80 protein-coding genes, 2 tRNA genes, 1 riboswitch and 2 other annotated features (1 of these 85 only partly in view) are annotated in these 83666 nt (G+C 36.7%); of the genes, 8 read left to right on the top strand and 74 right to left on the bottom strand.

The annotated features are described in order from the left end of the window. The 4 genes from safA to nadB form a co-directional block, all read right to left on the bottom strand. The coding region (gene safA, locus DS031_RS23995; RefSeq protein WP_245947146.1) for a SafA/ExsA family spore coat assembly protein at nucleotides 1-747 on the bottom strand (747 nt) is incomplete at its 3' end. Nucleotides 748-892: 145 nt separating this feature from the next. Continuing rightward, nucleotides 893-1996 carry a quinolinate synthase NadA gene (gene nadA, locus DS031_RS02375; RefSeq protein ID WP_113804313.1) on the bottom strand — a complete coding sequence of 368 codons (1104 nt, stop codon included), beginning with the start codon at nucleotides 1994-1996 and terminating at the stop codon, nucleotides 893-895. Beyond that, nucleotides 1993-2838: a carboxylating nicotinate-nucleotide diphosphorylase gene (nadC, locus tag DS031_RS02370; RefSeq protein ID WP_113804312.1), complete on the bottom strand. Its 846-nt coding sequence runs from the start codon at nucleotides 2836-2838 to the stop codon at nucleotides 1993-1995. Before nadC ends, nadA begins: the two co-directional genes overlap by 4 nt. Nucleotides 2839-2861: 23 nt before the next feature. Next, nucleotides 2862-4427: an L-aspartate oxidase gene (gene nadB, locus DS031_RS02365; protein WP_113804311.1), complete on the bottom strand. Its 1566-nt coding sequence runs from the start codon at nucleotides 4425-4427 to the stop codon at nucleotides 2862-2864. 149 nt (nucleotides 4428-4576) lie between these two features. Here nadB and DS031_RS02360 point away from each other — a divergent pair, with 149 nt between their 5' ends. Both DS031_RS02360 and DS031_RS02355 read left to right on the top strand, forming a co-directional pair. Beyond that, nucleotides 4577-5725 carry an IscS subfamily cysteine desulfurase gene (locus DS031_RS02360; RefSeq protein ID WP_113804348.1) on the top strand — a complete coding sequence of 383 codons (1149 nt, stop codon included), beginning with the start codon at nucleotides 4577-4579 and terminating at the stop codon, nucleotides 5723-5725. A 39-nt stretch (nucleotides 5726-5764) separates the two neighbouring features. Next, on the top strand, nucleotides 5765-6310 hold the full coding sequence (locus tag DS031_RS02355) for a transcription repressor NadR (RefSeq protein WP_113804310.1): 546 nt from the start codon (nucleotides 5765-5767) through the stop codon (nucleotides 6308-6310). A gap of 91 nt (nucleotides 6311-6401) precedes the next feature. Here the strand turns inward: DS031_RS02355 and pheA are convergent, their stop codons facing one another. From pheA to DS031_RS02235, 24 genes are all read right to left on the bottom strand, one after another. After that, nucleotides 6402-7283, bottom strand: coding sequence for a prephenate dehydratase (gene pheA, locus DS031_RS02350; RefSeq protein ID WP_113804309.1), 882 nt, complete (start codon nucleotides 7281-7283; stop codon nucleotides 6402-6404). A gap of 65 nt (nucleotides 7284-7348) precedes the next feature. Next, entirely contained in the window at nucleotides 7349-7801 is a 453-nt protein-coding gene (locus tag DS031_RS02345; protein WP_113804308.1) for an ACT domain-containing protein, read from the bottom strand. A 177-nt stretch (nucleotides 7802-7978) separates the two neighbouring features. Next, nucleotides 7979-9265, bottom strand: a complete 1287-nt coding sequence (gene obgE, locus DS031_RS02340) for a GTPase ObgE (RefSeq protein ID WP_113804307.1) — start codon at nucleotides 9263-9265, stop codon at nucleotides 7979-7981. 14 nt (nucleotides 9266-9279) lie between these two features. Next, entirely contained in the window at nucleotides 9280-9831 is a 552-nt protein-coding gene (locus DS031_RS02335; RefSeq protein WP_181832964.1) for a Spo0B C-terminal domain-containing protein, read from the bottom strand. A gap of 111 nt (nucleotides 9832-9942) precedes the next feature. Then, a complete protein-coding gene (gene rpmA / locus DS031_RS02330; protein WP_113804305.1) occupies nucleotides 9943-10233 on the bottom strand; it encodes a 50S ribosomal protein L27 in 291 nt (96 codons plus the stop codon). Nucleotides 10234-10251: 18 nt separating this feature from the next. After that, entirely contained in the window at nucleotides 10252-10578 is a 327-nt protein-coding gene (locus tag DS031_RS02325; protein ID WP_113804304.1) for a ribosomal-processing cysteine protease Prp, read from the bottom strand. 8 nt (nucleotides 10579-10586) lie between these two features. After that, the gene (rplU, locus tag DS031_RS02320) at nucleotides 10587-10895 is read right to left on the bottom strand and encodes a 50S ribosomal protein L21 (protein ID WP_113804303.1); all 309 of its coding nucleotides are present in this window, start codon (nucleotides 10893-10895) and stop codon (nucleotides 10587-10589) included. Between the two features lie 13 nt (nucleotides 10896-10908). After that, nucleotides 10909-10977: a sequence feature (ribosomal protein L21 leader region), on the bottom strand. A gap of 78 nt (nucleotides 10978-11055) precedes the next feature. After that, nucleotides 11056-12522, bottom strand: coding sequence for an Rne/Rng family ribonuclease (locus DS031_RS02315; protein WP_113804302.1), 1467 nt, complete (start codon nucleotides 12520-12522; stop codon nucleotides 11056-11058). 38 nt (nucleotides 12523-12560) lie between these two features. After that, nucleotides 12561-13412, bottom strand: coding sequence for a M50 family metallopeptidase (locus DS031_RS02310; protein WP_113804301.1), 852 nt, complete (start codon nucleotides 13410-13412; stop codon nucleotides 12561-12563). After that, complete coding sequence (locus DS031_RS02305) at nucleotides 13405-14184, bottom strand: M23 family metallopeptidase (RefSeq protein ID WP_113804347.1); 780 nt, start codon at nucleotides 14182-14184, stop codon at nucleotides 13405-13407. The genes DS031_RS02310 and DS031_RS02305 overlap by 8 nt, the downstream gene beginning before the upstream one ends. A gap of 191 nt (nucleotides 14185-14375) precedes the next feature. After that, on the bottom strand, nucleotides 14376-15170 hold the full coding sequence (gene minD / locus DS031_RS02300) for a septum site-determining protein MinD (RefSeq protein ID WP_113804300.1): 795 nt from the start codon (nucleotides 15168-15170) through the stop codon (nucleotides 14376-14378). A gap of 18 nt (nucleotides 15171-15188) precedes the next feature. Then, complete coding sequence (minC, locus tag DS031_RS02295) at nucleotides 15189-15866, bottom strand: septum site-determining protein MinC (protein WP_113804299.1); 678 nt, start codon at nucleotides 15864-15866, stop codon at nucleotides 15189-15191. Nucleotides 15867-15927: 61 nt separating this feature from the next. Beyond that, nucleotides 15928-16449: a rod shape-determining protein MreD gene (gene mreD / locus DS031_RS02290; RefSeq protein ID WP_113804298.1), complete on the bottom strand. Its 522-nt coding sequence runs from the start codon at nucleotides 16447-16449 to the stop codon at nucleotides 15928-15930. A gap of 3 nt (nucleotides 16450-16452) precedes the next feature. Then, on the bottom strand, nucleotides 16453-17322 hold the full coding sequence (gene mreC / locus DS031_RS02285) for a rod shape-determining protein MreC (protein WP_113804297.1): 870 nt from the start codon (nucleotides 17320-17322) through the stop codon (nucleotides 16453-16455). 15 nt (nucleotides 17323-17337) lie between these two features. Beyond that, on the bottom strand, nucleotides 17338-18372 hold the full coding sequence (locus DS031_RS02280) for a rod shape-determining protein (RefSeq protein ID WP_113804296.1): 1035 nt from the start codon (nucleotides 18370-18372) through the stop codon (nucleotides 17338-17340). Between the two features lie 201 nt (nucleotides 18373-18573). Continuing rightward, on the bottom strand, nucleotides 18574-19242 hold the full coding sequence (gene radC, locus DS031_RS02275) for a RadC family protein (RefSeq protein WP_113804346.1): 669 nt from the start codon (nucleotides 19240-19242) through the stop codon (nucleotides 18574-18576). A gap of 55 nt (nucleotides 19243-19297) precedes the next feature. Beyond that, the gene (locus DS031_RS02270; RefSeq protein WP_113804295.1) at nucleotides 19298-19870 is read right to left on the bottom strand and encodes a Maf family protein; all 573 of its coding nucleotides are present in this window, start codon (nucleotides 19868-19870) and stop codon (nucleotides 19298-19300) included. Between the two features lie 298 nt (nucleotides 19871-20168). Further along, nucleotides 20169-21230, bottom strand: coding sequence for a hypothetical protein (locus tag DS031_RS02265; RefSeq protein ID WP_181832963.1), 1062 nt, complete (start codon nucleotides 21228-21230; stop codon nucleotides 20169-20171). Nucleotides 21231-21395: 165 nt separating this feature from the next. Next, on the bottom strand, nucleotides 21396-22076 hold the full coding sequence (locus DS031_RS02260; RefSeq protein ID WP_113804293.1) for a pilus assembly protein PilO: 681 nt from the start codon (nucleotides 22074-22076) through the stop codon (nucleotides 21396-21398). Further along, nucleotides 22073-22663 carry a hypothetical protein gene (locus DS031_RS02255; protein WP_113804292.1) on the bottom strand — a complete coding sequence of 197 codons (591 nt, stop codon included), beginning with the start codon at nucleotides 22661-22663 and terminating at the stop codon, nucleotides 22073-22075. Before DS031_RS02255 ends, DS031_RS02260 begins: the two co-directional genes overlap by 4 nt. 2 nt (nucleotides 22664-22665) lie before the next feature. Further along, on the bottom strand, nucleotides 22666-23094 hold the full coding sequence (locus DS031_RS02250; RefSeq protein ID WP_113804291.1) for a type IV pilus biogenesis protein PilM: 429 nt from the start codon (nucleotides 23092-23094) through the stop codon (nucleotides 22666-22668). Then, nucleotides 23087-23998 (bottom strand): VanW family protein, encoded by a 912-nt coding sequence (locus DS031_RS02245; protein WP_113804290.1) that lies wholly within the window; start codon nucleotides 23996-23998, stop codon nucleotides 23087-23089. Before DS031_RS02245 ends, DS031_RS02250 begins: the two co-directional genes overlap by 8 nt. A 22-nt stretch (nucleotides 23999-24020) precedes the next feature. Then, on the bottom strand, nucleotides 24021-25010 hold the full coding sequence (locus DS031_RS02240; protein WP_113804289.1) for a PRC-barrel domain-containing protein: 990 nt from the start codon (nucleotides 25008-25010) through the stop codon (nucleotides 24021-24023). A gap of 69 nt (nucleotides 25011-25079) precedes the next feature. Next, the gene (locus DS031_RS02235) at nucleotides 25080-26282 is read right to left on the bottom strand and encodes a hypothetical protein (protein ID WP_113804288.1); all 1203 of its coding nucleotides are present in this window, start codon (nucleotides 26280-26282) and stop codon (nucleotides 25080-25082) included. A 224-nt stretch (nucleotides 26283-26506) separates the two neighbouring features. Here DS031_RS02235 and DS031_RS02230 point away from each other — a divergent pair, with 224 nt between their 5' ends. The 3 genes from DS031_RS02230 to DS031_RS02220 are packed head-to-tail and all read left to right on the top strand — an operon-like array spanning nucleotide 26507 to nucleotide 28470. After that, nucleotides 26507-26929 carry a type IV pilus modification PilV family protein gene (locus tag DS031_RS02230; protein WP_113804287.1) on the top strand — a complete coding sequence of 141 codons (423 nt, stop codon included), beginning with the start codon at nucleotides 26507-26509 and terminating at the stop codon, nucleotides 26927-26929. Between the two features lie 3 nt (nucleotides 26930-26932). After that, nucleotides 26933-27361, top strand: a complete 429-nt coding sequence (locus tag DS031_RS02225) for a PilW family protein (protein WP_113804286.1) — start codon at nucleotides 26933-26935, stop codon at nucleotides 27359-27361. 26 nt (nucleotides 27362-27387) lie between these two features. Continuing rightward, nucleotides 27388-28470, top strand: a complete 1083-nt coding sequence (locus DS031_RS02220) for a pilus assembly PilX N-terminal domain-containing protein (protein ID WP_113804285.1) — start codon at nucleotides 27388-27390, stop codon at nucleotides 28468-28470. A 49-nt stretch (nucleotides 28471-28519) separates the two neighbouring features. Here the strand turns inward: DS031_RS02220 and DS031_RS02215 are convergent, their stop codons facing one another. Beyond that, nucleotides 28520-29818 (bottom strand): bifunctional folylpolyglutamate synthase/dihydrofolate synthase, encoded by a 1299-nt coding sequence (locus tag DS031_RS02215; protein WP_245947144.1) that lies wholly within the window; start codon nucleotides 29816-29818, stop codon nucleotides 28520-28522. A gap of 67 nt (nucleotides 29819-29885) precedes the next feature. Beyond that, complete coding sequence (locus DS031_RS02210; protein ID WP_113804284.1) at nucleotides 29886-32528, bottom strand: valine--tRNA ligase; 2643 nt, start codon at nucleotides 32526-32528, stop codon at nucleotides 29886-29888. Between the two features lie 78 nt (nucleotides 32529-32606). Continuing rightward, nucleotides 32607-32833: a binding site (T-box leader), on the bottom strand. Nucleotides 32834-33033: 200 nt separating this feature from the next. On the opposite strand from DS031_RS02210, the gene DS031_RS02205 reads away from it, so the two are divergent. Next, nucleotides 33034-33234, top strand: coding sequence for a hypothetical protein (locus DS031_RS02205; protein WP_113804283.1), 201 nt, complete (start codon nucleotides 33034-33036; stop codon nucleotides 33232-33234). A gap of 24 nt (nucleotides 33235-33258) precedes the next feature. Here DS031_RS02205 and DS031_RS02200 read toward each other — a convergent pair whose 3' ends face one another. The 8 genes from DS031_RS02200 to hemA all read right to left on the bottom strand — a co-directional run bounded on the left by DS031_RS02200 (nucleotide 33259) and on the right by hemA (nucleotide 41916). Further along, nucleotides 33259-34254, bottom strand: coding sequence for a protein kinase family protein (locus DS031_RS02200; protein ID WP_113804282.1), 996 nt, complete (start codon nucleotides 34252-34254; stop codon nucleotides 33259-33261). Continuing rightward, nucleotides 34255-35391: a stage VI sporulation protein D gene (spoVID, locus tag DS031_RS02195; RefSeq protein WP_113804281.1), complete on the bottom strand. Its 1137-nt coding sequence runs from the start codon at nucleotides 35389-35391 to the stop codon at nucleotides 34255-34257. Between the two features lie 183 nt (nucleotides 35392-35574). After that, complete coding sequence (gene hemL / locus DS031_RS02190) at nucleotides 35575-36864, bottom strand: glutamate-1-semialdehyde 2,1-aminomutase (RefSeq protein ID WP_113804344.1); 1290 nt, start codon at nucleotides 36862-36864, stop codon at nucleotides 35575-35577. A gap of 31 nt (nucleotides 36865-36895) precedes the next feature. Next, the gene (gene hemB / locus DS031_RS02185; protein WP_113804280.1) at nucleotides 36896-37876 is read right to left on the bottom strand and encodes a porphobilinogen synthase; all 981 of its coding nucleotides are present in this window, start codon (nucleotides 37874-37876) and stop codon (nucleotides 36896-36898) included. Continuing rightward, nucleotides 37869-38675: a uroporphyrinogen-III synthase gene (locus tag DS031_RS02180; RefSeq protein ID WP_113804279.1), complete on the bottom strand. Its 807-nt coding sequence runs from the start codon at nucleotides 38673-38675 to the stop codon at nucleotides 37869-37871. Before DS031_RS02180 ends, hemB begins: the two co-directional genes overlap by 8 nt. Then, nucleotides 38672-39604: a hydroxymethylbilane synthase gene (gene hemC, locus DS031_RS02175; RefSeq protein ID WP_113804278.1), complete on the bottom strand. Its 933-nt coding sequence runs from the start codon at nucleotides 39602-39604 to the stop codon at nucleotides 38672-38674. The genes DS031_RS02180 and hemC overlap by 4 nt, the downstream gene beginning before the upstream one ends. Before the next feature lie 87 nt (nucleotides 39605-39691). Continuing rightward, the gene (locus tag DS031_RS02170) at nucleotides 39692-40510 is read right to left on the bottom strand and encodes a cytochrome C assembly family protein (RefSeq protein WP_113804343.1); all 819 of its coding nucleotides are present in this window, start codon (nucleotides 40508-40510) and stop codon (nucleotides 39692-39694) included. A 29-nt stretch (nucleotides 40511-40539) separates the two neighbouring features. Beyond that, nucleotides 40540-41916 carry a glutamyl-tRNA reductase gene (gene hemA / locus DS031_RS02165; RefSeq protein WP_113804277.1) on the bottom strand — a complete coding sequence of 459 codons (1377 nt, stop codon included), beginning with the start codon at nucleotides 41914-41916 and terminating at the stop codon, nucleotides 40540-40542. Between the two features lie 231 nt (nucleotides 41917-42147). On the opposite strand from hemA, the gene DS031_RS02160 reads away from it, so the two are divergent. Then, complete coding sequence (locus DS031_RS02160) at nucleotides 42148-42624, top strand: LiaF transmembrane domain-containing protein (protein WP_113804276.1); 477 nt, start codon at nucleotides 42148-42150, stop codon at nucleotides 42622-42624. Nucleotides 42625-42668: 44 nt separating this feature from the next. Here the strand turns inward: DS031_RS02160 and DS031_RS02155 are convergent, their stop codons facing one another. The 31 genes from DS031_RS02155 to DS031_RS02005 form a co-directional block, all read right to left on the bottom strand. Continuing rightward, a complete protein-coding gene (locus tag DS031_RS02155) occupies nucleotides 42669-43409 on the bottom strand; it encodes an amino acid ABC transporter ATP-binding protein (protein ID WP_113804275.1) in 741 nt (246 codons plus the stop codon). Nucleotides 43410-43425: 16 nt separating this feature from the next. Further along, nucleotides 43426-44088 carry an amino acid ABC transporter permease gene (locus DS031_RS02150; protein ID WP_113804274.1) on the bottom strand — a complete coding sequence of 221 codons (663 nt, stop codon included), beginning with the start codon at nucleotides 44086-44088 and terminating at the stop codon, nucleotides 43426-43428. Between the two features lie 69 nt (nucleotides 44089-44157). Continuing rightward, nucleotides 44158-44991 (bottom strand): transporter substrate-binding domain-containing protein, encoded by an 834-nt coding sequence (locus DS031_RS02145; RefSeq protein WP_113804273.1) that lies wholly within the window; start codon nucleotides 44989-44991, stop codon nucleotides 44158-44160. A 269-nt stretch (nucleotides 44992-45260) separates the two neighbouring features. Beyond that, nucleotides 45261-45842 carry a ribosome biogenesis GTP-binding protein YihA/YsxC gene (gene yihA, locus DS031_RS02140; protein ID WP_113804272.1) on the bottom strand — a complete coding sequence of 194 codons (582 nt, stop codon included), beginning with the start codon at nucleotides 45840-45842 and terminating at the stop codon, nucleotides 45261-45263. Further along, the gene (gene lon / locus DS031_RS02135) at nucleotides 45839-48163 is read right to left on the bottom strand and encodes an endopeptidase La (protein WP_113804271.1); all 2325 of its coding nucleotides are present in this window, start codon (nucleotides 48161-48163) and stop codon (nucleotides 45839-45841) included. Before lon ends, yihA begins: the two co-directional genes overlap by 4 nt. A 211-nt stretch (nucleotides 48164-48374) precedes the next feature. Next, a complete protein-coding gene (gene lonB / locus DS031_RS02130) occupies nucleotides 48375-50051 on the bottom strand; it encodes an ATP-dependent protease LonB (RefSeq protein ID WP_113804270.1) in 1677 nt (558 codons plus the stop codon). 173 nt (nucleotides 50052-50224) lie between these two features. Then, nucleotides 50225-51499, bottom strand: a complete 1275-nt coding sequence (gene clpX / locus DS031_RS02125; protein WP_113804269.1) for an ATP-dependent protease ATP-binding subunit ClpX — start codon at nucleotides 51497-51499, stop codon at nucleotides 50225-50227. A 325-nt stretch (nucleotides 51500-51824) separates the two neighbouring features. Beyond that, entirely contained in the window at nucleotides 51825-53123 is a 1299-nt protein-coding gene (gene tig, locus DS031_RS02120; RefSeq protein ID WP_113804268.1) for a trigger factor, read from the bottom strand. A gap of 105 nt (nucleotides 53124-53228) precedes the next feature. Continuing rightward, nucleotides 53229-54269, bottom strand: a complete 1041-nt coding sequence (locus DS031_RS02115) for a tetratricopeptide repeat protein (protein WP_113804267.1) — start codon at nucleotides 54267-54269, stop codon at nucleotides 53229-53231. A gap of 217 nt (nucleotides 54270-54486) precedes the next feature. After that, nucleotides 54487-55071, bottom strand: a complete 585-nt coding sequence (leuD, locus tag DS031_RS02110; RefSeq protein ID WP_113804266.1) for a 3-isopropylmalate dehydratase small subunit — start codon at nucleotides 55069-55071, stop codon at nucleotides 54487-54489. Nucleotides 55072-55104: 33 nt separating this feature from the next. Further along, nucleotides 55105-56517: a 3-isopropylmalate dehydratase large subunit gene (gene leuC, locus DS031_RS02105; protein ID WP_113804265.1), complete on the bottom strand. Its 1413-nt coding sequence runs from the start codon at nucleotides 56515-56517 to the stop codon at nucleotides 55105-55107. 14 nt (nucleotides 56518-56531) lie between these two features. Further along, nucleotides 56532-57641: a 3-isopropylmalate dehydrogenase gene (gene leuB / locus DS031_RS02100; protein ID WP_113804264.1), complete on the bottom strand. Its 1110-nt coding sequence runs from the start codon at nucleotides 57639-57641 to the stop codon at nucleotides 56532-56534. Between the two features lie 153 nt (nucleotides 57642-57794). Beyond that, nucleotides 57795-58817 (bottom strand): ketol-acid reductoisomerase, encoded by a 1023-nt coding sequence (ilvC, locus tag DS031_RS02095; protein ID WP_113804263.1) that lies wholly within the window; start codon nucleotides 58815-58817, stop codon nucleotides 57795-57797. Between the two features lie 31 nt (nucleotides 58818-58848). Then, nucleotides 58849-59370 (bottom strand): acetolactate synthase small subunit, encoded by a 522-nt coding sequence (ilvN, locus tag DS031_RS02090; protein WP_113804262.1) that lies wholly within the window; start codon nucleotides 59368-59370, stop codon nucleotides 58849-58851. Next, nucleotides 59367-61094, bottom strand: coding sequence for an acetolactate synthase large subunit (ilvB, locus tag DS031_RS02085; RefSeq protein WP_113804261.1), 1728 nt, complete (start codon nucleotides 61092-61094; stop codon nucleotides 59367-59369). The genes ilvN and ilvB overlap by 4 nt, the downstream gene beginning before the upstream one ends. Before the next feature lie 397 nt (nucleotides 61095-61491). After that, on the bottom strand, nucleotides 61492-62400 hold the full coding sequence (gene ilvE / locus DS031_RS02080) for a branched-chain-amino-acid transaminase (RefSeq protein ID WP_113804260.1): 909 nt from the start codon (nucleotides 62398-62400) through the stop codon (nucleotides 61492-61494). Between the two features lie 461 nt (nucleotides 62401-62861). Continuing rightward, nucleotides 62862-62938: transfer RNA gene (locus DS031_RS02075), tRNA-Arg, on the bottom strand. A gap of 19 nt (nucleotides 62939-62957) precedes the next feature. After that, nucleotides 62958-63031: transfer RNA gene (locus DS031_RS02070), tRNA-Gly, on the bottom strand. A 178-nt stretch (nucleotides 63032-63209) separates the two neighbouring features. Next, a complete protein-coding gene (locus DS031_RS02065; RefSeq protein WP_113804259.1) occupies nucleotides 63210-63731 on the bottom strand; it encodes a metallophosphoesterase in 522 nt (173 codons plus the stop codon). 38 nt (nucleotides 63732-63769) lie between these two features. Next, nucleotides 63770-64372, bottom strand: a complete 603-nt coding sequence (locus DS031_RS02060; protein ID WP_113804258.1) for an XTP/dITP diphosphatase — start codon at nucleotides 64370-64372, stop codon at nucleotides 63770-63772. 4 nt (nucleotides 64373-64376) lie between these two features. Next, nucleotides 64377-65126, bottom strand: coding sequence for a ribonuclease PH (gene rph, locus DS031_RS02055; RefSeq protein ID WP_113804257.1), 750 nt, complete (start codon nucleotides 65124-65126; stop codon nucleotides 64377-64379). 261 nt (nucleotides 65127-65387) lie between these two features. After that, on the bottom strand, nucleotides 65388-66455 hold the full coding sequence (locus tag DS031_RS02050) for a GerMN domain-containing protein (protein WP_113804256.1): 1068 nt from the start codon (nucleotides 66453-66455) through the stop codon (nucleotides 65388-65390). Nucleotides 66456-66578: 123 nt separating this feature from the next. Further along, nucleotides 66579-67379 (bottom strand): glutamate racemase, encoded by an 801-nt coding sequence (gene racE / locus DS031_RS02045; protein ID WP_113804255.1) that lies wholly within the window; start codon nucleotides 67377-67379, stop codon nucleotides 66579-66581. A gap of 141 nt (nucleotides 67380-67520) precedes the next feature. Then, nucleotides 67521-69236: a phosphoenolpyruvate--protein phosphotransferase gene (gene ptsP, locus DS031_RS02040; RefSeq protein ID WP_113804254.1), complete on the bottom strand. Its 1716-nt coding sequence runs from the start codon at nucleotides 69234-69236 to the stop codon at nucleotides 67521-67523. Then, entirely contained in the window at nucleotides 69236-69502 is a 267-nt protein-coding gene (locus DS031_RS02035) for a phosphocarrier protein HPr (RefSeq protein ID WP_113804253.1), read from the bottom strand. The genes ptsP and DS031_RS02035 overlap by 1 nt, the downstream gene beginning before the upstream one ends. Nucleotides 69503-69577: 75 nt before the next feature. Further along, a complete protein-coding gene (gene ptsG / locus DS031_RS02030; protein WP_113804252.1) occupies nucleotides 69578-71602 on the bottom strand; it encodes a glucose-specific PTS transporter subunit IIBC in 2025 nt (674 codons plus the stop codon). Between the two features lie 188 nt (nucleotides 71603-71790). Beyond that, complete coding sequence (glcT, locus tag DS031_RS02025; RefSeq protein ID WP_113804251.1) at nucleotides 71791-72630, bottom strand: glucose PTS transporter transcription antiterminator GlcT; 840 nt, start codon at nucleotides 72628-72630, stop codon at nucleotides 71791-71793. 121 nt (nucleotides 72631-72751) lie between these two features. After that, nucleotides 72752-72976, bottom strand: coding sequence for a helix-turn-helix domain-containing protein (locus tag DS031_RS02020; protein ID WP_113804250.1), 225 nt, complete (start codon nucleotides 72974-72976; stop codon nucleotides 72752-72754). Nucleotides 72977-73154: 178 nt separating this feature from the next. Beyond that, complete coding sequence (gene sdhB, locus DS031_RS02015) at nucleotides 73155-73913, bottom strand: succinate dehydrogenase iron-sulfur subunit (protein ID WP_113804249.1); 759 nt, start codon at nucleotides 73911-73913, stop codon at nucleotides 73155-73157. Continuing rightward, nucleotides 73913-75685: a succinate dehydrogenase flavoprotein subunit gene (gene sdhA, locus DS031_RS02010; protein WP_113804248.1), complete on the bottom strand. Its 1773-nt coding sequence runs from the start codon at nucleotides 75683-75685 to the stop codon at nucleotides 73913-73915. Before sdhA ends, sdhB begins: the two co-directional genes overlap by 1 nt. Nucleotides 75686-75721: 36 nt before the next feature. Continuing rightward, nucleotides 75722-76330, bottom strand: coding sequence for a succinate dehydrogenase cytochrome b558 subunit (locus tag DS031_RS02005; protein WP_113804247.1), 609 nt, complete (start codon nucleotides 76328-76330; stop codon nucleotides 75722-75724). Between the two features lie 306 nt (nucleotides 76331-76636). Between DS031_RS02005 and DS031_RS02000 the strand changes: the two genes are divergently transcribed. After that, nucleotides 76637-77053 carry a YslB family protein gene (locus DS031_RS02000; protein WP_181832962.1) on the top strand — a complete coding sequence of 139 codons (417 nt, stop codon included), beginning with the start codon at nucleotides 76637-76639 and terminating at the stop codon, nucleotides 77051-77053. A gap of 44 nt (nucleotides 77054-77097) precedes the next feature. Here DS031_RS02000 and dapA read toward each other — a convergent pair whose 3' ends face one another. The 5 genes from dapA to DS031_RS01975 all read right to left on the bottom strand — a co-directional run. Beyond that, on the bottom strand, nucleotides 77098-77982 hold the full coding sequence (gene dapA, locus DS031_RS01995; RefSeq protein WP_113804246.1) for a 4-hydroxy-tetrahydrodipicolinate synthase: 885 nt from the start codon (nucleotides 77980-77982) through the stop codon (nucleotides 77098-77100). Between the two features lie 126 nt (nucleotides 77983-78108). Further along, on the bottom strand, nucleotides 78109-79338 hold the full coding sequence (locus DS031_RS01990; protein ID WP_113804245.1) for an aspartate kinase: 1230 nt from the start codon (nucleotides 79336-79338) through the stop codon (nucleotides 78109-78111). A gap of 148 nt (nucleotides 79339-79486) precedes the next feature. After that, a riboswitch (Lysine riboswitch) is annotated at nucleotides 79487-79673 on the bottom strand. Nucleotides 79674-79751: 78 nt separating this feature from the next. Next, nucleotides 79752-81539: an excinuclease ABC subunit UvrC gene (gene uvrC / locus DS031_RS01985; protein ID WP_113804244.1), complete on the bottom strand. Its 1788-nt coding sequence runs from the start codon at nucleotides 81537-81539 to the stop codon at nucleotides 79752-79754. A gap of 67 nt (nucleotides 81540-81606) precedes the next feature. Next, nucleotides 81607-83112: a glycosyltransferase family protein gene (locus DS031_RS01980; protein ID WP_113804243.1), complete on the bottom strand. Its 1506-nt coding sequence runs from the start codon at nucleotides 83110-83112 to the stop codon at nucleotides 81607-81609. 136 nt (nucleotides 83113-83248) lie between these two features. Continuing rightward, nucleotides 83249-83666: the 3' portion of an FTR1 family iron permease gene (locus tag DS031_RS01975; RefSeq protein ID WP_113804242.1), read on the bottom strand. 518 nt of this gene lie beyond the right edge of the window; the window shows 418 of its 936 coding nt (coding positions 519-936); its start codon lies beyond the right edge, outside the window — the gene reads right to left on this strand; its stop codon occupies nucleotides 83249-83251.

Here is an 83666-nt window from a genome sequence, read left to right as displayed (position 1 = left end):
CGGCATTTGCTGCTGCGGATAAGGTGCCGGCATTTGCTGCTGCGGATAAGGTGCCGGCATTTGCTGCTGCGGATAAGGTGCCGGCATTTGCTGCTGCGGATAAGGTGCCGGCATTTGCTGCTGCGGAGACGCCATATAAGGCATTGCTTGTGGTGGTACAGGAATATCCATTTCATCCATCTCTCCCATCACTGATTCTTGATATTCAGGCGATTCAAGTGATTGATCTTTCGATTTTGCCGGAGGAGAAATATTAATATGGGACGTTATTTTCGTTTCTTTTTTTGGATACTTGGAAGGAGTGCTGTCTTTTAATGGTTTTTGTTGTTTCGATTCTAATTCTTCATGCTTTTGTTTCAATGGTTGTATTTGTTCTTTTTCCTTTTTTACCGGATTCTCTATCGGCTTTTTGGCTGACTTTTCTATTGGTTTCTCTACTGGCTTTTCTATTGGCTTTTCTATTGGCTTTTCTACCGGCTTCTCTTTCTTTTGTTCCAATGGATAATAGCCCTCTTTTGGCTGCTCCTTCTTTTTTCCTATTGAATAATAACCCTCTTTTGGCTGCTCTTTCAACTGCTGCTTTTTCACAGGGACACTGCCGCTCGGAACTTTGATTTTCATTCCCGGCATAATTAGATCCGGATTACTTAATTGTTTATTAACTGCTTTTAAATTTTCAAAATCAACTCCATATTTTTGAGCGATCTTCCAAAGCGTATCGCCTTTTTGTACGATATGGATTTTCACGATGTAATCTCCCTCCTGTGCACATTCTTTATATTCATATGTTGAACTGGGCAATTTGCTACATATTTGTCTTATTTTCTCTAGCACAATCTATGCGTAAAAAAGCCAATGTATGCATGTCACAGGAGGAAAGCAAGGTCAAATTCTACGCTCTACTTAACATTCGATCAAGCGCCAATTTTGCATCATGTGAAGTCGTGTCATCAACCTTAATTTGATTGATTACTTTTCCATCTTTTAAACTTTCAAGCGCCCATAATAAATGAGGAAGATCAATGCGATTCATTGTTAAACATGGACACATATGAGGATTAAGAGAAACAATTTCTTTATCTTTATGTGTATTAATGATTCGATTCACTAAATTCATTTCAGTTCCAATTGCCCATTTACTACCAGAAGGGGCATTTTCAATTGTTTGAATAATATAATTTGTTGAACCAGCCATATCAGCTAATTCGACAACTTCCCTTGTACATTCCGGATGGACAATAATGTTCATTTCAGGATTTGTTTTACGAAGATGTTCGATGTTTTGAACAGTGAACTTTTCATGTACTGAACAATGACCTTTCCATAAAATAACTTGTACATCTTCCAAATTTCCTTCATATTCAAAAGTATTTTCTATTGGATTCCATACAGCCATTTTTTCAAGCGGAATTCCTAAATCATATGCTGTATTTCGTCCTAAATGTTGATCAGGTAAAAATAAAATACGTTCTTTTTGTGTAAAGGCCCATTTCAGCATTTTTTCAGCATTTGAAGATGTAACCGTTGCTCCTCCATGACTCCCACAGAAGGCTTTAATAGAAGCTGTTGAATTCACATATGTTAGCGGTAAAATGGTATCCCCGAACTGCTCCTGCATGATTTTCCAACCCCGGTTTAATTGGTGAATGTCTGCCATATCGGCCATGGAACAGCCAGCACGCAAATCAGGAAGAACAACAGCTTGATGATCGCCTGTTAAAATATCTGCTGTTTCTGCCATAAAATGAACACCACAAAAAACAATATAATCAGCGGATTGATTTTCTGCTGCAAGCTGCGCAAGCTGAAGAGAATCCCCGGTGCTGTCAGCAAATTGAATTACTTCATCTTTTTGATAATGATGCCCAGGAATATAGAGCTTTTCCCCAAAATATTCTTTGATTTCTTTTACACGCTGCTCCATTTCCGCAATGGCCATTGTTTTATATCGTTCTGGTAATGATGATTGATTTTCAAGCATTTCTAATACGTTCATGCCTTGCTTCCCCCTTTAAGATTAAGACTAATATCTAAAGAACGTGCTGAATGTGTTAACATCCCAAGCGATATATAATCAACACCAGTTCCTTGGTACTGGCCAATATTTTCTAAAGTAATCCCACCAGATGCTTCGGTTGTAATATGAGATGGAACAATTTCAACAAATTGTTTCACTTCTTCTGGTGAACGATTATCAAACATAATAACATCGACACCCATCTCAACAGCTTCCCTAACTTGTGCTTCTGTTTCGGTTTCAACTTCAATCTTCACCATATGGCCAAGCTTTGATTTTACAACTGTAACAGCTTTTGTAATACTGCCCATGTGTGCAATATGGTTATCTTTAATCATAACCCCATCATACAATCCATAACGGTGATTATATCCGCCTCCGCTTGTGACTGCATATTTTTCAAGCATTCGTAAACCAGGTGTCGTTTTTCTTGTATCACAAACTCGGGTATGGGGATCATTTAATAACTGAACCGTTTGATTTGTTAATGTAGCAATACCGCTCATTCGCTGCAGTAAATTTAATATCACACGTTCACCAGTTAAAAGAATGTGAACTGGTCCAGTCACTTCTGCAATGACATCTCCTTTTTTCACTAATTCTCCATCACTTACAAAATTCTTTACGGACACGTTATTCTCTAATAAATGATAGCCCGTTTGAATAACAGCCATTCCAGATATAACGCCATCTTCCTTTGCAATAAATACCCCTGAAGCAATGTCTTTTTCAGAAAATATGATAGAGCTTGTAAGATCACCATCACCAATATCTTCACGGAAAAACTGCTGTAACATCTCTTGTAATTTCAATTTATTCATCATTGACTCTCCTCTATCTGACATTAACGAACATTTACTAATTCATTATGAGAAAACTGGTTATCTTTTTGAAAATAAATTGTCTGCTGATGCCATCTTAATTGATCTTTAAGTGGATAATCAGACCGATAATGACCGCCCCGGCTTTCAGTTCTCCTTAATGCTGCCGATGCAATTAACCACCCAGATGTAAGCATATTTAATTTTGTAACGTCATCTATTGATACCTCTTCATAAATCGAACGTGCCGATATCCGCTTTAAATATGATTCAAACCACTGAACTGCGGGTTGTAATCCTTGTTTAGTGCGAATAATCCCCACATATTTCTCCATCACTTTTTGGATTTCTTTCTTTGACGGATAATGGTTCGATTTTAATGCCGCAAAGGAAGGAACTGTGGAAGAGCTCCTTGAATTGCCATTTGTTAAAATTGCATTAGCCGCTTGTTTTGCAAAAACAATTCCTTCTAACAAAGAGTTGCTGGCTAAACGATTGGCACCATGCACGCCTGTATGAGCTACTTCTCCTACTGCATAAAGATTTGAAAGCGTGGTTCTTCCTTTTTGATCAGTAGAAACGCCTCCCATATTAAAATGGGCACCAGGCATAACAGGCAGCAAACCTTTTTGTAAATCAATTCCGTTCTTTTTACACATCTCGCTGATCGTAGGAAATCTTTCATGAAAATTCGAAACATCTTTTATATCTAGGTAGACTTGTTCACCTTCTTGAATCTTGTGAAATATCGCACGAGACACGACATCACGCGGTGCTAAATCTTCTTGTTCATGTACACCAATCATTAAACGCTCTCCACTTTCTGTAACAAGTACAGCTCCCTCTCCTCGTACAGCTTCCGAGATTAGCCCTTGTGCTTGCCCATTACAAACGAGCATTGTGGGATGAAATTGAACAAACTCTAAGTCTGCTAACTTAGCACCTGCTCGATAAGCAATTGCAAAACCATCACCTGTAACAGAAGCATCATTGGATGTGACAGGATACAAACCTCCTGCTCCTCCAGCTGCAAGCACAACAGAGGGTGATGAGTAGAAAGTCTTTTCTCCCGCGCTGTTGATTGTCCATGCTCCTTGACAGCATTCATTCTCAACAATTAAATCAACGACCATTTCTTCTTCAATAATGGTTGTATGCTTGCTAACCCTCTCAAAAAGTGTAGAAACAATCGCATGTCCTGTCGCATCTCCACCAGCATGTAAAATTCTTCTTATTCGATGAGCACCTTCCTGCGCTAAAATTAATTCACCAGATTCGTTTCGATCAAAAGGAACGCCAATCTGAATTAAATGTTTGACCATCTCAAGACCTTCTTTTACGAGTAAACGTGTCATCTCTTCACTATTATGTTCATCTCCAGCAGCTAACGTATCAAAAAAATGATCAAGCCAATGATCTTCTTTTGTAACTGCGGCTGCAATACCGCCTTGGGCAAGTCTTGAATTACTGTGCTTCCATTTAGACTTTGTGATTATTGTCACATTTTTATGTGAAGAAAGAAGCTCAGCTACCATCAAACCAGCTATTCCACTTCCTATTATTAAAACATCTGACTGTCTTACTTTCATAAACAGCCTCCTCGACCTTTTAATTTTACATGTGTCTTGACACCTATATTTACATAGATTTAAACTTATGACAAGAGTTTTTTATTTTTAAGATCCTGTAAATTGTTACTAAAGCCTTACAATAAAAGGATAAGAGAGAAGTGATAAAAATGATTTATCTAGATTATGCTGCAGCAACTCCACCGACTGAAAAAGCACTTTACGTATATACAAAAGTTTCACAGGAATATTTCGGAAACAGCCACAGTCTGCATGATACCGGAACACAAGCCTCTTCATTATTAGAAAGTGCTCGTCAGCAGCTGGCAGCACTTATTTGCGGAAATCAAGCTGGGATATATTTTACAAGCGGGGGATCAGAAGGGAACTATTTAGCTCTTTCATCTCTTGCAAAGGCTTATCGACATAAAGGGAATCACTTGATTACAACAAGTGTCGAGCACTCTTCTTTACTAAATACATTCTCGAAGTTAGAAGAAGAAGGATTTCAAGTGACCTATTTACCTGTTGATGAAACAGGGAGAATTCGTATAAAAGATTTAGAGGAAGCTCTTACTAATCAAACGATTCTAGTATCTATTAATCATGTAAATAGTGAAATCGGGACCATTCAACCACTTGAACAAATTGGAAATCTACTTTATAAAAAAAACATACTTTTTCATAGTGATTGTGTTCAATCTTTCGGTAAGCATGAGATTGATGTAAATAAGTGCCATTTGTCAAGTATTACTCTTTCAAGTCATAAAGTCTACGGTCCAAAAGGAGTTGGAGCTGTTTATATTTCACCTGAAGTTAACTGGCATCCAGTTATTCCAAATAGTTCCCATGAGAAGGGATTCCGCTCCGGAACTGTGAATGTACCTGGAATATGCAGTTTTGTAACAGCAGCACAAGAATGCATTGAAAGGTTAAAAGAAGAAAAAACTCGAATAAAACAGCTTCGTTACCTATTTCTATCTGCCATACAATCACCTCATATTGTAATTGAGGGTAATGTTGAAAACCAGTCTCCATATATAATTGGTTTAAGAATCAAAGGCATTGAAGGACAATATATCATGCTTGAATGCAATCGAAATGGGTTAGCTGTTTCTACCGGAACGGCATGTCAACTAGGACATTCTAAAGCGTCTAAAACAATGGTCGCACTTGGAAGATCAGAAGAGCAAGCACGCGAATTAATTCGTCTCTCTTTTGGATTTCATACAACAGAAGAAGAGGTGAAAAATGCAGCAGAAATTTTCAATAAAATTGTGAAAAGCTTGACCTCATCATATAGGGAAAGTAAAGTATAAAACACAGATAATGGTTCACAATTAAGGGGGTATTGCAATTTGAAGGAAGAAGGAAAGAAAATACTCGGCGAACAGAGACGAAATTTAATCCTACAGTGGCTTAAAGAAAGCAATGAACCATTCACAGGAAGCTCGTTAGCAGAAAAAACAAATGTCAGCCGACAAGTTATTGTACAAGATATTTCATTATTAAAAGCGCGAAATGAGCCGATTGTTGCAACAGCACAAGGCTATCTATATATGCAGACTTCCGATGAAAAGAAACAGTTTCAGCGTGTTATTGCTTGTTATCATCGCCCTGAGGATACAGAAAATGAGCTAAATATTCTTGTTGATCATGGAGTTACTGTTTGTAACGTAACCATTCAGCATCAACTTTATGGTGAGCTTACTGCTTCATTAATGATATCAAGCCGTCGCGATGTTCAACAGTTTTTACAAAAAATTGAGTCCACCGAAGCATCATTGTTATCAGAGCTAACAGATGGCACTCACCTTCATAAGTTAGAAGCGGATACAGAAGAACAGTTGAATGAAGCGTGTCAAGCATTAGAAAAGTCAGGCTACTTACTCTCAAGCTATTAATATAAAAGGCGCTGTTAAACAATGATATTGATTTTAACAGGTAATATACAAAAAAAGATGTTCCTTCGTTAAAGAGGAACATCCTTTTTTATTAAGAAGAAACACCTACTTTTTTCTTACTGACTTCTGACGAAAAACAGGGATAGCTCCCTAAAATAGATACGCCGCAGCCAAGTGCTTCAATTTCACTTTTTGCTCCTTGAATTAAAATGTCATCTGCTTTCATTTCAATATCAATGATAAAAAAGTAATTTCCAAGTCCTGTTTTCATTGGGCGAGATTCGATCTTTGATAAATTTAATTTCCTCCATGCAAATGCTGAAAGTACTTGATGAAGCGCCCCAGTATAGTCAGATGGCAATGTAACAATAAATGTTGTTTTATCACCGCAGTATAAATCATTTTTCTCTACTGGTTTTTTGTGACGATTTAGCACGACAAACTTTGTATGGTTATTATCAAAATCATGAATATTTTTTTGTACAATGGTTAAACCATATGTTTTAGCTGCTAATTCATTAGCGATCGCAGCGCTTAACTCCTTAGGATTGTTTTTTAACCACTCTGCCGCTGATCCCGTAGAATTTGTATATTTCAATTCAGCTTCTGAAAGTTTATTTCTTAAAAAATGATGACATTGTGCAATTGCATGAGGATGTGAATAAACAGCTTCTACCTGTTCCCACTGATCAGCAATGGCAGGGTGTACCATTAAATGCTGTTCAATTGGCACTACAATTTCCGCAACAATGGGTAATGTTTGTTCGTGTAATAAATAATCAATTGTTAAATTAACAGATCCTTCAATTGTATTCTCAATCGGGACAACTGCAAAATCAATTTCCCCTTCCATTACTGCATCAATACAATTTGGAATGGTTTTATAAGGAATAAACGCTTCTTTTGGAAACATTGTTTTTGCTGCATATTCTGTAAATGTTCCATTCGGACCTAAATAACCAATTTTATCCATAAAATAGATTCCTCCCGTCTCTTCCATACCTCTCTATACAAGAATATATATTACTTCTTTATCATTTAAGCACCTGAACCGATAACTTCCGCTCGTTCAACCGCCTCTAACGCTTTTAACTGCTTTAAGAGTTCACTTATTTCAACATGCATAGATCCTGTTTCAACCGAAAGCGTAACATTAGCCCGGCCGCGCAGTGGTATGGTTTGATTAATTGTTAAAACATTACAGCCAAGCGATGCTACAGTTTGAAGCACCCCTGATAATGCCCCAGAACGATCTTCTAAATTAAGAAAAATCGTCATAATTTTCTCTTTTACTAAAGCATGAAAAGGAAAAATCCCATCACGGTATTTATAAAAAGCACTGCGGCTTAAGCCAACGTGTTTAACGGCATCATTTACTGTTTCAACTTTTCCTCTTTCAAGCAATGATTTTGCTTCTAACGCTTTCTGCATTGATTCTGATAGTACGTCTTCTCTTACTAAATAGTATTGATCTTTTTTATTATTTTCCAACTTAATAACCTCACTTAAATTTATACTAAAAGGTTATTCATATAGAATAAAATTGTAAGAACGTTTTGACAATGATACCTCATTAAAAGAGTTTTGTCTATTAATAATTTTAAGAAAGGGAAATAAAAACTGCCTTCTTGAAGGAAGACAGTTTTTTTATCATGAGGAACCGTGCTGTTAATCAATAAATTCAAATTCAAAATCCAATAAGCGAATAGTATCCCCATCTTGAGCACCACGCTCACGCAGCGCATCATCAACACCCATACCGCGAAGTTGTCTTGCAAACCGGCGAACATTTTCATCTCTTGTAAAATCCGTCATTTTAAAAAGTTTTTCAATTTTTGGACCGCTTACGACAAATGCACCATCTGGGTCTCTTGTAATGTTAAATCCTATTTCTTCTTTTTGATGACGATAAACAATCCGAGATTCCCCTTCTTCCTCAACTGCTTCTAATGGGAATTCTGGTGTTTTCTCCAGCACATCAGCGATTTCAAAAAGCAGCTCACGAAGACCTTGTCTTGTTACCGCTGAAATCGGAAAAATTGGATACTTCTCTTGAAGTTTCTCCTTAAATTGTTCTAAATTCGCTTCTGAGTCAGGCATATCCATTTTGTTTGCAACAATAATTTGCGGCCGTTCTGTAAATCTCATATTGTACTGCTTTAATTCTTCATTAATCTTTAAGTAATCATCGTATGGATCGCGGCCTTCCATTGCCGACATATCAATCACATGAACAATAACTCTCGTACGTTCAATATGACGAAGAAATTGGTGACCAAGCCCAATTCCTTCATGGGCCCCTTCAATTAATCCAGGTAAATCAGCCATGACAAAGCTCCGGCCATCTCCAGTATCCACTACCCCTAGATTTGGCGTAATGGTTGTAAAATGATATTCAGCAATTTTAGGCTTTGCTGCAGAAACAACTGATAAAAGTGTAGATTTCCCTACACTTGGAAAACCGACAAGGCCAACATCAGCAAGAAGTTTAAGCTCAAGAGTTAAATTCCGCTCTTGTCCTGGTTCTCCATTTTCAGATAGTTCCGGTGCTGGATTTGCTGGTGTTGCAAAACGAGTATTACCGCGTCCGCCGCGACCCCCTCGCGCAATCACAGCCCGCTGTCCATGCTCAGTTAAGTCTGCAACTACAGCCCCTGTCTCATCATCTGTTACAACTGTACCAGGGGGAACTTTTACTACCATTTCTTCAGCATTTCGACCATGCTGATTTTTAGACATGCCATGTTCTCCGCGTTTGGCTTTAAAGTGCTTATTATAGCGAAAATCCATTAACGTTCTTAGGCCTTCTTCAACCTCAAAAATAATATCGGCACCATTTCCACCATCACCGCCAGCAGGACCGCCATTGGGAACATATTTTTCACGGCGAAACGCCACCATCCCATTTCCGCCGTCCCCGGCCTTTACATATACTTTTGCTTGATCTAAAAACATGCTTTCACCTCGTTTTACGCAACGCTATCATTTAGCTGCAAAGTTACTACAAACTCATCCTCTTGTACATGCGAACTAATAACCGAAAACGTCCTCGTTTGATTTTCTACTTCTTTCACCCAACTTTTTATGGATTCTATATTTGTAATCTTCCCATTAAAATCAATAATCAGCCGTATTTCTTCATCCAACAGCTGAAAAGTAAATAACAAATGATTTTCAAACAATTCATCAACCGAGGAATCAAGTGCAGAAAAGAGTGATTTTATCCCTAATGTTAATCCTTCTTCAAAGCTTGATAAATTAAGTTCGTCACCTATTACTTCAAACTCAAGCCTATAATGATGGTTATGCCAATTAAAGGTTAATAGTTTTTCCACAAGTGTGGGCATCCCTAAATTAGACAACTTAGCTTCCTGTCTTGCTTGTATTACAATTTCGTCAATTATCATGTTAGCCCGGTCAATATGATCTAACGCTATATTTCCTTTAATTAATTGAAGACGGTTTAACCAATCATGACGAGCATGACGCAATAAATCAATCGTATCCCATTTTTCAGACATGTTGGCACTCCTAGTTTTTACAATTTCCTTCATTATAGCAAAATTCTTAAACTTACTGAAAGGTTTCCAAATAAAAAACTCTAACCCTGAAGGTTAGAGTTTTTTATTTGCTTATGCTTCTTGTGCAGCTGGATAAACACTTACTTTTTTATTGTTACGACCATAGCGCTCGAATTTAACTACGCCGTCGATTTTTGCATAAAGTGTGTCATCTCCACCACGGCCAACATTTGCACCAGGATAAATTTTTGTACCGCGTTGACGGTAAAGAATTGAACCACCTGTTACGAATTGACCATCAGCACGTTTTGCACCAAGGCGTTTTGCAATCGAATCACGACCGTTCTTCGTACTACCTACACCTTTTTTACTCGCGAAAAACTGAAGGTTCATTTTTAGCATAAGTTCCACCTCCTATATTTAAGAAATTCGAATATGTTTACCATATTCAGAGGCAATCGACTTTAACGATACAACCATCGCTTCAAGAAGAAGCTGTACTTTCTCGTCGATGTCCGTCGGTAACCCTTTCGGAACATCACAGCGAAGAAAGCCGCCATCTTCTTCCATGTCAATTATTAGCTCAACATCACATAATGAATGAATAGCATTAACTGTACCAAATGATACTGCCGATGCGCCTGCACATACAATATCATATCCATATGGTCCTGCTTCTGCATGTCCACTCATTGTAAATGATAGTATTTGCTTTTGTTTATTCCTGTTTACATTAACAGTAATCATTTTTAACCTTATGCGTTGATTTTTTCAATAACAACTTTTGTGTAAGGCTGACGATGACCTTGTTTACGGTGATAGTTTTTCTTCGCTTTCATTTTGTAAACGATGACTTTCTTACCGCGGCCATTTTTTTCAACCTTCGCAGTTACAGTAGCACCTTCAACAACAGGGCTTCCTACTTTTACGCTTTCGCCGCCAACCATTAACACTTTATCAAATGTAACAGTTTCGCCAGCTTCAACGTCTAATTTTTCAATAAAGATCTCTTGACCTTCTTGAACTTTAATCTGCTTACCACCAGTTTCAATAATTGCGTACATGACATGCACCTCCTATTTGTCTAAGACTCGCCATTACAGGTGACAATGCTTAAAAACCTGCTCTGTGCGGTTGTAGCTCTTTGGGTGCTCCAAACGAACTAACGTATAAGATATTATCATAAAAAACTCCTAATTGTCAATTGGTTATCTATGATTCACTCTAACTATTAATGCGCTTGTGAATGTCAGCTGCTGAGCCAATATGCCGAATTTTATATTCTTCTCTTGTACTCGATACACTTTCTGTTACAATCAGTTTTCGACCGATTTTATCTTCTAAATACGCTTCATAATGGTCAACTGATTTTTTTAGTTCATGATAAATTTCACTTGAGACTTCAAGCCATATCGCCTCTTCAATAGTATGACGATATTCTAAAAGATCCCTCTCGATACGAAAAAGAACCGTCTCAAGTGATAAATGATAGCCTGTTCCATCACATACTTCACAGCGAACGGAATGAGATTCAAGAAGTGTTTTGCGTTCCTTTTTCCTTGTCATTTCTAGTAAACCTAACTTTGTAAAACCAAAAATTTTTGCTGTCACTCGATCATATTTTAAAGCATTCGTTAATTCATCAATGACAAGCTGCTCATCTTCTTTCGTTTTCATACTAATAAAGTCAATTAAAATAATGCCGCCAATATCACGGAGTCTAAGCTGTCTTGCAATTTCTTTAGCTGCTTCTTTATTAGCTTTTAAGACCGTTTCCCTTAAATTAATTTTTCCAGTAAACTTCCCAGTATTTACATCAATACTTGTTAAAGCTTCTGTTTGGTCAATTACAAGGTAAATGCCATCTTTTAACCATACAATTCGCTTAAGCGCTTTTAGCAGTTCGCTTTCAATTCCGTAATAAAGAAAAAGCTGTTCTTTTTCTTTATATAGGATTAACTTATCTTTTAATTGCGGATAAGGGGATAAGCGCTCGCTTAATTTTCGCCATTCTTCATAATCATCAACAATAATTTCTTCAATTTTATGAAAAGCAAAATCACGGATGACCTTTGAAGTTAATGTAAGATCTCTATAAACTAAAGAAGGTCGAGAAACATGCTTTGCATTCGCTAAGATGTTCTTCCATACTTTCTTTAAATAAAAAAACTCCTGTGATGCTTCTTCAAATGAGTGATTCTGAGCAGCTGTACGAATAATAACGCCTTCTTTATTTTCACAAAGGTTCTTTCCAAATTCGCGCCAGCTTGCTCGAATACCCTGAGGCATGTTTTTTGAAACACCAATATATTGATCTTTTGGCATAAATACCATATAAATGCCAGGAATAGAAACTTTCTCTGTTAAACGTGGTCCTTTTGTTCCTACAGCTTCTTTTGTTACTTGAACAAGAATTTCTTCCCCTTCTTTAACAGCTTGTGAAATTTGACTCTTTCCCTGTAGGCGCTCCTGCGCTAATTCATCGCGTGACAAATAACCATTTTTATCCATACCTATATCAACAAAAACCGCCTGCATTCCTGGAAGCACCTTTGTTACTTTTCCTTTATAAATATTTCCAACTGTTTCTTCACTTTCAGACTCTTGTACAAAAAACTCTATTGTTTTTCCATTTTCAACAATCGCAACACGCTGCTGCCTTGTTGTAAGATTCATTAATATTTTTTTCACAAAAGCAAACCCTTTCTATTTGAAACCATCTCCAATTTTCATTTTGAATGAAAACACTCTGCTACGGTAGACCATGCTTTTTGTTCTTTAAAAAAAAGATGTAATAAGTCATATTCATTTATGATAGGATGCCTTGGTTTCATACCTTGCTTTAATATAATACGATGTGAAACCCCTTTTCGAAAAGTTTTTAACACATCTTGAAGAAATGCTGTTTCTTGAACTTCAATAAACAACTGCTTTTCGCAATCTCGTTTTTGTGCATGATAACGTTCTAGTAAAAACCGCAAGTATATATATGGGTGATGCCGCCATTCCCTATAATGAGCAGCTCCCAGAAAAAGGATAATAATAAAAACATTTAATTGAAAAGGGTAAAAAATGAAACAGACCATTGCAAAAACGATAAGGAAATGAAGAGAAATAACCAACGAAACAAGGTGTGCACGTTTAAATGGATAACGTCGTGCACACGCTAAAAATAACAGTTTTCCACCATCTAACGGCCAAATCGGAAGCAAATTAAAAAATAAGATCATGAAATTATATGTTAAAAATTGCTCGTAAAATGCAGGATCCCATATATTAAAGGTCATTAAAAAATAAGCAGCACCAGTCATCCAGATATGCTGACATGGACCAGCCATTACAACAATGAACTCCTCCCTAAACGGCTTATTGCCATGCTCATCCACTTCTGCTACTCCACCAAACGGAAGAAATACAATTTTCTTAATCCGCCAACCAAAAAAATAGGCCGCTCCAGTATGCCCTATCTCATGAATGAAAATTAGACAAAATACAAGAATAAAATCGCGAAAATGCCCTGTAATCATTGAAATACTAAATACAGCCCAAAAGAGTGGATGAATAACAAATTTATTAATCAAATGAAATCACCTGGATAGGATCAATAAACGATTCACCCTGCTTCAGAGCAAAGTAAAATATCCCCAAATTTGCATCTTGATCTGTTGTTGCGCTTCCGACCTGCTCCCCGCGTTCTACAAAATCATATAATTTCACTTCAATATTTGCCAATTTTCCATACCAAGATTCACTGCCATCATCATGTTGAATCACAACGGTTTTCCCGATATCTTCTTCTTCACCTATAAAGCTTACAAATCCTTCCCTAACTGCACCAATCTGCTCATCAGGTCCTGTTTCAAGAAGAATTCCTTGACCATTTTTACTGAAATTTTCAGTAACCTTCCCGCTTGCCGGTACCGCGTAAGCTTCAGCAAAACTGTTAACGAATTGATTCTTTTGTTCATTATTAGTATCGGTTTTTTTCTCGGGAAATAATACTAACGGTTTACCAAATTGCTCTTCATACCATGAAGAAACTGCCGCAAATTGAAATTCCTGCTGAAATGAATGACGCACAACTTGCTGACCTGTTTGAGCAAATGGTGTATTTTGTTTAAAGAGGATCCCCACGATAAGAAACAAACAAACGGAAAGCGTGATCTTTATTAAAAATGCCTCTTTATTAAACAAAGGATGGAGCGGTTGTTCTTCTTTTTTAAAAGGAGAAGAAATTGAATGTTCCTTTTCTTCCTCTATAAAAGGTGGTTGAGATTGAAAATTGTCATAACGAGTGCGCTCTTTTTTTCTCTCTTTATGACGTTTTCGGACCTCATCAATACTCTTTTTCATCATACCCTTCCTCTCACCCTGTTTTGATACATTTTATGACTTGTCCGGAAAGGTTATGACTAAGAGCAAACGAAGGAAATAAGACTACTATTATTATTTAACAACACAAACACAAAAAACTTCACTCGATATCAATTTGGCACATTAAAATCATGCGAATAAGTCGAGTGAAGAATGTAAACCATATAGTATTAGCGAATACCTAAAAACTTTTTCACCTTTTTAAAAAGGCCTTTTTCCTCTTGAAGCGAAAGAAGGGGAACAGATTCACCTAAAATACGTCTTGCAATATTACGATAAGCTATAGAAGCTTGACTGCTCGGATCTAATGCAATCGGCTCTCCTCTGTTAGATGCTGTAATAACATTTTCATCATCTACAACAATACCTAACAATTCAATTGCTAAGATCGAAACAATTTCATCGATATCAAGCATGTCGCCATTTTTCATCATATGACTGCGGATTCGGTTAATAACTAGACGAGGTGATTCAATATCTTCTTGTTCCAATAAACCAATAATGCGATCTGCATCACGGACTGCAGACGTTTCAGGAGTTGTAACAACAATCGATTTATCCGCTCCAGCTATGGCATTTTTAAAACCTTGTTCAATTCCAGCGGGACAGTCAATAATAATAAAATCATATTCCTGTTTTAGTTCTTTTACAATTCTCTTCATTTGTTCAGGCTGAACAGCAGATTTATCTTTTGTTTGTGCTGCCGGAAGCAAATACAAACATTCAAAACGCTTATCTTTAATAAGAGCTTGGTGAAGGCGGCACCTTCCTTCTGCCACATCGACTAAATCATAAATAATTCGATTTTCAAGCCCCATTATAACATCTAAATTACGCAAGCCAATATCAGTATCGATTAAACATACTTTATGACCCGATAATGCAAGCGATGTCCCGATATTTGCAGTTGTTGTTGTTTTTCCAACGCCCCCTTTACCAGAAGTCACAACAATAGCATCTCCCACGCGACATTCTCCTTTCTCCTATACTCTCGACAGATTAGGTCTTAAATTCGGTAATATTTGAATTCGATCAATTGTAATATGCTGCTCGTCTTTTTCTATGTAAGCACATTCCATCTCATTTCCTTTTTCTTTGTGAGATGACTGATCAGGAGCCCTGCTCACAATGCTTGCAATCCGAAGTTGAGAAGGCTTCATTACCGATGCGGCAATAACGGCTGCTGTATCTCCATTAGCCCCGGCATGAGCAATTCCTCTTATAACACCCATCACATAAATATTTCCTGATGCGATTACTTTTCCACCAGGGTTTATATCACCAATTAAAAGTAAATCTCCATGGACCTCTAATACTTGTCCTGAACGAATAATTTTTGCAACGGATACAATTTGATTGCTGCGCCGCATCTCATCCGCTTCTTCTTTTGTGATAACATTGCAATCAATACGCTCTACAACAAGATTTTTTTTTCTACGTATGAGGTCCCGTATTTCTTGTTCCTCATCAGGTGTCAAGTATCGATTTCCTACGTCTAACTGCACATAAATTAAACGTCCTTCTGTTTCATTTCGTGTACTTGCAGAAAGCTTTTCATCTAACTCTTCCAGTAATATATCGTATGAACAACGGTCATCTAGAATTAATTTGAAACCGTCTTTTGTTCCTTTTATTGAAACAAAGTGCTGTTTTTGTTTCATTCTGATGATTCACCTCAACGTAGTAATATTCAACAAAACAGTAAGCAAATCCTTTTTCAAGTTATGAATTTATCTCGTTTAGTGTTCTTATTTCAACAAGCAGTTTTCGGAGCGGATAATACATTAATACAAAAATTAAACCATTTAATATAAGGCTTGGGAAGAGCCTTTCATAAGCAAAATTTTCAAATGATAGAGAAACAATATTAATAATCGCATATAACCCATAAACCATTGTATCAAGAATTCCAGCACCTAGTAATGCTAATAACAAACTTGTCATTAAATTTGGATAAAAAAACCGTGTAATCATGCCGATTGCATAAGCGGTAAACGCCATAGAAAACAAGTAAATCCCAATTAAGTCTGTATAAACAATATCATGTAAAAAACCAAAAACAAGCCCATAGAACACGGCTTGCATACGACTTAAATAAATCGATATACAAATAATAATCATCATGACAAAGCGCGGAATAAGCACAGTATCAAACCCAAAACTCTCAGGTGCAAATACTTGCATCACTGTTCCTTCTATAATAAAAAAGAGAAAGGTGAGAAATGGAAGAAGAAATCGCTTCAATTTTTAACCCCCCATTTCTAGTTCATCATTTTCAGTAACAATTTGTGATTTTCTTTCCACAACCATAACATGATCAATATTATATAAATTCGCTGCTGGTTTTACATATGCAGATTTTGTTAACCCATAATCATCGTTTTTCACTTCTACCACTTCCCCAATGATTAACCCCTTCGGAAAAACGCCTCCTAGCCCTGAAGTCACAATAGCAGCGCCTTCCTTAATTTCAATATCGGCCGTTGCATTAAAGATTAACATCTGTTTCTCACTATTAAACCCTTCAATAATCCCAAATATTTCCTCATTATCTTCCACTACTGCAGAAATTCGATTTGTACGATCAAGAGCGCTTATAAGCTGAACTGTACTTGAAAATTCCTGCGCATGGAGCACTTTCCCAATCAGTCCTTCAGGTGTAATAACAGCCATATTCTGGTCAATACCATCCTTTTGACCTTTATCAATTGTAATTAATTTATTCCATCGATCTGGAGACCTTGCAATAATACTGGCTGGAAAAACATTATAGTCCTGCAAACTTTCCTTTTTATCAATTAAAGCCTTAAGACTTTCATTATCCTCTTTTAATTCCTTTACATCATAAGCAAGTTTTGCATACTCATCAAGACGGGCTTTCAATACTTGATTTTGCTCATATAAGTTTTTCATTTCTTGGATATTTTCAAAGAAACCCGCTGCAGCTTGAGCGGGTTTATAAAAAATAGACTGCACCCATCCTACGGAATCTTTCAAAAATTGCTCAGGGGTACTTAGTGATTTTCGTTCTTTCATTGAAAATCCTATCATTGCTACTAAAATAATAATACTAACAAGCAGTACAATTAAACGTTTATTTGAAAAAAAACGAGGCATCCTAACACCTTCTTATTATCGCAATTTTCTAGATGTAAAACTTGGTCTTGAGCGGAATAAATGTAGATTTTCAAGTGCTCGCCCTGTCCCAATCGCTACACATTCTAATGGATTTTCAGCTACAATAACCGGCATTTGTGTTTCTTCACTTATCACATAATCAAGGTTGCGAAGAAGAGCGCCTCCCCCTGTAAGCACAATGCCGCGGTCCATAATATCAGCTGCTAATTCCGGTGGGGTTTTTTCCAATGTTACTTTTACTGCTTCAACAATACTTTCGACAGTATCACTTAATGCAGACGCGATTTCTTTTGGTGTAACTGTAAGTGTCTTTGGTAAACCTGTCAATAGATCACGACCGCGAATTTCCATATCTTCAATGCCTTCAGTAGAGCCGGCAGAACCTATTTCTATTTTTAATGCTTCAGCCGTCCGTTCTCCAATCATTAAATTATAACTCTTTTTTACATATTGAATAATTGCATCATCCATTTCATCTCCCGCAACACGAATCGATTGACTTGTAACGATTCCCCCTAATGAAATAATCGCTACTTCTGTTGTACCGCCCCCAATATCAACAACCATACTTCCTGTTGGCTCCCATACTGGTAAATCTGCCCCGATAGCGGCTGCAAATGGCTCCTCAATTGGAATCGCTTCTTTTGCGCCAGCTTGTTTTGTTGCGTCTTCCACCGCTCTTTTTTCTACTGCAGTAATCCCACTTGGCACACAAACCATTACATTTGGTTTCCCTGCAAATATTGAACGATTTTTTTGGGCCTTTTGAATAAAATATTTCATCATTGTTGCTGTTGTTTCAAAATCAGCAATGACACCATCTTTCATCGGTCGTGTTGCCACAATATTTCCTGGTGTTCGTCCAATCATGTTTTTTGCATCATTACCAACCGCTTCAATTGCCCCTGTATCCGTTCTGCGAGCAACAACAGAAGGTTCACGAACAACTACACCTTTTCCTTTTACATAAACAAGGGTATTTGCTGTTCCTAAATCAATACCTAGATCTTTTGAAAAGCCACCAAACATATATGTAAACTCCCTTCATAGTTAAAAAACATCCAATAAATAAAAAGTATATTCACGTAAAATAGACGGTAAACATTAAGAAACAAACCGTTTCCTCTATAAAAATGAGCGAAACGATTTGAATAAAGTACCATTTATTGCATTTTCTATATATCAATCAATAGTTTAAATTATACTCTAAACAAATCGAAAAAAATAGTATTAAACATATCCTTTTTCTTTTAAGCTAATATATCTTTTATCACCAATGATAATATGATCAAGTACTTCCATTCCTAACAACTGGCCGCACTCTACGAGACGCTTTGTCACTTCAATGTCTTCATGACTAGGAGCAGGATCTCCGCTTGGGTGATTATGAAAACAAATAATTGAAGCAGCAGAACGTTTTAATCCTTCTTTAAACACTTCCCTCGGATGAACAATTGATGCATTTAAACTTCCAATAAAGACCGTTTGACGGTGAATGACTTGATTTTTCATATTTAAATATATACAAACAAAGTGTTCCTGAGTTAAAAAGCGCAGTTCTTCCATCACATAATTTGCTCCGTCTTCAGGTGTCCGAATAGTATACTTTTCACCGCTGTGCTGGCGATGAATGCGGCGGCCAAGTTCAAATGCAGCTAAAATCTGAACTGCTTTGGCAAGCCCTATTCCTTTAACAGCAATTAATTCCTCAACTGTTGCGTGCTGAAGCATTCTTAGCCCGTCAAAACTCTGCATCAGCCGCTGAGAAAGTTGAATAACAGAATCATTAACGGTTCCAGTACGTAAAAGGATTGCCAGCAATTCTTGATTAGATAGAGCTTCTACTCCTTCATACAGCAGTCGTTCACGCGGACGTTCCTGCTTTGGAAGATTCATCATGCATGCTTGTTTCTCTTTCAACCTTTACTCCTCCTAGTACATTTTACATGACTGACTAGGTGCTTAAAGTAATACCAAACTTCTTTAATTCTCTTACTGTTCGTGCCAGAGGCAGTCCAACAACATTAAAATAATCCCCATGAATTTCTTGTACCAATACTGCGCCCAATCCTTGAATACCGTATCCTCCTGCTTTGTCATACGGTTCACCGCTTGAAATGTAGGCATGAATTTCTTCGTCTGTTAAATCGTAAAATGTGACTTCCGTTTTCCCATGAAACAGGCAGGTCTTTTCTCTGCTAATAATTGCCACCCCAGTATAAACCAGATGCTTCCTTCCTGAAAGCATCAGAAGCATTTGACGTACATCTTCTTTATTTTTGGGTTTCCCTAAAATGTTTTCATCTAAAGTAACCACAGTGTCTGCGCCTAAGACAACGCAATCGCGATGCTGCTCATAAACAGCATTTGCTTTTTGATGTGCAAGTTGTTCAACTATTTGAGAAGGGGGCAAAAGATCAGAAATATGCTCTTCAATATGACTAACCGAGACTTCAAATGGGATAAAGACATTTTGCAGAAGTTCTTTTCTTCGAGGTGAACCAGAGGCAAGTATGAGGCGGTTCATACGATCACCCTTTTCTATTTTTATCTACTGTCTGTCGTATAAGGGCTCAATTTAAGCATATCAAATCCTTTATACGAAGACAATGTCCATTTTTCACACATCATAAGCACTCCATTTAAAATTTTTCGCTATTATGATGTATTTTATGTCGATATTTTTTAAATTTGTCTAAGGAAGGAAAAACCAATAACGTTTCCAAAAGCTTCGGTGTTCTTATAGTTAAATTCTTTTCGAAAATTTAACGTTATGAAACTGTAAAAAAGACGCTTTTCTATTAAAGAAAAAACGCCTTACCTTATTATTGCAATAAATTTTTATATGCGATAAAAGTATCTAGCAATAACTGCTCTGTTTTCCATAATTCCTCTTTCTTGTTACTAGTTGTGTAAACATGAAAGGAAACAACGGCTTCTTTTAAGGTTGTTTTAAATTGTTCTACCTGTTTTGCATGACTATCCTCAAATGAGACGCCTTTTAGCTGCTGTTCCCATTCTTGAAATTGATTCTTTACTTCCTGCCACTCTTCCTTATTTAATGGATTAGCTTCCGTTAGTTGATATGCAGTGATATTAAGCAGCTTTTCATACACCTGTTTTCCTGATGCTAATACCACTTCCTGTTCTTCTATAAACTGTTCTTGATTAGATAGTTTTACTTCTTTTTTATATTTATAAGTATCTTGTCCATTCTGTTTATACATGTCACTTAATAAACCTGCTGCTTCGTTAGATAAGGTTACTCCAATCAACATGGACATTGGATCTTCATTTGTATCGAGTACTGCTGCATAACCATTTTCTTTTACATTATTCATAGCTTCTATCCCTTTATCTTGTGTTGAATAAGCACCTCCCTGCACAACATAAACAATTAAGTCAAGCTGTAGAGGTCCAGCTTTCATAGCCGCAGTTGGTAAGCTTTCACTTTGTTCGCTTTTCTGCATACTTTCAGAAAAAATGTTTTTTTGTGTAAAAAGCATTAACATTAGTAAACCAAAAATAAGTCCAATAATAATAGCAGCAAGGATAGCGTAAATAACCTTTTTCGGGAATGTAGTGAATGACATTTTTTTTTGACTAAAAGGACCAGATCGCTTTCTTTTACGCTGCCCTGCAAAAATTGGTTCTCCTTGTCGCTCTTCCTCTTCATTCATAATAGGTTGTCCATGTTGACGATCTTCAAAATGCTTTTGAAAATCAATTACTTTTTTACTAATGTTTCCTTGATCCGGTAACACCCATTGAAATTCATCTTCATTATCTTCTGCTGCAGCTGTTTCTCTTGCGGGATCCTGTTCCTCCAGCTTCGTTTCTTTTCCATTAATCCGAATCGAAATTTGCCGGTCATCTTTTTTCATCATGCCAGCTCCTCTCCTACTGCTTGTACATGTCATTTTATGCACATGAAAGGTTTATTAGAACTGCATACATATAACGTTAGCCGTACTATATCATACGATAAAAAAAAATGAACAAGAGTTTTGTCATCTTGTTCAAAAAGATTTCGTCATATTTCTAACTTTTTCTTAAGAAGGGTCATCTCGACTACCGCCATGATAAAGAGGATTATTTTTATCTGCGGGTGCAGGGTATTCAACTGAAGGTAAATCATTTAGTAATTCTTCTAAACCTGGTATGTAAAATGTCGATACTTGTACAGAATAATTAATTTGATCTACTTCTTCATCAATGGAAAGGATTTCTCTATTTCCTGAAAAATTTAATGAATCAATTTTAGTAATTCTTTCTAATGATTCAATCTCTTCAAGAAAACGCATAAGGTTACTATATCCTTTAGATGCCATATTTAACTGAACTGTGATTCGTTTAACGTCTTCTGGAATTACTTGGTTTTCTTCATCTTCTAATAATGCGTCTCCTTCACTAAAAATCATTGATCGAATCAGACTGTCTGAAATAACCTCCGCTTTTTCCAGCTGTAAAATAAATTGATCAACAAGCGGTTGAACTGGAACTTCTTTTTGGAGCTGTATCGCGCTTTCATAGTTAAACGCATTTTGTTCTAATTGCTGCGCTTCTAATAAAGCTAACTGGGATGATGCATGTTGAAAATTTTTCTCTGCTTTTTCCAGCTCTTGTTTTGCCGGAAGTAAAAATGCAGCATACCCACTTCCTAAAATGAGCAGCATGAAGAAAATAATAATGATAAGGAGATAATGAGGTGCCATTTCTATAAGCCTTTTCATTTTTCTTGCTTCTTCACTTCCCGTAATGCGGATTCGTTTATCGTAAGTTCATAATTAGCTTGATATCTTGGTAATATATTATCTCCATCACTTGTACTATCTTGCTCACTTAATGGCTGTGCTGTTATAGTGAGAAACTTAGCGTCGCTAATATAGAGAGATTCAGTCAATTCATAAAGATATTGTGACGATTCACGTATTGTGTCAAACATTACTGCAATCGTAATTTTTCCATCATCACTGTATTGATAATCCACAAAGAAACCACGTTCAGGAAGCAATGATACAAGATGATTTAATAAAAAAAACGTTGATATTTTTATCGACTCGATCCAGTGAATATTTTCTTGTAAAAGCTCTTTCTCGCTTTCTGTTTCATTTGCAAGTTCAGCTAAAAGTTCTTCATTTTTTAGTTCAATAACTTGTGTATCTTTCAATATCTTCTCAAGACTGTGGGACGTTTGCTGATAGTCAATATAAAGCCAAAAAAGCGTACAGCTAAACACAAGTAGTAATAAACTATATAATAAAGATGGCTTGATTAACCGCTTTTTCTTAGAAGGTAAAAGATTAATATCAACGTACATAGCTACACCTCTTTAATTGCTAACCCTAATGATGAATAAAAATGAAGCGGCAGCCGAAATCCATCAATCGTTTTAAGTGATTTATCTTCGAAAATTGTTATTGCAATATTAAAGGCATCTCTTAGTTTGTTTTCAATTACTTTATATTCCGGATGATCACCGGTTAATAAAATATGACCAACTTCTTGTTCGCCTTTATTCATCGTGAAGCGGTAAAAATCCATAATTCTTCTAATCTCAGTAATACTGCTGCTAATCTTTTCTTCTAATGCTGTTTGTTCTCCAATCCATTTTAGCACTTCAGTACCAATTGCACTTCGTTTTTTCTCCCATTTTTCATAAGAAGTACTGAGCATAATATGTCTAATAAAAACAGGTTTATGATCATGAAAAATACTTACATTCAAAGCATCAATATCATACTTAATCATTAACAAATGAAACCGTAAGCATATTTTGCGATACATTTATTTGAAATTTGTAAGATAAAGTATTCGGATTGTAAAAAACTAAGTCTTTTTTCTGTGGAACGACTTTCGCTTCATAGCCTACGTCTATATAAGGAATTTTTTTGCGTCCAATGTGGCGTTCAATCATTTCAAAATTAGTTGGCAAAACAGCTGCATAAATGCCAGCTGCTAATATATTTAAGCTTTCTGATTCAACAGGCTCTAATCCTCGCTGCTTCATCATCTGAAGCATAGATATACTCGATTCTGGTTCAATTACAAAACCGTCTAGTGATTCTGCCCACTTTATTAATGTGGAAGATGAAGAGATATTGGTAATTTCCTTTTCAGATACTGTTTGCTGCAGAAGCTCTTCTTTTGACAAATACTTTACAAGGTCGAGGTCAATTGAAGTGCTTTCTAACGATGATGCTATTGTGATTAGATCGTTTTGAAGCTCCTCTTTATTTATATTTGCTAACACATTATATTCTTGAAATGGTACCAATTGTTCATCAAATGTTTGCTGATTCACCTTAACATAGAGAGGAGAAAATCCCGACTTCATTGCCTCTTTCACACTGGCTTCAATATCAAAAGAAACTACGTCGGTCGGAATGGTAATAATAAGGTCTTGAAAGCGTAAGGAAAGGTGGGCTTCTGTTTTCCATCTCATCGTATGATCCTTTACTTTATCATATATATCTTTATAAGATGTATTTCCTAACTGAAGAGAACCAACTTTAAGCTGCTCATTCCCCTTATTATTGCTTATAACCTGCTCATATGAATAGGCACCTGCGTACGTAAAAGTAAAAATGAATAACACCGATAACAGTATTGAAAGAAATAATTTTACAAACAATTTTAAATCTGAATGAGACATACAATTGCCTCCTTTTAGCTATTTACGATCCTCTCACATTCATTGAGAGATCAACGACAACAGCTGGCCCAATGTCTTGTGCTTTTATAATGTCTTCTCGCGTTAAAACCGTATCTTTTTTTACTATAACATTTCCCTCTTCATCTGTAATATCTTTCAATACGACCTTGCCTTCTAAAATATTAATTTGTCTTTCCCGAAAAGCATCATGGGCCTCATTAATATGTTCAGGTTGAGTTTGTTTGGTAGTTTTTGGTGAAGGGGTCTCCATTTTATAATTATTTTTAAACATGCTGCTTGCCAGTTCACTCTTATCTCCTTCATCTATTACAAACAGATCTTTTTTCTCTGTCTGCTGTTCATTATGAACAGCGGGATGATTGAATAAAGTTTCTTCAAATAATTGATCACTTTGATCTAAGAAGATTGAAACATTTTCTTCTGTCTCTTCAAATGGCTTTTCCTCAGCCGTTTCTGCTGTATTAAAGGTTTCAAATTGCTTTTCTTCTTTTTCTGATTGTACGCTTTCACTTTTTCCGTTTACAAGCTGAATCGCTTCATCTTTTACTACTAAGAAGTCACGTCCATAAGTAATAATATATTCAGCATCTAAACCAATCTTTTTTTCTTTATATTGGAGTGAAAATTCTCTGATTTTCCCTGTTTGTTCATCAATATAAAAATCAATGATTTCTCCTAACAATTGTCCTTTTGTTCCAATTACCTTTGCATTTAATATTCTTACTTTTTGCTTCAATAACTTGTTTGCTTCAGGGCTGTCCATTAAGGCAATTACTTCACTTTCGCTTTGAATTGTAACAGCATCACCAATGCCGACAACCTTATCAAATGAAATCACTCTGTCAATAAATAACCATTCTTCATTTTCAACTTTCAAAAATTCTACTGTCCCTTTTGCTGGACTAATAATTAACTCATTCACAATTCCATGTTTCAAGCCATCTTTAATGCTTGCAATAGAACATCCTATGATTTCACTGTTTTTTTTCATCTTTCACCACACCTAAATCCCGTATTATTGTCTAAACTTATAAAAATGGTTTCAGAAAACCATTTTTATTTAACAATATTGTTCCAAATAGTATAATACTTCATTATAAAATGTTTCATGACCTTGAAAGCGTTCCTTTAAATATTCCAGTAATAATGACAGCTGTTCACGCTGACCTGTATTTGCATAATAATCACGCAGCATGGATGCAAATTTATAATAACGAACATCATCAAGATCTGTTTCAAGTATTGCTTTGATTATCTTTTCAAACTCATTAAATTTCTTTTCAGCCTGTAATAGCTGCAGCTGTTCATAATACACACCCAAAATCTCATTTTGAAAATAATTTTCTTCCTGTAAATCTGCTCCATATAACTCTAATTGTTCATTTTCATAAAGAAGGGCAGCAGCAGCATCAATTTCAATTATTTCCATTTTTAATTCAGCGCTTTCTAAGCAATAAACACTACCTTCTTCCTCAGAAGTATAAAATCCCTTTGATTCTTGATCAAATAAAATTTCATCAATTTGTTCTAATACATCGCTTTCTTCAAAATCATTATAGTCGTCTTTATCTAATCCAGACTGCATTTCAATATTGTGCTCTTCTATAGGCTGCTCATGTTTCAACTCTTGTTCTATTGATTTAAACAGCTGTTCACGTCTGTTATTTTCATGATCAATCTGGTATTCATTTATCTCATCGTCGACCTCTTGTTTATTAAAGTGTTCCTCGATCGAATCAACACGATTATGTAAAAAAGATAAATCTTCTTCATCCTGTACAATGTTTGGTTGGTGTAAGCTGCCTTCCTCAATGTATTCATCTGTTACGAGATCGGTACGCTGTTGAGGAATTGTTTCCAAGCTGTTTGAATAACTGGTAGGGTCTATGTTTTTTCCCATAAGTTCAGCTGCTTCAGCTTCTTCTTTAATCGGGCTATCTAATTCAATGAATGAATCCTTTGTTGGTTTATAATCATCGTCCTTTAACTCTTTATACTCTTTATACTCATTATTCTGTTCCTCTTTTTCAACAAGCTGAGTATATCTTTTAAACAACACATAAGCACAAACCATACTGATCGCCGTTAAAAGAAGACCTACCATCCACCCCTTATAAAAAGGTTGTATGTAAATTCCTATTATTGCAATTACCCCAGAACAAGTAACAATTAACACTTTTATAAGATTTGAAAAGTTTAATGGTAAAAAAACAAAAAGTGGAATCAATAAAATTACTGCTGAAGCGGCAAATACATATTTCAAAATAGTTTCCCTTCTTTTTAAACATAATATAAAAATCCAATTTCACTACTAAAAACTGAAGGGGACGATGTCCAACCTTTATCGTGAGTTTTTATAAATAGGAGATTCTCTAACGATCGTTCTTCTTTCATTTTAGTGTATTGTATAATAATATGAAAGTGTTAAATAACGCTCTTTTTAATATTTTTAAGACAACAAATCTTACTTTATAACAGGAGATTTCAATGCACTTTAATAAAAAAGAAGATGGCTTTACGTTATTAGAAGTTTTACTATCCTTATCCATTTTATCCATTGTATTATTAACCTTTTCAGGATTGTTTTTACAATCAACTTTTTTTTCATCCAAAAACGAAGACCATCTTGCAGCTGTTCACTTAGCACCTGAAGTGTTAATCGAAGTGAAACAAACTTTAAATCCTTCTAACTTTTTAAACTTAAGCAGCAGTTATACTGTCACAGAGTTTAACAGTACATTTAATGCTAACCTTCATGAACAACTTGATTATTATATTTCTATCGATGTTCATTATGAAGAGGATCAACAAATAACAGATAACCTTTTACACATCTATATTAAAATTTACACATTAGAAAATAATCAAGAGAAGATATTAATAGAAACATTCGGCTACAAAGGAATGTAACTAATGAAAAAAAGAATCTATGAAAATCAAGCAGGCTTAACACTTCTTGAAGTACTAATAACCGTTACTATACTAGGCATTGTTTTTAGTATGAGCTGCTCTATTTTATTAAACGGCTTACAATCCTCAAAAAAAGGCCAAACATTGAATATGATACAGCAGGAAGCAAATATTGTGCTTAATTTTATAAAAGAAGCTCATTACTCAACTGCTGATCGTTATTACATAAGTTGTACATCAAATGAAATAGTGATAGATGAATTTCAAATAACAAGCACCACATTTTCTTATGAATGTACCTTTAGTCAAAATGACCATTCTTTTACGGAAGGGACCATTAACCCTTTACTTCCTTTAAAAATTAAATTAACGATTGTTAATAATGAAACGGGTAAGCCTTTCATAATAGAGACAGCTGTTAAAAAACGCTAACGTTAGAAATTAAAAGGAGAACAACGATGAAAATGTTAAATCAGCAAGGTGCTGCATTAGTAATTGTTCTTATAACAATTACTGTCTTTACCATTGTTGGAGCGACAGTAATGAGTTCCACGCTCAATACAACAAAGCAAACAATCATAACAGAAGAAAACATTCAAGGAACCCATTTAGCGGAAATGGGTGTTGATTATTATAAAGCAAAAATCGAAAAATCTCTTATACAGCTTAATAACTTGAACAACATCCAACAAGAAATACAGAAAGCGATGGATTACAATTCGGATTTTTCCTTTAAAATTGAAAACATTGTAATGACGGAAACTAGTTTACCTACTAAAGACATTCTTGAAATAACATTTGACAGCAAGGGATATAAAGAGGAGAAACAGATTGGCAAAACGATTAAAGGCTCTATTTATTTAAAGAAGCCTTTTAACCCATCTGATGAAGAAAGCCCTGGAGAAAGTGCTGAGAACTTTCCAAGACCGCCAACAACCTATACCGAAAGAACGAGCAATAATATCGGTAATCAAGCAGAAGAAACCATTACTACAGATACACGTGTTGACGGAAATCTCAACTTGGAAACCAGAAATAATTTAAATGTTTATGCAGATCTCTATGTAGATGGAAAAACCATTCTATATAATGATAGTAAGCTATTCATTCATGAGACAGGTTTTTTTAATGGGAAAATGGAGTTGAAAAATAGCAGCCAACTAACTGTTCATAATGATGGATATTTTAATGAGGGATTAGAATTAAAAAATGACGGAATCATTACAATTAAAGGGAATGCTTACTTTTATAATTTAATTCAACAAATGCTTACAGTATATAACAGTGGACAGATCATCATTGACGGAGATGCTTATTTTTATAATAGTGAAAGTAATTTTGCTGATATAAAATCGAATGCTATCATTTGCATTAAAGGAACATTACACTATAATACCCTGCCCCCTTCTGATATTATTCTTTCCCCTTCATGTCCATCAACCGGACAAGGTATTTATGCACAAAAAATAGAGCCTGTTACTGAAGGTACTAATAACCAGTGGAATCTGTCACCAGACTCTTTAAATACGATTTATAACTAAATAATAGATATAATATTCCCACCGTTCAAACAGCGGTGGGAATATCGCTTTACTTTACAAGTTTTTTTATTTCCTCTCTAATTTCCGAAATAAAGTAAAGTGACCCTGTTACAACAACTAATTGATCATTGCCAACTTCCTTCACAACTCTCTCTACCGCTTCTATCGGACTTTCCACCATCCTTTTATTTGAAAAATTCACCTTCTTAAATAACTCTTCAGCACCCAATGCCCGTTCATGAGAATAGGTTGTTAATGTAATAGTTTTTGCAATTGGATAAAGGCTTTCAAGCATTGTATTGACATCTTTATCATTAAGAGCTGCAAAAACAATATGAATATTAGTACCTTTATATTGAGTTTTCAACGTATTTGCTAAGCTTTCCATTCCAGCAGGATTGTGTGCACCATCCAGTACGACTAATGGATGATCAGAAATCTGTTCAATTCTTCCATATACAGAAGCTTTTTTTAACCCAGCTTTAATATGTTCAAGCTCTACAACAAGTCCATAGAAAAAGTAAAGATAATCAAGCGTCATTAATGCAAGAGAAGCATTTTTTATTTGATGCTCGCCTTTCATTGTAACGATAAGATCCTCTTTTGTAGAAAATACAGACCTAAAGCTGAATTTCTGTCCCTCTCTTTTAATGAAATAATTGGAGTAAGAAAAATCTTTTCCTAGTTTATAGCATGGCGCATTTTTCTCAACAGCTTTGTTTTTAATAACTTCTAACGCTTCTCCTCCAGCTCCCGTAATAACAGGGACCCCTGCTTTAATAATACCTGCCTTTTCAAAAGCAATTTCAGATAGTGTATCTCCTAAAATAGCCGTATGATCATAACTTACATTTGTAATAATAGAAACAATCGGATGAATAACATTTGTGGAATCCAATCTCCCCCCAAGACCTGCCTCCATAATAACAAGATCAGGATAAGCAACAGTACCAAAATAAAGCAGTACAATAACGGTAATCACTTCAAATTCAGAAGGAGACCCAAGTTCTGTCGCTGCACATTCTTCTACTAAAGGACGAACTTTATTCGCTAATTGAAGAAAGTCTTCTTCAGCAATCGGCACGCCATTAACAGCAATACGCTCATTAAAGCTTTCAATATAAGGGGAAGTAAAGGTGCCCACTTCTTGACCTGCTTCTTGTAAAATATTTCTTAAGAAATTTAATGTAGAGCCTTTTCCATTCGTTCCTGCAATATGTATCATTTTTAAGCGGCGTTCCGGGTGATCGAGCTTCTCCAGCATCCATTCTACCCGTTCAAGACCCGGCTTAATTCCAAACTTTAATAAACTTTCAACCCAATCTACGGCTTCTTTATATGTTTGCAAAACAAATTCCCTCCATGATTGTTTTAAAAGAAGACGAACCTCAATAGGTTCGTCTTCTTTTTTTAAATTATTTCTTTAATTCAGCAATACGTTCTTCTACTTTTGCACGCTTTTCAACGTAATCTTTTTCTTTTGCACGCTCTTCATCTACAACGTTTTGAGGTGCTTTTGCAACGAATTTTTCGTTGCTTAATTTTTTCTGAACACGCTCAACTTCTTTGTTATATTTCTCAAGTTCTTTTTCAAGTCGGGCAATTTCTTCATCAATATTGATTAATCCTTCAAGCGGTAAATATAGTTCCGCTCCTGTTACAATCGCAGAAACTGATTTCTCAGGAACTTCAAGCTCTAGTGCGATGGTAAGTTCACTTGGATTACAGAAGCGTTCAATATAGCTTTTATTTTCTTCTAATAACCCAAGCGCTTCTTCTGATTTTGCTTTAATTTGCAGTTCAATCGGCTTACTTGGTGCTACATTCATTTCGGCACGAATATTTCGGATCGAACGAATAATGTCTTTTAGCAGTACCATTGTTTTTGCTGCTTCTTCATCATGAAGCTGCTCATCTTTTTTCGGCCAGCTTGCAACCGTAATTGACTCTCCTTGATGAGGAAGGTGCTGCCAAATTTCTTCCGTAATAAACGGCATTAATGGATGAAGAAGACGCATCGTTTGATCGAGAACGTAAGCAAGAATCGAACGAGTTGTTTTCTTTGCTTCTTCATCTTCACCATAAAGCGGGATTTTTGCCATTTCAATATACCAATCACAGAAATCATCCCAAATGAAATTATAGAGAGTACGACCTACTTCACCAAACTCGTAACTATCAATTAAACGAGTTACTTCTTCAATCGTTTCATTTAAGCGCGTTAAAATCCATTTATCTGCTGTTGATTTCTTTCCTGATAAATCGAGCTCATCATATGTCATGCCATCCATATTCATCAGTGCAAAACGAGAGGCATTCCAAATTTTATTCGCAAAGTTCCACGTTGACTCTACCTTTTCCCAGTAGAAGCGAAGATCATTACCAGGTGAGCTTCCTGTTGCTAAGAAATAACGAAGCGCATCGGCACCATATTTATCAATAACATCCATTGGATCAACACCGTTACCGAGAGATTTACTCATTTTTCGCCCTTCAGAATCACGTACAAGCCCATGAATAAGCACATCTTTAAATGGACGCTGACCTGTAAATTCGATGCCTTGGAAAATCATTCGCGCAACCCAGAAGTAAATAATATCATAACCCGTTACGAGTACATCCGTAGAATAGAAGCGTTTGTAATCTGCTGCTTCTTCATTTGGCCAGCCCATCGTTGAAAACGGCCATAATGCAGAACTAAACCACGTATCAAGCACATCTTCGTCCTGTTTCCAGTTTTCAATGTCCTTTGGCGCTTCATAGCCGACATATACTTCACCAGTTTCTTTATGATACCAAGCCGGAATACGGTGACCCCACCATAACTGACGAGAAATACACCAGTCACGGATATTTTCAATCCAGCGTAAATAGGTTTTTTCAAAGCGGTCCGGTACAAAGTTAACTTTGTTTTCTGATTTTTGAAGCGCAATTGCCTGTTCAGCTAAAGGCTGCATTTTAACAAACCACTGTGTTGATAAATATGGTTCTACAACTGCACCGCTTCGCTCAGAATGGCCAACAGAATGCATATGCTTTTCAATTTTAAACAGCACACCCTGCTCTTCAAGATCTTTCACAATTTGCTTGCGGCACTCAAAGCGATCAAGCCCTTGATATTTGCCGGCATTTTCATTCATTGTACCGTCTTCGTTCATCACTAATACACGCTCTAAATTATGACGGTTACCAATTTCAAAGTCATTCGGATCGTGAGCTGGCGTAATTTTAACAGCACCTGAACCAAACTCGATATCCACATAATCATCAGCAACAATTTTAATTTCACGGCCGACAATTGGAAGCTTTACTTTCTTGCCGATTAAATGCTTATAGCGCTCATCTTCTGGATGAACCGCAACTGCCGTATCGCCGAGCATCGTTTCTGGACGAGTTGTTGCCACTTCAATAGAACCTGATCCGTCAACTAATGGATATTTCATATGATAAAAGGCGCCTTCAACGTCCTTGTAAATTACTTCAATATCCGATAATGCTGTTTTTGTCTGTGGATCCCAGTTAATAATATATTCCCCGCGGTAAATTAACCCTTTTTCATAAAGCTTAACAAATACTTCATTAACTGCTTTCGATAGCCCTTCATCAAGCGTAAAGCGTTCACGTGAATAATCAAGACCTAACCCTAATTTCGACCACTGCTGGCGAATGAAATCAGCATATTCTTCTTTCCATTCCCAAGACTTTTCTAGAAACTTTTCACGACCTAATTCATGACGATTGATTCCCTGCTCGCGAAGCTTTGCGTCAACTTTAGCTTGTGTAGCGATTCCCGCATGATCCATACCAGGAAGCCATAATACATCATATCCCTGCATTCGCTTCACTCGTGTTAACATATCTTGAAGCGTTGTATCCCATGCATGTCCTAAGTGAAGCTTCCCTGTTACGTTTGGCGGTGGAATAACAATTGTATACGGTTCTTTTTCAGGATCGCTTGTTGCTTCAAAAAATTTTCCATCTACCCAATATTGATACCATTTCTCCTCCGTTTTTTGCGGATCATACTTTGTTGGCATTGAAAGTTCTTGTTCTGCCATTTTTTATCCCTCCATTACAGCACTACTATCTTTTTGTGTATTATCTTATTTTTGGCATAAAAAAAACCCTTTTCATCACTAAAGGACGAAAGAGCTCGCGGTACCACCTTTATTCACAACGTTTGTTGTGCTCTCAAACAAGATAACGGATTATCCGACTTCTTCTACTTCTAAACAAACTCGTTGTCGTTTCAAAGAAGCTGCTCCAGGGCAACCTTCCATCACTACATCCTAGGAAATCTTCCAGCTAATGATTTCCCTCTCTGAAGGGTTCACGATGTACTCCTCCCTATCACGGCAGTACATTCATATAAAATTCTAAATGAAATGACTTTGATAGCATGGTAAAACCTTTTATACTTTTACACTCTTTTTAGTTTACCTATCGATTGTTTAACCGTCAATAGTCTTACCAATATTTTTACCCCGTATACCTATTGTATTGAACACTGGATTAAGATGTTACATATAGTGTACTAACTTTATTTTTTAGGGAGAGATTCGTTTGTTTAAAAGAAAAAGGTATTATGGAAAACACCGCTATCCCCCGTGGTTTTGGAAAATACGAAATGGTTTTAAACAGCTGCTTTTACCATTGTTTATTTTTCAATTAATTCGTACGCTTGTTTTTCCCACCTCCCTTGATGTCATGCTGGTGATTCTTCTTCTGCTTCTCTATCTTTTTTTATCGCTGGACTGGATTTAATAAAAAAAACACATACAGCGGGTGCTATATGTGTTCAGACTCATTCATTTTATTTACAAATGCCTCGTGCTTATTAAATATTTTCGTTGATCTTTTAAAGCTTTTTATTACTAAATATTCGCTTATATCTCTTTTGGCTTGATAATAGAGGTCAACTACTTGAAAAACATGCTTCGGATAAATTAAATAAGCTTTTAATAATTCTTTTTCATCCTCGAACAACGGGATTTTTTTTTGATAAATAGGAAGCAGTCCCTCAATATCCTCCTCTTTAAAAGAATCAATTTTTAATATGCTATGAACAGCACGCGCTAAATCTTTTACTGGATGATCAAAAGTAAGATGATCAACGGAAATAAAAAAACGATTGTTATTCGAAAAACAATAATGATTTGAAGAAAGCTTACCGTGACAAACAGCTCTTCGGTAATGGCTTTTTTCTTTTGCGTTTTTATACCATTGATGCTGATAATAAAGCGACCTGTCAACCGCCTGTATAAAGTACGGAAAAAGATCCATAAATTCATAATCAAACGGAGACATATATACTCTTTTTTCCGCCATTCGGGCATAGGATTCTAGAATTTCTTTTCGCTTCTTCAAATGGTTTTCAAGTCTTTGATAAGCAGATTGTAATTCTGTTTGACTAAAAGTTTCATCCATAGCTGCTGCATGCATCTCAGCTAAATCGCTCATAAAAGATTTATAATAATCTTTAGAGCCGACTTTTTCATATTTAACCCACGGCATTAAGTAATAAAAAAAGTGTTCAGTCGTTACCGTAGCTTGATTTTGCTTTGTTCGGTAAATAGGAACGATGTTTTTAAAACCTTTATGAGCTAAATAGAAGTAATTAGTTTCAAAAATACGCTGATTTCGTTTAGAACGATTGATTTTTTTGAGCGCAAACATGCCTTCCTTTGCACTAACTTTATACACCCCATGTTTTTCTTCAATCATTTTCAAGTCCAGCTGATAATCTTTTAATACATTCTCAAGATTGTCCATATCTAAATCCAATTATTTACCAGCACTTTGTGGGATATATAGTATTTGCCCTTCTTTAATCTCCTCTTTTTCTAATGAATTGATACGAAGCAAATTGCTCAATGAGACTTCATAACGCTCTGCAATCGTACTTAATGTCTCTCCAGGCTGAGCAATACACATTCTTAACTTTGCAAACTCTTCTTCTTCTCTGGCTAATATTTTTGTTAAATAGAGGGCGTTTTCTTCCCGATGTGACTCAGGTGGTGCCTCGTTTTTACTTGCAGAAGGCTCTATTTCTTCGACAGCCGCTTCTTCCTGTGCTGCTATTTCCTCACGCTCTTCTTTCCGAGGTTGAATGTTAATATGCTGCTCACTTAAATTTTTTAATGATGAAAATGGCTGCTCTTCCTCTTCCTTAGGATTTAGTGCATGGATATTGCTTTTTACTTCAATCTGTGGAACTTGTGGATCTACATCTTGATTTCTTTCTTCTTCTACTTCCTGATTAAACGGCAAAATATCTGCTTCTTCTTTTCTTACTTCCACTTCAAATAGCGGTGCCGTATGAGTGGTTTCATGATTAAATTCCTCTTCATAATAATCATCATTTTGTAAGTATTCCTCTACTTCTTCATCCTCCAGCGGTTCATCTTCTTCATTTCTTATTTCTTCTTCCACTGTATCAACCGTTTCATAGGTTGGTTGAGTCTTCTTTGCCTCTTCTTGAATGCCGCTAATTGCTAAATCGGCCGTTAACTGTAAACAATGATGATTTGGAATGGCATAATCAAAAGATTCGACAGTTACAAAAATTTCATCTAAATTATTTACACGTGATAAAGGAATTGTAATATCTACTGGGAAACGATGCTTAAACTCAGCTGTTCCCTCTTCATTTACAGAAACTTCATGAATAGACCGGTAAGACATCTGATTGCTAAAAAAAGAATCAATCGTTGAATCTTCCTGTACATTTTGCTGATCCTTTGATTGAAATTCTCCTTCCAGCTGCAGTGTACCTCGAACAGACACATACTCCCCATGTTCTTCAACCACAATGTTTGGTTCTAAGGAAATTGCTAAAATATCTGCAATTTCATGTCCTTTTTTAAGCCAAATAGACTCTTCAATTGAAAAACGCAGGTTAGAACCTTGGTCGTAGGACATCCCCCTTCTCCTCCTTTTTATAGATAAATAAATACATTACAGGTGTATGCCCTAGACAACCATTTTATGTATAGTGTTTATGTATCGTTTCTCATTAACTTTTTGTTGACCTTCTATTATAGACTTCCTTATATGTTTTATTAACAGAAATAATCCGCCCTTTAAATAAGAGCGGATTATGTACTAGGATTTCAACTTAGCAAATGCCTGTTCAGCAGCTTTAATCGTTTTTTCAATATCTTCGTCTGTATGTGCTGTTGATAAAAATAAACCTTCAAATTGAGACGGCGGCAGCGACACCCCTTCTTCAATCATTTCACGGAAGTAAGCGGCAAAAAATTCTAAGTCAGAAGATTTTGCTGCTTCATAGTTAATCACTTCTTCTCCTGTAAAGAAAAGACCAACCATCGATCCAGCACGATTAATTGAATGTGGGATGTTATATTTCTTAGCCGCTTCAGAAAGCCCTTCTTCTAGACGAGCAGCTTTTTTATTAAATTCTTCATACGTCTCTCTCGTTAACTGCGAAAGTGTTGTATAGCCAGCTGCCATTGCAAGTGGATTTCCTGATAATGTTCCTGCTTGATAAATCGGACCGCTTGGGGCGATTCTTTCCATAATTTCACGTTTCCCACCATATGCTCCAACCGGTAATCCCCCACCGATTACTTTTCCTAAGCAAGTAAGGTCAGGTGTGACGCCAAAATGTTCCTGTGCACAGCCATACGCTACGCGAAAACCTGTCATCACTTCATCAAAAATTAGTAAGGAACCGTGTCTTTCCGTAATGTCACGTAACCCTTCTAAAAAGCCCGGCTGCGGTGGTACAACTCCCATATTTCCAGCAACTGGTTCAACAATGACCCCAGCAATATCATCACCAAATTGTTCAAACGCATAACGAATACTTTCAAGATCATTATATGGGACTGTAATCGTATTTTGAGCAATCCCTTCTGGTACACCTGGGCTATCAGGTAAACCTAATGTAGCAACCCCGGAGCCTGCTTTAATCAATAATGAATCACCATGGCCGTGGTAACAGCCTTCAAACTTAATAATTTTATTGCGGCCTGTATAGCCTCTCGCAAGACGAAGCGCACTCATCGTCGCTTCTGTTCCTGAATTTACCATACGGACCACTTCAATGGATGGCACACGTTCAATGACAAGTTCCGCTAATTTTGTTTCCAGTTCATGCGGCGCTCCAAAGCTTGTTCCTTTTTCAGTCACTTCTTTTAAAGCTTCTACTACTTGATCATTGGCATGTCCTAAAATAAGTGGACCCCATGACAGTACATAATCAATATATTCATTTCCATCAATATCATAAATTTTTGACCCTTTGCCGCGCTCCATATAAATTGGATCTAAGTGAACAGATTTAAACGCGCGTACAGGACTATTTACACCGCCAGGCATTACATGCTTCGCTTTCTCAAATGCAGATTTTGAACGATCAAATGATTTCATCGTTTCACGTCCTTTCTTTAATAAATAGTTATTACGCTTCTTCAATCCATCTTGCAGCATCTTTTGCAAAATAAGTTAAAATTAAATCCGCTCCAGCACGCTTCATGCTTGTTAATTTTTCAAGAACAATCTCTTTTTCATTTACCCAACCATTTTGACTTGCTGCCTTGATCATTGCATATTCTCCGCTAACATTGTAAGCAACAATTGGAAGAGGATAGCGATCTTTTAGTTCACGAATAATATCTAAATAAGAAAGAGCCGGCTTTACCATTAAGAAATCAGCGCCTTCTTCAATATCTGATTCCGCTTCTCTCAGCGCTTCAAGACGATTCGCTGGGTCCATTTGATAAGTTTTGCGATCGCCAAACTGCGGGGCACTGTGGGCAGCATCACGGAATGGTCCGTAAAAGGCTGATGCATATTTTACAGCATACGACATGATTGGAACATCAGTAAACCCGGCTTCATCTAATCCTTGGCGAATAGCTGCTACAAAACCGTCCATCATATTGGATGGCGCAATAATGTCAGCGCCTGCTCTTGCTTGAGAAACAGCTGTTTTTGCTAAAAGCTCAAGGCTTTCATCATTTAAAACATCACCGTTTTCCACTACACCACAATGGCCATGGTCTGTAAATTGACAAAGACAGGTATCTGCAATCACAGTTAAATGCGGAAATGCTTCTTTGATTTGCGAAATGGCCTTTTGAACAATTCCATGCTCACAATAAGCAGATGAACCAACCTCATCTTTTTCATTCGGTACTCCAAACACAATTATCGATTGAATCCCAAGATCTGAAACTTCTTGAATTTCTTCGTTTAAAAGATCTAGTGAAAAGTGATAAACACCTGGCATTGAAGGAACTTCCTTTTTAATATGTTCTCCTTCAACAGCAAAAACAGGGTAAATAAAATCTTCTTTATGTAATGTTGTTTCTCTTACTAACGCACGCATACTTGAACTGCGGCGCAAACGACGGTTTCGGCGAAAATGTAAATTACTCATAGTCTGAATCCCCCTTAGCAATGATTTCAACAATTGAATGAAGCAATCCATTTATTGTATATTGTTCTGCCGTAACAGTTGGTATTAAATGATAATGTTCTAACGTCTCAGCGGTAATTGGTCCAATAGCCGCCAATATAATAGAATCTATATAGTTCCGCCAATCAGTACCTTCAAGAAGTTGAACAAAATGATGAACCGTTGAAGAACTTGTAAACGTCACGACATCAATTTGTTTGTTTTTTATTAACTCATACAGCTCTTGTTTATGCCCATCGTATAATACTGTCTCATATACAACAATATCTGTAACAGAAGCACCAAGTTTCCTTAATTCATTTGGCAGAACATCACGTGCTAAATTACCTCTTGGCAGTAAAACTGCTTCCCCTTCTTTCATTTGCTGCTTTAATTCATCAATTAATGCTTCTGCAACAAATTCTGTTGGGACAAGATCCACTTTTATTCCGGCATCTTCTAAAACTTCTAGTGTTTTTCTTCCAACAACTGCAATTCGATTATTTTTAAGAATCGCTGTGTCGATGCTTTCTTCTTTAAGGGCATTTAAGAAGAATTTCACTCCATTTGTGCTCGTAAAGATAATCCAATGAAACGTATCTAACTTAGAAATCGCTTGTGTGACAGGCCTGATAGTTGAAGGCTGCTGGATAGAAATAAGCGGGATTTGAATCGGAATCCCTCCCAGCTCCTGGACTTTATTAGAAAAGCTTGCCGCCTGTTGTTTTGATCTTGTAATTAATATTTTTTTACCAAAAAGCGGCTTTTGTTCGCTTCTCATGCATCAAGTTCCTCTTTCACACGATCTAAAATTTCTTTTGCACCGCGTTCCTTTAAACGTTTTGCTAACGTTTCACCAAGTGCTAGAGGCTCTTGTCCTTCCATTGTATCTGAAATAATAGTTGAGCCGTCTGGTTCTCCAACAAGACCTGTTAATTGAATTGTTCCATCCTCTTTCACTACTGCAAAACCAGCAATAGGTACTTGACAGCCACCTTCAAGCGTATGGAGAAAAGCCCGCTCACTTGCCACTGCTTTAAATGTGGTTGGATCATTTAGTTTACTTAAAAGATCCAACAGCTCCTCGTCATCTTTACGACATTCAATTGCAAGCGATCCTTGTCCAACAGCCGGCACACAAATCTCCGGTTCTAAATACTCTGTTACGATGTCTTCAGACCAACCCATACGCTCTAAACCAGCTGCAGCTAAAATAATGGCATCAAAATCTTCTTCTTCGAGTTTTCGAAGACGTGTATCAATATTGCCGCGTATTGATTGAATTTTAAGATCCGGTCTTTGAGCAAGAACTTGTGCGGCACGTCTTAAACTGCTCGTTCCGACAACAGCACCTTCTGGCAGTTCTTTTAATGAATGATACTCATTAGAAATTAAAACATCGCGATGATCAGCACGAACCGGCGTACAATTTACCGTTAACCCTTCTGGCAGCACTGCAGGCATATCTTTCATGCTGTGAACAGCCATATCAATTTCTTTATTAAACATCGCTTCTTCGATTTCTTTGACAAATAAACCTTTTCCACCAACTTTTGATAAGGTGACATCTAAGATACGATCACCTTTTGTAACAATTTCTTTTACTTCAAACTCAAAAGGCAGCTCAAGCTTTTTAAGCTGTTCAATTACCCACTTTGTTTGCGTTAAGGCAAGTTTACTTCTTCTTGAACCAATAATAATTTTTCGCATGTTATTCCTCCAGTCACCATTCCAACTATCTAACTTCATTTTTTGCACGTTGTGTGAAATTCTCAACTTAAGTCTATATAGCTGTAATTATTGATACCATAAATGGAAATTTGAAAGCATACTTGATAAAAAGATATTAATTAACACAATTAAAAACGCAGCATTATTCCATAAAGCTAAAAACTTCCCTTGACGATTTTTAGCAACTTTTTGATACAAATAAGAACTATATGTGAGCAGTACAATAAAGGAAATAACGACTTTCGTATCAAAATAATTAAAACCGTCTAATTTAATTCCAGCCCAAACAAGCCCAAGAATAAGACTTAACAATAACAAAGGGACACCAAGCATGTTGCAGTAAAACGACATTTGCTCCAACTGTGAAAGGCTCCCAAAGCGAATCAGCCTTTTGCTCCATTGCTTATTTTTTAACATTTGAAATTGTAAAATATACATGATTGAAAATATAAATGAGATTGAAAATGCTGTATACGATAAAAAAGCCATCGTAATATGAATCATTAATAGCTCAGAAATTAGCTGATCTGTTAAAATTGTGGAGATTTGCTCCCGCGGTGCAAATAAGTGAATGGACATAATAATAAAGCCTAATACATTTGCAAAAAACACAAAAAAATCAACGCGGAAAAACCAATTAATCACAAGTGATAACGTCACAATCCCCCAAGCAAAAAAATAGAGACCTTCTACAGGTGTTAAAATTGGAAATCTTTTTAATTCAATGACAGTTAGGACAAAAAAGATTGTTTGAAAAACCCAAACAATAGAAAGCAACCAGAAGGCGATACGGTTTGCCCTCTGGTTGTTTTGTAAAAAGTCAATAAAATATCCCAGTACGCTTAATGCGTAAAGTATAATGATTATACTATAAAGCCAATTCATTGTAAGCAATGCTTAATATCTCCTCTCCTTTAGGAGCGAAGCGGCATCTTCTTAAAAAGTGGTGGTTGTGTCCATCTTTGGTCTTTTTCTGTTTCCACAGATTTATTGCTTTGGGCTTGTTTTGCAAGTTCTTTTTGAACTTCTTCTTCAATAGCAAAAATTTTAACAAACGTATCTAATGTTTGATCCGCCTTTGGTTCTGCTGCCATCTCTTTTACACGTAAGATTGGATCTTTTAACAGCTGATTTACAATACTTTTTGTATGTTTGCGAAGTACTTTTCGCTCTCGTTCCGTTAAATCGGGCAGCTTCCGTTCAATGCTTTCCATTGTTTCTGCTTGGATCGTTAATGCTTTTGTTCGCAGTGCCGAAATAAGTGGTACAACACCTAATGTGTTCAGCCAAGACTGAAATTCTACAATTTCTGCTTCAATCATTAACTCAATTTTTTCAGCTTCTTTTTGGCGCTCTTTTAAATTCGCTTCCACAATGCCTTCAAGATCATCAATGTCATAAAGAAAAACACTCTCAAGTTCGTCTAAAGCAGGATCTAAGTCACGCGGCACTGCAATATCAACCATAAATAATGGACGACCTTTTCGCTTTTTAACAGCAGGTGCTGCAAGCTCTTTTGTCACCACATACTCTTTGGAACCAGTCGAACTAATTACAATGTCCGCTTCAATAATTGCTGACTGAAGCGCATCCATTGATTTAGCTTGACCCATAAAGCGGTTTGCTAACTCTGATGCTTTTTCTACTGTTCGATTGACAACTGTCACACGTTTTACACCGCTGCCCTGCAGGTTTTTAGCTGTTAATTCTCCCATTTTGCCTGCACCAAGTATTAAAACATGTTTATTCTGTAAATCTCCAAAGATTTTTTTGGCTAATTCAACCGCTGCATAACTTACAGAGACAGCTGATTCACCGATTTCAGTTTCAGAGTGGGATTTCTTTGCTAATGTGACAGCTTGTTTAAACAAATGGTTAAAAATTGTCCCTGTTGCTTCTGCTTCTTGCGAAAGTAAGAAACTGCTGCGAACTTGTCCTAAAATTTGCGTTTCTCCTAAAATCATAGAATCAAGACCACTTACAACACGAAACAAGTGTTCAACAGCTGCTTCATCTTCCCGAATTCTTAAATATGGTGTAAATGTTTCTTTTTCAAGATTAAACCAATCTGCTAGAAACGCTTTTGTATAATAACGACCAGTGTGAAGTTGATCTGCCACAACATATAATTCAGTGCGATTGCATGTTGAGACAATCACGCATTCCAAAATACTTTTTGCATTTTTTAATGTCTTTAGTGCATTTGGAATTTCAGCCTCATTAAATGTTAGCTTTTCACGTATTTCAACAGGGGCCGTTTTATGATTTAAACCAACAACAAGAATATGCAATCGATTCACCCCCAAATTTAATCATTTACTAAACGAATCTTCTATATCTATGCTTTCTGTATTATATCATGTCAAAGAACATTGCATTCAAAATAAATGTGAACACAATTTGAAACCTTATGATATGATAAGAGTGTTTTGTATTCTTCTTATTTTACATTACTTTATATAATTTATCAAAAAACGACAAAAGAAGCAAAAGAAGTACACTTCACATTAGAGGAGGCTCTCATGAAAAAACAAGGAATCTTTTTAGGAGTACTATTAATTGGTATGGGTCTTTATTTTCTACTTAATAACTTTCCTCTTCCATTTCTTGAACCTTTAAACAGTTGGCCAACATTTCTTATCATTATCGGTTTAGCTTTTTTGGCTCAATCCTTTTTAAATCATGATCACTATGCTTTGTTTCCCGGCATTTTACTTCTTGGTTTTGGCATTCATTTTCATTTAAGCAAACTAGTAGTATTTTGGCCGAAAACATGGGGTATTTATACATTAATTGTTAGTATTTCCTTTTTAATTACGTATCAGCGAACAAGAAATGGTGGACTGTTAATCGGCATGATGCTCCTTATTCTTTCTTTAGCTGAATTATTTTACAAAGGATTTCAAGAGTGGATGGGCGCCAACCTTTTAATCATTGAACAAATATGGCCAATTGGATTTATTGCGATAGGCTTATACTTTTTATTTTCTAAAAAATAATCAATAAAAAAGCCAAAACAGCTTCGACTGTTTTGGCTTTTCGATTACAAAATGGTGCTTAAAAATTCTTGGGTGCGCTGTTCTTGTGGATCATCAAATAATTGTTCTGGGTGGCCAACCTCTACAATACGCCCATCATTCATATAAACAACCCAATCCGCTACTTCTTTAGCAAAGCCCATTTCATGTGTGACAACAACCATTGTCATTCCTTCTTTTGCAAGCTCCTTCATTGCGGCAAGCACTTCACCAACAAGTTCCGGATCTAGAGCTGATGTTGGTTCATCAAACAGCATAATATCCGGCTTCATTGCCAGTGAGCGCGCAATGGCTACACGCTGCTTTTGCCCTCCTGATAATTTTGAAGGATACACATCCTCTTTATCTGCCAGCCCTACTTTTTTAAGAAGTTCTTTTGCTTCTTTAACAGCTTGTTCTTTTTTTAGCTTCTTAACCATTAAAGGAGCCTCAATAACATTTTCTAACACGGTTTTATGAGGAAATAAATTAAAATGTTGAAAAACCATTCCAACCTTTTGTCTTACTTTGTTCAAATCATCTTTTGAAGGTTCAATCTGCTTACCTTCAATAAGGATCTTCCCACTATTTTTGATTTCAAGAAAATTTAAACATCTAAGCAGCGTACTTTTCCCTGAACCGCTTGCTCCGATTAAAACAACAACATCATTTTCTTTCACACGCAGATCAATATCTTTTAAAACATGGAGATCGCCAAATGATTTATTTAATTTTTCAACTTTAATCATTTCTTTTTTTTCGGTCATTTTATTCCCCTCCTCTTCAATCTCCAGCTGCCAGCTTTTTCTCCACTTTATTGACAATAAAGGAGAAAATTAATACGAGAACAAGATAATAGATGGCAACAATAATATAAAATGTCATTTCATCATATGTAGCAGCTGCCAATCTTCTAGCTTGTGCAAATAATTCATTCATCGCAATAAATGCAGCAAGTGAGGAATCTTTTAAACCAATAATAAACTGATTTCCAAGCGGGGGAATGGCGCGCTTAAATGCTTGAGGCAGGATAATTCGTCTCATTGTTAACGTTTTTGTCATGCCAAGCGAGCGGCCTGCTTCCATTTGTCCTTTATCAATGGACTGAATCGTCCCCCGAAAAATTTCAGCAATATAAGCTCCGTTATGAAAAGCGAGCGCCAATGCCGCTGACCAAAACTGCCCTAAATCAATTACATTTTTTAGTCCAAAATATAAAACAAAAATTTGAACAATAAGGGGAGTAGCCCTCACAATTGTTATGTAAAAATCAGCAACCCATTTCCCACCTGGAAGATGAGATAATTTTAATAAGGCTACAAATAAACCAATAATTGTTCCTATTAAAATTGAAGCAATTGTTAATTGGAGGGTAACCACTAATGCTTCTAAAAATAGTGGATAGGTTCGATAAAGTTCTGCAAAGATATGTCCAATATTAGGCAATGCGATCCACTCCTTAATATGAAATAATGTGCGCTCACTACGCGCACATTATTTTCATCCTTATTTGTCTTAACTTTCTGGCTGCTTACTAATATCTCTTCCAAAGTACTTCTCACTAATTTCTAAATATGTGCCATTTTCTTTAATCGCTTCAAGGGCACGATTAATTTCTTGAAGGAGGTTTTCATCACCTTTTTTAACAGCTACCGCCATTTCGTCTACTCCGGCTACTTCCCCGCGAGGTTCAAGGCTAAAGCCGCTTTCTTCAATGGCAATTTCCCCAACAATTAAGTCCGTTATAACCGCATCATGCTCTCCTTGATCAAGTGCACGTAAAGCCGTTACATCACTGTCATATGTTTGAATATTAGTCGTGTAATCTTTTGCTAACGTCTCATAGGTTGTTGCTAGACCTACCGCAACTTCTGTTTCATCATTAAGATCATCTAACCCTTGAATGTCACTGTCGGGTCTTGTAAATACTTGAGCGCCTGATATGTAATATGGATCTGAGAAGTCAACTTTCTGGGCGCGCTCTTCTGTAATTCCCATACTTGCTACCGCAGCATCAAAGCGATCTGCATTTATACCAGCAATCATTCCTGAAAATGGCGTTGCTTCCGCTTTTGCTTCTAATCCCATTTCCTCAGCCAATGCTTTACCAATTTCAACATCAAAACCTGTTAATTCTCCATTTTCATCAAAATAACTAAATGGTTTAAATTCACCAGAAGCAACAAAATGAAAGACACCTTCTTCATTTAATTCTAAATTACTTGCGCTTTCTTCTCCGCTTCCTTCTTCCGGCTGCTCATTTGTGCTTTCACTGCTGCCGCATGCTGAAAGTAAAAGAATACTTAGAAAAAAGAATGTCAATAAAAACCCAATTTTTTTCTTATTCATTTCTACCTATCTCCCCTTTCAATATACTGTACCTTCAATTAATAAAAATGAAACCTCTAATTAATTGAAAATAACATATATTTCTAATGTTACTAATAACCGAATTTTTCCACAATTTCTATATTAGACCTTCTATCAGTATAATACCGCTTCACAGGCTCTGAGCATGCTGCAGTTGCCATATGCTTAAACATGCTGTTATTTTTCCTGTATTATTGGTAATATTAACTAAAAAAGAGGGTGACCCGAATTGGGTCACCCTCTTTTATTTAAAGATATTGTTGAATTGTTTTCCAAACAGTGTCCTTTCCATAACCGGATTCAGAAGAAAACAATACTAACGAATCTTCTTTAGCCATATTTAATGTTTCACGTACAACTTTTAAATGCTTTTGCCATTTCCCTTTTGGAATTTTGTCTGCCTTTGTTGCAACAACAATAACAGGAAGCTCAAAGTGTTTTAAAAAGTTATACATCATTTGATCATCTTTCGTAGGCTCATGACGTACATCAACAATATGAACAACTGCCTTCAACTGTTCACGTTCAAGCATATATGTTTCAATCATTTTTCCCCATGCTTCACGTTCTTTTTTTGATACCTTTGCATACCCATAGCCTGGTACATCCACAAAGTGCAGCATTTCATTGATTAAATAAAAATTCAATGTTTGAGTTTTCCCAGGTTTTGAGGAGGTACGTGCTAAATTTTTTCGATTAATTAATTTGTTGATTAGTGAAGATTTTCCAACATTCGATCTGCCTGCTAATGCAATTTCAGGCAAGTGGGTTTTTGGATATTGTTCTGGTTTTACTGCACTAATCACAATGTCAGCTTTTGTTACTTTCATTTCTTCTCCCCTACTAACGCATGTTTTAATACTTCATCAAGATGAGAAACCGCAATAAATGTTAAATCCTTTCGAACACTTTCCGGAATATCATCTAAATCTTTTTCATTTTCTTTCGGCAAAATAATTGTTGTTAAGCCTGCACGATGGGCGCTTAACGATTTTTCTTTTAATCCGCCAATCGGAAGAACACGTCCTCTTAAGGTAATTTCCCCTGTCATTCCTACTTCTTTACGTACAGCATTTCCTGTTAAAGCTGAAACAAGTGCTGTCGCCATTGTAATACCTGCTGATGGCCCATCTTTTGGTGTAGCACCTTCAGGAACATGAATATGAATATCATTCTTTTCATGAAAATCAGGATCAATATTCAGTTCCTCTGAGCGTGAACGAATATAGCTAAACGCTGCTTGTGCGGATTCTTTCATTACATCGCCAAGTTTCCCCGTTAAAATCAACTTTCCTTTTCCTGGATAAATAGATACTTCAATGGACAGCGTGTCGCCTCCTGCTGTTGTATAGGCAAGGCCTGTTGCCGCGCCAACTTGGTCCTGCTCTTCAGCCTGACCGTATCGGAATTTTGGTTTTCCTAAAAAGTCCTCCAGCTTATTTTCAGTTAAAATAACACGCTTTTGTTCTTCCCCGACAATCTGCTTTGCCGCTTTTCGACAAACTGCCGCAGCTTGACGCTCTAAATTACGTACTCCTGCTTCTCTTGTATAATAGCGAATTAACTTTATAATGGATTCATCACGAATCTGCAGCTTCCCTTTATCAAGTCCATGCTCTTTCATTTGTTTCGGAATTAAATGCTCTTTTGCAATGTGTACTTTTTCAACTTCTGTATAGCCTGGTATTGTAATAACTTCCATCCGATCTAAAAGCGGTCCTGGAATCGTTCCAATATTATTCGCTGTTGCAATAAACATCACTTTAGAAAGATCATAAGGCTCTTCAATATAATGATCACTAAACGTATGATTTTGTTCAGGATCAAGCACTTCTAAAAGTGCTGCTGACGGATCACCCCTAAAATCATTAGACATTTTATCAATTTCGTCTAATAGAAAAACTGGATTAATGGACCCAGCTTTTTTCATTCCTTGAATAATTCGCCCCGGCATTGCTCCTACATACGTACGCCTATGTCCACGAATCTCAGCTTCATCGCGCACACCACCAAGAGATGCTCTTACAAAGTTACGATTTAATGCCTTTGCAATTGAACGTGCAAGTGACGTTTTACCTACTCCTGGAGGACCTGCTAAACAAAGAATCGGCCCTTTTATGGATTTTGTTAACTGCTGTACAGCTAAATATTCTAAAACACGTTCTTTTACTTTGTCTAAACCGTAGTGATCTTCATTTAAAATATTTTCTGTATGATGTAAATCGATATGATCTTCTGTTTCCTTTGACCATGGTAAGTTTAAAAGCCAATCAATATAATTACGGATAACAGAGCTTTCTGCAGAACTTGCTGGAATTTTTTCATAACGGTTTAACTCTTTGAGCGCTATTTCTTTCACATTCTCAGGCATGTTTGCTTCTTCAATTTTTTCAGTCAGAGTTTCTATTTCGCCTGATTTTCCTTCTTTTTCTCCCAGCTCCTGCTGAATGGCTTTCATTTGTTCACGAAGATAGTATTCTTTTTGTGTTTTTTCCATTGACTGTTTAACACGCTGACCTATTTTCTTCTCTAAATCCAAGACTTCTTTTTCATTATTTAAAATTTTAATGACATTATTCAATCGTTCTTTTACATCAATGGTTTCTAGTATCTCCTGCTTTTCACGAACACGCAGTGATAAATGAGAGGCAATCACATCAGCTAAACGTCCTGGCTCTTCAATATCTTGAACAGATGCCAATGTTTCATTTGTTACTTTGTTGGAAACCTTAATATACTGTTCAAATGCCTGCAGGGCAGTTCTCATTAATGCTTGTTCTTCAATACCTTTTCGTTCAGCTTCCTCCACAAGATCAATATCCACTTCAAAATAGTTTTCATTTTCAAGAAACGTATTGATTTCTCCTCGCTGCACTCCTTCTACTAATACTCGTAGTGTACCGTTTGGCAGCTTTAACATTTGCTTTACTTTTGCAAGTGTTCCAATCTCATAAATATCTTCCTGCATTGGTTCCTCTGTCGAAACCTCTTTTTGTGTTGCTAAAAATATATGCTGGTCCCCCATCATTACGGTTTCAAGTGCTTGTACAGACTTTTCACGTCCTACATCAAGATGGATTACCATGGAAGGGTAGACTAGTAATCCTCGTAATGGCAGAAGGGGAAGCGTTCTAGACTTATGACTCGCCATTTCCCTCACACCTCCAAGACTTTCATGCTACATGACGACATGTTTTTACTCTCAACTGCTTTTCACATTGGCTCAATCGTATAAAAGTGAACTTTGTACAATTTTATCCTATAATAGAAGCCTTTGTCTAATCTAAAATACCTTTTTTTCGACAAAGATCGGTTTAAATGGTTTTATTTGTTAATTAGTTGACCAGAAAAAGTCTCCGAACCTATATTTTCGTAGGCGGAGACTGATTCATTCCTGTTGATGCCGGAATAACTTCTTCTTGATCCGATTCAGGAAGAAGTACAGCATCCAACACTTCTTGGAATTCGGATACAGCAATAATACTAATTCCGTCCATTTCCCTAAGCATCTCACTATTATTTTCTATTGGAATAATAACCTTTTCAGCACCTGCTTCTTTAGCTGCTAACACTTTTGCAACAATGCCGCCAACAGGCTTCACTTTTCCTCTAATGCTCATCTCACCTGTCATTGCTGCTTTTTCATTTACTTTCACATTTTGGATGGCAGAAACGATTGCTGTTGCAATCGCAATTCCTGCAGATGGTCCATCCACTGGAGCTCCACCAGGAAAATTAATATGTATATCATAATCTGATACTCGAATTCCCATGTTTTTTAATACCGTTAACACATTTTCAACCGAACCTTTTGCTAAGCTTTTACGGCGTACAGACTTCCCTTGGTCACCCATACTTTCTTCTTCAATAATTCCTGTAATCGTCACTTTCCCTATCTTTTCTTCCGCTTTTTTTACCGTTGCCTCAATTTCAAGCAATGCCCCTGTATTTGCTCCATATACAGCAAGACCATTTACAAGTCCTATTGTTGACTCTTTAGGAATTTGTCGTTCTGGTCGTGGCGGCATCTGGCTGGAATAAACTACCCATTCAATATCTCCAAGCAAAATTTTGTCCCGGTTTTCAGCCATCGCTAAACCGGCTGCTATTTGGATCATATTAACTGCTTCACGGCCATTTTTGGCATACATCGAAGTTAAACTAACTGCTTTGGGATCAATGTGACAGTTAATTTTTTGAGCTGCACGCATTGCAATTGTTTTAATTTCATTTTGAGTAAGTTCTCTAAAATATATTTCTACACATCTCGAACGAATGGCCGGTGGAATTTCATGCGCTCCCCTTGTAGTCGCACCAATTAACCGAAAATCAGCCGGCAGCCCTTTTTGAAAGATATCGTGAATATGGGTTGGAATTGTTTGATTTTCTTCATTGTAGTAAGCACTCTCAAGAAACACTTTACGATCTTCTAATACTTTAAGTAATTTATTCATTTGAATTGGATGTAATTCTCCAATTTCATCAATAAATAATACACCACCATGCGCTTTTGTTACCGCTCCTTGTTTTGGCTGTGGAATGCCAGCCTGCCCCATCGCTCCTGCACCTTGATATAAAGGGTCGTGTACAGAACCTATTAAAGGATCGGCAATTCCTCTTTCATCAAAGCGAGCCGTCGTAGCATCAAGCTCTACAAACACTGCAGTAGGTCGAAAAGGAGTATTTTTATTTCGCTTCGCTTCTTCCAAAACGAGCCGGGCTGCTGCTGTTTTCCCTACTCCCGGTGGTCCATAAATAATAACATGCTGAGGATTAGGACCACAAATGGCTGCTCTTAATGCACGAATACCATCTTCTTGTCCAATAATTTCCTTAAAACTTGATGGTCTTACTTTTTCCGCGAGCGGCTTCGTTAAGGAAATGGCACGCAATTTTTGAAGCTGTTCCATTTCTTTTTTTGATTCTTTATCTATTGATACTTTTTGTGTTCTCTGGTTTCGAAGTAGATTTAAAAAATATAGTCCAATGATTACTCCGAAAAAAAGCTGAACAACGATTACAATTCCCGTCCAGTTCATAACCTTTAACTTCGCCTCCTGCTTCAATAAGATGTTACTAGTATCTCCGAGCAGGTAGTAGACTAAACGAAATTCTTAACAATTTTATTAGAAAAACTTTTTATACATGAGCTGAATGAGCGCTGTTGATTAACTGCACCACAATAAAAAACCAACTAAGTAAACTTAGTTGGTTAAGCACTTTCTTTTGGTGTTTCTTTATCATTCTCAATAACCGTACCATCTTCAAGAATTAATTTTGGACCCATATTGTCCACTACTGTTTCTTTAGTAATAATACATTTTGAAATATCTTCTCTTGACGGCAGCTCAAACATGACATCAAGCATAATTCCTTCAATGATTGAACGTAAACCACGTGCACCTGTTTTACGTTCAATTGCAAGTTTTGATATTTCTTTTAAAGCATCCTCTGTAAATTCTAATTCAACACCATCTAAATCAAGAAGCTTCTGGTATTGTTTTACAAGTGCATTTTTAGGTTTTGTTAAAATTTCTACTAATGCCTCTTCATCAAGCTGTTCTAGACTTGCTAATACCGGAAGACGGCCAATAAATTCTGGAATTAATCCATAGCGAAGTAAATCTTCAGGCAGTACTTTCGTTAAGTATTCGCCTTCTCTTAATTCTTCTTTTTTACCTTCAGAACCAAATCCAATTACTTTTTTACCAAGGCGGCGTTTAACAATCTGTTCAATCCCATCAAACGCACCACCGCAAATAAATAAAATATTGGTTGTATCGATTTGAATAAACTCTTGATGAGGATGTTTTCTTCCTCCTTGAGGTGGTACACTTGCTGTCGTTCCTTCTAAAATCTTAAGAAGTGCCTGCTGTACCCCTTCTCCCGATACATCACGCGTAATAGAAGGATTTTCAGACTTTCGAGCAACCTTATCAATTTCATCAATGTAAATAATGCCTTTTTCAGCTTTTTCAACATCATAATCAGCTGCTTGAATTAGTTTTAATAAAATGTTTTCAACATCTTCTCCAACATAACCCGCTTCTGTTAATGACGTGGCATCTGCAATCGCAAATGGAACATTTAAAATTCGTGCTAAAGTTTGAGCAAGCAATGTTTTACCACTACCTGTTGGTCCAAGCATCACAATGTTACTTTTTGCAAGTTCGACATCATCTGATTTTTGAGTGGCATTAATACGTTTATAATGGTTATATACAGCTACAGCAAGGGATTTTTTGGCTTGATCCTGCCCAATTACATAGTCATCTAATATTTGTCTAATCTCTTGCGGCTTTGGTACTTCTTTAAAATCTACTTCTTCTTCTGTACCTAATTCTTCCTCAACAATTTCAGTACATAATTCAATGCATTCATCACAAATGTATACACCTGGTCCTGCAACTAATTTGCGAACTTGATCTTGTGTTTTCCCACAAAAAGAACACTTTAACTGTCCTTTTTCATCATTAAATTTAAACATATTGTTCACCCCTTACAGTCAATATCAATATCAGTGAAACACTAAAAATATGTGTGGAATAGACTGCTTTTCTTCGTTTTTGTAATCTTGAATCCACCATCAATGTTATGTATTGCATTTTACCATAGATAAACATGTAAACGAAACTAAAACGCCTTCTTCTACTATTATGTATTAAAGATATAGTTTTAACCAATTTTACTAAAAGTTATGCTGAATTACTTCTTTTATGTATTCTTGATGGTTCTCGTAAAATCCTTTTTTAAAAAAGATTTTTATTTAAGAAACAAGGCCCGATTAGATCGCGCCTTGTTTCTTAATATTATTATTTTGCTGCAACTTTACTATTTTCCACTAAAAACTCTACTGCTTTGCGGATTTTTAAATCTTGCTTAAGTGCATCTGTTCCACCTTGAAGTTGAAGCATTTGCTTGATTTGTGCAACTTCCATGTTATACATTTCTGCCATTTTTTCAAGCTCTTTTTCTACTTCTTCTTCACCAGCTTCAATGTTTTCAGCTGCTGCAATTGCTTCAAGCGTTAAGTTTGTACGAACACGCTTTTCTGCATCTTCTTTCATTTGTTCACGAAGTGCAGTTTCATCTTGACCAGAGAATTGATAATAAAGATCAAGGTTCATACCTTGCCCTTGAAGACGCTGTTCAAACTCTTGGATCATGCGATCTTGTTCGTTTGTTACCATTACTTCAGGAAGATCAATCTCAGCGTTTTCAGTTGCTTTTTCTACAACTGTATCTTGCTTTTGATGTTCTGCAGCATGTTTTTTATCTGCCTCAAGCTTTTCTCTTAATTTTGCCTTTAATTCATCTAATGTTTCTACTTCTTCGTTCACATCTTTTGCAAACTCATCGTCTAATTCAGGCAATTCTTTGCGTTTGATGTCATGTACTTTCACTTTAAAAGTGGCAGGCTTACCAGCAAGCTCTTCGGCATGATACTCTTCAGGGAATGATACCTCTACATCTTTTTCAGTTCCAGCTTCTAAACCAACTAACTGCTCTTCAAATCCAGGAATAAATGAACCTGAACCTACTTCAAGAGAATAGTTTTCAGCTTTACCACCTTCAAATGCTTCACCATCAACAAATCCTTCAAAGTCGATTACTACTGTATCGCCGTTTTCAACTTGTCCAGCTTCTACAACAACAAGTTCTGCTTGCTTTTCTTGTAATGATTTTAATTCAGCTTCTACATCTTCATCTGTTACAGCTGTATCTGCTTCTTCAACTTCAAGACCTTTGTACTCACCAAGAGTTACTTCAGGCTTAACTGTTACAGTTGCTTTAAAGATTAAAGTTTGACCTTTTTCCATTTGCTCAACATCCACTTCTGGACGATCTACTGGCTCAATATTAGCTTCTTCAACCGCTTCTGAATAAGCTTTTGGCAGTAAAATATCAAGTGCATCTTGATATAGTGCTTCTACACCAAAACGTTTTTCAAAGATCGGGCGAGGAATTCTACCTTTACGGAAACCTGGTACGCTTACTTTCTTTACAACTTTTTTAAATGCTTCATCAAGTGCATTGTTCACTTCATTTGCTTCAACTTCAACGGTTAGAACGCCTTGATTACCTTCTAACTTTTCCCATTTTGCAGTCATTTATACTTTCCCTCCAACGTCTATGTTTCTTACTTTAAATTCTTTATAAATGTAACATCTACAACCATTACATTATAACATACAAAGTCATGTTTTCAACCAATATCAATTTTGATGTCGAAATTCTCTTCCTTGAAATGTATTTCTTTCGATTTCAAGCAGCTGTCTTTCAGCATCCAACAAGCTGCTTTTTTCCACCTTATAACATGCAGCTAATTCTTCTACTTCAATTTCTATTCCGTTAAAAAACGCACCTACTTTATGTAGAGCTCCTGCCCAGACGTTTGCATTATGATCACTTGGAACCAATGGATAAATGGCATATAAATAGTGGAGCCAAATTTGAAGGTTTAATCCATAGAGTGTTGGATTCTGATGTTCAATGTGTTCATTTAATAATTGTTTTACAGGGAGAACATATTCATCTTTAAACACATCTTGGAGCTTGTTTGGATAAACAGTCATTTTTTTATTACACTTATGTATAAGAATTGCCTCATCAATGTTTTTTTCTCGTAAGCTTTGTAAAATCATGCTTTTTAAAAAAGGATCTTTTTGTTCATCTTTTAAAAATGTTTTATACGCATCAATAATTTTCGAATTATCAATTCGGCTTAACATTTCAATCGCATGAAGCTGCTTTTCAGGTACCGCATTGTCTAATTCTTTTATTAATAATTGGAGTTCATCATCTTCAATTTCTATGATCTCCTCTTTTTCTTCATTATTAATTGCTTCCTGAGCGAGATGAAGCGTTTGTTCAAAAACGGCTGCAGCTTTTGATGGATGAGGTGCTTCAAGCACACTTTCAAGTACTGTGATAACCTTTTCAAATTTCCCCTGCTGAACAAGCACCAGCATATATACTTTCATGACTTCATAGTAATCACCAATGTCGTCTTCCAGCATATTTTCACACCACTTCTCTGCTTCATTAAACCTTTCTAGCTCAATAAAGCAAAGCACTGTTCCGTAATGCCCTTGTGGATGCTCAGGCTCTAATTCTATAAGCTGTGCAAAATAAGCGATTGCATCATTAATCTGCTTATTCTGGAGTGCTTTCATTCCTTTATCAGTAAGCTTTTTTGCTAAATTGGGAAATTCAACAATGTTACTGTTTTTTGATGAATCTTTTTTATTTCTCATGAAATCGCTCCACTCTTATGTAATCCGGATTACATTCCCTGCTTTAAAGCTTTTTCGTTAGCTTTCAGTTTAACAGTTTCAATGCTGAAGCTCAAGCTAAAGAGAAAGAAACGATATACATACATTCCACTTAAGTTGTAACTATCGTATTGAATTTAATCTTCTAAATAAAAATCTTGGCAGTTTATAAACTGCCAAGATTTTGTAAGAGTTCTCTCTATGAACGCTGCTCTTCATACGCCTTAATTTGTTCTTCATACCGTAAAGTGACAGCAATTTCATCCCAGCCATTTAAAAGCATTTCTTTCCAATAAGGGTCAATTTCAAAGCTTTCTTTAAAACCGTCCTTATCTGCTACTGTTTGTTCTTTTAAATTAACCGTCAGCTCATAATCAGCAGCACGTGTTTTTTTCATAAGCTCTTCAACTTTTTCGGCATCTAAACGAACTGGCAAAATACCATTTTTCATACAATTATTATAAAAAATATCGGCAAAACTTGGAGCAATAATCACTTTAAAGCCGTAATCTAAAAGTGCCCAAGGCGCATGTTCACGCGAAGATCCACATCCAAAGTTATCACCTGCCACTAATATAGTCGTACCTTGATTTTCCGGGTAGTTCAATTCGAAGTTTTCATTTAATTTTCCAGGTGATTTAAAACGCCAATCAAAAAATACAAATTCTCCAAAGCCTGTACGTTCAATACGCTTTAAAAACTGTTTTGGAATAATTTGATCTGTATCTACATTTACTCGATTTAAACCCGCTGCTTTACCTGTATATTCTGTAATAGCCTCCATAATAGCCCCTCCCTTACAAAAATTATTACTAACTTAAGCAAACTCTTTATGGAACGTACGCACATCAACAAACTTACCTGCAATAGCTGCTGCTGCTGCCATTGTCGGACTAACAAGATGAGTTCGCGCCCCTTTTCCTTGACGTCCTTCAAAATTTCGGTTTGATGTGGAAGCACAGCGTTCTCCTTCAGGGACTGTATCAGGGTTCATTCCTAGACACATACTGCACCCAGACTCACGCCATTCAAAGCCTGCTTCAGTAAAAATTTTATCTAAACCTTCTTCTTCTGCACGCTGTTTGATTTGCTGTGAACCCGGTACAACCATTGCTCTTACACCTGAAGCCACTTTTCTACCTTTGGCAACTTCTGCAGCTGCTCTTAAATCACTTAAACGAGAGTTTGTACAGGAGCCGATAAAGACATGCTGCACCTCTACTTCATCAATCGACTGCCCTGCTTCAAGCCCCATATATTCTAAAGCTTCTTGAACAGCTTTTTGATCTGTTTTTGATGTAAAATCACTCGGGCTTGGAACCTTTTCATTAATTGAAAGTCCCATTGATGGATTTGTACCCCAAGTAACTTGCGGTGCAATTTGCGTACCATCTACTAAAATTTCAGAATCATATTTTGCTCCTTCATCTGTTGCAAGGGCACGCCACTCTTCTACTACTTTTTTAAACTCTTCACCTGCCGGCACGTAACGACGTCCTTTTAAATACTCAAACGTTGTGTCATCTGGACTAATTAAACCCGCTTTCGCTCCAGCTTCAATCGACATATTACAAATGGTCATGCGCTCTTCCATTGACATATTGCGAATTGTTTCCCCGCAAAATTCAATTACATATCCTGTTCCAAATCCAACACCATTGTCTTTAATAATCGATAAAATTACATCTTTTGAAGTTACTCCAGGTGCAAGATTACCGTTTATTTCTACTTTTAGTGTTTTTGGTTTAGCCTGCCATAATGTTTGAGTAGCAAAAACATGTTCCACTTCACTTGTACCAATTCCAAATGCAAGTGTTCCAAATGCACCGTGTGTAGAAGTATGGCTATCTCCACATACAATTGTTTTACCAGGCTGTGTTAAGCCAAGCTCAGGTCCAATAACATGGACGATACCTTGGTCAGGGCTATTTAAGTCTGCAAGCTTAATTCCAAACTCTTTACAGTTTGCTTCTAATGTTTCAATTTGCTTTTTTGCAATTTGGTCTTGAAGGTTGTATCGATCAACTGTTGGGACATTGTGATCCATTGTCGCAAATGTTAAATCTGGACGTCTTACTGGACGATTATTTAACCGAAGTCCCTCAAAAGCTTGAGGAGAAGTTACCTCATGAATCAAGTGTAAGTCAATATATAACAATGCTGGTTTTCCCTTTTCTTCATGAACGATATGACGATTCCAAATTTTCTCAAATATTGTTTGTGGTTTCACGAACTGCTCCCCCCTTATCTTTTAACGGAAATTGCATCAGCTGCTTTTTTATCTTGACTAAGGTAGGAGATGACAACCTCTACCATTTCATTTGTTGTAAGAACTTTTGTATTTTCTTCCACTATATCTGCGGTTCGATAGCCCGCTTCTAACACTTCTTCTACAGCCTCTTCAATTGCTGCTGCCTCTTCCTTCATTTCAAACGCATATTTTAACATCATCGCTGCTGATAAAATCGTTGCAAGCGGATTGGCTTTTCCTTGACCTGCAATATCAGGTGCTGAGCCATGAACCGGTTCAAATAATCCTGGTCCATCTGCACTTAAGCTGGCAGAAGGCAGCATTCCTAAAGAGCCTGTTAACATGGAGGCTTCATCGCTTAAAATGTCACCAAACATATTTTCTGTTACCATTACATCAAACTGTTTTGGATTTCGAATAAGCGCCATTGCCGCATTATCTACTAATAAATGCTCAAGTTCGACTTCTGGATATTTTTTTGCAATCTCTTCAGCCGTTTCCCGCCACATCCGGCTTGATTCTAACACATTTGCTTTATCAACAGAAGTTACTTTTTTATCTCGAAGCATTGCAAGCTGAAATGCCTTTTCAATAATACGCTCAATTTCACGTTTCGTATAATGAAGCGTATCTACTACTTCTTCATTATTTTCTCCTCTTCGCTCACGAGGCTCACCAAAATAAATACCGCCAGTAAGCTCGCGTACAATCATTAAGTCAACACCATTAATTACTTCTTCCTTAAGAGTAGAAGCATTTGAAAGGCTTTTAAATGCTTGAACAGGTCGGAGGTTTGCAAATAAATCCAATGACTTTCTGATTGCCAATAACCCTTTTTCAGGGCGTTTGTCACCAGGTAAATTATCCCACTTATAACCACCTACTGCCCCTAAAAGAATGGCATCACTTTGTTGGCAAATCTCTACAGTTTCCTTTGGAAGAGGTTCTCCTGTTTCATCAATTGCCGCTCCTCCAATTAAAGCTTTCTGAAAACTAAATTCATGTCCAAACTTTTCAGCTGCTGCTTGTAAAACTTTAATAGCGCCTTCGGTGATTTCCGGTCCAATTCCATCGCCTGGTAGTACAGCAATTTGTTTCTTCATCTTGTAATTGTCCCCCCTGCCTTATTATCTTGCTTTCCTGAATATTGAAATGGCTCACAACATGTGAGCCACCAACTAATTTCAATTTTTCCCGCGCGGTTTAAGTTAACCGCGGGCGACTGCTCCTAATTACCAAGCATTGTCTCAAAGATCTTAATTTTTTGCACTACCAACTACGTCTTTAGATTTAGATTTAACAAATGGCATCATTTCACGTAGTTCACGTCCAACTACCTCAATTGGATGTTGTTTTTCATTGTTGTTAATTGCAGTAAATTGAGGACGATTTGCTTGGTTTTCAAGAATCCAACCTTTCGCAAATGTACCATTTTGAATATCTGTTAATACGTCTTTCATTGCAGCTTTTGTTTGTTCTGTTACGACACGTGGACCTGATACGAAGTCTCCCCACTGCGCTGTATCAGAGATTGAATAACGCATGTTTTCTAATCCGCCTTCATACATTAAGTCAACAATTAGCTTTAATTCATGTAAACATTCGAAGTAAGCAACTTCTGGTTGATAACCAGCCTCTACTAATGTTTCAAAACCTGCTTTTACAAGAGCACTTGCTCCTCCACAAAGCACTGCTTGCTCACCGAATAAATCTGTTTCTGTTTCTTCTTGGAATGTTGTTTCAAGTACACCCGCACGAGCTGAACCAATTCCTTTTGCATATGAAAGTGCTAACTGTGTTGCAGTACCTGTTACATCTTGATAAATTGCGAATAATCCTGGTACACCTGCTCCTTCAGTAAATACACGACGTACTAAGTGTCCTGGACCCTTTGGTGCAACTAATAATACATCTACATCTGCAGGTGGCACGATTTGATTAAAGTGAATATTGAAACCGTGAGCAAACAGTAATGCTTTTCCAGCTGTTAATCCAGGCTCAATTTCTTCTTTGTATACTTTTGGTTGATACTCATCTGGTAATAGCACCATTACAACATCAGCTGCTTCTACTGCTTCTTTAACGCTTAATACTTCAAATCCATCTTGTTCTGCTTGATCCCAAGATTTACCTTTACGTAATCCAATTACAACTTCTACTCCGCTTTCGCGTAAGTTTTGTGCGTGTGCATGTCCTTGTGAACCATAACCTACTACTGCTACCTTTTTCCCTTGTAATAAATCTTGTTTTACATCACCGTTATAATATACTTTTGCCATAATAAATCTCTCCTTAGTCTAATTTAATTTTTTAATTTATGATTGAATATTGTTTAATATCTGTTACCTGTTTTTGAGTACCTCTTGTAAAGGCTGTAACACCAGTTCTAGCCAATTCTTTAATGCCATAAGGCCTTAACAAATCAAGCAGCGCTTCTACTTTATTAGAATCTCCTGTGACTTGTACCGTGACACTGTCACGACTCACATCAATAATCGATGCACGGAACGGCTCAATTAAGCCTGTAATCTCAGTGCGACTTTGAGGACTGGCAATAACCTTAATAAGGGCAAGCTCACGAGCCACAATTGCTTGATCAGTAATATCATTTACTTTTAATACATCAATTTGCTTATTCAATTGTTTAATGAGCTGTTCAAGTTTTCTTTCATCATCTACATTTACAACAAAAGTCATTCTTGAAATACCGGGCTTTTCTGTATGCCCTACTGTAATACTTTCAATGTTAAACTGCCTTTTCATAAACAGGCCGGTAATGCGATTTAATACTCCTGTTTGATTATTTACTGTAGCAGTTACAATTCTTCTCATGGTTTCACCCCAATCATTTCATGTAATCCTTTACCAGGTGCAATCATCGGAAACACGTTTTCATCCGCAGCAACACGGCAGTCAATTAGAACTGGTCGATCAACATGAAGAACATCCTTTAGAACTTCTTCTGCTTCGGCAAGATTATTTACTTTCACACCTTGAATGCCGTATGCATCTGCTAATTTTACAAAATCTGGTTGATGTGGAAGGAGCGATTCAGAGTAACGCTCTTCATAGAAAAATTCTTGCCATTGGCGAACCATTCCAAGCGATTGATTATTTACAATCACAATTTTGATTGGTAAATTCAATTGATGGATCAATGTTAGTTCTTGGGCCGTCATCTGAAAACCAGCATCTCCAACCACTGCAACAGTTGTACGTGTTGGGTCAGCTAGCTGTGCTCCTATTGCAGATGGAAGTCCAAAGCCCATTGTTCCAAGACCGCCTGAAGTTACCCAGCGATTTGGTTTATTAAAGGAATAATATTGCGCAGCCCACATTTGATGCTGTCCCACATCTGTCGTCACAATAGCTTCTCCTTCTGTAATCTTATGGACCATCTCCATTAACTTCTGAGGTTTTAACACATTGCCATCTTCATTATACCAAAGTGGATATTCTGTTTTATATTGACCCAACTTATCATTCCATTCCACAAAATCTGCAGCTGGCATATCTTCTGCTAATAAGGCTTGAATCGCCTCTTTTGCATCCCCAACTACCGGAATGTGAGTGTGAACATTCTTACCAATTTCCGCTGGATCAATATCAATATGAGCTACTTTAGCATTTGGAGCAAAATGTTCTAAATTGCCTGTTACGCGATCATCAAAACGCGCCCCAATACTAATTAATAGATCACTTTCATAAATCGCCATGTTAGCAGCATAAGTTCCGTGCATACCAGCCATCCCTAAAAATAGCGGGTGATTTCCCGGCATACTGCCAAGTCCAAGCAATGTATTAGCAACTGGAATACTGCGCTTTTCAGCAAATTCTTTTAGCTCTTCACTTGCTTTAGCGAAGACAACACCTGCTCCTGCTAAAATAACCGGACGCTTCGCTTGCTGTACCGCTTCATTTAATTTGCGAATTTGCAGAACATTTGGTGATACTGTCGGTTGATAACCAGGTAAATTAATCTCCTGCTCATAATTAAATTCGCCTTCTGTTGCTGCGATGTCTTTTGGAATATCAATCAATACCGGCCCTGGTCTCCCAGTTGTTGCAATATGGAATGCTTCTTTAATGATTCTTGGTAGATCCTCTACATTTCTAACTTGATAGTTATGCTTTGTAATCGGCATTGTAATTCCCATTACATCTGCTTCTTGAAAGGCATCTGTACCAATTACTTGAGTACCGACTTGACCTGTAAAAACAACTAATGGAAGGGAATCAATCATTGCATCCGCAAGTCCAGTCACAATATTTGTAGCCCCAGGTCCTGAGGTTACTAATACAACAGCAGGTTTTCCTGAAATTCTCGCGTAGCCTTCAGCAGCGTGAATGGCACCTTGTTCATGTCTTGCTAATACGTGTTTTACAGCTGCTCCATATAACGCATCATAAATTGGAAGAACTGCTCCACCTGGATAACCAAAAATAACTTCAACATTTTCTTGCTTTAATGATTCAACAAGCATTGCAGCACCAGATAGATTCTTCTTTTCAGTGCTTATTTTCGTTTCTTCATGACTTTTTAATTTTGCACACATTTTCTTTCTCCTCCAATTCTTCATTTAAAAATGTATACATGTGGACGTTTCAACCTTTTTATAACTGATAATTATGAAAATTGACATTAAAAAAAATCTTATCATCCACAATAGACTGGTTGCGTCTAAGGGACGAAAAGATTTACTTTTCATGGTACCACCCTTTTTCACAGTTCCCTTACAGAAACTGCCTCTTGAACGATCATCATTTAACCGTCCTTTTAATAACGAGTGATGAAAATCACCCGACCATTCCTACTGTTAAAAACTCTTTTCAAAATGGTACTCGGAGGCGATGTCGTGATAGGGAGTAACATCGGTTTCCAGCGACCCGACTCTCTGTAGATACCCAATTCCTTTCACTTTTACCTCTTCATTGATTTAACTTTATTAAGTTTTATACTACTGTGGCACTGTCTTCTAATCCATCATATACTTTAACACCTTCAGCGACAACCCGTTTACGGAACGCTTCAAGAAGCTGTTGTGTTTCCCTGCCTGGCTTTCCATCTCCAATAACACGACCATCAACTTTCACTACTGCAATTACTTCAGCCGCAGTGCCAGTTAAAAATACTTCATCGGCTACATAAACATCATGTCTAGTAAAGGGCTCTTCTTTTACTTCATAGCCAAGTTCATCTGCAATTTCAATAATTGCTCCTCTTGTAATTCCTTCAAGTGCTCCAACATAGCCAGGAGGTGTTTTTAACGTCTTCCCTTGAACAATAAAAATATTATCAGCTGAACCTTCAGCTACATAACCTTGATCATTCAACATTAACGCTTCACTAACTCCTGCTAGATTGGCTTCTATTTTCACTAAAATATTATTTAAATAATTTAAAGATTTTACTTTAGGACTGAGAACATCCGGACGATTTCTCCTGCTCGCTACTGACACGATTTCAAGTCCAGACTCGTAAAGTTCCTCTGGAAATAGTGCAAGATGTTCTGCAATGACGATTGTTTGTGGTTTTTTGCATTTCAGCGGATCTAAGCCAAGATCACCAACTCCTCGTGATATAACTACTCGGATATAGGCGTTCTTCAACTCATTTTTCTTTACCGTTTCAACGATAATTGCTGATAATTCCTCGCTTGTATGAGGGATTTCTAACATAATGGATTTTGCTGAGTTGTATAAACGTTGTAAATGCTCTTCTAACCGAAAGACATTTCCATCATAAACTCGAATTCCTTCAAACACCCCATCACCGTAGAGGAAGCCATGATCATATACGGAAATTTTTGCATTTTCTTTTGTCACAAATTCTCCGTCTAAATAGATCCACTGTTCGCTCAATGGAATTCCCCCCTCATTTACTTATGACTGAAATACTAAAAATATTTTATATAAGTAATGAATTACATCATATTTTTTATAATGTACATTCTCTCTATAATTTATTATGTTCAGCTGATTGTTTTCTTTATTTGAGGACTATCATACGCTGATTTTGAACTATGGTCAACCACTTTTTAAAAAATTATTTGACTTTTTAGATTGTTTAATTATATTGAATCCGTTTACATCGTTTGTATAAAAGGGCTGAAACGTTTTTTAACTTTTTTGACTTTCATAAAAAATTCTAAATGTTTATTTTTTTCAAATAATAATTCGGATAAAAAATCAACATTAAAATCAAAGTAATTTACCACATATTCCTTTTCTTAATAAGAAGATAATAAGATAAATATTATTGAAAAATAAAAAAGTCTTTCCTTTTTATAAGAAAAGACTTAAATATGCTATGTATATTCAGATGGCGTCCCAGGAGAGATTCGAACTCCCGACCGACGGCTTAGAAGGCCGTTGCTCTATCCTGCTGAGCTACTGGGACAACTGATCAAATAAATATTTGGAGCGGGTGATGAGAATCGAACTCACATCATCAGCTTGGAAGGCTGAGGTTTTACCACTAAACTACACCCGCACGTTTATCTAACGACATATATAAATATATATTATATTATTAAAGATGTCAATACCATATTAACAAGAAAAATATAAGAAGTGAAACAATCAGAAACTTACATAAGATATTTCCCTCAAATTCTTTTTGAAAATCTCTATAAAGCCAGGAAAGGAGGAGATTGTCTCCTTCCTTTTATTTATTTGCTCTTTACAACATAATGAGCGGCTAATTCTTCTACTTCGCTGCCTGCAGCATTAAAAAAGCGTACAGTCATTTCCTTTTCCTCTATCTCTGCAATGACATACGTTGGTTCAGGTCTTCTTCTAGGTATAAGAATGCTTCCTGGATTAATAAATACAATATTATTTTCTTGAAAGGAACCTGCCACATGTGAATGGCCAAAGCAAGCAATTTTTGCGTCAACTTCCTCTGCCTTATATTGAATAGACATTAAAGACATTTTTACATTATAGAGGTGACCATGTGTCACAAACACTCTGCTGCCCTGAATCTCCTCAGTAAGCTCGTCTAAATAGCTCGAATCAAAATCACAATTCCCTTTTACTTTAATAAAATCATTCATTTCAGGAGCATTATAAGGAAGCTCTGAATCTCCGCAATGAATCATTGCATCTACTGTTTGTTGATGACGCTTTTTAATTTCAATTAGTTCATTTGTTAACCCGTGACTATCGCTTATGATTAATAATTTCGCCAAAAAACTCACTCCTCGAACAACCTTGTCCACCTAGACTATTACTTCTGTTTCAATAGGCGATCCCACTCCTTCTCTAATTCGTGTAATGCCTGGGCGCGGTGTGACAAAGTATTTTTTTCTTCTCCATCCATTTCTGCCATTGTTTTCTCTTTTAAAGGAACATAAAAAATAGGATCATACCCAAAACCTTTTTCCCCTTTAGGTTCCTCTGTAATCATCCCTTCGCATTTGCCTTCTACAATCTCTGTTTTTTGATTAGGAATGGCAACAGCTAATGCACATACAAACCGGGCCGTGCGCTGTTCATAAGGGACTCCCTTTAATTCTTCTAAAACCTTTTCAAGATTCGCTTGATCGTTCTTCTCTTCTCCTGCATACCGAGCTGAATAGACACCAGGACGACCTTCTAATGCATCCACCACTAGTCCAGAATCATCAGCAATAACAACTTTATTTATTAAACTGCTAATCGCTTCCGCCTTAATCGCTGCATTTTCTTGAAAAGTTATCCCTGTTTCCTCGATCTCAATATCTTTTTCAAAATCTAATAGGGACTTTACTTGTATTCCTTTTTTTGAAAACATGTGGGCAAATTCTTTTACTTTCCCTTTATTTTTCGTTGCAATTATAATCGTTTCCAAAGTCTCACACACTTTCTGATCCAATATTATTAGCTAACTCGCCTAACACTTCTTTTTGTACTTCAATTAGTTCTGAAATACCCTTTGAAGCTAATCTCAATAGGTTTTGCAGCTCTTTATAAGAAAAAGTTGCTTCTTCACCCGTTCCCTGAAGTTCAACAAATTCTCCGTTTCCTGTCATAACAATATTCATATCAACATCTGCGCCAGCATCTTCTCGATAACATAGATCTAATATTTCGCCTTGACTTTTGTCAATTCCAACAGAGGTTGCCGCTAAAAAATCTATGACCGGCATTTCTTTTAATATTTTACTTTCGACACACTTTCCCAGCGCTAAAGTCATCGCCACAAAAGCTCCAGTAATAGAAGCTGTTCTTGTACCACCGTCTGCTTGAATGACATCACAATCAATCCAGATTGTTCGTTCACCCAGCTTTTTCAAATCTACAACAGAACGCAATGCTCTACTAATAAGTCGCTGGATTTCCATAGTACGCCCTGACACTTTTCCTTTACTTGATTCGCGAATATTTCGCTGTTCTGTTGCACGAGGAAGCATAGCATACTCCGCTGTAACCCAGCCTTTTCCCTGCCCCCTCATAAATGGAGGAACACGTTCTTCGATACTTGCTGTACAAATCACTTTAGTATCCCCTACATGTATGAGTACAGCCCCTTCTGGATGTTTTATATAGTTTGTTTCAATATGTATAGATCGCAGTTGATCATTTTCTCTTCCATCTACTCTCATAAAGAAGCTCCTTTACAAAAATGGTATTATTACTTTTGATAGTATCCCCTCCCCATATATAACTATCACTAGCGAAAGAGAAAAACTTCCTTTAATCTATTGTAAAAGTTCGACACAGCATATAAACATGTAAAGTTGAATGCAATTGTAATACAGCAAAAACCCAATTGCAATTAAATTACTCTTTTCCAGCATATTAAAAAGAGGCGGCAACCATTTACCAACCTCTTCATTTTATCATATTATAGAAATATTTTCCGTCTAAAAACCAATCGTTTTTGTGATCATTTCTCTTGTAACCGGTTCTGCTAATGGTTCACCAGAAGCATTTTTTAATGTCGGTTCTCCGTTTACTTGAATGGCTACTTGATGAATATTAGTTTGTTCTGTGAGAGAAAGAACAAGAGCATTTAATGTATGATCTGATACGATTTCTTGGTTTAATAACGCTTCATTAAAATTTAATGTAGCTAACCCCACATCATCTATAGAGACGTCTAACAATTCTACATCACTTGAAAAGTCCGAAAACAACCCTGATTGTATACTCGGACCATCTACTAACCCTTCTACAACAGCTGCTACACTGTCTGTTTTATTAGCAATTCGCTTTGTAACTGGCACATAATAACTCGTTCCTTCAGTTTGAGCTAAATAATAAACCGTTACACCCATACTATTTGCCATGTCCACCACATTACCTGTTTCATTATTAATTCCATCTAGGCGACTTACACCCTCACCTACTGGTGTCTGATTCACCGGCATTACCTTTTGTTCATATCCATTGATCCAAATTTGTACATTTTTAATATTATCAAATTGTGTGAGTGTCCATGTAATGGATTGAAGGATCTTCTGTTCTTCGCTTGGATCATAGTCAGCAAATTCTTTTGAGAAATCTACAATAGCTGTGTCGCTATCAAGATTAACACCGATTACTTCTGTGCCTGCCGGGAGAACTGCTTGAAAGCCATTCGGCAGTAAATCTGTCACAGGTCCATCCTTCACCAAATATTCCACCGCCTGCTTGGCTACCTCTTTTGTTTTAGGTAAATTTAAAGATTGAGGTACGACATAACCATTTTTGTCCATTAAATATAGCTGGCGTGTGACTGTTTCTACCTCTTCACTAGTTGTTTCATCCACATCGTTGGCTTCTTTCTTATCTTCAACTGCTTCTAAGGGCTCATCTTCTGATACAAAGTTAACATCTTTTGGTGGATCTATCTCAGTTGTAGATTTAGTAGCGTCAAATACACATCCAGATAGCATCACTGCTAATAAGAGCAGAATGAATGATGACAAGACTTTCAACCGTTTCGGCATGAATAAATTCCCTCCCCAGATGGTTTGTACTACTATGTATACGAGCTTCTCAACCTTTTAGACCAAATAAAAATTATCATTTTATTCTCCTTAAAATAAAAAGATAGCTCTCCTAAAGAAGAGCTATCCTAACGAAATTCCATAAATATTTTCGATTTTTTCTTCAAACCAGTTGTTTGCAATTTGTGAAAATATCTTACTTTGACCTGTTGTATAAAAATAATGAATCGGCTTTTCATCACTTATGTTCATAAGATTGCTGTGATATAAAACTGTACTTACTTCTCGTGCCGTTTCATCTCCTGAACAAATAGTGCGAATGTCCTCTCCCATTACCTCTTTAATAACAGGTTCTAATAATGGATAATGAGTACAGCCTAAAATAAGCGAGTCAATTGGATACTCCTTAAAAGGAGCTAACGTCTCTTCTACCACTTTCTTTGTTCGTTCACCATCTAGATTATTACTTTCAACGAGAGGAACAAATTTGGGACAAGCTAGGCTCTCTACCTTTACTTTACTGTTAATGCTTTTTAATGCATTTTCATATGCCTTACTTTTAATGGTTCCTTCTGTACCTATTACGCCAATATAATTGTTTTTTGTAATTTTTAAAGCTGTTCTCGCCCCTGGATGTACAACACCTACCACAGGAATGGATAAAGTCTCTCTTATTTCATCCAAAACAACAGCTGTAGCCGTATTACAAGCAATTACAAGCAATTTAATATCGTGCTTTGATAATAAATAATTTGTCATTTCCCAAGTAAACTGTCGAACTTCTTCCCAAGGCCGTGGACCATATGGGCATCTTGCTGTATCCCCTAAATATACAATCTCTTCCTTAGGGAGCTGGCGCATTAATTCTTTTGCTACCGTTAGTCCTCCCACACCTGAATCAATTACTCCTATTGGTTTCTTCACTTTATCGCCTCTTCTATTATAATCTCTCTTTGTTATTTATATGGTTATACCCTTGTTTACTTCCACACAATCTAACAATCATATTATAAAGCAAAATAATAAAAAAGAAAGAGAGCTATCTAAATGATAGCCCTCTTTTGTTTATTGAAAGTTGTTTTCTACAAATTCAATAACTTCTTCTGTTGTACCCAGATTTAAGATTGTTTCAATATGGGATTCAATTTCTTGCTTTGATAGCTTGCTAATTTGGCTGCGTGCAGCAAGGATCGATGTCGCACTCATGCTGAATTCATCTAAGCCGATCCCTAATAAAATTGGAATCGCGATTGAGTCGCCTGCCATTTCACCGCACATACCAGCCCATTTTCCTTCTTTATGAGCAGCTTTTACAACCATATTGACAAGGCGTAAAATTGCCGGGTTGTATGGCTGGTAAAGGTATGAAACTTTTTCATTCATACGGTCGCTTGCCATTGTATATTGAATTAAATCATTTGTTCCAATGCTGAAGAAATCAACTTCTTTCGCAAACTGATCAGCCATTACAGCTGTTGATGGAATTTCAACCATCATGCCTACTTCAATCTCATCAGAAACCTGCACACCTTCACTTACAAGCTTGTCCTTTTCTTCAAGCAAAATCGCTTTTGCTTGTCTAAATTCATCAAGCGTTGCAATCATCGGGAACATGACTTTTAAATTCCCAAATGTGCTCGCGCGAAGCAGTGCGCGAAGCTGTGTACGGAAAATATCCTGCTCTTCTAAACAAAGACGGATCGCACGGAACCCTAAAAATGGGTTCATTTCTTTTGGAAGGTTTAAATATGGAAGCTCTTTGTCGCCGCCAATATCTAACGTACGAATAACAACTGGCTTTCCTTCCATTTTTTCAAGAACCGTTTTATACGCTTCAAACTGCTCGTCCTCTGTTGGCAGTTCATTACGTCCCATGTATAAAAACTCCGTGCGGTATAAACCAACGCCTTCTGCACCATTTTCAATGACACCTTTTACATCATCAGGTGTTCCGATATTTGCAGCAAGTTCCACATGATGATCGTCTTTCGTTACAGACGGCTCGTTTACAAGCTTCGCCCATTCTGCTTTTTGCGCTTCAAATTGTTCTTTCTTTTTGTTATACTGTGCGATTTCTTCTTCTGAAGGATCAACAATCACATGTCCATCTAATCCATCAATGATGACAAGTGTATCAGCTTTGATTTGTTCCGTAACGGATTTTGTTCCAACAACGGCTGGAATCTCCATTGAACGAGACATAATCGCTGAGTGTGAAGTACGCCCACCAATATCGGTTGCAAAGCCTTTTACATATTTACGATTTAGCTGTGCTGTATCAGATGGTGTTAAGTCTTCCGCAATAATAATCACTTCTTCAGTGATTGAAGCAGGAGATGCAAATGTTACGCCTAATAAATGAGCAAGAACACGCTTGGACACGTCACGAATATCGGCAGCTCTTTCTTTCATATATTCGTTGTCCATTTGTTCAAACATCGTAATAAACATGCTTGATACATCATTTAGCGCACTTTCTGCATTGATTTGTTCTGTTTTAATTTTATCTTTTACTGTGTCAACAAGCTCAGGATCCTGCAGCACTAGTAAATGCGCTGCAAAAATCTCTGCTTTATCTTCGCCTAATTCTTTTTCTGTATGTTCTTTAATTGCTTCAAGCTCTTGTCTTGATTGCTTAAGAGCAGATTCTAAACGCTCGATTTCTTCATCTGCACTTTGAACCTTTTTTGTTTCAATTTCAAGTTCAGGATTTTCAAGAACAAATGCTTTGGCAATTGCGATACCTGAAGAAGCGCCAATTCCTGTAATATTAATAGACATTACTCGCCAAGCCCTTCATTTTTCATAACTTCGTCAAGAGCTGCAATTGCTTCGTCTGCATCATTACCTTCTGCAGCAATTGTAACTTCAACCCCGCTAGGAATACCAAGTGACATAACACCCATAATGGACTTTAAGTTTACAGACTTTTCTTTGTACTGAAGAGTAATATCAGATGAAAATTGTCCTGCTTTGTTAACAAGTTGTGTTGCTGGACGTGCATGAATACCTGAATCTGCTGTTACTTTAAATGTTTTTTGTGCCATGTAAAACCTCTCCTTTATTAAATGCATTTTAATTTTTTAAATTATTAAACAGAAAATACTTTACCATGTTTTCATTTATTTATCAATTGCTACTATTTCTACTTCGCCTTTTTCTACAGCACCTTTTTTATTTAACACAATTTTTTCGCCATCTTGCAAGTTTGTGAATACAATAGGCGTCACTGTTGATTTGGCGTTTTCTTTAATATACTCTAAGTTAACTTTCATTAATTCTTGACCTTGTTTTACTTCATCACCTTGTTCAACAAAAACGTCAAAGCCTTCACCTTTTAAATTAACAGTGTCAATTCCAAAATGAATTAAGATTTCACGACCTTCTTTTGACTCGATTCCAATCGCATGTTTTGTCGGAAATACATTAATAATTTTTCCATCTACTGGAGAAACAACACTATTTCCAGTAGGTTCTACTGCAAAACCGTCACCCATCATTTTCCCAGAAAATACTTCGTCTGGAACTTCAGAAATCGGCATGATCTTCCCTGTTAATGGGGAGGCAATTGAAACTTTTTTAGTTACATCTGCTGCTGCAGTCGTTTTTGGTTCTTCTTTTATAGTACGAGGCTTCTTTCCAGACATTACATCCTTAATTTGGCCTTTAATTTGGTCAGACTGCGGTCCAAAGATCGCTTGAATATTATTTCCAACTTCAAGTACTCCTGATGCACCTAATTTTTTCAAACGGTTTTTATCAACTTGATTTTTGTCATTTACAGAAACACGTAATCGCGTAATACAAGCATCTAAATTAGCAATATTTTCAGATCCGCCAAGCGCTTCAAGAATGTTTTCCGCTAGTTCTCCACCTTGACCTTCTTCACCAGTCACATCTTCTGTTTCATCTTCACGTCCAGGCGTTTTTAAGTTAAACTTACGAATCGCAAAACGGAAACCGAAGTAATAAATAACTGATAATGCAAGACCTACCGGAATAACAAGCCACCAGTCTGTACGATTTGGCAGCACACCAAACAGCAAGAAGTCAATAACCCCACCAGAGAACGTCATTCCAATTTTTACATTTAAAATATCCATAATTGCAAAAGATAATCCTGCAAATACAGCATGAATTGCAAACAATACAGGTGCAACAAATAAAAATGTAAACTCAATCGGTTCTGTAATTCCTGTTAAGAAAGAAGTTAATGCTGCAGAACCCAAAATACCTGCAACAACCTTTTTTCTTTCAGGACGCGCTTCATGATACATTGCAAGTGCTGCAGCAGGAAGACCAAACATCATAAACGGAAACTTCCCTGTCATAAACGCACCTGCTGTAAAATCAACACCATCTTTTAACTGTGCAAAGAAAATACGTTGATCACCACGAACCACTTCTCCGGCTTGATCGACATATTGTCCAAATTCAAACCAAAACGGTGAATAGAAAATATGATGTAAACCAAACGGAATTAATGCACGTTCAATAAGACCAAAAATAAATATCGCAGCGACTGATTTTGAATCAACCATGCTGTGTGAAAGAGCGTTTAATCCCGCTTGAATTGGCGGCCAAACAAAAATCATTAAAACCCCTAATAGGACTGCAGATGCTGCTGTCGCAATTGGAACGAAGCGCTTTCCTGCGAAAAATCCTAAATAAGCTGGAAGGGAAATATTGAAATACTTTTTATACATATAAGAAGCAAGAACCCCGACAATAACACCGCCAAAAACACCCGTTTGCAGTGTTGGAATTCCTAATACATTTGCATAAGCTTGATTATCTGCAACAAGTTCTGGGGTAATACCTTTTAATACACCCATTGTAATATTCATAATTAGAAAACCGATAATCGCAGCTAAACCGGCAACACCGTCACCATCAGCTAAACCAACAGCTACCCCAACAGCAAACAGCAAGGCGAGATTAGAGAAAACAATTCCACCCGCTTGTTCCATTACTTGAGCAATAAGCTGTACCCAATCTGCATTTAAGAAAGCTGCGCGATCTAAAAATGCTGGATTTTGAAATAAGTTACCGAATGCGAGCAGTAATCCTGCCGCTGGTAAAATCGCTACAGGAAGCATTAATGCTTTACCAATTCTTTGTAAAACACCAAATAGATTTTTAAACATTATGAGACCCCTTTCTTTTTTACATAAATTTATTTGTCAGGCAACAAAAAAGGCATGAGCGGAAAAATATGTATGTTTAACACAAGTAAATTACTGAGTGTAGTATACCCATAATTTACAAACATACACATTTTTCTTCACTCATGCCTGATCGTATCAGTAACACGTAAAGAATAATGACTATTATTCTATTTTGGAGAAAGCCTTTGCAGATGCATCGTTAAATAAACAGCCTCTGCATCTGAGATCGGCTTTTGTAAAACTTGCTGCATGACTTTTATTAACTTCCATGATAAATTATAGCATATTGGGTATTCTTTTTTCAATACATTTGCTAATTTTTCTTGCTGCTCTACTTGTTCCTCATGTTGAATTCTTTCTATCGCATGACGCAAGTGGCGAACAAGTCGTAAATAATTAATACTTTCACGATTAATTATAATTTCTAAAGACTCCTCAATCATCTTAATCATTGTACTAATTAACCTAGAATGTTTATTAATATCAGAAACATGCTGGTCCGTAACCGCACTATGAATATGTAACGTTACAAAACCAATTTCCCCTTCTGCAAGCTCAATATTTAATTTTCTATTTACAAGTTCAACTACTTCTTCTGCTACCGTATACTCATCCGGATAAAGAGTTTGCGTTTCAATAAGAAAAGGATTTTTTATATCTAAGCCATTACGGAGCCGATTTACAGCAAAGGATATATGATCAGTTAAAGCAACATGAATATGTTCATTAAGAGAGGATTGAAGTTTCCTCTCGATCAGTCGAACAGCATCATTCATTACACCGATAAACTCTTCATCTACTTGATAAAGCAGCTGTTTATACTGTTCTTGCTCATTGCTATTTATTAACACAAAGCATTTGTCCACTTTGTCTTGTTCAATTGTATCCCCTTTTTTCTTCCCAAAACCAATTCCTTTTCCAATCAATACAACTTCTGTCTCTTCCTGAATTGCAATAACAACATTGTTGTTTAATGCTTTTTTTATTTCAAAAGGTTGTTTGAACATCTGCTTGCTCCTTGCTAAAAACGGTTTCATTGATGTCTATAATCATAACGGAAAAAAGGCTAAATCGTCAATTTAAATTATTGCCTAAATTTAAGAAACCCCGGCAGTATGCCGGAGTCTCTTAAATTTCTAATTCTCCCAGTCTTAATAATTCTACAACCGCCTGGGAGCGCCCCTTTACTCCAAGCTTTTGCATTGTATTTGAAATATGGTTCCTTACTGTCTTTTCACTGATAAACAACTCTTCAGCGATGTCTTTTGTCGTCTTATCTTGTACTAACAGCTCAAAAACTTCTCGTTCTCTTTTCGTTAAAAGCGGTTTTGGTCGATAGCGATTACCCTTCACTACTCCACCCTCCTTGCTAGGGCTAAAGAGCTGTCTTCGTTATGGAAACATTTAGTCTAATGTATCATATGTTATAACAACAAAGGCTGTTACTATATAACACATATCTCTTTAAAAAAAGAAATTATTTATGAACAATAAAAAGGATCTCTTCTAATTTTAGAAGAGATCCTAAAAACTATTTATCACTGCCAAAAAAGTTTTTAAATGACTGCAGTGTTGTTTCTCTGTTTAATGCTGCAATTGATGTTGTTAATGGAATTCCTTTTGGACAAGACTGGACACAGTTTTGTGAGTTTCCGCAGTTTGCAAGACCACCATCTTCCATTAATGCGTTTAAACGCTCTTCTTTATGCATTTCTCCTGTTGGATGGGCATTAAATAAACGCACTTGTGAAAGCGGTGCTGGTCCGATAAAATCCGAACGGCTGTTTACATTCGGACAGGCTTCAAGACAAACGCCGCATGTCATACATTTGGATAATTCATATGCCCACTGACGCTTTGTCTCCGGCATACGCGGTCCTGGTCCTAAATCATAAGTTCCGTCAATTGGAATCCATGCTTTTACTTTCTTTAAGGCATCAAACATCCGACTTCTGTCAACAACTAAATCACGAACAACTGGAAATGTACTCATCGGCTCAAGGCGCACTGGCTGCTCAAGCTGATCAACAAGCGCTGTACAGGATTGGCGTGGTTTGCCGTTAATAATCATTGAACAAGCACCACACACTTCTTCAAGGCAGTTCATATCCCATTGAATTGGCGTGGTTTTTTCCCCTTTATCATTAACAGGATTACGGCGAATTTCCATTAATGCCGAGATCACATTCATATTTTTACGATATGGAATTTCAAATGTTTCTTGATAAGGGGCCGATTCAGTACCATCTTGACGTGTCACAATAAATTTAACGGTCTTTTGTTCACTCATTACTTTTTACCCCCCGCGGCTTGAGACTTTTTCGTATAATCACGTTTACGAGGTTGAATTAACGATGTGTCTACTTCTTCATATGAAAATTCTGGTGCATTTTTCTCTGAATTAAAGGAAGCCATCGTTGTTTTTAACCACTCTTCGTCATTACGGTCTGGGAAATCAGGTTTGTAATGGGCACCGCGGCTTTCATTTCGGTTATAAGCACCAAGCGTAATCACGCGTCCCAGCTGCAGCATATTCCAAAGCTGACGCGTAAAACTAGGACCTTGATTGCTCCATTTTGATGTATCATTAATATTAATCTTTTTGTAGCGCTCCATTAACTCTTGAATTTTCTCATCGGTTTGAAGCAGCTTATCATTATAACGCACAACAGTTACATTATCGGTCATCCATTCGCCAAGCTCTTTGTGAAGAACATAAGCATTTTCATTTCCATCCATCGCAAGGATGTTATCAAGCTTTTCCTGTTCTTTTTTCTGCTGACGTTCAAATACTGTACTTGAAATATCTTCACTCGATTTTTCAAGACCCTTAATATACTGAACCGCATTTGGTCCGGCAACCATTCCGCCGTAAATAGCTGAAAGCAATGAGTTTGCCCCTAAACGATTGGCACCGTGCTGTGAATAATCACATTCGCCCGCCGCAAAAAGACCTGGAATATTTGTCATTTGATTATAATCAATCCACATTCCACCCATTGAATAGTGAACAGCAGGGAAGATTTTCATCGGCACTTTACGCGGGTCTTCCCCTACAAATTTTTCATAGATTTCAATAATCCCGCCAAGTTTAATGTCGAGTTCTTTCGCATCTTTATGGGAAAGATCTAAGTACACCATATTTTCGCCATTAATTCCATGCTTTTGGTTGACACAAACATCAAAAATTTCACGTGTAGCAATATCACGCGGTACAAGATTTCCATAAGCCGGATATTTTTCTTCAAGGAAGTACCACGGTTTTCCATCTTTATATGTCCAGACACGTCCACCTTCACCACGCGCTGATTCACTCATAAGACGAAGCTTATCGTCCCCTGGAATCGCGGTTGGATGAATTTGGATAAATTCTCCATTTGCATATGTGACACCTTGCTGATAAAGGGCAGCCGCGGCAGAACCTGTATTAATGACAGAGTTTGTTGATTTACCAAAGATAATTCCAGGGCCGCCTGTTGCCATAATGACAGCATCTCCTGCAAATGTTTTAATTTCTGTTGTTTTTAAGTCTTGCGCTGTAATGCCGCGGCAGACGCCTTCATCATCAACAACCGCAGAAAGAAATTCCCAGCCTTCATATTTCGTCACAAGACCTGACACTTCATGACGACGCACCTGCTCATCGAGCGCGTATAATAACTGCTGACCTGTTGTTGCACCAGCAAAGGCCGTACGGTGATGCTGTGTTCCACCAAAGCGGCGGAAATCTAAAAGTCCTTCAGGAGTACGGTTAAACATAACCCCCATCCGGTCCATTAAATGAATAATCCCCGGTGCTGCTTCACACATTGCTTTTACTGGAGGCTGATTGGCAAGAAAGTCTCCTCCATATACGGTATCATCAAAGTGGATCCATGGTGAATCCCCTTCACCTTTTGTATTAACCGCACCATTAATGCCGCCCTGCGCACATACGGAGTGTGAACGTTTAACTGGTACAACAGAAAACAATTCAACATTTACACCTGCTTCGGCCGCTTTAATTGTTGCCATTAAACCTGCTAAGCCGCCGCCGACCACAATGATTTTTTCTTTACTCATAATACTAGTCCCCCTTAGAACCTACTCGTTCTTCAATTAGATGAATGCGAAAATAGCTCGAATTCCTACGATGGATAGCGCAACAAAAATAGCCATTGTGACATAGGAAAATAGTTTTTGAGAGCGAGGCGTCACTGTAAGTCCCCAGCTGACAAAGAAAGACCATAGTCCATTTGAAAAGTGGAAAATCACAGAAATAACACCAATTAAATATAAAACAACAGCAATCGGACTAGCTAAAATATTTGCCATCATATCATAGTTTACATCCGCGCCAAACTGCGCTTGTACGCGCGTTTGCCAAACATGCCATGTAATAAAAATTAATGCAATAATTCCTGTTATACGCTGAAGTAAAAACATAAAATTACGGAAATACCCGTATCGACTTACATTGTTTTTTGCTTGGAAAGAGATATACACACCATAAATACCATGAAATAAAAGCGGAAGAAAAATAACTAATGTCTCAAGCACATAACGAAACGGTAAAGTTTCCATAAAATGTGCCGCTGCATTAAATGCTTCTGCACCTCTTGTTGCGAAATGGTTTACTGTTAAATGCTGGATCAAGAAGACCCCTAGTGGAATAACGCCTAATAATGAATGAAGCTTTCGATTCACGTAATCGCGACTTGCAGCCATGTTTTTATTTGCCCCCTTTAACGAAAATGAAGTTGTTTAACCTTTAAAAATAATGCTGCCGCTTTACTCTTTCCTTTGACTCTTTTTGTATGTAATCGATAAAATCTGACAAGTTTATTGTACTCCCCTCAATTATTACCGTCAAGAAAACGCGTACATCACTTATTCTGAATTTTAGACGTTTTTTAAATATTTTTGATGGATTGATCCTGCATACTTACTTTTTCACATTTATTTAGAGCTCTAGATGAATTTTGCTTTTATCGCTATAATAAAGTGAAATGCAGAAATGGGGGATGCATCACAATGAATGATCAAAAACAAAGCAATACTGAAACAGAAATGATATCTTCATTTGCTTATAAGATCTTACGAAACGAATTAATTCCTGAACTTCTTGGAAAAGAACAAGAAGCAATTTTATATTGGGCTGGAAAAGCATTAGCAAGAAAATTTCCACTTCAAACAATAGAGGACATTACTCACTTTTTTGAAAAAGCAGCTTGGGGTGAACTGCACCTCACGAAAGATAAAAAACAAGAAAAACATTTTGAGTTTATTCCTAAATTCGAAAACAGTTCATTCAAGTTAGAAGCTGGCTTTTTAGCTGAACAAATCCAGCAGCAAACCAATTTCATGACAGAAACCTTTGAACAGCCCAAGCGTAAAGCGATGCAATTTATTGTTAAATCTGATCGAAAAGATGAAGCTGTAACAAAATAATAGTTCTAATAAATAAAGAAGACTAATTTAAAAATTAGTCTTCTTTATTTAACTTGCAAACGAAAATCCTCTAAGCACTGAGAAATAGATTGACATGCTTCATCATCTACCGGGACAAGAGGCAAACGAACAGAACCTACTTTAATACTATCTAATGCAAGCGCAGCTTTTACAGGAATAGGATTAGGATGCTTAAACAGTTCATTCATAACAGGAAGTAACTTACGATGAAGGGAAGCTGCTTTTTGAATTTGTCCCTCGCTATACAGTTTGATCATTTGTTTCATTTCTGAACCTACTACATGGGATGCTACTGAAATAACACCTTGTCCTCCAATTGAAAGAACTGGTAATGCTAATCCATCATCGCCACTGTATAATGTAAAACCTTCTTCGGCATGTTCAATAATTTCACTCATTTGATCAAGGTCTCCACTTGATTCCTTTACAGACACAATATTTTTAATTTTAGAGAGTTCAATAATTGTTTCTGCTGTCATGTTCACAGATGTACGCCCTGGAATATTATATATCATGACAGGAAGAGATGTTTCAGCCGCAATTGCCTTAAAATGTTCATACAACCCTTTTTGATTCGGCTTATTATAGTAAGGGGCAACAATCATGACACCATCTACACCAATTTCTTCTACCTTTTTTGTAAACTCTATACTTGCTTTTGTATTGTTGCTCCCAGTACCAGCAATAATTGAAACGCGTCCGTCAACAACTTTAACAACATGACGAAACAGGGCTAACTTTTCCTCAGATGTTAAGGTTGGCGACTCTCCTGTTGTGCCTGCGACAACAAGTCCGTCTGAACCATTCTCAATCAAATGGTTTACTAAGTTAGTTGTTTCATTAAAGTCGATTTCTCCTTGCTCATTAAAAGGCGTCACCATGGCTGTAAGCAGTTGTCCAAAGTTCATTGTGTTCCAGCTCCTTCATTTATTAATTACAGCGTATTATTTTCTCATGAAGCGTAAAGGAAAACAAGCCAATATTTTGCTTATTACCCTTTCCCTCTTTTGCTATCACATTATATTTTTATAGTATTACTGGGCAATTGGCTCCCTTAAATCTAACTTAAACGCTTCGTGAAGTCCTTCAATTGCCGTTGTCATTTTATCTTGCGCTACCACTGTTGATATTTTTATCTCAGAAGTACTTACCATTTCGATCATTACCCCACTATTTGCAAGCACATCAAACATTTGCGCAGCCACGCCTGGATTTGAGATCATACCCGAACCAACAATTGAAACTTTAGCTAATTCTTGTTGATGGTAAATTGCTTCAAAGGCTAGACGACTGCGGTTACTTTCTAGTACTTGTAAAGCATCGTCTAACACATCGCTGCTAATAGAGAAAGAAATATTCACTGTCTCTCCGTTTGCTTCTTGAATAATAATGTCAACATTTATACCATTTGAGGCGAGTAATGTAAATACATCCGCTAACGTTGTTAAGCGATTAGGCATGCCAGAAACGGTTACTTTTGTTATATTACTTTTAAAGGCTAGACCTTTCACAATGAGATTTTGCTCCATAGTTGGTTCCTCCTCGACAATTGTTCCGCTTTCCTTTTCTAAACTAGAACGCACTTCTAACGTAACATGATAATTTTTTGCAAATTCAACCGCTCTTGGATGTAAAACACCTGCACCTAAGTTAGCCATTTCAAGCATTTCATCATAAGAAATTGCCTCTAGTTTACGAGCATGTGAAACAACGCGCGGATCGGTTGTATATACACCTTTAACATCTGTAAAAATCTCACATTTTTCAGCTTTCAATGCGGCCGCCAAAGCCACGGCTGTTGTATCTGATCCGCCTCGTCCTAGTGTGGCAATCTCCCCACCAGCTGTGACTCCTTGAAATCCAGCAACAACAACAATTTTATTTAAACGTAATGCTTCTTGAATTCGTTCTGTGTGAATGGCTGTAATCCGTGCATTCCCAAAGCAATCTTCTGTTTGAATTCCCGCCTGCCAGCCTGTTAAAGAAACAGCCTCATAACCTAACTGCTGAAGAGCCATTGTTAAAAGAGAAATAGAAACTTGTTCTCCAGTCGTTAAAAGCATATCCATCTCACGTTTACTTGGCTGCTCTGTTATTTCATTTGCAAGGTTTACAAGCTGATCAGTTGATTTTCCCATTGCTGAAACAACAACTACTACTCGATTTCCTTCATTTACAGTTTCACTAATTCGTTTTGCTGCATTTTTAATTCTTTCTACTGTTCCAACTGATGTTCCACCATATTTTTGGACAATTAATGCCATAATCGTCATCCTCTCTTTGCGCTTTCTTATGTTATTGACTTTAAAAGCCAAGTCTCACGAGAGGCAATAAAAAAACAGCAGGAAGGAAGAACCCTCACTGCTGTTATCGCTTATACCAATAGAAAAAAGAAAAAAATTCCTTTCCCCGTCGTGAGATAGTTCTCCACACAATCTTTGGGAGAAGATTGTGTGACAGCCCTGCACTTATTCAATACAGGTCCAGCTTCAAGATAATGAGCTTCTTTCCACTTCGGCGAATTCCCCTTTCAGTCTTTCTCACTAGAGCTCATTCTCTTCAAAAGCTTACTAATGGTTTTCGCGCCTCTACCATCACTTCATCATAAAATTGAAGTATGGTTATATAAAATTTTTTTCATTATAACTAAATTCTATTAAAATAGCAACCTGTTATACTAAAAAAAATATTTTTCCTGTTGAAAATGGGCAACAATTGTTTTAGCCACATTTTCTGGAATGGAAAGGGCTTGAATGTCTTCCACACTTGCTTCCTTAATTTTTTTAAGGGAACCAAAGTGTTTGAGCAAGGCTTTTTTTCGTCTTTCTCCAACGCCTGAAATGTCATCAAGACTTGATTTAAACATTGTTTTCCCTCTCGTATCGCGGTGAAATGTAATTGCAAAGCGGTGAACCTCATCTTGAATACGCTGCACTAAATAAAACTCTTGGCTGTTTCGTTCTAAATAAATCTCCTCTGGCGGATTGCCCATTACAAGATGAGAGGTTCGGTGTTTTTCATCTTTTGCAAGACCACATACTGGAATAGTTAAATTTAATTCATTTTCTAATACATCTAATGCAGCTGAAATTTGACCTTTCCCCCCATCAATTAAAATAAGATCAGGAAGAGGAGCATTTTCTTTTAATACTCTTGTATATCTCCTTCTTACGACTTCACGCATAGAAGCGTAATCATCTGGTCCTTCTACACTTCTTATTTTGTATTTCCGGTATTCATTCTTATTTGGTTTTCCATCAATAAACGTAACCATCGCTGAAACTGGATTTGTTCCTTGAATATTTGAATTATCAAATGCTTCAATGCGATGAGGGGTATAAACTCCTAGTTTCTCTCCTAAGTTTTCAACCGCTCGAATGGTTCGTATTTCATCTCTCTCAATTAATGCAAATTTTTCTTTAAGAGCAATTTCTGCATTTTTCCCAGCAAGTTCAACAAGCTCTTTTTTCTGTCCTTTTTGAGGCTGATAAACAGCTACCTCTAATAATTGTTCTACAAGTTCTTTATTAATCTCCTTTGGAATAAAGATTTCTTTTGGCTTTACATAATTTTTTTGTAAATAAAATTGGCCAATAAACGTTAAAAAATCATCTTCCGGGTTATTAAAGAACGGAAACAAAGAAACTGCACGTTCTATTAACTTTCCCTGCCGCACAAAAAAGACTTGGACACACATCCACCCTTTATCATAGGAAAATCCAAAAATATCACGATCCACTAAATCGCTCATCATCATTTTTTGTTTTTCCATTACCGCTTCAATATGCTGAATTTGATCGCGATATTCTTTTGCACGCTCATAATTCATCTCTTCTGATGCCTTGAGCATTTTTTGCTCAAGCTCTTTTTTTATTTGTTGATGACCGCCATTCAAAAAGCGCACAATTCCATCGATCATTTCCTTGTTTTGATCTTCTGTTATATTATGAACACAAGGACCTAAACATTGCTCAATATGATAGTAAAGACAAACACGATCAGGCATTGTACGACATTTTCTCAGCGGATAAAGACGATCTAGCAGCTTTTTCGTTTCATTTGCTGCTTGGGCGTTCGGATAAGGTCCAAAATATTTCCCCTTATCTTTTTTTACTTTTCTTGTAATTACTAAGCGGGGATGCTCTTCAGCGGTAATTTTAATATAGGGATACGTTTTATCATCTTTAAGCACCACATTATATTTTGGATCATATTTTTTTATGAGATTAAGCTCTAAAATTAATGCTTCTAAATTAGATGAAGTTACAATATATTCAAAATCTTCAATTTCACTTACAAGCCGCTGTGTTTTTCCATCATGGGAACCTACAAAATAAGATCGCACACGATTTTTTAACACTTTTGCTTTTCCTACATAAATCACAGTGCCTTGTCGATCTTTCATTAAATAACAACCAGGTTGCTCTGGTAAAATGGCTAATTTATGTTTAATGTGCTCCATGATGCATACATCCTTTTTTAAAAATGTTTACCCTTAATCATAGCATAAACCACACTAACAACTAAGCATCTTACTTCTCCTCATTCCACTCATAGAGGGTAATCCGATGATACACTGGATCAAACAGAGGGTTAGAAACAAAGGTTTTTACTTCATTTACTTTATTGTAAACATCCATACCTTGTCTATGAAAGCCTTCTAACACATGATTTGTAAGTAATATTTTTTTATTGCCGCGCTGGCTTTTATCACTCATAAAATAATCATAGGTTAAAAGACGTGTATATGGATAATCTGCTTTCAAATAATCCATTATTCTTGCTTCTTCCCATGTATATACAACAAAAGGCTCCTCATAGCGGCTTAAATATTCCGCTAATTGATAAGCTGCTGGCACATCTTGAGCTTTTTCTTTTACAAATTGATAGCCATTTATTGATTGCGTTATTAAAAAGAGTATGAGAAGAATTGTTTTTATTTTTCGTTGTGAACGCTGTTTTAAAACATCGTTTACAATAAAGAAAGTAACTAAAGCAATTAACGGTAGCGCATGACGCGGCTTTTCAATATTTTGGGCAAATAGGGCCCATAAAAAATAACTGGCAGTCATAATAAAATACATATTTTTTAAAAAAGTGATTGAAAAACGTTTTTTAAACAGATGAACAATAAAAAAAAGGCCAATTGCCCCTAAAAATAAAGCACTATAAATAGATTCGCCACAAACTCCTATCCACAATATGTTATAAAATACAAGCATTGAAAAGCGATCAACAATGGATGTTGATTCTGCTGTTACCGCGCCTCCCCAATCATTAAAGTGTCCAAATATAAATTGAATGGAAAGGGAAATGAAATTTGTAATGCTCCCTTCAGAAGCCGCTAGACCACCTACCCATATTAACTGAAACAAGAGTGCAATGATAAATGATTTTACCGTATATATCCATAAATCATACTTTGTTTGAGATGTTTTTCTTTGATAAATAATAAGCAAAATGATACCAATCCCAAACATAACATAAGATAATCGAATTCCCATTAAAATACTAAATAAAAAAAGCGTTAAAACAGTACTGCTTACTGTTTGTTTTTCCTTAGCAAACTGTAAACTCCATAAATACCACCATAACATACTAACTGCCGATACTTCACTCATTGACTCTGTTGCCATAATCCAAAAATAGGCAAGCGATTGTACGACAGCACAAGAAAGCAAACTGTAAAAAGGCGATAATTGTCTCCTTGCCAAAAAATAAATCGGAAAACAAGCAATCATCATCATGAACGTATTAAAAACAGCAAGCGCTCGCGCGGCATCCGGCACCCATTGGTGGAAAAACAGCCCACCTAATATGAAATAAGGGTATCCAGGAAAATGGGGCTGCATGGCTAATAAGTCAAATCGATGAAGAGCTAATGCAAAATCTACTTGATCCCATGACCTTGCAAAAGAACTGCCATATTGAAAACGAAAATAACTTGTGACAGCTATTACCAAAAGTAAAAGCACACTTCCCACTCTATTTAAAGACATCCCTCCCTTTTTAGTTGCTAAAAACTCATTCTCTATCACTTAAATTCCCCCTCATAACAATGCGGTGACTGCCAAACTAGAAGTTTTAATCATATTAGAAAAAGACAAGACGAATACAACCGTATACGTCTTGCCCGCCTATTTTACTCTTTATAAGTTATTCGCTTTCACCACTTTATTTCGCTCCATTAACATTTTTTAAAACATTTACCTGTGTTTGTTGAGCATCTTCCTGCTTTTCTTTACTTTTAGAGTTATCATTTATGTTTACTAATAAATAAATACCAACAAAATAACCAATATAAGCAACAACTTCCTCAATTGATGGCATAGAGGAATAACCGAATAATGCCTTCAAGAAAATTCCAACATCTCCTGACAGAATAGGAGCAACCCCAGTATCACGTAAATAGTGAGCATGGTCAATTGGATGTTCTGGTAAAAACCATGTTAAGTCGTAAAGATGAGGAACTAAACTGCCGATTAGTTTAATATCCTGCATAACAGAAATCCCTTGAACTAAAAGACCTGCTGCAATAAGTACAATAAAAGCACCCGTCACTTTGAAAAATGTTTTTAAAGGAATGCGCATT

The sequence above is a fragment of the Bacillus taeanensis genome, assembly GCF_003318295.1.
Lineage (GTDB): Bacteria > Bacillota > Bacilli > Bacillales > UBA6769 > Maribacillus > Maribacillus taeanensis.
Note: the sequence above shows the minus strand (reverse complement) of the source record. Positions and strands in the feature narration are given on the sequence as shown.

Coding starts and splice junctions, on each gene's coding strand:
- lon (WP_113804271.1), bottom strand. CDS start 48,163: ATGGCGAGTCATAAGTCTAGAACGCTTCCCCTTCTGCCATTACGAGGA.
- DS031_RS02005 (WP_113804247.1), bottom strand. CDS start 76,330: ATGGCTGCAAGTCGCGATTACGTGAATCGAAAGCTTCATTCATTATTA.
- glcT (WP_113804251.1), bottom strand. CDS start 72,630: ATGTTCAAACAACCTTTTGAAATAAAAAAAGCATTAAACAACAATGTT.
- tig (WP_113804268.1), bottom strand. CDS start 53,123: ATGACTGCAAAATGGGAAAAGTTAGAAGGTAATCAAGGCGTTCTAACC.
- DS031_RS02270 (WP_113804295.1), bottom strand. CDS start 19,870: ATGAACCGCCTCATACTTGCCTCTGGTTCACCTCGAAGAAAAGAACTT.
- pheA (WP_113804309.1), bottom strand. CDS start 7,283: ATGGATAAAATTGGTTATTTAGGTCCGAATGGAACATTTACAGAATAT.
- DS031_RS02225 (WP_113804286.1), top strand. CDS start 26,933: ATGAAAAAAAGAATCTATGAAAATCAAGCAGGCTTAACACTTCTTGAA.
- DS031_RS02325 (WP_113804304.1), bottom strand. CDS start 10,578: ATGATTACTGTTAATGTAAACAGGAATAAACAAAAGCAAATACTATCA.
- DS031_RS02280 (WP_113804296.1), bottom strand. CDS start 18,372: ATGTTTGGTGGCTTTTCAAAAGATCTAGGTATTGATTTAGGAACAGCA.
- rplU (WP_113804303.1), bottom strand. CDS start 10,895: ATGTACGCAATTATTGAAACTGGTGGTAAGCAGATTAAAGTTCAAGAA.
- ptsG (WP_113804252.1), bottom strand. CDS start 71,602: ATGTTTAAAAATCTATTTGGTGTTTTACAAAGAATTGGTAAAGCATTA.
- DS031_RS02220 (WP_113804285.1), top strand. CDS start 27,388: ATGAAAATGTTAAATCAGCAAGGTGCTGCATTAGTAATTGTTCTTATA.
- minC (WP_113804299.1), bottom strand. CDS start 15,866: ATGAAACAAAAACAGCACTTTGTTTCAATAAAAGGAACAAAAGACGGT.
- DS031_RS02035 (WP_113804253.1), bottom strand. CDS start 69,502: ATGGCACAAAAAACATTTAAAGTAACAGCAGATTCAGGTATTCATGCA.
- clpX (WP_113804269.1), bottom strand. CDS start 51,499: ATGTTTAAATTTAATGATGAAAAAGGACAGTTAAAGTGTTCTTTTTGT.
- DS031_RS02000 (WP_181832962.1), top strand. CDS start 76,637: ATGAATGATCAAAAACAAAGCAATACTGAAACAGAAATGATATCTTCA.
- DS031_RS02050 (WP_113804256.1), bottom strand. CDS start 66,455: ATGCCGAAACGGTTGAAAGTCTTGTCATCATTCATTCTGCTCTTATTA.
- DS031_RS02180 (WP_113804279.1), bottom strand. CDS start 38,675: ATGAGAAGCGAACAAAAGCCGCTTTTTGGTAAAAAAATATTAATTACA.
- DS031_RS02160 (WP_113804276.1), top strand. CDS start 42,148: ATGAAAAAACAAGGAATCTTTTTAGGAGTACTATTAATTGGTATGGGT.
- ilvN (WP_113804262.1), bottom strand. CDS start 59,370: ATGAGAAGAATTGTAACTGCTACAGTAAATAATCAAACAGGAGTATTA.
- DS031_RS02305 (WP_113804347.1), bottom strand. CDS start 14,184: ATGAAAAAGAGTATTGATGAGGTCCGAAAACGTCATAAAGAGAGAAAA.
- DS031_RS02230 (WP_113804287.1), top strand. CDS start 26,507: ATGCACTTTAATAAAAAAGAAGATGGCTTTACGTTATTAGAAGTTTTA.
- sdhA (WP_113804248.1), bottom strand. CDS start 75,685: ATGAGTAAAGAAAAAATCATTGTGGTCGGCGGCGGCTTAGCAGGTTTA.
- spoVID (WP_113804281.1), bottom strand. CDS start 35,391: ATGTCCTACGACCAAGGTTCTAACCTGCGTTTTTCAATTGAAGAGTCT.
- DS031_RS02250 (WP_113804291.1), bottom strand. CDS start 23,094: ATGATTAAGTATGATATTGATGCTTTGAATGTAAGTATTTTTCATGAT.
- radC (WP_113804346.1), bottom strand. CDS start 19,242: ATGATGAATCTTCCAAAGCAGGAACGTCCGCGTGAACGACTGCTGTAT.
- DS031_RS02240 (WP_113804289.1), bottom strand. CDS start 25,010: ATGAAAAAAAACAGTGAAATCATAGGATGTTCTATTGCAAGCATTAAA.
- DS031_RS02145 (WP_113804273.1), bottom strand. CDS start 44,991: ATGAATAAGAAAAAAATTGGGTTTTTATTGACATTCTTTTTTCTAAGT.
- DS031_RS02265 (WP_181832963.1), bottom strand. CDS start 21,230: ATGATGAAAAAAGATGACCGGCAAATTTCGATTCGGATTAATGGAAAA.
- rph (WP_113804257.1), bottom strand. CDS start 65,126: ATGAGAGTAGATGGAAGAGAAAATGATCAACTGCGATCTATACATATT.
- nadC (WP_113804312.1), bottom strand. CDS start 2,838: ATGAATAAATTGAAATTACAAGAGATGTTACAGCAGTTTTTCCGTGAA.
- mreC (WP_113804297.1), bottom strand. CDS start 17,322: ATGCCTCGTTTTTTTTCAAATAAACGTTTAATTGTACTGCTTGTTAGT.
- DS031_RS02260 (WP_113804293.1), bottom strand. CDS start 22,076: ATGAAAAGGCTTATAGAAATGGCACCTCATTATCTCCTTATCATTATT.
- DS031_RS02115 (WP_113804267.1), bottom strand. CDS start 54,269: ATGAGAAATAAAAAAGATTCATCAAAAAACAGTAACATTGTTGAATTT.
- ptsP (WP_113804254.1), bottom strand. CDS start 69,236: ATGTCTATTAATATTACAGGAATTGGCGCTTCTTCAGGTATCGCAATT.
- yihA (WP_113804272.1), bottom strand. CDS start 45,842: ATGAAAGTAACAAAAGCTGACATTGTGATTAGTGCAGTAAAACCAGAA.
- hemL (WP_113804344.1), bottom strand. CDS start 36,864: ATGAAATCATTTGATCGTTCAAAATCTGCATTTGAGAAAGCGAAGCAT.
- sdhB (WP_113804249.1), bottom strand. CDS start 73,913: ATGAGTGAACAAAAGACCGTTAAATTTATTGTGACACGTCAAGATGGT.
- hemC (WP_113804278.1), bottom strand. CDS start 39,604: ATGCGAAAAATTATTATTGGTTCAAGAAGAAGTAAACTTGCCTTAACG.
- lonB (WP_113804270.1), bottom strand. CDS start 50,051: ATGAACTGGACGGGAATTGTAATCGTTGTTCAGCTTTTTTTCGGAGTA.
- DS031_RS02360 (WP_113804348.1), top strand. CDS start 4,577: ATGATTTATCTAGATTATGCTGCAGCAACTCCACCGACTGAAAAAGCA.
- DS031_RS02210 (WP_113804284.1), bottom strand. CDS start 32,528: ATGGCAGAACAAGAACTTTCAATGCCAACAAAGTATGATCCGCAAAAA.
- ilvB (WP_113804261.1), bottom strand. CDS start 61,094: ATGTGTGCAAAATTAAAAAGTCATGAAGAAACGAAAATAAGCACTGAA.
- nadA (WP_113804313.1), bottom strand. CDS start 1,996: ATGAACGTATTAGAAATGCTTGAAAATCAATCATCATTACCAGAACGA.
- DS031_RS02155 (WP_113804275.1), bottom strand. CDS start 43,409: ATGACCGAAAAAAAAGAAATGATTAAAGTTGAAAAATTAAATAAATCA.
- ilvC (WP_113804263.1), bottom strand. CDS start 58,817: ATGGCAAAAGTATATTATAACGGTGATGTAAAACAAGATTTATTACAA.
- leuD (WP_113804266.1), bottom strand. CDS start 55,071: ATGGAGGCTATTACAGAATATACAGGTAAAGCAGCGGGTTTAAATCGA.
- dapA (WP_113804246.1), bottom strand. CDS start 77,982: ATGAACTTTGGACAACTGCTTACAGCCATGGTGACGCCTTTTAATGAG.
- DS031_RS02255 (WP_113804292.1), bottom strand. CDS start 22,663: ATGTACGTTGATATTAATCTTTTACCTTCTAAGAAAAAGCGGTTAATC.
- DS031_RS02245 (WP_113804290.1), bottom strand. CDS start 23,998: ATGTCTCATTCAGATTTAAAATTGTTTGTAAAATTATTTCTTTCAATA.
- hemB (WP_113804280.1), bottom strand. CDS start 37,876: ATGAGTAATTTACATTTTCGCCGAAACCGTCGTTTGCGCCGCAGTTCA.
- DS031_RS02335 (WP_181832964.1), bottom strand. CDS start 9,831: ATGTCTGAAAAATGGGATACGATTGATTTATTGCGTCATGCTCGTCAT.
- DS031_RS02170 (WP_113804343.1), bottom strand. CDS start 40,510: ATGAATTGGCTTTATAGTATAATCATTATACTTTACGCATTAAGCGTA.
- nadB (WP_113804311.1), bottom strand. CDS start 4,427: ATGAAAGTAAGACAGTCAGATGTTTTAATAATAGGAAGTGGAATAGCT.
- rpmA (WP_113804305.1), bottom strand. CDS start 10,233: ATGCTAAAAATGAACCTTCAGTTTTTCGCGAGTAAAAAAGGTGTAGGT.
- DS031_RS01990 (WP_113804245.1), bottom strand. CDS start 79,338: ATGGCATTAATTGTCCAAAAATATGGTGGAACATCAGTTGGAACAGTA.
- leuB (WP_113804264.1), bottom strand. CDS start 57,641: ATGAAGAAACAAATTGCTGTACTACCAGGCGATGGAATTGGACCGGAA.
- obgE (WP_113804307.1), bottom strand. CDS start 9,265: ATGTTTTTAGATCAAGCAAAAGTATATGTAAAGGCCGGGGACGGCGGA.